This is a genomic window from Pantoea sp. XY16 (assembly GCF_025153065.1).
GTDB classification, from domain to species: Bacteria; Pseudomonadota; Gammaproteobacteria; order Enterobacterales; family Enterobacteriaceae; genus Pantoea; species Pantoea alfalfae.
In genome coordinates this window covers 346029-441841 of record NZ_JANZNP010000006.1, presented here as the reverse complement: position 1 = coordinate 441841, position 95813 = coordinate 346029, and the positions used below count along the sequence as shown (strand labels likewise).

At 55.4% G+C, this 95813-nt stretch carries 89 protein-coding genes, 5 tRNA genes and 3 pseudogenes (1 of these 97 only partly in view); 66 read left to right on the top strand and 31 right to left on the bottom strand.

The window, feature by feature from the left end:
• Nucleotide 1: 1 nt before the first annotated feature.
• Together N1689_RS11920 and N1689_RS11915 are read right to left on the bottom strand one after the other, a co-directional pair.
• Nucleotides 2-77, bottom strand: a tRNA-Val gene (locus tag N1689_RS11920).
• 40 nt (nt 78-117) lie between these two features.
• A tRNA-Val gene (locus N1689_RS11915) sits at nt 118-193 on the bottom strand.
• Nucleotides 194-465: 272 nt separating this feature from the next.
• Here N1689_RS11915 and gltX point away from each other — a divergent pair.
• Entirely contained in the window at nt 466-1881 is a 1416-nt protein-coding gene (gene gltX / locus N1689_RS11910; protein WP_161735093.1) for a glutamate--tRNA ligase, read from the top strand.
• 35 nt (nt 1882-1916) lie between these two features.
• On the opposite strand, the gene N1689_RS11905 is transcribed toward gltX, so the two are convergent.
• A complete protein-coding gene (locus tag N1689_RS11905) occupies nt 1917-2270 on the bottom strand; it encodes a YfeC-like transcriptional regulator (RefSeq protein WP_161735090.1) in 354 nt (117 codons plus the stop codon).
• A gap of 111 nt (nt 2271-2381) precedes the next feature.
• Complete coding sequence (locus N1689_RS11900) at nt 2382-3170, bottom strand: formate/nitrite transporter family protein (protein ID WP_013358647.1); 789 nt, start codon at nt 3168-3170, stop codon at nt 2382-2384.
• 358 nt (nt 3171-3528) lie between these two features.
• Here N1689_RS11900 and N1689_RS11895 point away from each other — a divergent pair.
• Together N1689_RS11895 and N1689_RS11890 are read left to right on the top strand one after the other, a co-directional pair.
• A tRNA-Ala gene (locus N1689_RS11895) sits at nt 3529-3604 on the top strand.
• A gap of 44 nt (nt 3605-3648) precedes the next feature.
• Nucleotides 3649-3724: transfer RNA gene (locus N1689_RS11890), tRNA-Ala, on the top strand.
• A gap of 298 nt (nt 3725-4022) precedes the next feature.
• Here the strand turns inward: N1689_RS11890 and N1689_RS11885 are convergent.
• On the bottom strand, nt 4023-5213 hold the full coding sequence (locus N1689_RS11885) for a NupC/NupG family nucleoside CNT transporter (RefSeq protein ID WP_013358646.1): 1191 nt from the start codon (nt 5211-5213) through the stop codon (nt 4023-4025).
• A 369-nt stretch (nt 5214-5582) separates the two neighbouring features.
• Between N1689_RS11885 and N1689_RS11880 the strand changes: the two genes are divergently transcribed.
• Nucleotides 5583-6824 carry an Nramp family divalent metal transporter gene (locus N1689_RS11880; RefSeq protein ID WP_161735088.1) on the top strand — a complete coding sequence of 414 codons (1242 nt, stop codon included), beginning with the start codon at nt 5583-5585 and terminating at the stop codon, nt 6822-6824.
• Nucleotides 6825-6872: 48 nt separating this feature from the next.
• On the opposite strand, the gene N1689_RS11875 is transcribed toward N1689_RS11880, so the two are convergent.
• Nucleotides 6873-7277 (bottom strand): DUF2502 domain-containing protein, encoded by a 405-nt coding sequence (locus N1689_RS11875; protein WP_260058967.1) that lies wholly within the window; start codon nt 7275-7277, stop codon nt 6873-6875.
• Between the two features lie 170 nt (nt 7278-7447).
• Complete coding sequence (gene mgrA / locus N1689_RS11870) at nt 7448-8437, bottom strand: L-glyceraldehyde 3-phosphate reductase (protein WP_260058965.1); 990 nt, start codon at nt 8435-8437, stop codon at nt 7448-7450.
• Between the two features lie 219 nt (nt 8438-8656).
• Between mgrA and ipdC the strand changes: the two genes are divergently transcribed.
• Nucleotides 8657-10309: an indolepyruvate decarboxylase gene (gene ipdC / locus N1689_RS11865; protein WP_260058964.1), complete on the top strand. Its 1653-nt coding sequence runs from the start codon at nt 8657-8659 to the stop codon at nt 10307-10309.
• Between the two features lie 160 nt (nt 10310-10469).
• On the top strand, nt 10470-11435 hold the full coding sequence (gene glk, locus N1689_RS11860) for a glucokinase (RefSeq protein ID WP_013358641.1): 966 nt from the start codon (nt 10470-10472) through the stop codon (nt 11433-11435).
• A gap of 136 nt (nt 11436-11571) precedes the next feature.
• Here the strand turns inward: glk and N1689_RS11855 are convergent, their stop codons facing one another.
• Nucleotides 11572-12300, bottom strand: a complete 729-nt coding sequence (locus tag N1689_RS11855; protein ID WP_003848909.1) for a LytTR family DNA-binding domain-containing protein — start codon at nt 12298-12300, stop codon at nt 11572-11574.
• On the bottom strand, nt 12297-13967 hold the full coding sequence (locus tag N1689_RS11850; RefSeq protein WP_161735149.1) for a sensor histidine kinase: 1671 nt from the start codon (nt 13965-13967) through the stop codon (nt 12297-12299). Before N1689_RS11850 ends, N1689_RS11855 begins: the two co-directional genes overlap by 4 nt.
• 277 nt (nt 13968-14244) lie before the next feature.
• Between N1689_RS11850 and N1689_RS11845 the strand changes: the two genes are divergently transcribed.
• Together N1689_RS11845 and alaC are read left to right on the top strand one after the other, a co-directional pair.
• A complete protein-coding gene (locus N1689_RS11845; protein ID WP_161735077.1) occupies nt 14245-14769 on the top strand; it encodes a GNAT family N-acetyltransferase in 525 nt (174 codons plus the stop codon).
• A gap of 115 nt (nt 14770-14884) precedes the next feature.
• Entirely contained in the window at nt 14885-16117 is a 1233-nt protein-coding gene (alaC, locus tag N1689_RS11840; RefSeq protein ID WP_161735074.1) for an alanine transaminase, read from the top strand.
• A 51-nt stretch (nt 16118-16168) separates the two neighbouring features.
• Here the strand turns inward: alaC and ypdK are convergent, their stop codons facing one another.
• The 3 genes from ypdK to N1689_RS11825 all read right to left on the bottom strand — a co-directional run bounded on the left by ypdK (nt 16169) and on the right by N1689_RS11825 (nt 19074).
• The gene (gene ypdK / locus N1689_RS11835) at nt 16169-16243 is read right to left on the bottom strand and encodes a membrane protein YpdK (RefSeq protein ID WP_099257831.1); all 75 of its coding nucleotides are present in this window, start codon (nt 16241-16243) and stop codon (nt 16169-16171) included.
• Nucleotides 16244-16444: 201 nt separating this feature from the next.
• Nucleotides 16445-17473, bottom strand: a complete 1029-nt coding sequence (locus N1689_RS11830; RefSeq protein ID WP_222925164.1) for an HlyD family secretion protein — start codon at nt 17471-17473, stop codon at nt 16445-16447.
• 2 nt (nt 17474-17475) lie between these two features.
• A complete protein-coding gene (locus N1689_RS11825; protein ID WP_253419572.1) occupies nt 17476-19074 on the bottom strand; it encodes an MFS transporter in 1599 nt (532 codons plus the stop codon).
• A 149-nt stretch (nt 19075-19223) separates the two neighbouring features.
• Here N1689_RS11825 and N1689_RS11820 point away from each other — a divergent pair, with 149 nt between their 5' ends.
• The 5 genes from N1689_RS11820 to N1689_RS11800 all read left to right on the top strand — a co-directional run bounded on the left by N1689_RS11820 (nt 19224) and on the right by N1689_RS11800 (nt 23219).
• On the top strand, nt 19224-20009 hold the full coding sequence (locus tag N1689_RS11820; protein WP_222925166.1) for an IclR family transcriptional regulator: 786 nt from the start codon (nt 19224-19226) through the stop codon (nt 20007-20009).
• 7 nt (nt 20010-20016) lie between these two features.
• Nucleotides 20017-20469: a universal stress protein gene (locus N1689_RS11815; RefSeq protein WP_013358635.1), complete on the top strand. Its 453-nt coding sequence runs from the start codon at nt 20017-20019 to the stop codon at nt 20467-20469.
• A gap of 9 nt (nt 20470-20478) precedes the next feature.
• The gene (locus tag N1689_RS11810) at nt 20479-21285 is read left to right on the top strand and encodes a hypothetical protein (RefSeq protein ID WP_161735063.1); all 807 of its coding nucleotides are present in this window, start codon (nt 20479-20481) and stop codon (nt 21283-21285) included.
• A gap of 265 nt (nt 21286-21550) precedes the next feature.
• Nucleotides 21551-21832, top strand: a complete 282-nt coding sequence (locus N1689_RS11805) for a lipoprotein (RefSeq protein WP_161735060.1) — start codon at nt 21551-21553, stop codon at nt 21830-21832.
• Nucleotides 21833-22343: 511 nt separating this feature from the next.
• Nucleotides 22344-23219 (top strand): SMP-30/gluconolactonase/LRE family protein, encoded by an 876-nt coding sequence (locus N1689_RS11800; protein WP_260058960.1) that lies wholly within the window; start codon nt 22344-22346, stop codon nt 23217-23219.
• A 45-nt stretch (nt 23220-23264) separates the two neighbouring features.
• Here the strand turns inward: N1689_RS11800 and N1689_RS11795 are convergent, their stop codons facing one another.
• Nucleotides 23265-24491 (bottom strand): MFS transporter, encoded by a 1227-nt coding sequence (locus N1689_RS11795; protein ID WP_222925169.1) that lies wholly within the window; start codon nt 24489-24491, stop codon nt 23265-23267.
• A gap of 284 nt (nt 24492-24775) precedes the next feature.
• Here N1689_RS11795 and N1689_RS11790 point away from each other — a divergent pair, with 284 nt between their 5' ends.
• Entirely contained in the window at nt 24776-25009 is a 234-nt protein-coding gene (locus N1689_RS11790; protein ID WP_090958994.1) for a hypothetical protein, read from the top strand.
• A gap of 35 nt (nt 25010-25044) precedes the next feature.
• Here N1689_RS11790 and N1689_RS11785 read toward each other — a convergent pair whose 3' ends face one another.
• Nucleotides 25045-25944 (bottom strand): DMT family transporter, encoded by a 900-nt coding sequence (locus N1689_RS11785; RefSeq protein WP_222925170.1) that lies wholly within the window; start codon nt 25942-25944, stop codon nt 25045-25047.
• A 177-nt stretch (nt 25945-26121) separates the two neighbouring features.
• On the opposite strand from N1689_RS11785, the gene N1689_RS11780 reads away from it, so the two are divergent.
• From N1689_RS11780 to N1689_RS11750, 7 genes and pseudogenes are all read left to right on the top strand, one after another.
• A complete protein-coding gene (locus N1689_RS11780; protein ID WP_161735049.1) occupies nt 26122-26991 on the top strand; it encodes a helix-turn-helix domain-containing protein in 870 nt (289 codons plus the stop codon).
• 566 nt (nt 26992-27557) lie between these two features.
• Nucleotides 27558-28058 carry a type VI secretion system contractile sheath small subunit gene (gene tssB / locus N1689_RS11775; RefSeq protein WP_161736652.1) on the top strand — a complete coding sequence of 167 codons (501 nt, stop codon included), beginning with the start codon at nt 27558-27560 and terminating at the stop codon, nt 28056-28058.
• Nucleotides 28059-28091: 33 nt separating this feature from the next.
• Complete coding sequence (gene tssC / locus N1689_RS11770; protein ID WP_260058954.1) at nt 28092-29639, top strand: type VI secretion system contractile sheath large subunit; 1548 nt, start codon at nt 28092-28094, stop codon at nt 29637-29639.
• An 18-nt stretch (nt 29640-29657) separates the two neighbouring features.
• Nucleotides 29658-30083, top strand: a complete 426-nt coding sequence (gene tssK / locus N1689_RS11765; protein ID WP_260058953.1) for a type VI secretion system baseplate subunit TssK — start codon at nt 29658-29660, stop codon at nt 30081-30083.
• Nucleotides 29974-31773, top strand: a pseudogene (locus N1689_RS11760) (ImcF-related family protein); the annotation flags it as partial. The gene tssK and the pseudogene N1689_RS11760, both read left to right, overlap by 110 nt.
• Nucleotides 31773-32183, top strand: a pseudogene (locus N1689_RS22110) (VRR-NUC domain-containing protein); the annotation flags it as partial. The pseudogenes N1689_RS11760 and N1689_RS22110, both read left to right, overlap by 1 nt.
• Nucleotides 32183-33274 (top strand): annotated as a pseudogene (locus N1689_RS11750) (VasL domain-containing protein); the annotation flags it as partial. The pseudogenes N1689_RS22110 and N1689_RS11750, both read left to right, overlap by 1 nt.
• A 227-nt stretch (nt 33275-33501) precedes the next feature.
• On the opposite strand, the gene N1689_RS11745 reads toward N1689_RS11750, so the two are convergent.
• The 6 genes from N1689_RS11745 to N1689_RS11720 form a co-directional block, all read right to left on the bottom strand.
• Nucleotides 33502-33576 (bottom strand) — tRNA-Arg (locus N1689_RS11745).
• A 161-nt stretch (nt 33577-33737) separates the two neighbouring features.
• Complete coding sequence (locus N1689_RS11740; RefSeq protein WP_161733460.1) at nt 33738-34814, bottom strand: fimbrial protein; 1077 nt, start codon at nt 34812-34814, stop codon at nt 33738-33740.
• A complete protein-coding gene (locus N1689_RS11735; RefSeq protein WP_260058949.1) occupies nt 34799-37183 on the bottom strand; it encodes a fimbria/pilus outer membrane usher protein in 2385 nt (794 codons plus the stop codon). Before N1689_RS11735 ends, N1689_RS11740 begins: the two co-directional genes overlap by 16 nt.
• A gap of 53 nt (nt 37184-37236) precedes the next feature.
• A complete protein-coding gene (locus N1689_RS11730) occupies nt 37237-37944 on the bottom strand; it encodes a molecular chaperone (protein ID WP_161733456.1) in 708 nt (235 codons plus the stop codon).
• Nucleotides 37945-37998: 54 nt separating this feature from the next.
• On the bottom strand, nt 37999-38601 hold the full coding sequence (locus N1689_RS11725; RefSeq protein WP_161733454.1) for a fimbrial protein: 603 nt from the start codon (nt 38599-38601) through the stop codon (nt 37999-38001).
• Nucleotides 38602-39193: 592 nt separating this feature from the next.
• A complete protein-coding gene (locus N1689_RS11720) occupies nt 39194-40129 on the bottom strand; it encodes a formate/nitrite transporter family protein (RefSeq protein WP_161733452.1) in 936 nt (311 codons plus the stop codon).
• 242 nt (nt 40130-40371) lie between these two features.
• On the opposite strand from N1689_RS11720, the gene ccmA reads away from it, so the two are divergent.
• The 10 genes from ccmA to mlaA all read left to right on the top strand — a co-directional run bounded on the left by ccmA (nt 40372) and on the right by mlaA (nt 48249).
• Nucleotides 40372-40989 carry a cytochrome c biogenesis heme-transporting ATPase CcmA gene (gene ccmA / locus N1689_RS11715; protein WP_253419497.1) on the top strand — a complete coding sequence of 206 codons (618 nt, stop codon included), beginning with the start codon at nt 40372-40374 and terminating at the stop codon, nt 40987-40989.
• A complete protein-coding gene (gene ccmB, locus N1689_RS11710; protein WP_260058945.1) occupies nt 40989-41648 on the top strand; it encodes a heme exporter protein CcmB in 660 nt (219 codons plus the stop codon). The genes ccmA and ccmB overlap by 1 nt, the downstream gene beginning before the upstream one ends.
• 67 nt (nt 41649-41715) lie before the next feature.
• Nucleotides 41716-42456 carry a heme ABC transporter permease gene (locus N1689_RS11705; protein ID WP_161733446.1) on the top strand — a complete coding sequence of 247 codons (741 nt, stop codon included), beginning with the start codon at nt 41716-41718 and terminating at the stop codon, nt 42454-42456.
• Nucleotides 42453-42686: a heme exporter protein CcmD gene (gene ccmD / locus N1689_RS11700; RefSeq protein WP_161733444.1), complete on the top strand. Its 234-nt coding sequence runs from the start codon at nt 42453-42455 to the stop codon at nt 42684-42686. The genes N1689_RS11705 and ccmD overlap by 4 nt, the downstream gene beginning before the upstream one ends.
• Nucleotides 42683-43168 carry a cytochrome c maturation protein CcmE gene (gene ccmE, locus N1689_RS11695; RefSeq protein ID WP_161733442.1) on the top strand — a complete coding sequence of 162 codons (486 nt, stop codon included), beginning with the start codon at nt 42683-42685 and terminating at the stop codon, nt 43166-43168. Before ccmD ends, ccmE begins: the two co-directional genes overlap by 4 nt.
• Nucleotides 43165-45123: a heme lyase CcmF/NrfE family subunit gene (locus tag N1689_RS11690; protein WP_161733440.1), complete on the top strand. Its 1959-nt coding sequence runs from the start codon at nt 43165-43167 to the stop codon at nt 45121-45123. Before ccmE ends, N1689_RS11690 begins: the two co-directional genes overlap by 4 nt.
• A complete protein-coding gene (locus tag N1689_RS11685) occupies nt 45120-45677 on the top strand; it encodes a DsbE family thiol:disulfide interchange protein (protein WP_260058942.1) in 558 nt (185 codons plus the stop codon). Before N1689_RS11690 ends, N1689_RS11685 begins: the two co-directional genes overlap by 4 nt.
• Nucleotides 45674-46126 carry a cytochrome c-type biogenesis protein gene (locus tag N1689_RS11680; protein ID WP_222925176.1) on the top strand — a complete coding sequence of 151 codons (453 nt, stop codon included), beginning with the start codon at nt 45674-45676 and terminating at the stop codon, nt 46124-46126. Before N1689_RS11685 ends, N1689_RS11680 begins: the two co-directional genes overlap by 4 nt.
• Entirely contained in the window at nt 46126-47337 is a 1212-nt protein-coding gene (ccmI, locus tag N1689_RS11675; RefSeq protein WP_222925177.1) for a c-type cytochrome biogenesis protein CcmI, read from the top strand. The genes N1689_RS11680 and ccmI overlap by 1 nt, the downstream gene beginning before the upstream one ends.
• A gap of 147 nt (nt 47338-47484) precedes the next feature.
• A complete protein-coding gene (gene mlaA / locus N1689_RS11670) occupies nt 47485-48249 on the top strand; it encodes a phospholipid-binding lipoprotein MlaA (RefSeq protein WP_137229673.1) in 765 nt (254 codons plus the stop codon).
• A 135-nt stretch (nt 48250-48384) separates the two neighbouring features.
• Here the strand turns inward: mlaA and fadL are convergent, their stop codons facing one another.
• On the bottom strand, nt 48385-49668 hold the full coding sequence (gene fadL, locus N1689_RS11665) for a long-chain fatty acid transporter FadL (protein WP_161733434.1): 1284 nt from the start codon (nt 49666-49668) through the stop codon (nt 48385-48387).
• 358 nt (nt 49669-50026) lie between these two features.
• On the opposite strand from fadL, the gene N1689_RS11660 reads away from it, so the two are divergent.
• The 4 genes from N1689_RS11660 to sixA all read left to right on the top strand — a co-directional run bounded on the left by N1689_RS11660 (nt 50027) and on the right by sixA (nt 54595).
• The gene (locus tag N1689_RS11660) at nt 50027-50323 is read left to right on the top strand and encodes a YfcZ/YiiS family protein (RefSeq protein WP_161733432.1); all 297 of its coding nucleotides are present in this window, start codon (nt 50027-50029) and stop codon (nt 50321-50323) included.
• A 158-nt stretch (nt 50324-50481) separates the two neighbouring features.
• Nucleotides 50482-51792 carry an acetyl-CoA C-acyltransferase FadI gene (fadI, locus tag N1689_RS11655; protein ID WP_260058939.1) on the top strand — a complete coding sequence of 437 codons (1311 nt, stop codon included), beginning with the start codon at nt 50482-50484 and terminating at the stop codon, nt 51790-51792.
• Nucleotides 51792-53888, top strand: coding sequence for a fatty acid oxidation complex subunit alpha FadJ (gene fadJ / locus N1689_RS11650; RefSeq protein WP_260058937.1), 2097 nt, complete (start codon nt 51792-51794; stop codon nt 53886-53888). The genes fadI and fadJ overlap by 1 nt, the downstream gene beginning before the upstream one ends.
• A 224-nt stretch (nt 53889-54112) precedes the next feature.
• Nucleotides 54113-54595, top strand: a complete 483-nt coding sequence (sixA, locus tag N1689_RS11645) for a phosphohistidine phosphatase SixA (RefSeq protein WP_260058935.1) — start codon at nt 54113-54115, stop codon at nt 54593-54595.
• Between the two features lie 29 nt (nt 54596-54624).
• On the opposite strand, the gene smrB is transcribed toward sixA, so the two are convergent.
• Nucleotides 54625-55173: an endonuclease SmrB gene (gene smrB / locus N1689_RS11640; RefSeq protein WP_161733426.1), complete on the bottom strand. Its 549-nt coding sequence runs from the start codon at nt 55171-55173 to the stop codon at nt 54625-54627.
• Between the two features lie 159 nt (nt 55174-55332).
• On the opposite strand from smrB, the gene prmB reads away from it, so the two are divergent.
• The 6 genes from prmB to N1689_RS11610 are packed head-to-tail and all read left to right on the top strand — an operon-like array spanning nt 55333 to nt 59919.
• A complete protein-coding gene (prmB, locus tag N1689_RS11635; protein ID WP_033783751.1) occupies nt 55333-56265 on the top strand; it encodes a 50S ribosomal protein L3 N(5)-glutamine methyltransferase in 933 nt (310 codons plus the stop codon).
• 45 nt (nt 56266-56310) lie between these two features.
• Entirely contained in the window at nt 56311-57396 is a 1086-nt protein-coding gene (gene aroC / locus N1689_RS11630; protein ID WP_161733424.1) for a chorismate synthase, read from the top strand.
• A 4-nt stretch (nt 57397-57400) separates the two neighbouring features.
• Entirely contained in the window at nt 57401-58225 is an 825-nt protein-coding gene (gene mepA, locus N1689_RS11625; RefSeq protein ID WP_161733422.1) for a penicillin-insensitive murein endopeptidase, read from the top strand.
• Nucleotides 58226-58233: 8 nt separating this feature from the next.
• A complete protein-coding gene (locus tag N1689_RS11620) occupies nt 58234-59037 on the top strand; it encodes a sulfite exporter TauE/SafE family protein (RefSeq protein ID WP_161733420.1) in 804 nt (267 codons plus the stop codon).
• Between the two features lie 19 nt (nt 59038-59056).
• On the top strand, nt 59057-59602 hold the full coding sequence (locus N1689_RS11615; RefSeq protein ID WP_161733418.1) for an elongation factor P hydroxylase: 546 nt from the start codon (nt 59057-59059) through the stop codon (nt 59600-59602).
• 32 nt (nt 59603-59634) lie between these two features.
• Complete coding sequence (locus N1689_RS11610) at nt 59635-59919, top strand: YfcL family protein (protein ID WP_003854283.1); 285 nt, start codon at nt 59635-59637, stop codon at nt 59917-59919.
• Nucleotides 59920-59952: 33 nt separating this feature from the next.
• Here N1689_RS11610 and mnmC read toward each other — a convergent pair whose 3' ends face one another.
• The gene (gene mnmC / locus N1689_RS11605; protein ID WP_260058933.1) at nt 59953-61959 is read right to left on the bottom strand and encodes a bifunctional tRNA (5-methylaminomethyl-2-thiouridine)(34)-methyltransferase MnmD/FAD-dependent 5-carboxymethylaminomethyl-2-thiouridine(34) oxidoreductase MnmC; all 2007 of its coding nucleotides are present in this window, start codon (nt 61957-61959) and stop codon (nt 59953-59955) included.
• Nucleotides 61960-62113: 154 nt separating this feature from the next.
• Here mnmC and fabB point away from each other — a divergent pair, with 154 nt between their 5' ends.
• Nucleotides 62114-63334 carry a beta-ketoacyl-ACP synthase I gene (gene fabB / locus N1689_RS11600; RefSeq protein WP_033783746.1) on the top strand — a complete coding sequence of 407 codons (1221 nt, stop codon included), beginning with the start codon at nt 62114-62116 and terminating at the stop codon, nt 63332-63334.
• A gap of 290 nt (nt 63335-63624) precedes the next feature.
• On the opposite strand, the gene N1689_RS11595 is transcribed toward fabB, so the two are convergent.
• Nucleotides 63625-65049, bottom strand: coding sequence for a PLP-dependent aminotransferase family protein (locus tag N1689_RS11595; protein WP_253419478.1), 1425 nt, complete (start codon nt 65047-65049; stop codon nt 63625-63627).
• An 87-nt stretch (nt 65050-65136) separates the two neighbouring features.
• Between N1689_RS11595 and N1689_RS11590 the strand changes: the two genes are divergently transcribed.
• Nucleotides 65137-65580 carry a rhodanese-like domain-containing protein gene (locus tag N1689_RS11590; RefSeq protein ID WP_161733411.1) on the top strand — a complete coding sequence of 148 codons (444 nt, stop codon included), beginning with the start codon at nt 65137-65139 and terminating at the stop codon, nt 65578-65580.
• Between the two features lies 1 nt (nt 65581).
• On the opposite strand, the gene flk is transcribed toward N1689_RS11590, so the two are convergent.
• Nucleotides 65582-66628 carry a flagella biosynthesis regulator Flk gene (gene flk, locus N1689_RS11585; protein ID WP_161733409.1) on the bottom strand — a complete coding sequence of 349 codons (1047 nt, stop codon included), beginning with the start codon at nt 66626-66628 and terminating at the stop codon, nt 65582-65584.
• Nucleotides 66629-66841: 213 nt separating this feature from the next.
• Nucleotides 66842-67741 (bottom strand): DMT family transporter, encoded by a 900-nt coding sequence (locus N1689_RS11580; RefSeq protein ID WP_222925183.1) that lies wholly within the window; start codon nt 67739-67741, stop codon nt 66842-66844.
• A 108-nt stretch (nt 67742-67849) separates the two neighbouring features.
• Between N1689_RS11580 and N1689_RS11575 the strand changes: the two genes are divergently transcribed.
• The 15 genes from N1689_RS11575 to hisP all read left to right on the top strand — a co-directional run bounded on the left by N1689_RS11575 (nt 67850) and on the right by hisP (nt 82216).
• The gene (locus N1689_RS11575) at nt 67850-68629 is read left to right on the top strand and encodes an AraC family transcriptional regulator (RefSeq protein ID WP_161733405.1); all 780 of its coding nucleotides are present in this window, start codon (nt 67850-67852) and stop codon (nt 68627-68629) included.
• 55 nt (nt 68630-68684) lie between these two features.
• Nucleotides 68685-69818 (top strand): 4-phosphoerythronate dehydrogenase PdxB, encoded by a 1134-nt coding sequence (pdxB, locus tag N1689_RS11570; RefSeq protein WP_161733403.1) that lies wholly within the window; start codon nt 68685-68687, stop codon nt 69816-69818.
• A 302-nt stretch (nt 69819-70120) separates the two neighbouring features.
• Nucleotides 70121-71128: an aspartate-semialdehyde dehydrogenase gene (locus N1689_RS11565; RefSeq protein WP_161733401.1), complete on the top strand. Its 1008-nt coding sequence runs from the start codon at nt 70121-70123 to the stop codon at nt 71126-71128.
• A gap of 2 nt (nt 71129-71130) precedes the next feature.
• Nucleotides 71131-71934, top strand: coding sequence for a tRNA pseudouridine(38-40) synthase TruA (truA, locus tag N1689_RS11560; RefSeq protein WP_222925184.1), 804 nt, complete (start codon nt 71131-71133; stop codon nt 71932-71934).
• Between the two features lie 29 nt (nt 71935-71963).
• Nucleotides 71964-72626, top strand: coding sequence for a DedA family protein (locus N1689_RS11555; protein ID WP_033783739.1), 663 nt, complete (start codon nt 71964-71966; stop codon nt 72624-72626).
• A gap of 144 nt (nt 72627-72770) precedes the next feature.
• Nucleotides 72771-73685, top strand: coding sequence for an acetyl-CoA carboxylase, carboxyltransferase subunit beta (gene accD / locus N1689_RS11550; RefSeq protein WP_222925185.1), 915 nt, complete (start codon nt 72771-72773; stop codon nt 73683-73685).
• A gap of 94 nt (nt 73686-73779) precedes the next feature.
• Complete coding sequence (gene folC, locus N1689_RS11545; protein ID WP_222925186.1) at nt 73780-75048, top strand: bifunctional tetrahydrofolate synthase/dihydrofolate synthase; 1269 nt, start codon at nt 73780-73782, stop codon at nt 75046-75048.
• A complete protein-coding gene (gene dedD, locus N1689_RS11540; protein ID WP_161733393.1) occupies nt 75038-75820 on the top strand; it encodes a cell division protein DedD in 783 nt (260 codons plus the stop codon). The genes folC and dedD overlap by 11 nt, the downstream gene beginning before the upstream one ends.
• 264 nt (nt 75821-76084) lie before the next feature.
• Complete coding sequence (gene cvpA, locus N1689_RS11535; RefSeq protein ID WP_003854265.1) at nt 76085-76570, top strand: colicin V production protein; 486 nt, start codon at nt 76085-76087, stop codon at nt 76568-76570.
• A gap of 37 nt (nt 76571-76607) precedes the next feature.
• The gene (purF, locus tag N1689_RS11530) at nt 76608-78125 is read left to right on the top strand and encodes an amidophosphoribosyltransferase (protein ID WP_013358590.1); all 1518 of its coding nucleotides are present in this window, start codon (nt 76608-76610) and stop codon (nt 78123-78125) included.
• Between the two features lie 113 nt (nt 78126-78238).
• Nucleotides 78239-78808, top strand: coding sequence for a UbiX family flavin prenyltransferase (locus N1689_RS11525; RefSeq protein ID WP_013358589.1), 570 nt, complete (start codon nt 78239-78241; stop codon nt 78806-78808).
• A 259-nt stretch (nt 78809-79067) separates the two neighbouring features.
• Nucleotides 79068-79850: a lysine/arginine/ornithine ABC transporter substrate-binding protein ArgT gene (gene argT, locus N1689_RS11520; RefSeq protein ID WP_161733391.1), complete on the top strand. Its 783-nt coding sequence runs from the start codon at nt 79068-79070 to the stop codon at nt 79848-79850.
• Nucleotides 79851-80035: 185 nt separating this feature from the next.
• Nucleotides 80036-80725 carry a histidine ABC transporter permease HisQ gene (locus tag N1689_RS11515; RefSeq protein ID WP_033733384.1) on the top strand — a complete coding sequence of 230 codons (690 nt, stop codon included), beginning with the start codon at nt 80036-80038 and terminating at the stop codon, nt 80723-80725.
• The gene (locus N1689_RS11510; RefSeq protein ID WP_033733383.1) at nt 80718-81434 is read left to right on the top strand and encodes an ABC transporter permease; all 717 of its coding nucleotides are present in this window, start codon (nt 80718-80720) and stop codon (nt 81432-81434) included. Before N1689_RS11515 ends, N1689_RS11510 begins: the two co-directional genes overlap by 8 nt.
• 8 nt (nt 81435-81442) lie before the next feature.
• On the top strand, nt 81443-82216 hold the full coding sequence (hisP, locus tag N1689_RS11505) for a histidine ABC transporter ATP-binding protein HisP (protein ID WP_161733387.1): 774 nt from the start codon (nt 81443-81445) through the stop codon (nt 82214-82216).
• Nucleotides 82217-82296: 80 nt separating this feature from the next.
• Here hisP and N1689_RS11500 read toward each other — a convergent pair whose 3' ends face one another.
• Nucleotides 82297-83244, bottom strand: coding sequence for a sugar-binding transcriptional regulator (locus N1689_RS11500; RefSeq protein ID WP_161733385.1), 948 nt, complete (start codon nt 83242-83244; stop codon nt 82297-82299).
• A 194-nt stretch (nt 83245-83438) separates the two neighbouring features.
• Between N1689_RS11500 and dalD the strand changes: the two genes are divergently transcribed.
• Genes dalD through N1689_RS11485 form a run of 3 tightly spaced genes read left to right on the top strand, consistent with a single transcriptional unit; the run spans nt 83439 to nt 87607 of the window.
• Entirely contained in the window at nt 83439-84827 is a 1389-nt protein-coding gene (gene dalD, locus N1689_RS11495; RefSeq protein ID WP_260058925.1) for a D-arabinitol 4-dehydrogenase, read from the top strand.
• Between the two features lie 2 nt (nt 84828-84829).
• The gene (xylB, locus tag N1689_RS11490; RefSeq protein ID WP_260058922.1) at nt 84830-86299 is read left to right on the top strand and encodes a xylulokinase; all 1470 of its coding nucleotides are present in this window, start codon (nt 84830-84832) and stop codon (nt 86297-86299) included.
• A gap of 27 nt (nt 86300-86326) precedes the next feature.
• Entirely contained in the window at nt 86327-87607 is a 1281-nt protein-coding gene (locus N1689_RS11485; RefSeq protein WP_260058920.1) for an MFS transporter, read from the top strand.
• Nucleotides 87608-87640: 33 nt separating this feature from the next.
• On the opposite strand, the gene N1689_RS11480 is transcribed toward N1689_RS11485, so the two are convergent.
• Nucleotides 87641-88537 (bottom strand): TIGR01777 family oxidoreductase, encoded by an 897-nt coding sequence (locus N1689_RS11480; RefSeq protein ID WP_161733378.1) that lies wholly within the window; start codon nt 88535-88537, stop codon nt 87641-87643.
• Between the two features lie 182 nt (nt 88538-88719).
• On the opposite strand from N1689_RS11480, the gene yfcF reads away from it, so the two are divergent.
• Nucleotides 88720-89361 (top strand): glutathione transferase, encoded by a 642-nt coding sequence (gene yfcF / locus N1689_RS11475; protein WP_161733376.1) that lies wholly within the window; start codon nt 88720-88722, stop codon nt 89359-89361.
• Nucleotides 89362-89469: 108 nt separating this feature from the next.
• Nucleotides 89470-89994 carry an NUDIX hydrolase YfcD gene (yfcD, locus tag N1689_RS11470; RefSeq protein WP_003854255.1) on the top strand — a complete coding sequence of 175 codons (525 nt, stop codon included), beginning with the start codon at nt 89470-89472 and terminating at the stop codon, nt 89992-89994.
• Between the two features lie 109 nt (nt 89995-90103).
• On the opposite strand, the gene pta is transcribed toward yfcD, so the two are convergent.
• Nucleotides 90104-92233 (bottom strand): phosphate acetyltransferase, encoded by a 2130-nt coding sequence (gene pta / locus N1689_RS11465; RefSeq protein WP_033733375.1) that lies wholly within the window; start codon nt 92231-92233, stop codon nt 90104-90106.
• Nucleotides 92234-92319: 86 nt separating this feature from the next.
• A complete protein-coding gene (gene ackA, locus N1689_RS11460; RefSeq protein ID WP_033733374.1) occupies nt 92320-93522 on the bottom strand; it encodes an acetate kinase in 1203 nt (400 codons plus the stop codon).
• A 336-nt stretch (nt 93523-93858) separates the two neighbouring features.
• Between ackA and yfbV the strand changes: the two genes are divergently transcribed.
• From yfbV to N1689_RS11445, 3 genes are all read left to right on the top strand, one after another.
• Nucleotides 93859-94311, top strand: coding sequence for a terminus macrodomain insulation protein YfbV (yfbV, locus tag N1689_RS11455; RefSeq protein ID WP_161733374.1), 453 nt, complete (start codon nt 93859-93861; stop codon nt 94309-94311).
• Between the two features lie 145 nt (nt 94312-94456).
• A complete protein-coding gene (locus N1689_RS11450) occupies nt 94457-94951 on the top strand; it encodes a YfbU family protein (protein ID WP_161733470.1) in 495 nt (164 codons plus the stop codon).
• 13 nt (nt 94952-94964) lie between these two features.
• Nucleotides 94965-95624, top strand: a complete 660-nt coding sequence (locus N1689_RS11445) for a sugar phosphatase (RefSeq protein ID WP_161733372.1) — start codon at nt 94965-94967, stop codon at nt 95622-95624.
• Nucleotides 95625-95653: 29 nt separating this feature from the next.
• Here the strand turns inward: N1689_RS11445 and yfbR are convergent, their stop codons facing one another.
• On the bottom strand, nt 95654-95813 hold the end of the coding sequence (gene yfbR / locus N1689_RS11440) for a 5'-deoxynucleotidase (protein WP_260058919.1). It continues 440 nt past the right edge of the window; the window shows 160 of its 600 coding nt (coding positions 441-600); its start codon lies off the right edge, out of view; it ends in the stop codon at nt 95654-95656.

The following is a 95813-nucleotide window of genomic DNA, read 5'->3' as shown; positions in this document are numbered from 1 at the left end:
GTGGTGGGTGATGACGGGTTCGAACCGCCGACCCCCTCCTTGTAAGGGAGATGCTCTACCAACTGAGCTAATCACCCATATCTTCATACCTGTTCACTGCGGGCACCCTGTTAAGAGTGGTGGGTGATGACGGGTTCGAACCGCCGACCCCCTCCTTGTAAGGGAGATGCTCTACCAACTGAGCTAATCACCCCCGCTGTGTGGAGTCGCATTATAGGGATAGTTGATTTTGAGTCAACGCTTTTTAAAACATAAATGTGCGTTCGGTTTATTTTTAAACATCCTGTCGCGCTTTTAGTCAATGTGCTGGTTTTACTGGCAGAAAAGCCCCTTTTCCCGGAAGGCAACCTGCGGCCACGCATTGAGGATTCACCGTCAGATGCTAGAATGTGCCCACTGTTTTTTCGCGTCTAACCTGTTTTTTGTCATCCAGACAGAGAACCCGCGCATCTAAGGCAATACTCAATGAAAATCAAAACACGCTTCGCGCCCAGCCCGACCGGCTACCTGCATGTTGGTGGCGCCCGTACCGCACTTTATTCCTGGCTCTTTGCGCGTCATAACCAGGGCGAGTTCGTGCTGCGCATTGAAGATACCGATCTGGAGCGCTCCACGCCGGAAGCTATCGAAGCCATCATGGATGGCATGAACTGGCTCAGCCTGGACTGGAATGAAGGCCCTTACTACCAGACTAAGCGTTTTGATCGCTACAACGCGGTCATTGATGAAATGCTGGAAGCGGGCACGGCATACAAATGCTACTGTTCTAAAGAGCGTCTGGAAGCCCTGCGTGAAGAGCAGATGGCCAACAACGAAAAGCCGCGTTACGACGGCCGCTGCCGTGACAGCCATGAACATCATGCCGATGATGAGCCGTGCGTTGTGCGTTTCCGCAATCCACAGGACGGTTCGGTCATCTTTGACGACCAGATTCGCGGCCCGATCGAGTTCAGCAACCAGGAACTCGATGATCTGATTATCCGCCGCACCGATGGTTCCCCCACCTATAACTTCTGCGTCGTGGTAGATGACTGGGATATGGGCATCACGCATGTTATTCGCGGTGAAGACCACATCAACAACACACCACGTCAGATCAATATCCTTAAAGCGATTGGCGCGCAGGTTCCGGTCTATGCCCACGTCTCAATGATCCTGGGCGACGATGGCAAAAAGCTCTCCAAGCGTCATGGCGCAGTAGGGGTGATGCAGTATCGGGATGATGGCTACCTGCCGGAAGCGCTGCTCAACTATCTGGTTCGTCTGGGCTGGTCGCATGGCGATCAGGAAATTTTCAGCGTGCCTGAAATGACTGAGCTGTTTACTCTGGACGCCGTCAGTAAGTCTGCCAGTGCGTTCAACACTGAGAAACTGCAGTGGCTGAATCATCACTACATCAATACGCTGCCGCCAGAATATGTGGCGACGCATCTGCAGTGGCATATTGAAGAGCAGAAAATTGATACCCGTACCGGGCCGGAACTGGCGAAACTGGTTAGCCTGCTGGGCGAGCGCTGCAAAACGCTGAAGGAGATGGCGGCGTCCTGTCGCTACTTCTATGAAGACTTTGCAGAGTTTGATGCCGATGCCGCGAAGAAACATCTTCGTCCGGTGGCGCGTCAGCCGCTGGAAGTCGTGCGCGATAAGCTGGCCGCAATCACTGAATGGAACGCTGAAAACGTCCATCAGGCGATTCAGAGCACCGCAGATGAGCTGGACGTGGGGATGGGTAAAGTCGGCATGCCGCTGCGTGTGGCGGTAACCGGCGCCGGTCAGTCACCGGGTCTGGACGTCACTGTTGCAGCGATTGGCCGCAGCCGCAGTGTGGCACGTATTGAGCAGGCTCTGGCCTTTATCAGTGAGCGTGAAGCACAGGCTTAATAAACACAGCCGGAAGCATCACGCTTCCGGTTTCTTTACTCTTCACCAATTCCCAGACGCTGCATAACGCCCTTAATCCCTTCACGTAAGATTAATGCGGTGAACTGATCCTGTTCATCCTGACTCATTTGCTGGATGGAACTTATCAATAACGCAGGTAAAGAATTAGCCACTGCACCATAGGTCGCTGGGGGCTCGTTGAGATTGCGTGTTGACTGAATAAAACTTTTTACGCGTTCATCAATATGAATCAGACGTGCCTTACCGCCTTGTACACCGGGCTTTGGCGTGGTTGTCCAGTTCTCTCGCTTGATCCATTTGTTCACCGTTTGCCGACTGTAACCCGTTTCTGCAGCCAGCTCTTCGGGAGTAAGCCATTCCTTTTTCACGATGCTGTCCCTGTTAAATACATTAGCGGTACATATTACAGCAAAACGTAACGGGGGAAAGTAACTGAAGCTGAAATTGCCTTTTGTCTTTTGACAAAAGGCAAAGCAGGATTACTGCGGGTTGCTGGCAGGTTCTGCGGCAGGGCGGAAGGCAAGGAAGTAAGCCAGGCCAACGAAGACGGCACCGCCCACAGCATTGCCCAGGAAGACGGCAACAAAGTTAGGGAGATACTCTGCCCAGCTCATCTGACCGGCAAAAATGGCGGCCGGAATGATAAACATGTTGGCGACAACGTGCTGGAAGCCAATGGCAACAAACGCCATAACCGGGAACCACATGCCGAAGATCTTGCCGACCACATCTTTACTGGCAAACGCCAGCCACACCGCCAGACACACCAGCCAGTTACAGCCAATGCCTGAAATAAAGGCGTGCAGGAAATCGGCATGGACTTTTGCAGAGGCAATCGCAACGGTCTTTTTCAGGTAATCGCCTTCGGTCATGCCCAGCATATGGCCAAAGAACCAGGCGACCGCCACGCTGCCGAGGAAGTTCGCCAGGGTCACCCAGAACCAGTTTCGCGCCACGCTCATAAAGCTGATGCGGCGGGCAAACCAGGCTACCGGCAGGGTCATCATATTGCCGGTCAGCAGCTCACCACCTGCCAGCACGGTCATGATGATACCCACCGGGAAGACAGCCGCGCCTAACAGGCCACCAAATGAGCCCCACTCAGCCGGCAGGGTGTTAATCACGTGAAGATCCAGCAGGAAGCCGGTCGCAATAAATGCGCCCGCCATAAAGCCGAGAATCAGGAGGATGCTGACAGGCGCACGGCTTTTGGCCACGCCTGACTGGATCGCCAGTTGTGCGATTTCTTTAGGTGTATGCAGCGACATAGTATCTCAATAGTTTTTTATGATTAATGGGACGATAACGCCTGGTGGACGCGTGGTGTGCGGGAGAGGGTCCCGGTGACCACTAAATTAGCGGGCTAAGTTTTGCACGCGAAAAAGACGAAGACAAGAAAATTCCTATAACATATTTAACCGGGAATTAACCTCACGGCAGACTGAATAACAGTTAAAAAACGGTCCTGCCTGACCAGACACGATTTTCACCTGCAGCATGCTGCTGAAACTTCGCAGGTTGCCGCCTTTTTCAGCGATCAAACAGAGAATGTCATTTTGCCGTTGACACCCTGGAGGCGGTTTCATATTATGCCGTCCGTCGCTTAACGCGACAGTTTTTCGGTTCGGGGCTATAGCTCAGCTGGGAGAGCGCCTGCATGGCATGCAGGAGGTCAGCGGTTCGATCCCGCTTAGCTCCACCAAACTTCTTCCCAAAAGTTTGGCACTGAAAAACGAGTCCAGATGTGGGGGTATAGCTCAGCTGGGAGAGCGCTTGCATGGCATGCAAGAGGTCAGCGGTTCGATCCCGCTTATCTCCACCATTTTCTGACACGTCGTTGTCAACATCCTTTCTGCTATCTCTTTCATTCGCCTTCTCGTGCGGATAAAAACCTTATTGCTTTACTATTCACGCCACGCTGCTGCATACGCTCAGGCGTTTCAACGGGCATGACCTTCCGGGACGCGGTGCTGTCTCTCGCGCATGGTTTAACTGCAGATGTGACTTTGTTGTGCGACGTGAGAAGTGACGCCTGAAGGGCGAACCAGCGGGGAGCAGAGCAGGAATGGCGCAGAAAGAAGAGGGCGAGAGACACTCGCCCTTTATTGCTTAGAAACTTATCAGAACGCCAGAACCAGACCGGCGATAGCGGCGGAGAGCACGCTGACCAGCGTAGAACCGTACAGCAGCTTCAGGCCAAAGCGCGAAACCACGTTACCCTGCTCTTCGTTCAGACCTTTAATCGCGCCGGCCACGATGCCGATTGAAGAGAAGTTGGCGAACGACACCAGGAACACGGACAGAATACCTTCTGAATTTGGCGACAGCTGACCCGCGATTTTCTGCAGATCCATCATGGCTACAAACTCATTCGACACCAGCTTGGTCGCCATAATGCTGCCGACCTGCAGCGCTTCGCCAGAAGGCACACCCATCATCCAGGCAAACGGATAGAAGACAAAGCCGAGAACGCCCTGGAAGCTGATACCGAAAATCAGATCAAACAGCGCATTCAGACCTGAAATCAGCGCGATAAAGCCAATCAGCATGGCCGCAACGATAATCGCGACGCGGAAACCGGCCAGGATATATTCGCCCAGCATCTCAAAGAAGCTCTGACCTTTATGCAGATCCTGCAGCTGCAGGTCTTCTTCGTTCTCAACACGGTAAGGGTTGATCAGCGACAGCACGATAAAGGTACTGAACATGTTGAGCACCAGTGCAGCGACCACATATTTTGGCTGCAGCATCGTCATGTAGGCTCCGACGATGGACATCGATACCGTCGACATTGCGGTCGCAGCCATGGTGTACATGCGGCGCTGTGACATTTTGCCCAGAATATCTTTATAGGCGATGAAGTTTTCTGACTGTCCCAGTATCAGAGAACTCACGGCGTTGAATGATTCCAGTTTTCCCATGCCATTGACTTTCGACAGCACGGTACCGATACCGCGGATAACCCACGGCAGGATACGGAAATGCTGCAGAATACCGATCAGTGCAGAGATAAAGACGATTGGGCACAGTACGTTAAGGAAGAAGAAGGCGAGGCCTTTATCGCTCATGTTGCCGAAGACAAAATTGGTTCCCTGAGCCGCATACTTCAACAGATGGTCAAAGAAGCCCGCGAAGCCTTTGACGAAACCCAGTCCCGCTTCTGAGTTCAGGAAGAACCAGGCGAGCACAATTTCAATCACCAGTAGCTGTATAATGTAGCGAATGCGAATGCTTTTACGATCGTGACTGACCAGCAAGGAGAGTATCCCGACCACCACCAGTGCTAAAAGAAATTGCAAAATATGGGACATGGTTGCTCCAAATTTGAGGAGGGTTGTATTTTGTTGCGTATTCTATGTAACGCGTTACTTAAAAACGAGATCTGAACCACAATATAAGTATTCGCTATCGCTATATTTTCCAGAAAAGTTCCAGAGATCACGTCCTCTTTACAAATCATTCACTTCAGATAACCACATAATTATTGTCTATATTTTACACGGGGCGTAGAGTGACACTATTGCTCACATTTTTAGCAATCACCTCCTTTACTGTAATGTATAGCAATGGCTATACTTTATAGCAGCATCTATTACACCGATAACAATAAACGAATTTTACTTGCACATGCCAACCCCTAAGCTGCCGGGGCAGGCAAATGTTCAGACAGGGTACCGGATATGTTTGAAAGTCGTACCGCCGAGCGCGCCGCTCGCGGAGTCAGAAAAGTCAAACTCGCACTGCTGGGCCCCGCCTTTATCGCCGCTATCGGCTATATCGATCCGGGCAACTTTGCGACCAACATCCAGGCGGGCGCTGCTTACGGCTACAAATTGCTGTGGGTGGTGGTGTGGGCCAATATCATGGCCATGCTTATCCAGCTGATGTCTGCCAAGCTGGGGATCGCCACCGGCAAAAATCTCGCCGAGCATATCCGCGATCGCTTTCCTCGTCCCGCCGTCTGGTTTTACTGGGTGCAGGCGGAAATTATTGCGATGGCCACCGACCTGGCGGAATTTATCGGCGCGGCGCTGGGCTTCAAACTGCTGCTCGGCATCTCACTGATGCAGGGCGCGGTACTGACCGGCATCGCCACGTTCCTGATATTGATGTTACAGAGCCGCGGTCAGAAACCGCTGGAGCGGGTGATTGGCGGACTGCTGCTGTTTGTGGCGGCGGCCTATATCGTCGAACTCTTCTTCTCTCAGCCCAGTGTCAAAGAGCTGGTGATCGGCATGGCGCTGCCCGCGTTACCCACGTCGGATGCTGTATTCCTGGCGGCGGGTGTGCTGGGTGCGACCATTATGCCGCACGTGATTTATCTGCACTCCGCGCTGACGCAGGGCAAAAGTGAGGACAGCAAAGGTCAGCGGTACTCCTCAACTAAACTGGATGTGGCGATTGCCATGACCATCGCCGGATTTGTTAACCTGGCGATGATGGCGACCGCGGCAGCGGCCTTCCACTTCAGCGGCCACAGCAAAATCGCTGAGCTTGACCAGGCCTATCTCACGCTGCAACCGTTGTTAGGTCAGGCGGCGGCAACAGTATTTGGGCTGAGCCTGGTGGCTGCCGGACTTTCCTCAACGGTGGTCGGAACGCTGGCGGGACAGGTGGTGATGCAGGGCTTTATCCGTTTCCATATTCCGCTCTGGGTGCGGCGTACGGTAACCATGCTGCCTTCCTTTATTGTTATCTGGGCTGGCTGGGATCCAACAAAGGTGCTGGTGATGAGTCAGGTGCTGCTGAGTTTCGGTATTGCGCTGGCGTTGATTCCGCTGCTCTCCTTTACCGGCAACCGCGAGCTGATGGGCGATGATATGGTTAACTCGCGTCTGATGCAGAACACCGGGCGACTGATCGTGCTGCTGGTGATTACGCTGAATCTTTACCTGCTGGTGGGTGAAGCGCTGGGGCTATAAGGGTTTCTGGAAACAAAAAAACGCCCGGCATTTGCCGGGCGTTTTTTATTAGTGGCGATCGTGTCCGTGATGATCGGGACCACTAGGCCCAAAACCACGCGGGCCAGGACCACCACGGTCATGACGATCCCAGTCACGATCGCGGCGATGCTGATGATCCCAGCGGCGCTCACGGTCGCGCTCATGCCAGCGACGTTCACGCTCCCACTGCTGCTGACGACGCCACTCTTCGTGTCGCCACCAGCGGCGTTCTTTATAGGAATAACGATCATTCCACCAGCGTGGTTCACGCCAGCGACCGCCATCCCAGTAATAACCACGATTGTCGCGATCGCCCAGATTCAGCGTAACGCCGGGGGCCAGAGTAATAGAGGCACTGGAGGCCTCAGCTGTGTGATTTGCCAGCGGCGACAACACCGCCAGCAGGGCAGCAAAAATAAGTGCTCTTTTCATTATATTCTCCTCATCAACAGTCTGATGCTGTTGCGGCGCAGTGATTATGCCTGCGTAATGCTGTCGTTACCGCATCATTGTGTCGGAAGATTGTGAGGAAATTGGGGAGAGAAAGGGGATTGAGACTATTCTGGTGAGAAAACACCCGGCCTGCGCCGGGCGGGGAAAAATTACAGCAGGGCCGCGTCAATCGCCGCTAACTCCGTGTCGCTGAACTGACGTCGGGCGAGCATTGCCACCGCGTCATCAATCTGAGCCGTTTTACTGGCACCAATCAGCACCGAGGTGACACGATCGTCGCGCAATACCCACGCCAGCGCCATCTGCGCCAGCTTCTGCTCGCGCTGCTGCGCAATCACATTCAGCCTGCGGACCTTTTCCATCTTCTCATCCGTCAACTGACTTTCACTCAGGAACTTGCTGCCGCTGGCCGCACGCGAATCTTCCGGGATGCCCTGCAGGTAGCGATCGGTGAGCACGCCGCCTGCCAGCGGCGAGAAGGCGATACAGCCGACGCCCGCATCGCCCAGCGTCTGAATCAATCCCTGTTCAGGCGTTCGTTCAAACATCGAATAGCGCGGCTGGTGGATCAGACAAGGGGTGCCGAGATCGCGCAGGATAGCTATCGCTTCGGCGGCGAGATCGGCCGGATAGTTAGAGAGGGCAGCGTAAAGCGCTTTGCCCTGGCGCACGACATGATCCAGCGCGCGCATTGTCTCTTCCAGCGGGGTTTCCGGATCGGGACGGTGATGATAGAAAATATCCACATAGTCCAGCCCCATTCGCTTCAGGCTCTGATCCAGACTGGCGACCAGATATTTACGCGAACCCCAATCCCCATAAGGTCCCTGCCACATGGTATAGCCCGCTTTAGTGGAGATGATCAGCTCATCACGATGGGTACGAAAATCTTCCCGCAGAATACGCCCGAAGTTCTCTTCGGCTGAGCCCGGCGGCGGACCGTAGTTATTGGCTAAGTCGAAGTGGGTGATGCCGAGGTCAAACGCATGACGCAGCAGCTCACGGCTGTTATCGACCCGGGTACTGTCACCAAAGTTATGCCACAGCCCCAGCGAAATGGCGGGCAGTTTAATGCCGCTGCGGCCGCTGCGACGGTATTGCATCTGTTGATAGCGATCGGGATGGGGGAAAGAGGACATTCAGCGCTCCTGAGTAAAAACGGGCATATGTGCCAAAAGTCTATCAGTGTATACGGTTACACTCAGTGACAGCGCGCAGCAGTTCGCATTTTTACAGAATAATCTGCCAGCGTAACGCCGCCTTTCCAGCCAATGCGGCTGGCGAAAATCGTGGCCCTCCTCGCTAATTTCATCGGCTGTCAGATACTTAACCCAACTCTTCCCTGAAAGGATTGTGCAATGTCCACATTCACTATTGGAGATTACCTGCTGACCCGTCTGCAGGAGATAGGTATAAAGCATCTGTTTGGCGTACCGGGCGACTATAACCTGCAGTTTCTTGATCGGGTCATCGACCATCCGGACATCCGTTGGGTAGGCTGTGCCAACGAGCTTAATGCCGCCTATGCGGCGGACGGCTATGCACGCAGCAACGGTGCTGGGGCGCTATTAACCACCTTTGGTGTTGGCGAACTCAGCGCGATTAACGGCATTGCAGGCAGTTATGCAGAGTATCTGCCGGTGATCCATATCGTTGGCGCACCAGCGACTTCAGCACAGTTACAGGGTGACTGTGTCCACCATTCGCTGGGCGATGGCGATTTCCGGCATTTCATACGCATGGCCGCCGAAGTCAGTGCCGCAACGGCACAACTTACTGCCGATAATGCCACTGCTGAAATTGACAGGGTGATAGAGCACGCGTTACAGGCCCGTCGTCCCGGCTATCTGTCGCTGGCCGTCGACGTGGCGGCTATAGAGGTGCAGCCCCCTGTTCAGCCCCTGAACCCCCATCAATCCTCTTCGCCCGAGGCGCGTCGTGCTTTCCGCGACGCGGCGGAGCGGTTGCTGGCACCAGCAGAGCGCGTTTCACTGCTGGCCGATTTTCTGGCACTGCGCTGGCAGCAGCAGTCTGCGCTGGCCGCGCTGCGTGAAAAGAGCGCAATTCCCTGCGCCAGCCTGCTGATGGGCAAAGGTGTACTGGATGAGCAGCAGCCAGGTTACGTCGGAACCTATGCCGGTGAAGCCAGCGCAGGTCAGGTGTGCGGGCAAATTGAGCAGGTGGATGTGGCGATCTGCGTCGGGGTGCGTTTCACCGACACCATTACTGCAGGCTTCACGCAGCAGTTTGCGCCTGAGCGACTGATCGATCTGCAACCCTTCAGCGCCAGCGTGGGCAAGGAACATTTTGCGCCGTTGTCGATGGCGGATGCGCTTAGCGAACTGCAACCGCTGTTTGAACACTACGGCCAGCAGTGGCAGCCCGCCATAGCACCGTCTGCCGTGCAACCGGATGAACCGGCAGCCGTGATCAGTCAGCAGGCTTTCTGGCAGGCGATGCAGAAATTTCTGCAACCCGGCGACCTGATTCTGGCAGAGCAGGGGACAGCCGCTTTTGGTGCCGCCGCGTTACGACTGCCCTCGCAGGCGCAGCTGGTGGTTCAGCCATTATGGGGATCAATCGGCTATACTCTTCCGGCAGCGTTTGGCGCGCAAACCGCTGACCCCGATCGCCGGGTTATCCTGATTATCGGAGACGGTTCGGCGCAGCTGACGATTCAGGAACTGGGTTCCATGCTGCGTGATGAGCAGCGACTGATACTCTTTTTGCTGAATAATGAAGGCTATACCGTCGAACGGGCCATTCATGGCGCAACACAGCGTTATAATGATATTGCCCCGTGGAACTGGACGGCCTTACCGCACGCACTGAGTCTGCAGGGCCAGGCGCAGAGCTGGCGCATCAGTGAAACCGTACAGTTAGACGAGGTGATGGCGCGACTTTCCGCGCCTCAAAGGCTGTCGCTGGTTGAGGTGGTCATGCAGAAAGAGGATTTGCCGCCACTGTTACGAAAAGTCACCGCCTGCCTGAATCAACGCAACGGCGGCTAAGATTCAGATAGTTGCCGCTGTGCAGGGTGGACTATCGCGGTTAGGCTGTAGCACACCTGAGTAAGACGCTCACCAATCGCACCGGTGAGCGTTGTTGTTTTATGGGCAGAAATTTATAGTGTCCTCCAACTCTTAAGACCCCAAGCGGAGCAACAGAAGAATGACAACCTATGCCTTGGTCGGCGATGTCGGCGGTACTAACGCACGCCTCGCCCTGTGTGAGGTGGAAAGCGGCAGCATCACCCAGGCCAAAACATTCTCAACATCAGAATATGACAGCCTCGAAGCCGTCATCCGCCACTATCTTGATGAACAACAGCAGGATGTTAAAGATGGCTGTATCGCTATCGCCTGCCCGATTACCGATGACTGGGTTGAAATGACCAACCATGACTGGGCGTTTTCTACGCGCAAGCTCAAAGAGAACATCGGTTTTGAACACCTGGAAATCATTAACGACTTCACTGCGGTATCCATGGCGATTCCGATGCTGACCGCCGACAACGTAATTCAGTTTGGCGGCACAGCCCCGGTTAAAGACAAGCCTATTGCGATTTATGGTGCCGGTACCGGATTAGGCGTCAGCCATCTGGTGCATGTGGACAAACGCTGGGTCAGCCTGCCTGGCGAGGGCGGTCATGTCGATTTCGCCGCCAACAGCGAAGAAGAAGATCAAATTCTGGAAGTGCTGCGTGAAGAGCTGGGCCATGTTTCAGCAGAACGTATCCTGTCCGGTGCCGGTCTGGTCAACCTCTATCGTGCGATTGTTAAAGTTGATAATCGTGTGCCGGAAAACCTGAAGCCTAAAGATGTCAGCCAGCGTGCGCTGGATGACAGCTGCATCGACTGCCGTCGGGCGCTGTCGATGTTCTGCGTCATTATGGGCCGTTTCGGCGGCAATCTGGCATTGAACCTCGGCACCTTTGGTGGCGTCTACATTGCGGGTGGCATCGTGCCACGTTTCCTGGAGTTCTTTAAGGCGTCAGGTTTCCGTGCTGCTTTCGAAGATAAAGGCCGCTTCCGCGACTATGTTGCCAGTATCCCGGTCTATATGATCACGCACGATCAGCCTGGCCTGCTGGGCGCGGGCGCGCATCTGCGCCAGACGCTGGGTCGCATTATCTGATTCAGTTTCACCTCGCGCGCACGGCCACTTTGCGCGCGATCGATTTTCCCGACCTGACTGCTTCAGCAGGACAGGATCGGGAAATCACTCTCAGTTTCAGTACTCGCTCTCCTGAGACATTCCCCTCTCTCCTTTGCTACAGGCGCATCAGCTGCCGAAACTGCTTCACCTTGCTGCGGCTCACCGGTACCTGAAACTCCAGATCGCGCAGCTTCAACAGATAAGTGTTGTTAAACCACGGCTCGATTTCACGAATCTTGCTGAGGCTGACGCAGTAAGAGCGGTGGCAGCGGAAGAACTGTTGTTCCGGCAGACGTGAACAGAATTCGGTAATATTCATCGACATCACGTAAGACTCACGCCGCGTGTACACAAACGTCAGCTTTTCATGGGCTTCTACATAGTAAATGTCGTTCACGTCCGTGACGATAATACGCTCATCTTTGATCAGGTTGACCGTCTGCGGTGCTGGCGTGGCGCTGAGATGGCTGACCGCCTGCTGCGCCTGTGCAGTGGCTTCCAGCTTGTTCAGCATGGTGACAATCCGCGACTCCTGATAAGGCTTGAGAATGTAGTCAAACGCCTCCAGCTCAAACGCCTCCACCGCATGCTCTTTCCATGCGGTGATAAAGACAATCAGCGGCTTGTGCGCAAACTGATGGATATTCTGTGCCAGCAGCATGCCATCCAGCGAAGGAATATTGATGTCGAGAAAAATCACATCAACCCGATGCTGTTGCAGATACTTCAGCACGTCGAGGCCATCATCAAAGCAGGCTTCAATCTCGATTTTGCTGTGATGCTGAATCATCCAGCTCAACTCCTGCTGCGCCAGGAATTCATCTTCCACAATAATGGCTTTCATAACAGATTCTCCGCCAGCCGCTGGCCATTCTTACTCAGCGTAAAGGAAATCTCGGTGCCCGGCTGGTGTCGCACGATGTTCAGTCCCTGACCTGACAGGAGTTTTACCCGATGATGCACATTGAGCAGGCCGATTTTATTACCGGGCATCTCATTGCGCGCCACTCTTGCCATGACTTCGTCACTGATGCCCTGGCCGGTGTCCCGCACCGAGATCTGCACCTTATCGCCCCGATCCCGAACGCTCAGCGTTACCACGCCTTTGCCTTTACAGGGCTGGATGCCATGCACAATCGCATTCTCCACCAGCGGCTGGATCAGCAGACTTGGCAGCAGAAAATGCAGATCTTCGTCTACGTCATAGATCATCGTCAGCTTATCGCCAAACCGCGCCTGCTCAATGGCGATGTAATCTTTGACCTGCCACAGCTCCTTACGGATATCGATCAACTCATCATCGTTCAGCTCCAGGTTGTAGCGCAGGTAGCGTGACAGGTTAATCACCAGCTGGCGGGCAGTATCGGGATTAAGCCGGATAGAAGAGGAAATGGCATTCAGGGCATTGAACAGGAAATGGGGATTTATTTTACTTTGCAGCGCCCGCAGTTCCGCTTTATTGGCCATCTCTCGCAGCTGCTCGGCACGTGACACTTCAAGCTGTGTAGAGATGATTTGCGACAGGCCTATGGCCATCTCCTTCAGCGAGCCGGTAATACGGTGCGCGCGGCGATAGTAGATTTTCAGCGTGCCGGTGACTTTGCCTTTTTCCCACAGCGGGATGACGATCATCGAATGGATATCTTTGGTGCGGTGCGCTTCATCGTTGTTCTTAATGATAATTTTACCGCTGGCGATCGACTGCGCGGTGGTGGGACTGATGCCATCATCCCCATGCTGATAGTTATTTTCGCCATAGCCGACGTAAGCCAGAATCTGTTTCTTGTCGGTCATCGCCACCGCATCGGCTTTGATCTCCCGCCGGATAATGTCACAGATGTTGCGAAGTGAGTCGCTGTTCACCTGACGAAACAGCGGCAGGGTTTTGTTGGCGATCTCCAGCGCCAGCTTGGCCTGACGGGCGGCAATCGCCTCTTTCTCTCCCTCAACGCTCTGCACCAGCAACACAATGATACCGATACTGGAGGCACCGAGGATCATCGGCAGGGCAATTTCTGACACAATCGCCAGCCCGAGTGAGGTTGGCCGCGCCCACAGGACGATCAGCAACATCGTCAGGGCTTCACACAGCATGCCGCCGACAATACCGGCGCGCCAGCGATGCTCTTTCAGCACCCGGCGATTAATGCCGCCCGCGACGATACCGGCAATGATGCTGGTAATCAGACAGGGCACGGAGGTCACGCCGTGAATATCGATCAGAAAACGGTGCAGCCCCGCAATAATACCGGTGGCGATGCCGACCCAGGGACCAAACAGAATGCCACCCGCCATCACGGCAATGACACGCACATTCAGCAGCGAACCGTCGACATTGACCCCAGACCAGGTACTGAACAGCGCAAACAGGGAAAAGATGGCGGTTACCGCCATTTTCTCTGCGCGCGTGTGTTCATCTTTTTGAAGCAGCTGACGAAACGGGCGGGTGCGCGTCAGGAAGAACAGGCAGATCAACATCAGGGCGGCGCGGTCAAATACTGCCAGTAACATCGTGAAGTGGGAGGACACAGGCGGCTCGTCAGCAATGGAAAGTGTGCCTATGATAAAAAATGTGATCGCGAACCGCTAGCGCCCCGCACCATCACGCCGGGACTTCATGTTTCAGATCAATTTTTGAGGCCTGTGCATAAAAAGAGGAAAGGTTGAGTGCAATAAAGGGGAACAGTTTTTCAGCCTGCGAACGCTGGTCGCTGCGGTGTCGTTTTGCTATGTTGCGCGATGACGCGTGCCAGCGACAGCTGGAAAACCGGCCCATCGGGAGCAGCAGATGCAACTTGTCACCGCCAGATTAACCCTGAATAAATTACAGCCAGAAGACTGGCAACTGTTTCGTGCTGTCCATGAAGATCGCGACACGATGACGTGGGTGAGCGAGATCCCCGATGAAGCGGATATTCGCCAGCGCTTCACCGCGCGTCTGGCTCCATGGCAGCCAGGCAGTTTTCATATGCTTTGTCTGGTGGCACGGCGACGCGATAGCGGTGAGCCAATTGGCCTGTTTGGCTGCAGCCCCGAGTGGGAGCCACACCGTCAGGCCGAGGTGGGTTATATGCTGCTGCATCGCCACTGCGGACAGGGCTATGGCAGCGAGGCGCTGGCGGCGCTGTGTCAGTTTCTGCTTGAAGCCGATTTCCATAAACTCAAGGCGATGGTGGTTGAAGGTAACTGGGCGTCACGCCGGATTCTGGAGAAAAACGGTTTCCAGATGGAGGGCACGCTACGGGATAATTATCTACTGAACGGCTGCTGGGTGAACGATTGGCTGCTGGGACGCCTGAATTCACAAAAATAAAAATATTTTCTGCCCCTCGACAAAATGATCCTCACCGCGTTATGTTCGTAACGGGTCACCGCAGTGACCCGCGTCGCTCGGATGGTCCGGGCGCTTACGTAATCCAGAGGTCATCATGGCTGATAACAGCACACCCCGTCGTTTCTCACGTATTGAACGTTTACCCCCTTACGTTTTCAACATCACCGCTGAACTGAAGATGGCTGCGCGCCGGCGCGGCGAAGATATCATCGACTTTTCAATGGGCAACCCTGATGGTCCGACCCCGCCGCACATCGTCGAAAAGTTATGTCAGGTAGCGCAGCGCGACGACACCCACGGTTATTCCACCTCACGCGGTATTCCGCGTCTGCGCCGGGCGATTTCGCGCTGGTACGCCGATCGCTACCAGGTTGAAATCGATCCTGAATCTGAGGCAATTGTTACTATCGGTTCCAAAGAGGGGCTGGCACACCTGATGCTGGCGACGCTGGACCACGGTGATACCGTGCTGGTACCAAACCCTAGCTATCCGATTCATATCTACGGTGCGGTGATTGCTGGCGCGCAGGTACGCTCAGTGCCGCTGGTGGCGGGTGTCGACTTCTTCAATGAGCTGGAACGCGCCATTCGCGAGAGTTACCCCAAGCCAAAAATGATGATCCTTGGCTTCCCGTCTAATCCCACCGCACAGTGTGTGGAGCTCGACTTTTTCGAGCGGGTAATTGCGCTGGCAAAACAATACAACGTGCTGGTGATCCACGATCTGGCCTATGCCGATATCGTCTACGATGGCTGGAAAGCGCCATCGATTATGCAGGTGCCGGGCGCGCGTGATGTCGCCGTCGAATTCTTTACCCTGTCAAAAAGCTACAACATGGCGGGCTGGCGCATCGGTTTTATGGTGGGCAACAAAGAGCTGGTCGCCGCGCTGGCACGCATCAAAAGTTACCATGACTACGGCACCTTTACGCCGCTGCAGGTGGCGGCGATTGCAGCGCTGGAAGGGGATCAACAGTGTGTTCGCGACATCGCAGAGCAGTATAAACGGCGTCGAGATGTGCTGGTCAAGGGATTGCATGAAGCGGGCTGGATGGTAGATAACCCGAAAGCCTCAATGTATGTCTGGGCAAAAATTCCGGACCACTATGCGCATCTGGGGTCCCTGGAGTTTGCCAAACATATGCTGCAGGAGGCGAAAGTCTGTGTTTCACCCGGTATCGGGTTTGGCGACTATGGTGATACGCACGTGCGTTTTGCACTGATTGAAAACAGCGATCGCATTCGTCAGGCAGTACGGGGAATTAAAGCGATGTTTCGTGCCGATGGCGTTTTGCCAGGCAGCATGAAAACAGAAGAAGAGAACTGACAGCCAGCAGGGGCGACTCAAGGGTCGCCCCGTGGCGGCACTGTCACGCCATTACTTCAGCAGCAGAACAAAGGTTCCGAACCAAAGTAACGCGAAAAAAGATATTCCCATCAAGGCATATTTCACAAAGCAACTCCTCTGAGCGGTTACGATGATGGCGATCCCAAACCAGTGCAACGCGAACAGCTGTGGAAAAGAGATCACCATTTCAGTCATGGTCTGCTCATTTCCGGGTCGATCTGAATAACTCAGAACAGGATCAGGCGCTAATTTACGCGTAATCCTGCCTAAATGAAATAGGTCCGTTCTGAGATATTGCTCACAATTTTACGGCACCTGAATGTCCGGGATCGCCGACATGCCGACACGTAACTGAGCCAGATGCTGTTGGTCACTATCCAGCACAATTTTAACCGGCAGACGTTGAACGACTTTAGTGTAGTTGCCGGTGGCGTTATCGGGGGCGATCGCGGAAAAAGTTGCCCCGGTGGCCGGCGCAATGCTGTCCACGTGGCCGGTGAAGGTCTTGCCTGGCAGGGCATCGACACGAATCTGTACCCGCTGACCCGGACGCACATCGCTTAGCTGCGTTTCAAGGTAGTTAGCGGTAATGTAGGTTTGCTGCAGGGGTACTACCGCCAGCAGACGGGTTCCGGCTGACACGTAAGCGCCAGTCCGCACCGAGCGCTGACCCACCATGCCGTCAACGGGCGCCGTAATACGCGTGTAGGAGAGGTTCAGCCTGGCCTGATCGACGCTGGCTTTAGCTGCGGCAACATCCGCTTCCGCTGAACGCACCGCCGCCTGTAGCACGCCGACCTGTTTCACTGCCGACGTCAGCGCAGCCTGACTCTGATGCACGGCTGCCAGTGCTGAACGCTGGTTCGAGCTGGCTTTCTGCTGATCGTCGGCGGCCACAGTGCCGCTTTTATAGAGTCGGTTGTAGCGATCGGCGCTCTGTCCGGCATACTGCGCGGACGCCTGGCTGGCCGCGACGCTGGCTTTCTGCTGATCAATCACCGACTGCTGCTGTTCCAGCTGTGCCTGGCTGCTCAGCAGTTTCGCCTGACTCACCTGCAGGTCAGCCTCGGCACTCTCCAGCGCCACCCGATAGTCACGATCGTCCAGCGTTGCCAGCAACTGGCCGGCTTTGACCTGCTGATTATCCTGCACCTGCACATTGCTGATGTAGCCGGAGACTTTCGGTGCCACCAGGGTGTAGTCCGCATTGACGTAAGCGTCGTTGGTACGGTGATCGTTGCCGCTCATCATTGACCAGACTGCAAAAGCGATGGCCAGTAACACCAGCAGCAGCAGTGTGAGCACCAGAGTTCTTCTCATTTCGAAAGCACGCATATTCAGTTATTCCGGGAAGGGTTTTGAAGCAAAGTTTGAGGCGGCCAGACCCGTTTTGGCAGGATGGCGGTAAGCAGTAACAGGCACGCGGCAAAACCGGTCAGCATCAGCCAGCTGTCGCTCAGACTCAGTACCGTGGCCTGATGCCGGACCAGCGTGGCGAATCCGCTGAGATTTTCGCTGGCGCTGATGCTGCCATCCGGCAACAGCGGCAAGCTGCTGCTGGCCTGACTGGCCGTCGGCGTTGTCATCAGCCAGCTGCGACTGGCGGCCTGATTAATCAGGATACTGGAGTGAAACTGCTCGCGATGGGAGAGGAAAACCTCAACCAGCGTAGAGGCGGCGATGCTGGAGAAGCCGCGCACCGTATTAAACATCGCCGAGGCAAACGGGCCTTCCGGTGGAGCCACCACGCTGGTGGCGCTCATCAGTATCGGCAGAATAATCATCGGTTGTCCGAACGCCTGCAGAATCTGCAGCAGCCAGAAATTCTGGCGCGCCCACTCACTGGTGATCTGTGTGCCCAGCAGACAGGAGGTCACCAGCAGGCCGACGCCCGCCGTCAGCATCCAGCGGCAGTCGATCCAGCGGATATTCAGCAGGGCCGCAATCAGCGGTGCGATCAGCAGTTGCGGCAGGCCCACTGCCAGCGCCAGCGGGGCAAACTCCAGGGTGCGAAAGCCGCTGACCTGCGCAAAATAGGCCGACGGCAGCGCAGAACCAGAAAGCCCAAGGATGAGCACGCAGGCCAGCCCCAGTAAGCCATGCGCCAGATTTGGCCGGCGGAGCATCTGCAATTTAAACAGAGGCAGCGGGTGAAACCACTCATTAATCAGGAAAACCAGCAGCAGCGGCAGCGCGGTCAGTAACATACCGACGATCAGTGGGGAGTTCAGCCAGTCCAGGCGCTCACCCTGGGTCAGCACCAGAACCAGCAGCGAGACTGCACTGCAGCCGGTCACCATGCCGAACAGGTCGATCTGCTGGAAGCGTTCAGGACGCAGCGGGTCCTGCGGTATCCCCCAGCTAATCAGCACCATAGCAATGAGCATTAATGGCACGACCTGCCAGAACACCATCATCCAGCTGACATGATCGGTCCATAACGACGCCAGTGAGGCCGCCATATTGGGGCCAAACGTCGCGGTCAGGGCATAGCCCGCCAGACCAAACAGCTTAAAGGGCGGCGGCAGAAAGCGCAGGGCGACGGTCATCAGCATCGGCGGCAGTGCGCCACCAAAAAGGCCCTGCAGCACGCGCAGGCTGATAAACAGCGTTGGGTCAGGCACCAGCGGCAGCAGAATGCCGGTCAGCATAAATCCCGACGAAACGCCAAGGGTGAAACGCCGCAGCGACAGAGTGACGGCAAACCAGGGCGCGATCATCATGGCAGCGACTTCTGCGGCCTGATAACCGGAAATAATCCAGCTACCCTGATCGTAACCGATGCCAATGGCAGCCCGGATATCTGCCAGCGCGATATCACTGACGCGATCGTTCAGCCCGGAGGTCAGCGCAGCAATGAGCACGCCGACCAGGCCAAACGCCAGTCGAAAAGTAAAAGGATGAGGGGCCGGCGCGGCGGCTGGCTTAGCGTTCATTGCAGGCGATCTCATTATTATGATGCAGTGTACTGCGATGTGATACAGGGCGTAATATTACATCCCGGTATGCTGTATTGCAATGTGGTACAGACTGTAAAAAGTGCGGCATTCGCGCTACAGTAAGGCAGCTCAAACAGGACGACGCTATGGCACATCAACCCTCCAGCCGTGAGGATGAAAAAACGGGCGGCATTCAGGTCATCGCACGTGCGGCAAAAATTCTAAATGCGCTGGGCGAACAGCCGGGCGGCATGAGCCTTGGCGAAATTGCTCAGGCGGTAGAACTCCCCCGTTCAACGGTGCAGCGCATTGTCGCCGCACTTGACAGCGCCGAGCTGGTGCGCAGCAGCGGGGCGGGTGGACTGCGACTGGGTCCGGCACTGTTAAAACTGATCTCCAGCGTCCACACCGACGTGGTCGATCTGGTCAGTCCGCTACTGGAAAAACTCTCTTCCGACACCAATGAGACGGTTTCACTGGCGCGCGCCAGCGGCAGCCAGCTGGCGATTATTCACCACGTGGTGGCGTCGCGGGAGTTGCGGGTGGTTCCGCATATGGGACTCAATCTGCCGCTCTACAGCACCTCCGGTGGACGGGCGCTGCTGGCGCTGGAGTGTGAAAAAGATGTGCGGACGATTGTCGGTGAGGGCTGGCAGGAATTAACCGATATGACGGTGAAAACGCTGCCGCAGTTGCTGCAACTTATCAGGGAAGTGCGCGAAACCGGTATCGCTGTGGATCGCGGTGAAACGCTGGAAGGTATCTCTACCATGGCGTTTGCACTGGATACACTGTTTGGTCGCTTTTCTGTCTCTTTGCTGGTGCCCTCTGCACGTTTTCTGCGTCACGAAGCCCGTTTCCGTGACGAGATGCTGAAGTGCAAAGAGGCTCTGGTGCGTGAAATCGGCAAAGTCGCCGCGATAGAAGGATAAGCATCTGATGAAAACCCTGCTGATGGCTATTGATCACTCTCCGGTCGCGGAGAAAGTGGTTGCCTTAACCATTGAAGAAGCGCTGGCGCATCGCGCCGATGTGGTGGTGCTGTGCTGTGTTGATCCTGCTTACTCCTCCTGCAATCAGCCAATGGAAATCGATGCAGGTGAAGATCCCGCCGATTTTGTGGCGGCGCAGGATGAGCAGAATACGGCGGAAATGGTGGTGCGCCATGCGCTGGCACCGTTATTGCGCGCGGGCATTAATGCGCGTGGCATGATTCTGGCGGGTGACGCAGCAGACACCATCGTTGCCCAGTCGCAACAGCTTAAAGCCAGCATGATTATCATGGGACGTCGCCATCTCTCCTCTTTTAATCGGCTGTTAAAAGGCTCGGTCAGCGCATCAGTTATTGAGCGTGCTCACTGTCCTGTGCTGATCGATGTGCGTAAGGATTAATCGCGCAGCATGAACTCTCTGTTTTTTATTACGCTGGCCGCGTTTACGCTGCTGGCGCTGATTATCATTGTGCTGATCAGAACCACCCGGCTGCGTTTGTGGCAGGGGCTGATCCTCTTTCTGTTGCCACTGATACTGGCAAATCTGCTCTGGTTCAGCTGGGTCGCGCCGCATCAGCAGCAGACTGCTCAGCATGAGCAGGCGGTGAATCAGCTGGCAAAGATGCCGGGCTATCGGGTATTGCAGACGCAGGAACCAGCATTATGGTTGTTGCTGACTCAGGAGCTGACCCGGCGGATCCGTGCGGGCGAGCAGCCTGAAAGGGCGACAGGTGAACTGCGTGGCTGGCTGATTGAGGTGATTAATCAGCGACTGATGCGCGGAACAGATGCGGCGGTCGTTAACTATATCAGCGTCTCGGTAGAAGAAATGCGCGCGTTGAACCAGATCGATCCGGGCCTCTGCTTCCGTTATCTCTATCCGCAGGTCAGTGGTGGCATCAATTTGCAGACCACACTTCCAGCCTCGCTGAATCAGAAAGAGGCCGATGCCATGGAGCTGCTGCTGCTCAATAGTCCGCCACCCGAGCAGCCCCTTGATAAGGCTCAGGCGCAGGATGATCTGCAAAAGATTGTCGGCCGGCTTTATCTGAAGTGGGGCGACAAACTGCAGCAACTGAATATGCCTGCCGACACGGCGGTGGATCGCTCTTCGCTATGTGCCATGTCAATTGACCTCTACAGCGCCGTTCTGGCATTACCTGATAAGCGCGCCGCTAACCTGTTACGTAAAATGGTGGCACTGACCGGCCAGTAAACTCGCGTTTAGCGGGCGAAAAAAAGCCCGCTAAACGCGGGCAGGGAAGAGAGAGGAACAGATTTTTATTTTTGGCATTTCCTGGTGTGGTGCAGTCTTCGTTTGGTCTGAATATATCCTGTCACTTTTGGACTGATAGTAATAGCCGTTTAATCGTATTGAATTAATCGGCTAAAGCTTCTCAATTTTTGATTTTTCGCGCATTAATCCTATGGATGCGTGGCATGCTGCGTCATACACTGCGTGACAACGTGAGGATAACTAAATGAAAAAATTAATTACCGGCGCACTGGCGCTGATTCTGCTGAGTGGATGTACCGCCAGCAAACCCGGGGCATTTGAACGCGTTGATGAAGATCCTAGCTCAAATACCGTGCAGTACCGTTATGACCCGGTAAAGGTCAATCGTGATGCAATGGATATTGATCTGGCGAATTACTGCAGCAATAAAGGCTTTGATAAAGTCGAGGCGTTACCTGCGCAGGAGAGTCATATTCCGGGACTGCAGAAAGCGTGGTTCCAGTGTAATTATGCTGTGAAAAGCTAAATAAAACGGGCGGGATAATTATCCCGCCCTTAAAGTTACTGCTTTTATTTTATGCTGTGTGACATCTTTGCCCGTTAGCGGCGATGGTGACCGCCATGATACCCACCGTGATAACCTCCATAGTAGCCTCCATGATATCCGCCGCCACCCCCGCGATGCCAGCCATTGTCGTGTCTGGGGCTGATGATACAACCACTTAATAAGGTCATCAGCGCAACCACCGAAGCGACTTTAATTAATCTCTTCATCGGAAGCTTCTCCTCTTTTCCAATGACTATGACACTACGCTGTAAAAGTGGAGTGAAGATGCAGGCTTTGTAGAGTTATTTAAGAAGATATGACGGAATATTTCAGATCGCTCTGTTCTTCAGCGGCAGGAAATAAAAAAATCGGAATCAACTGAATAATAAATACTATCAAAGAGAATAGTCTTAAAATCAAGCGAAAATAATTCTCATTTGAAAGTTTTTACCACTACATTATTAGCATGTCATTTCAATGGGAGAGAAACATGGCGCATAACGTAAAAAATATTCTGGCTTTACAGGCTGAACTGGGCGAATGCCCGCTCTGGTCAGTGGAAGAACAGGTGCTGTACTGTGTCGATATTCTGGCATCCGCCATTCACCGTTTTGATCCGGTCAGCGGTGAACTGCAAACCTTCCCGCAGGCGGAAGAGGTGGGATGCATCGGTCTGCGTGAGCAGGGCGGGCTGATAGCCGCATTGCGCAACGGTGTCTGGCTGCTGGATGCGCAGGGTAAACCCGAGAAAAAGATTGCAGAGAATCCCGGTGTGGCCGCTAAGAGTCGATTTAATGATGGCCGTGTGGATCCGTGGGGTAACTTCTGGTGCGGCAGCCTGTGGGAACCGCAGGATAAAAATGGCGGGCTGCTGTGCCGCGTGACGCCTGACCTGAAACTGGAGGTCAAAGCGCGTGATATTAAAATTTCCAATGGGCTGGCCTTCTCTCCCGACCTGCGCTGGATGTATCACAGTGACACGCCGAATGAATCGCTCTATCGCTATCCATTAAACGCGCAGGGCGAACCGGGCGAACGCACCCTGTTCCGCCGTTTCGACGCGAAAGGTGGATTACCGGATGGTGCCGCGGTGGATAGCGAAGGTTTCTACTGGTCAGCACAGTTTGATGGCGGACGCGTGGTGCGTATCGATCCGCAGAGCAGTGACATTGTCGATGAGATTCTGCTGCCGGTGAAGTGGCCAACCATGGTGGCCTTTGGCGGGGCCGATCTTAAAACGCTGTTTATTACCAGTTCACGTGAAGATCGCACCAAAGAGGAACTGGCGCGCTATCCGCAGTCCGGCGATATCTTTGCCGTGGACGTCGCGGTGGCAGGAATAGCAGAGCCGCGATTCCGCGGCTAAACGTTAACGGGCCGCGTAATGGCGGCCCGTGGTCGTTGCCCGTGATTAGTGACGTTGCAACACAGGTTCTGTTGTGACGGGACTTTGCGGCAGGCGAATGGTAAGCGACAGAAACAGGGAGATGACCAGTAGCGTCATAATCAGGCTGAAGGTAACGGTGAAACCACCAAACAGCGAGGCGACCAGCGATCCCAGCACGCTTCCGATACCAAAGCCCAGGTAGAGCAGGCCATAGTTTTTTGTCAGGTTGTTGAGTCCAAAGAAGTCACTGACCAGCGACGGGAACACCGTAATGGTCCCGCCAAAGCTGAAGGCCACACAGGCGAGTGACAGGAAGAAGGTGACCTCATTCATCCGGGTAAACAGCAGCACACTCATACCAATCAGCGACACAATTTGCGCCAGCGAAATGACCCGGATGCGCAGCATTTTGTCAGAGAGCACACCCAGCACCAGACGGCCACTCAGGTTGGCAATTGCAATCACCGTTACCGCGCTGGCAGCAGTCTGCGTGGAGAGATGCACCAGACCTTCGCCGATATCTTTGGCAACCCCTATCACATAGAGTCCACTCATACAGGCGGTCAGGAACATCAGCGCCAGCATCCAGTACTGCGGCAGACGCACTGACTGGGCCAGCGTGTAATCCCGCGCATGTTGCTGACCTTTAGCGGTGGTTCCGGTCTGTTGCAGTGGCGCTTCACGCATCAGCAGCGCACCGAGAATAATCATCGACATGGCCAGCACGCCCCATATCATAAAGGTTTGCTCCAGACCGACCGTCACCAGCAGTGTTCCGCAGATAAACTTGAATCCCAGACTGCCAAGGCCGTAAGCGCCAATTGCACAGGCCGAGATCATCCCCTTACGCTCCGGGAACCATTTCACACAGTTTGAGAGCGTCATCAGATAACCGGCGCCATCGGCCAGACCAACCAACAGTCCGGCACTGAAGTAGAGCATCATCAGGTTATTAGCCTGCGCGGTGAGCCAGAAGCCCAGCGCCATCAGTACACCCGCGCCAATAGTGACGCGGCGTACGCCAAAACGTTCCTGTAATTTTCCGGCCAGTGAAGAGGCGATAGCCAGACCCAGGCTCAGCAGGCCAAAGGAAAATGCGACCTGACTGATCGGTGCATCCAGCTTCTGTGACAGCTGGCCGTTAAACAAACTCCATGTATAAACTGACCCCAGCGCAAACTGAGTAATAACCGTTCCGAACAATGTAAGCCAGCGGGAACGCTGGTAAGACGCCTGTTGAGTCTGGTTCATAATTTATCTCTCCCGTCCGGGAATCTGGAAACTGCGGTCAGAATAAAACAGTGATTCGCGCGCGTGAGCAGCAAAGGTATGAACGGAACGTATCAGGGAATGAAATGCCATTCAGGCGGTATGAATGACATCAAAAGGGGGCGCGACACTGCGTCACTAGTAAGCAAAGTGGCATGTTAATGATTAAGCGTAATTAGCCGTAAGATAATGTTTCAGATAGCTCTTTCTGTGAGCAGGTTTACAGATTATTTGCCATGCTTACAGTTCACTTAACAGGAGGAAATATGAAAGACCGGACATATGAATCCAGTACCAGTGAGGATGACGTTTGCTGCATCATCGGTCAGGCGGTGATTGAACTCAGTACAGAACAACAGCCTGTGACCAAATCGACGCTGGCATTAAAACTGCTGTCGATGGCCGATCGTGATAGTGACGATGAGCGTGTTCTGCTTTACTGGATTGCGCGTAAAGCGATCAATCAACCACAGAAACTTCTTCAGCAGCAGTGGGCGTAATGCCCATCCGGACGCGGGTCTGAGCCCGCTCCGTGTCAGGTAGTGACCCGGCAATGGCTTGCCGGCCAGCGGGCAAACATCACGATATTGCCCAGCAGAATCATGACAAGGCCAGGGATGGCGCTGACATGCCACTCATACCCCTCAAAGCGCGTAGAGAGTGCCAGCGCAACCAGCGGAAACAGGACCGTTGTATAGGCAGCCCGACTGGCGCCGATGCGTCCCGCCAGTGTGAAGTAAGCGCCGAAACCCATCACCGATCCCACGATAGCCAGATAGAGCAATGCCCCAAACCACTGTGTATTCCATGTCGGCTGCAGCGAAACACCCTGCAGCAGCGAGACCAGTGCCATGATCAGCGCACCGTATAACATGCCGTAACTGTTAGTTGTCAGCACGTCACGTTGCAGACGCTGATGCCGCTGACTGATCATATTGCCGAATGAAAATCCCAGTGTGCCCAGCGCACTTAACCCAATGCCCCACATCAGCCCGGCAGAGGCCTGCGTGCTGCGCAGATCGTGCCAGAACAACGCCACAATGCCTGCCATGCCCAGCACGATGGCCGGAATCAGACGTGCGGAAGGGCGCTGACGGAAAAATATCCAGCTGTTAATGGCGTTATACATCACGGCCATCGAGAAAATGACCGACTCCAGTCCGCTGCTGATATAGCCGGAAGCGTAATAAAAGCAGACAAAGTTGAAGCCAAAGACGCTGCAGCCCTGGAGCATGCAGAAGAGATGATCGCGCAGCGTCAGCCTGTGCAGACGCTTTATCAGCTTAAGCAGCAATAACATGACCAGCGAGGCCAGCAAAAAACGCCAGAAGACAGCGACAGTTACGGCCCCTATGCCCGCAGACTGTTGCGCATAAATCGCAATCCAGGTCGTGCCCCAGATCAGCACGACTGAGAGATACAAAAACAGGTTCATTGCCAGATTCTCCACCCTAAAACGCCGAGTCTGCACCCGCAACGCTCCCTGGTCTTGCAGCGGATTGCGCAAGTTTTGCAAAATCTTGCGCATTTTTGCCGCCCGTCCCGATATGGCCTGTTTTCTGTCCCCTGCAATCCGTAAACTGGCCTTCTGTTTATCTGAACTGATGCTCCAATGCGTACCTATCAAACCTTTGAAATGCTGCAACGCCACAAAGCACAACTGCGTGATCAGGTGCAGCTTCACAGCGGCATTCAACTGGCAGCCTGGTTCAATAGTGGCGATCGCGTGACAAACCTCAGCGATCATCACACGCTGAGCCTTTACGTAGCGGGCGGCTACGATACCTGGCATAAAACCCCGCATGGCTGGCGTAACGGTGGCGCACCGGACCGCTTCTGTCTGATGCCGGCTGGCACGGAATCGACCTGGGATCTGCGTGCGGATCTCGCCTTTGTTCATCTCTATTGCAGCGAGAACCAGCTGCGGCAACTGGCCGAAAGGGTCTGGGACCGTAATCCGGCGCAGTTAAACCTGCATGAGAAAATCTTTTCTGTTGATGACCGCATTACCCAGCTCTATCGACACTTTCTGCTGAGCAGCGACTGGCAACAGCCCGCCAGCCAGCTGACGCTGAGCAGCGCATCAACACTCCTGCTGACCCATCTGCTGCAGCACTACAGTGAAGTTAAATGGCGACTGCCCCAGGTGCGGGGTGGACTCGCTCCAGTGGTATTACGGCGGGTTCTGGAATTTATTGAAACCCATCTCGATCAGCCTTTAACCCTGGCGGTGCTGGCGCAGGAAGCGGCATTGAGTGAGTTTCACTTTGCCCGCATGTTTCGTCATACCACTAGCGAGGCACCACACCAGTTCGTGATGCGCCGTCGTATGGATCGTGCAAGGATGTTGCTTGAGCGGCCCGAGCTGACGCTGACCGATATTGCCCTTCAGTGTGGTTACCACTCTTCAGCCCACTTCAGCCATCGTTTCCGGCAGGTTTATGGCATGACGCCCTCGGCGTGTCGTCGGGAAAGTCGATGAACTTCTTAGCGGTAACAGAAATATTAGCAGCGCATAATAGCGCCAAAAATCATTAACATTTCTTATTATAAAAACTAACCTGTTTGGGTGGGTTCCCGTTTTCACTTTCTGCCGTGATCCTGTAAAAAAAAGCATTAACCGCACTTTTTAGCTATGGGTCATTTTTCTGCTTAATCCCGCAATGAACTACTTACTGAAACATTTTTTATTCCCAGCTATCATGCGCCTCACAAGCAGAATCTTAAGAAAAATCTTATGTATCAAATCAGTATAAGATTTTTGCTGGCAACTTTATCCTGTTACATGTGGTTACATATTATCATTTCCTTTGGCTGACCCACTATTTTTAAACTCGCGCCATGAGTGTTTATCTGAAAAATGAATTTCGGATTTACGCTCTTTCATCACGTCATATCGCCAGTAAATGGAATGTACTCGCTTCTGACTGCAGGTTCTGCTTTTCAATGAATGTTTAATGGCAGGAATGTTTTATGGCAGGGTAAGCCGTTCTTAATATTTGACACTGGCTGTGACGGTTTCTATCACTCAATAGATTAGGGACAGCCATGTCTAACTCTTCTTTTCAGTCCGAAATACCAAAGGCACGCATTAATTTAAAGCTTGATTTGCATACGGGTGGAGCCAGCAAGAAAACCGAGCTTCCTCTGAAATTACTGGTGGCGGGCGACTTCAGTAATGGTCAGGAGTCTGCACCCCTGTCTGAGCGCAAAAAAGTTAGCCTGAACAAAAATAACTTCGACTCAGTTCTTTCCGAATATTCCCCAAAAGTCAATCTGACCGTTAAAAACACGCTTTCCGGTGACGGTAGCGAAGACAACATCAGCCTGACCTTCAAGAGCATGAAAGATTTCACCCCGGAGCAGGTTTCCCGACAAATCCCTCAGCTGAAGGCGATGCTTTCCATGCGCAACCTGCTGCGCGATTTAAAGGCAAACCTGCTGGACAATCAGGCTTTCCGAAAGGAGCTGGAAAAAATTCTGCTCGACCCGGCGTTAAGCGCAGAACTCAGAGCCGAACTTTCAGCCCTGGCACCTAAGCAGCCATAACGGTCACGATGATTTAACGGATTTAAAAGGAAGATGCTGATGTCTGTAAAAAATGAGAATGCCGCAGGTAGCGAGAGTGTGGTGCTGGAACGTCCTGCTGCGGGCGGGGTTTATGCCTCTCTGTTTGAAAAAATCAACCTGAATCCGGTCTCTGAGCTGAGTGCGCTGGATATCTGGCAGGACGCGCAGGCGATGTCGGATGCGACCGCGGATGAACGATTAACGGCCGGGATGCAGGTGTTCCTGGAGTGCCTGACAAAATCAGGCTCAAAGGTTGAAAAACTCGACAAAAACCTGATTGACCACCATATCGCGGAGCTGGACTACCAGATTAGCCGTCAGCTGGATGCGGTAATGCATAGCGAAGAATTCCAGGCAGTGGAGAGCCTGTGGCGCGGCGTGAAATCGCTGGTCGACAAAACCGATTTCCGCCAGAACGTGAAAGTTGAACTGCTGGATATGTCTAAAGAAGATCTGCGTCAGGACTTCGAAGACAGCCCGGAAATCATTCAGAGTGGACTGTATAAACACACATATATCGATGAGTATGACACACCGGGTGGAGAGCCGATCGCTGCGCTGATTTCCGCTTATGAGTTTGATGCGTCTGCGCAGGATGTCGCGCTCCTGCGCAACATCTCTAAAGTGTCTGCTGCAGCACATATGCCGTTTATCGGCTCTGCCGGCCCGAAATTTTTCCTCAAGGATTCGATGGAGGAAGTGGCGGCCATCAAGGACATTGGTAACTACTTCGACCGTGCGGAGTACATTAAGTGGAAATCCTTCCGTGAGACGGACGATGCCCGCTATATCGGCCTGGTGATGCCGCGCGTGCTGGGTCGCCTGCCGTATGGTCCGGATACCGTGCCGGTGCGGAGCTTCAACTACGTGGAAGAAGTCAAAGGCCCGGATCACGATAAGTACCTGTGGACCAACGCATCCTTCGCCTTTGCATCCAACATGGTTCGCAGCTTCATCAACAACGGCTGGTGTGTACAAATTCGTGGCCCGCAGGCCGGTGGTGCCGTGCAGGATCTGCCTATCCACCTGTATGACCTCGGCACAGGCAATCAGGTCAAGATTCCGTCCGAGGTGATGATCCCCGAGACCCGCGAGTTTGAATTCGCCAATCTCGGCTTCATTCCGCTCTCCTACTACAAGAACCGCGACTACGCGTGCTTCTTCTCGGCGAACTCGACCCAGAAACCAGCCCTGTATGACACCGCCGATGCAACGGCCAACAGCCGTATCAATGCCCGTCTGCCGTACATTTTCCTGCTGTCGCGTATTGCGCACTACCTGAAGCTCATTCAACGTGAAAATATCGGCACCACCAAAGACCGTCGTCTGCTGGAATTAGAACTCAATACCTGGGTGCGCAGTCTGGTGACCGAAATGACCGATCCGGGCGACGAACTGCAGGCTTCCCACCCGCTGCGTGACGCGAAAGTGGTGGTGGAAGACATTGAGGATAATCCGGGCTTCTTCCGCGTGAAGCTGTACGCCGTGCCACACTTCCAGGTGGAAGGGATGGACGTCAACCTGTCGCTGGTTTCCCAGATGCCGAAAGCCAAATCCTAAGGCGAGGGGAAATCAGGGATGAAAATTCATCGTCCGTTATGGAATGAAGGGGCGCTTCTGGCCCCTCAGCAGTTCCAGCAGCAGTCTGAATGGGATGCATTTTCCCGGGCCGGTATTGCCGCCCGCGGAAATGCTTTCCCCTGGGGGGTTGGTCGGGTTGAGCTTGATGACGCGATGCTGGCCTCCGGCCGCGTGCAGGCGCAGTCACTTCGTCTCTGGCTACCGGATGACACACTGGTTGATACCCGATTCAGTGACCTGCCTCCGGAGCCACGTGAAATCGAGGCACCGGCTTCTGCCGGCAATGCCCCGGTGACAGTATATGTGGCGTTGGCCACACCGCAGCGGCGTGCCGGAAAGCGTGTGGCAGACCCAGGCACCGAAGCTGCTCGGCTTCTGGACGCAGAATCTGTCGGCACACCCGGAATGGAAAATTACCCCTGACCGCGAACTGGTGGGTACGGTGCGCCAGATTTTGCTCAAACAAATTGGTCAGCGTAACGCCGAATCCGGTCTGTACCAGGAGATGCTCGGGCGCATTGCCCGAAACTGGCCGGATTTAACCCTGGCAGATATGACCGGCGACACGGACGCGTCAACCCTGTTTTCTTCTGAACAAGTGGTGCCGGGGATGTTTACCCGTCAGGCATGGGAAGAGCAGGTTGAAGATGCGATTGATGAAGTGGTGAAGACCCGCCGCGATGAAATCGACTGGGTGCTGACCGACAAAACCCATCAGCCGGGCAGTGATGTGTCACCGGAAGCGCTGAAACAGCGCCTGACTGAGCGTTATTTCACCGACTTTGGCAACGCCTGGCTCAACATGGCCAACAGCATTCAGTGGCACGAAGCGTCATCGCTTTCGGAGGCCATTGCGCAGCTGAATCTGCTGGCGGATGTGCGTCAGTCCCCTCTGGTGGCGCTGATGAATACGCTTGCCTGGCAGGGACAGACGGGTGCCAAAGAAGAAGCCCTGGCTGACACCCTGGTGGACTCGGCGAAAAAACTGGTGGGGCGTCAGAAGAGTGCAAAACAATTTATTGAACAGGCGCAGGGGCCGAAAGGGCCGCTGGACGGCGTCTTTGGGCCGCTCACGGGGCTGATGGCCGGCAAGGACGGTACCGGCTCAAACGGTAACCTCAGCTTCCAGTCCTGGCTTGCCCGTGTAACCCAGGTGCGTCTCAAGCTGCAGCAGGTGACCAGCGCCCCTGATCCGCAGGCGATGGCGCAGATGCTGGCCCAGACTGTTTTCCAGGGAAAAGCCATTGACCTGACCGACACCCGTGACTACGGCTCTCTGGTAGCGGCAAGTCTCGGGCAGGAGTGGAACGGTTTCGGGCAGTCATTGTTTGTGCAGCCGCTCGATTTGGCCTGGCGTCAGGTGCTGGCTCCGGCGGCAGGCAGCCTCAATGCCCGCTGGCAGAGCACCATTGTTTCGCAGTGGAACACCGCCTTTGCCGGACGCTATCCGTTTAAGGCCACCGGCAGCGATGCTTCACTGCCACTGCTGGCCCAGTTCCTGCGCAGCGACTCCGGGCGTATCGCGGAATTTATCAAAAACAATCTCGGCGGCATGCTGCATCAGGAAGGCAGTCACTGGGTGGTGAATCCGGCTGCCAGCCAGGGAATGAGCATCAGCCCTGCGTTTCTCGCCGCCATCAATAAGCTTGCCGATATCTCGGATATTGTCTTTGCCCAGGGCGATGCCGGGGTTCATTTCGAACTGATGGCCCGACCGTCACGCGATGTGGCCCGCACCCAGCTGACGCTCGATGGTCAGAAACTGGATTACTTCAACCAGATGGAAAGCTGGCAGAGTTTCACCTGGCCGGGGAATACTTACTATCCGGGTGTCGATTTGAGCTGGCGTTCAGTGAACACCGAAATGCGCCTGTATGAAAGCAACCAGGGGAACTGGGGCTTCATCCGCCTGCTGGATAAGGCGCTGATCACCCCGCTAGACAGCAGCCGTACCCAACTGGTGTGGATCACGCCGGACGGTAATCCTCTGAAATTTATCATGCGCAGTGAGCTTAGCAACGGGCCACTGGCGCTGCTCGAACTGCAGGGCTTCAGTCTGCCACAGACTATTTTTTCCGTGGGCGCGACTGACGGCTCACTCACCCTTGTGTAATGGAACCGCCCGATTTACCCGATACCCCGGGCGTTGACATTCCCACCGGGACCAATAATCAGCCGTGGGACTGTACGACAACCGGCGTTGAGATGGTGGAGAAACAGTCGCGTTTGCCGACGAGCGATAACCGGCAATACCTGCACATCAAGGTGGAGTACGCGATGCGTTTTCCACGGTTGTCGGCAGAAATCCGTCGCAACGGCAAAAGCTATCAAATGAGCCTGAAGCAACTGATGCTCAGTGGACTTATTCGCGTGGATGAAATCAAACGAGATTATCGGTGGTGGTATAAAGCCGAAGTCCCGTTTGATATGCGCACCACTCCGCCACGTCCATTTCTCAGCAGTTCGTTACTGGGTGAATGCGCAGGCAGGCGGCACACCACCAATCCTTTCCCGGTGCCGGGCAGCCAGTCCATGCGCGCATGGAAATCCTCAGCAGCCTGAGTCAGCGCCTGCAGCAACGGATGCGCTCGCTGCCGCTGAATTACAGCGACCTCAGCCACCTGTATCGGGCGGAGCAACTGCTTACCGGACTCGGAGAGGTACTGCAGCGTCTGGAACTTAAGCATCTGAGTCAGCTCGATACGTTGCGTACCCTGATGCACAACAGTGCTGTCCGGCTGGAAAACAGCGATGGCATAACCAGCAGCGGGTCGAACATTCAGCCAGGTATCGTGTTGGCTGCCACCGTGATGAATGATGCGACAGCATCCACCAGAGACTTTGCTGGTGATCCGGATGAAGATACGCCAGAGAGTGCAGTGAAGAGGGCTTACGTTGCGCAGTCGGAACAGCAGCCGAATGTGGAAGTGCTGGCAACTATGCCCACTCCGATAAAAAAATGGAAATCCTTCTCCGCCGGGATGTGTACCATGCTGGTAATAAGCATAGTTTCAGTGTGGAGCTGGCATTTTCTTCACCGGCCAGACCCTCTACAGAATCAGCTTGCTGCTTCACTGGCTCCGTTCCCTGCACCTCTCACGTCTGAACAGTTGGGGATGTTGCGTCAGCAGACTCCGTTACCGCAGGATCTTATCGCACAGACACAGCGGCAGCTTGCCCGACTGGATAAGTTGCCGCCTGGCTGGAATATGGACTTCAGTCGACAGCTTGTAAAACAGGCGCAGGTGCTTTCGCCAGAGCAGGCTAAACCTCTGGCACAAAACTGGCAGCAGCAACTCAAGGCGATTGCATTACCGACAGAACATCTTGCTGACTGGTATCAGGGAATGACAACGCTACAAAAACTCAGCGACAGACTTAACGGGCTTGATGAGCAGAAAGGTAAATACGTAACGGTCAGTGAGCTGAAGTCAGTCGTTTTTTCAGCCATGCAGTCTTTCAGCCAATCGATACCGGCTGAAGAGCAGCTAAGGGCATTGTCACAAAATCCCGCAGGCGAACCTCTGCCTGCTGCTGCCAAAGCTCAGCTGGAGATGCACCTGAAGCAACTGATTGCCCGTTATGCAGAAATAAAACAGAATGCATCTAAATAAAAAATATCTGAAGCATTCGATGCAGCCAATTACCCATACCCGGCCGGTCATGATTACAACGCATTCGCAGGTGTTCATTCATTTGTCTGAAGAGCATAGCCATAGCCGTTAAGCAATCAATGGTAAGTGAGCAGAGAAAAGGCAAAGGGGGGTAGCCGTCATTAATGGCCTGATGTTAATTTTTAAGGGTTTTAAATGATGGGGGCGTTTTCAAAAGAGGAGAAGTCTGGTGTCCCCTGCAGGAATCGAACCTGCAACTAGCCCTTAGGAGGGGCTCGTTATATCCATTTAACTAAGAGGACCGCGGCGTGCAGTATAGCGAAAGAGGTCTGAAGATTCACCAGGTTGCCGTGCGTTTGCTCATTCCGCCAGCAACACTGCTTTTATGTCTTCCTTCTGCTGCTATTCAGGTCGTGACGGCGAAGGTGCTAAACCCAAAATAAGCGCATCGCCGCCAGTAAGCTTACTCATATTCCATATAGATAATAATGGTGCCGACCACGGTGCCAGGTGATGCATTCGCTGCATCAAAAATTTTATAGCGTGCACCAATATCGATCGCCGTCAGCGATGAAACGAGATCTTTGCCTTTGGTCATCGCTGCCAGTGAGGTTGATGCGGAGTCATAACCGGTCGTGAATTTCAATGGATCAGAAAGGGTATTAAACAGCTGAAAGCCGATGCCTGAAGAGGTGGAAGAGGCATTCCTGACGATGTAGTTAGCACTATCAACAATATCGTTACTGTAGGCACGCAGGTTAAACGTTTTCGTTGCCTTACTGTCAATGCTTCCACTGCAGGAGAGGGGAATAGAGAAGCGCGTATCCGAGTAATCACCGGATTTAAGGGTAAACAGCGTTGTAGAAGGCAGGGTGAACTGCTGATTCTGGATGCTGCAGGTCGTGCTGACCGGCACAAATGAGATATCGATCGACGCAAATCCTTTTAGATCGATATAAGAAGCGGACGCGGCTGCAGCTTTAGTCGCTACCAGACCACGAAGCGCACTGGCAGTAGGATAAGCAGTACTGCCGTTCGATGAGATCAAATACATCAATGGAAGTTCTGTCTTGCCATTGGTGGTGGCAGTATCATAAGTAGTGCTGTCTGTTATTTCAGCATGAATTGTAATGTCAGTATCAAAATCGGAAGCCGGATAATCCTGTGACAGTCCCGCACTAAAATTTTTACTGGTCACCGGAAGAGATGCCGTAAATTTGATGTAATTTTCCTGGTCGCCTGTCGTGAATTTTACTGTGTAGCCGCCTTCAAGACCGTTACGGTAATAGAGGGTTTCACCACCATTGGCACAGCCCAGTTTAAATGCCGAAAAATTTGAGCTACTGGTGACGGAATAACTGCTTGCCAGTGAAAGCATATTAGCCAGATCAATATCACTTGTTGTGGAAGTGGCAACAGTCGCCTTATCAGTAGCCAGCGTATAAGGGTTACAATATGCCAGCGCCTGATTAATTGAAACGATGGCGAGTGCGAAAAATAATCCCGAGGCGATTAACAGATTCTTTATAAACGTGTGCATAGATTATCTCCGGTGAGAACCGCGTTTTTAATTACGCAGGACTGCTGTTTATCGGTCCGTGCCAGAATATAGTCAGGCAGGGTATCGGCTTTAACGTAAATAAGCCCACCCTGCGCCACATACCCTAATTCGCCACCTTTACGGTCGAACAGAGCGGCACCAAACGCCAGCGGCGTTCCATCTGTATAGCGCGCCTGCAGAGAAAAGGTTTTACGGGTATCCGTAATGTATTTCACATAAGAAATACTGCCTTTCCACGGCGCAATTTTTTTAATATTCCCCTGAATATCACTGGCTGATTCAGAGTTAAGATAAAACGTATTTTTACGCCACGGCGTCGCGAAGGGCACCAGCGCCTTACCCTGACTGTTAGTATAAATTGTCGCGTTACCATTAACTTTCGCACCCGCAACGCCTGGCGCATCAATAATCACGAAGTGATTACCGGTCTGTGGTGACGTTAGCAAGCCGTGCTGAGAGAGCAGAATCGTTCCCGAAGCCGTCGCGCCATATTGGGTATATTTCTCGCCCTGTGTCAGATTCCCGGTAAAGGTCGACCACGGAGAGGCATAAGAGAAATAACCGCCGGATGAGGCACCGTCACGGCTTCGATTATTCACTAACAGGTTATACCTGAACGCGTCTGAAACCTTTTCATTCCAGCCCAGCGAGGCGCTTGACTGGCTTCCCTCAACACTGGATGAAGCACTGACTGTGCCATCGTGCCCAAATAGGCTCCAGGGAATGCTGAGTGTTAAACTGGCGTACTCTTCCTGGCGATAAACCGCCTTACTGCGATTCTCTTCATACAGTTCAGCATTGGTATAGATTCTTTTGCCTGCGTTAACTGACCAGGAAATCTGATTATAAGTATTGCTCCATCCCACACTAAACTGGCGAGAGACTTTTTCGGTATTCCAGTAACCCACAGCGTACAGGCTGGCGTTTAACCTGCCGAAACCGGCTGGCAATTGTTGATCAATTGCCAGGTTCAGACTGTTCTTTTCCTGAGCTCGATAGCCTATACGGTCACTGATATATTCAGCGGTAGTGTCTGCCTGACTCAGCGTAATGAAATTTTTGTCGCTGTAAGAGGCCGCAACAGTGACGGATGTTCGGGTTGGAAAATGTTTATTCAGTGCTACCCGGACTTTCTCACCCTGCTGCTTATCCTCTGCTAAATTCGCCTGGGTATATTGATAGCTGGTGGTGAGTGTTCCGAGCCACGGAACGAGCAGACCGGTACCAATCAGTCCGGACTGATATTTTTCGGCAGCTATGGCACCGGTCACCAGCGTCAGATAATTATTGATCCCCCGGCTGTACTCTGCCTGTAAAAAATTACTCTGTCTGAACAGGGCGTCACTTTTGAATTTACCGGTATACATTGCCCAGTCGGTTGAGCCGCTCCTGAGCAGGCTGCCTGCAGACGAATAAGGAATGACGGTTGTAGTTTTACTGCCATCCGCGTTTTCAATCACCAGATAGAGATCGGAACGTGAACCGGTTGGCATCAGATCACTAAACTCAAAAGGGCCCGCGGGTACGCTTTGCTGAAAAACGATCCGGTCATCCTGCAGCACTTTAACTATCGCATTGGTTTGTGCTATGCCGCTGATCACTGGCATATAAGTTCGGTAGCTGTCCGGCAGCATGCCGAGATCTTTAGTCAGACTCACGCCACGGAACTTTACACTGTCAAACCAGGATGAACTGGTATTATCTTCACCCACTTTAACCGTCGAGCTTATTGAAGGTAGAGATTTTTCAAGATAACGAGAACGGTTAATCCATCTTGAATCGGTCTGATTTCGATAATAGTAACTATTGTCGCGCAGATGCCAGTCAGCAACATTAAACCCGCTGTTCAGGGTCAGGTAGAGGTTCGACTGGTCATTACTGTTATTGTATTTTCCTCCGGAATAGATTGCGCTGTAATTAGTGAAAAGTCCGGTGATACCTTTATCCCACAGTTCCGGCGGCATCCAGTTGCGGTCGTGCGCAATAATACGAGCCTGCGGGACGGTAATATCCAGCTGGAAAATATCCTGACGAAACTTAAGCGCGTCGCCAGTGAGAATATCCTGCAGGTCAACCCAATCCTGGTTCAGCGGCGTCAGTATCTTATTGTGTGCGTCAGGGTCGCTTTTGATATCTAAAGCACTGATATCTTTTTTGGGAATAAGAAAGACGCCATTCCCTTCTACTCTTAGCTGATGATTACCTTTCCACTCTTTATTAACATAAATATCCACGCTGTAGACGCCAGGAGAGATAGGGTTTCTCTCACCGGACCAGGCTTCATTCGAGGCGCTACCGAGCATAAAGCCCTGATTAAATTCTTCCTCAGCATAGCTGCGAATACACACAGCGATGCTGATGAAAAGTAACGTTGTTTTTAAAAGAGTCAGTCTGGTGTTCATTAGCGGCTGATATCAACTGTTCTTAAGGTTCCGAAATCATCAATATATGTCAGATAAAATTTCCCCTGGATGGACAAGCCCGCAGACTTACCTGTCGAAGCGCAACTAAAGGGTTTTGCCAGCACGGTTTCCTGCAGCAGGTTATCTTTTTTGCTGCCATTCCTGACTTTGCTTAATCCTGCCACGGTGACGTAATAGGGCGAGCTATTATTAATACAAATACCATTATTATCATGGGTCAGCTTAAGATAATCCTGTAGTTTATTTTGATCGACACTCAGATTAGCGGGGCGATAAAAAACTTTGACGCGGTTTCTGACAGCGAACTGGAGGTAGCTACCGCTTTTATCTTTCGGGTTAGGTGGGATATCAATGAAATTCAGCCAGAAGAGGCTTTCACGATCTTTTGGCAGCGAGGCTGCCAGATTGTTTTTTACTACAGTCAGAATCTGGCCATCATTGGCGCCGATGCGCACTACCGAGGGTACGACAGCCAGTGCCAGCCGGAGGTTTTCAGGCTTCGCATCAGGATTTCCGTTGTCTATCCATGACTGAACGAGATGAGCTTCTGCTGATTTATTGACGAGCTGTACGTTGACGCTTTTCTTGTCACCACTATAGATAACACGCGTATTATTCATCACCACGCTGGCGTTTGCGCTTAATGAAATAATGCACAGCAATGTGCCTAAAGAAACGAGTTTCATTTTCAGTCCTCATTTTTAGACATCCTTGTCTGAGCGAAATATCCTGTTTTACAGTTAATCGTAATTGAAGGTATAAGTTGCAGTGGTCACTACTGAACCGGCTGTTACTGCTGCGCCACCGTAGTTGTAGTAGTTGGCATAGTAGTTAATAGCGCCAGAAGCTGGTGCGGTATCAAAGTTTGTACCATCTGAAGAGGTGGTTTTCAGGCCAGTGTCCAGCGCCGTGTTCAGGGTAACCAGCTGACTACCATCTTTAGTAATACCAATGCCTACACCGCTGGAGGTACCGGTTGTGTTTTTCAGGTAGGTGTTATCATCAGAAACATTTCCGCCTGAAAAGGTGATTTTCAGCGTTTGCGCTGTAGTGCTAGTGCTGTTGAAACCCGAACAGCCATCGACATTCAGCGTAAACTGTTTTGCATTCGTCGGAATGACACCGACCGTAGTTCCCATGTCGCTGCTGGTGACCGGATTTAAATCAACGGCGAAGTCACTTCCGCTGTTAGTTGTTACGTTACAGGTTGCATCAGTCACCGCACCGTAAAAGGTGATTGTGCCACCGCCGACGTCAGCGGTAGTCGAGGTGGCGAAAGCGACCTGGCAGGTCATTAACAGGGCAATTCCTGCAGTGATTTTATTAAACGCTAATTTTTTCATTTTTATAATCCTATTATTGAGTCTGATTAATGTGGCGTGCGTTGCTACATTAAAAAAGCTCTTAACGTGATGACGCAGGATTAATTACCCGGTCCTGGTTGTGTGTAATTAACAGGAAGTGGCCAGGCGCGAAAATAAATGTTTTTTCAGGACTTAACTTTTTCTCGCCTTAATAAAATTAAAGCGGAAAACTAAATAAGTTACCAGTCCGGTTTTTACAGCATCGCGTCAGGAATTAAGCTTTCCTGTTGGCGGTAAATGTAACAAAAAATCCGGTCGTGCAATATATGTTGAGGGTTATATATATTTATTCAAATGCTGATGAGGGTTAATATAAGGAAAGGATTTTGTTAGGTGCTTTCAGATTCTATTAACCTGTACTCCAGGATGGGAATATTCTGAAGATATTAAGAAGTAAATTGACAAGAGGTCAAATTAATTTACGGTTGATGAGCGCTAAATGCAAACGATAATAGCTGCTCTTGCATACTCATCTTTCCTCAGCGAACGATTTCCATCTTTTTGCCGTCAGTGTGTCACGGAGTCATGCTGCCAGAAAAACCTGCACAGCATGACTCTGATCGACTGACTGTTACTCCGCCTTTTCCTGCTCTTCGCGCTGACGGCGTTTCTCCTGCTTCCGTTTTTCCGCCTTCGCTTTCGCTACTGCCGCCTCACTCATGTCATTACGGATCTGTGCGTGGCTGATCAGCGCAAAAATCAGGGTGCCGCCGGTAATGTTGCCAAGCAGCGTCGGCAGGGCAAACGGCCACAAAAATTCATGCCAGCTGATAGTGCCGTTAAACACCAGATAGAGCACTTCGACCGAGCCCACAACGATATGTGCGAGATCGCCCAGCGCAACCAGCCAGGTCATCATGACAATGACCAGCAGTTTAGCGCCGCCCGCAGAGGGGAACATCCAGACCATGGTGGCGATAATCCAGCCGGAAATCACCGCATTAGCAAACATCTCGCCAGGGGTGTGTTCCATCACCTTCATACTGATATTGGTAAAGGCCTGACGGGTGGCATCGTCAAATATCGGCATCTCATTGAACGCCAGCGCACCGAGTGCCGTACCGATTAAATTTCCGAATAAAACAATGCCCCATAACCGCAACAGCAGACCCGCATTACTCCAGGTCGGTTTGTGCATCACTGGTAACACGGCGGTAACGGTATTTTCAGTAAACAGTTGCTGGCGCGCCATAATAACGATAACAAAACCAAAGGTATAACCGAGGTTTTCCAGCAGGAATGCGCCGGGTACGCCATCCAGATGCACCTGAAATATCCCCTTCGCCATCAGCGAGGCACCCATGGATAAGCCCGCCGCAATGGCTGACCAGAGCAGCGCCACACCGTCGCGCTCCAGCTCCTTCTCCCCATCCTGGCGGATCTCTTCATGGATGGCGGCGGCGCGGGAGGGTAAAGCCTCCTCATCGACTTCGATGTCAGTGCCCTTATCCTTCTCTTCACTCTCTACGTCGTTTGGACCCTGTTCATTACCTGATGAAGGCTTCATATTTTCTCCGGGTGATAGTGCTGTCGCGTAATAAGCGTAGCCGTTTTTTATTTGCTGATAATGTAACGACCAGTGCGAATAAGCGTAACAACGTTTTTCGGAACTGCATTTTTATTCAGACTCTTTGCGATATCGCACGAATAAGCTACTGGTATCGAAACTGAGCGGTAGCTCACACTTCGGCCCACAGCAACATTGTGGTAATATCCCGGCCACTTTTAGCTGGTGCGATTCTCCCCTCGATGTTGGAAATCATTACGCTCACTTGTGCATACGACGAACGCGCGCTGTTCCGGCGGCTCTCTTTTCGTGTCTCTGCTGGTGACATTGTGCAGATTGAAGGCCCCAATGGTGCCGGAAAGACCTCGTTATTGCGCCTGCTGGCGGGTCTTAGCCGTCCGGAAGAGGGTGAAATACGCTGGCAACAGCAGCCCATCCTGCGGCAGCGCGAAGCCTGGCATCAGGCGATGCTTTATCTTGGCCACCATCCCGGTGTCAAAGGCGTACTCACGCCGCTGGAAAATCTGCGCTTTTACCATCCCGGTTGCAATGATGCGCAGATCTTTGCAGCACTCGAAAGTGTCGACCTCACGGGTGACGAAGAGGTGCCGGTCAGCCGGTTGTCGGCGGGCCAGCAGCGTCGGGTAGCGCTGGCGCGGTTGTGGCTCAGCCAGGCCCGCATATGGATTCTCGACGAGCCGCTGACCGCTATCGACAAAGCGGGTGTTAAAAAATTAATGGCGAAATTCGCCCGGCATGCCGATAACGGTGGCGCAGTGATCCTGACAACCCATCAGGATTTGCCCGCGGATGCGGCGCGGGTGCGTAAAATTCGCCTCGGCGACGGGGAGGCAGGCTGATGCTGTTTCGCCTCATCCAGCGTGAATTGTGCATCGCTTTTCGCAGCGGTGCGGATGTGGTTAATCCGCTCTGGTTTTTCCTGATTATTATTACCCTGTTTCCGCTGGGAATCGGACCTGACCCGCAACAGCTGGCGCGCATTGCGCCGGGCGTTGCCTGGGTTGCCGCACTGCTGGCGTCGCTGCTGGCGCTGGAACGGCTGTTTCGCGATGACTTCAGTGATGGCTCGCTGGAGCAACTGGTACTGCTGCCGACGCCACTGCCGGTAACGGTCATAGGCAAAGTGGTGGCACACTGGCTGGTCACCGGCGTGCCGCTGATCATTCTGTCGCCCCTGGCCGCTCTGCTGCTGTCGCTGGACTTTAATGGCTGGCGGGCGATGGCCCTGACGCTGCTGCTCGGCACGCCAACGCTGAGTTTCCTTGGTGCGATTGGCGTGGGTCTGACGGTGGGGTTGCGACGCGGCGGTGTGCTGCTGAGCCTGCTGGTGCTGCCGCTGGCGATTCCGGTATTGATCTTCGCCAGTGCGGCGATGGAGGCGGCCAGTCAGGGATTGCCGATTGGTGGTTATCTGGCGATTCTCGGCGCGATGCTGCTGGGCAGCGCCACGCTCGCGCCCTTTGCCACGGCAGCGGCGCTACGCATTACTTTGCAGTAACCGGCTTGTATCCACCGCGCGTAAAAGACGCGGCAATACTCTTTTATCGTTAATGTGAGCATCTGATATGTGGAAAGCGTTACATCAGCTGGCCAGGCCTGAACGGCTTTATCAATTTTCGGGGCGACTGGTGCCCTGGTTTGCCGTTGCAGGGCTGGCGTCGTTGCTGCTGGGCTGGGTATGGGGATTCGGATTTGCCCCTGCTGACTATCAGCAGGGCGACAGTTTTCGCATCATGTATATCCATGTACCCGCGGCGATGTGGTCGATGGGCATCTATGCCTCAATGGCTATCGCTGCCTTTACTGGTCTGGTGTGGCAGATGAAAATGGCCGATCTGGTCTCTGCCGCCATGGCTCCGGTGGGCGCGGTTTTTACCTTTATTGCGCTGGTCACCGGGTCCGCCTGGGGCAAGCCGATGTGGGGCACCTGGTGGATCTGGGATGCGCGTCTGACCTCGGAACTGGTGCTGCTGTTCCTCTATATGGGTGTGATTGCGCTTTATCACGCTTTTGATGACCGCCGCACCGCAGGCCGGGCCGCCGGAATTCTGATTCTGGTCGGCGTGGTCAATCTGCCCATCATTCACTTCTCGGTGCAGTGGTGGAATACCCTGCATCAGGGCTCATCAGGCATTCTTCAGCAGGCAATTGCGCCGGTCATGCGCACACCGCTGCGCTGGGCGATTCTCGGTTATCTGCTGCTGTTTATCACGCTGACGCTGATGCGGCTGCGCAACCTGATCCTGTTAACTGAACGTCATCGTCCCTGGGCGATAGATGTGGCGAAGCAGGGAGAGCAGGCATGACCCCGGCATTTACCTCCTGGTACGCCTTCTTTGCGATGGGGGGCTACGCCTTCTTCGTCTGGCTGGCGGTTATCTGCACGCTGCTTCCGCTTATCGGCCTGACGCTGCATACCCTGTTGCTGCGACGTCGCCTGCTGGCTGAGATTCGCCAGCGCGAGGCGCGGGAACGCCGCATCCGGGCGGCGAAAACGAAAAAAGCCGCGGCTGAAGCAGCAGGAGAGACATTGTGAATATCCGTCGACGCAACCGTCTCTATGCGGCAGTAGCGATCCTGCTCGGCCTCGGCCTGGCCACCGCGCTGGTCATGTATGCGCTACGCTCAAACATCGATCTGTTCTATACCCCGGGTGAAATCCTCTACGGCAAAGGCGAGGCGCACGAGAAGCCGGAAGCGGGTCAGCGGTTGCGCGTCGGTGGCATGGTCATGCCCGGCAGCGTCCGGCGCGATCCCAATACCCTGGCGGTATCGTTCAAACTTTATGATGCGCGCGGTGTGGTCAGCGTCAGTTTTGAAGGCATCCTGCCGGATCTGTTCCGGGAAGGGCAGGGCGTTGTCGCACAGGGCGTGCTGGCGGCGGGCAACCAGGTGATCGCCAAAGAAGTGCTGGCGAAACATGATGAGAAATACACGCCGCCGGAGATTGAAGACGCCATGAAAAGTAATCACATCGGCCCGCAGTCGTTATATCAGGCGGGAAATAAATCCTCATGATGCCTGAAATCGGAACCTTTCTGCTCTGCCTGGCGCTGGGGCTTTCGCTGCTGCTGAGCAGTTATCCGCTGTGGGGCGCGGTGCGCCAGGATGCCCGCCTGATGGCAATGGCGCGTCCGCTGGCCTGCGGCCTGTTTGTCTGCATCGCGGCGGCGTTTGCGCTGCTGGTCTGGGCCTTTATCAGCAACGACTTTACCGTTGCCTATGTCGTCACGAACTCCAACAGTCTGCTGCCGGTCTACTACCGCATCGCCGCCACCTGGGGCGCGCACGAAGGTTCACTGCTGCTGTGGGTGCTGCTGCTCAGCACCTGGACACTGGCGGTGGCGATCTTCAGCCGCGGGATGCCGCAGGATGCGCTTGCGCGCGTGCTGGCGGTCATGGGAATGATTAACCTCGGCTTCCTGCTGTTTATCCTGCTGACCTCCAATCCGTTTAGCCGCACGCTGCCGGACTTTCCGATAGACGGGCATGATCTGAATCCGATGCTGCAGGATATCGGTCTCATTTTCCATCCGCCGCTGCTCTATATGGGCTACGTCGGCTTCTCGGTGGCGTTTGCCTTTGCCATCGCCTCACTGATGGCCGGACGGCTCGATACCGCGTGGGCGCGCTGGTCGCGTCCCTGGACGACGGCGGCCTGGATCTTTCTGACGATTGGTATCGTCCTTGGCTCGGCCTGGGCCTATTACGAACTGGGCTGGGGCGGCTGGTGGTTCTGGGACCCGGTTGAAAATGCCTCATTTATGCCGTGGCTGGCGGGCACGGCCCTGATGCACTCGCTGGCAGTCACCGAAAAGCGCGGCACCTTTAAAGCCTGGACCGTGCTGCTGGCGATTACGGCGTTTTCGCTTAGCCTGCTGGGGACATTCCTGGTACGATCCGGCGTGCTGGTGTCAGTGCATTCTTTTGCCTCCGATCCGGCGCGCGGGATGTTCATCCTTGCGTTTCTGGTGATCGTTATCGGCAGTTCACTGCTGCTCTACGCCATTAAAGGCGGGCAGGTGCGTGGCCGGGTTCAGAATGAAACCTGGTCGCGGGAATCGTTCCTGCTGGGTAATAACGTGCTGCTGATTGCCGCGATGCTGGTGGTGCTGCTTGGCACGCTATTGCCACTGGTGCACAAGCAACTGGGGCTGGGCAGCATTTCGGTCGGTGAACCCTTCTTCAACACGATGTTCAGCTGGCTGATGGCACCGTTTGCTTTGCTGATGGGGATCGGCCCGCTGGTGCGCTGGCGTCGCGATGAACCGCAGAAGCTGGCAAAACGGCTGGCGCTGGCGCTGATTGTCACTCTGGCCTGTTCCATGATCGTTCCCTGGTGGCTGCAGGATCGCATCGAAGCGATGACGGTGGTGGGTCTGCTGATGTCGCTCTGGATTATTGTGCTGACGCTGCTGGAACTGCATGAGCGCGCCACCCATCGTCATCCGTTCTTTGTGGGTTTACGTCACCTGTCACGCAGCCACTGGGGCATGGTGCTGGGCCATCTTGGCGTGGGTGTGACGGTGATTGGCATTGCCTTCAGTACGCAGTACAGCGTGGAACGCGACGTGCGGATGAAAGCGGGTGATAGCGTCGATATTCATCATTATCACTTTGTCTTCCGTGGCGTGCAGAATCTGCAGGGGCCTAACTACAGTGGCGGCATGGGCATTATTGATGTCACACGCAATGGCAAACATGAAGCGACGCTGCAGGCGGAAAAACGCTTTTATACCGCCGCCCGCACCATGATGACCGAAGCGGCGATTGATGGCGGTTTCAGCCGCGACCTTTACGCGGCGCTGGGAGAGGAGCTGGAGGATGGCGGCTGGGCCGTACGCATCTACTACAAACCCTTTGTCCGCTGGATCTGGTTCGGTGGTGCGCTGATGGCGCTGGGTGGGCTGTTCTGCCTGTTTGATCCCCGTTACCGTTCGCGCAAAAAAGCGGGCCCGGAGGCACGGACATGAACAAGAAAATCCTGTTTATTCCCCTGATGCTGTTTCTGCTGCTGGCGGCCGCGCTGCTGTGGCAGCTGACGCGTAATGCCGATGGTGACGATCCGACCCGTCTTGAATCGGCTCTGATTGGCAAACCGGTGCCGCTGTTCCGGCTGGAAGCACTGGATCAGCCGGGCAAAACGTACGATCAGCGCGTGCTGACGGATGGCAAACCGATATTGCTCAACGTCTGGGCGACCTGGTGTCCGACCTGCCGCGCTGAGCATCACTATCTGAATACGCTGGCGGAGCAGGGCATTCGTGTCGTCGGGTTGAACTATAAAGACGATCGTCAGAAGGCGGTTAACTGGCTGAATACGCTGGGCAATCCCTATGCGCTAAGTCTCTACGACGGCAACGGCATGCTGGGGCTGGATCTCGGCGTCTATGGCGCGCCGGAGACCTTCCTGCTCGACGGTAAAGGGATCATCCGTTATCGCCACGCGGGCGATCTCAATGCGCGCGTCTGGGAGCAGGAAGTGAAACCCTTGTGGATAAAATACAGTGCGGAGGCGGGATCATGAAAATGCTGTTTCTGCTCTGCGGCCTGCTGTTCAGCATCAACCTGTGGGCAAGCATCGACACGCTGCAATTTGACTCGGAGGCTCAGGAAGAGCAATACCGCGATCTGACCGCGTCACTGCGCTGTCCGAAATGCCAGAATAACAGCATTGCCGACTCGAACGCGATGATTGCCGCCGACATGCGACTGAAAGTCTATCAATTGATGAAGCAGGGCCAGAGTCGCCAGCAGATTATCGACTACATGGTGGCGCGTTACGGCAACTTCGTCAGCTATTCGCCACCGGTCACGCCTTCTACCCTGATTCTGTGGGCGGGTCCCGCGCTGTTTGTGCTACTGGGTGGCGCCGTGATCATTCTGCGCAGTCGTCAGCGCAAAACCCGCAGTGAGCTGGATGAAGATGAGCAACAGCGTCTTAATGCGCTACTGAAGTCAGACAGGAAGCCGTAATGAGTGCATTCTGGATTACCCTTTTTTTGTTGCTACTGGCAGCCTGCACGCTGTTTCTGGCGGCAGGCTGGCGGCAACGTCAGGCGAGCGCCGGCGATCGCGATCGCCTTAATCAGCGTTTCTATCATCAGCGTATAGATGAGCTGGCGCAGGATGAAGCGCAGGGCGTCGTTGCTGAGCGTCCGCTAATGGAGCGGGAGCTACAGCAGGCACTCCTGGCGGATATTCCGCCAGCACAGACGCTGCGGTCACACAGCAGCCGCCGCTGGATTCTGCTGCCAGGTTTGATCGTACTGGTTGCGGTTTCGCTGGGGACTTATCTGAAAACCGGCGGACTGGCACAATACACCGGCTGGATGCAGGTGCAGCAGGCGTATCCTGAGCTGCGCGCCCGTCTGATGGACCCCGGCGCAAAATCGCTAAGCATGGAGGAGCTGGCGCGTTTACAGCTCGGATTGCGTACCGCGTTGCAAACCGAACCGGATAATCTGGCCGACTGGACAATGCTGGGACGGCTCGGCATGGTGCTGAATAATGCGGAGATTGCCAGCCAGGCCTTTGAGCATGCACTACAGCTGGCCCCCAACGATCTGGCGCTGAAGCAGGATTATGCAGAGGTGCTGACAAGATCCGCCGATCCGCAGGATAACCGTCAGGCGTCACTGCTGCTGCAATCGTTGCTTAAAGCTGATCCGCAAAACCTGCGGACGCTGAGCCTGCTGGCGTATAACGCTTACGGTCAGCAACAGTATGATCAGGCTATTGATGCATGGCAGACTCTGCTGGGTCTGTTGCCTGCCGGTGATTCGCGACACGCGATGATCGCCCGCAGCATTGAAAAGGCCCGAAGCGACGCCGGGCAGCAGAGTCGTCAGCTGGCGCTGACAGTGACGCTGACCCCAGAGGCAGAAAAAATGTTACCGCAGGACGGAGTGTTGTATATTTCGGTTTCTGACGGGGATTCACCGGTACCGGTGGCGGTTAAGCGTATGCCACTCAGCCACTTCCCGCTGACGCTGACGCTGGATGACAGCAATGCCATGATGCCGAATCGCCTGCTTTCGGCGCAGCATCAGGTTGAGGTCCGGGTGCGGATTTCCCGCGATGGCAGCGCCAATCCGCAGCCAGGCGACTGGCTGGGTCTGAGCGCGGTGACGCCCTGGGATGGGCATCAGCCGATCGCGGTGGAGATCAATAAGCAGCTACCCTGAACGTCAAAATGATAACGTTAGAAATGATGCGTGCCATTGCCTGCTGCCTCTGGCACAAAGTCAGCTATGCTCATCGGATAAGCCGATACGACAGGGCTGTGACCTGAACGATGGGCTGACCTTTTTCATCCGCACAGGGAGATTGGAATGAATTATCGCCTGACCAGCCTGGCTGTCGCCAGCGTCCTTCTGGTGGGTTGTGCCAGTTCAAAGCCGGCGAATAGCGATCCTGCGCAGCGCAGCGATCCATTTGAAGGCTTTAACCGCACGATGTTTAACTTTAACTACAACGTGCTGGATCCGTACGTGCTTCGTCCGGTCGCTGTGGCCTGGCGTGATTATGTGCCGGTCCCGGCACGTACCGGGCTGAGCAATTTCCTCGGCAACCTGGAAGAGCCAGCCAGTATGGTCAACGCCATTCTGGTCGGTAACGGACGTGATGCGGGTATTCACTTTACCCGTTTCTTCCTGAACAGCGTGCTGGGACTGGGCGGTTTCATTGACGTTGCCGGCAAGGCGAACCCGGAACTGGCGCGTGAAGAGCCGCACCGTTTCGGTACCACGCTTGGTCACTATGGCGTCGGCTACGGGCCTTATGTTGAGCTGCCTGCTTACGGCAGCTTCACGGTGCGTCAGGATGGCGGCGACTACGTTGATACGCTTTATCCGATCCTCGGCTGGCTGACCTGGCCAATGTCGATTGGTAAATGGACGCTTGAAGGGATTGAGACCCGCGCGCAGCTGCTGGACTCTGATGCAATCCTGAAACAGCAGAGCGATCCGTACGCCTTTATCCGTAACGCGTACTTCCAGCGTCACGACTTCCTGGCACGTGGCGGCAAGCTCAAGCCGGAAGATAATCCTAACGCAGCCGCGATTCAGGATGACCTGAAGGATATTGACGCCGAGTAATCGCCCGCGCTGAGCAGCCAGGGATGGCGGTTTTGCGTCTTTGTGCAAGGCGTATGCTCCCTGAACCATTAAGCGATCCACGTCCATAAAAAAGGGCGACTCACCAGAGTCGCCCTTTATGATCGTACCATCCAGTCAGAACTTGTAATTAAAGTTCGCACCGTAGAGCCAGGCTTTACCTTCAGAGGTAAAGGTATAAGGCCCTTCTTTCACCGTCACTTTCTGTCCGTGCATATAAGAGATGCCTAAATCAACCGAGGCATCATCGTTAAAGGCATAAGACGTACCCGCACTCAGCCATAAACGATCCTGGTCCGGAATAGAGATAGAGCGCTTATCGGCCGGAACCGGGCTGTCATCAAACGCAATACCGGTGCGGAACGTCCAGTTCTTGTCGTAGGAATAGGTTGTGCCCAGTGCAATGCGGTAGGCATCGTGGAAGCTTTCATCTTTATAGAACAGCGTCTGGCCGTTAGAGCCAGTGGCTTTCAGCTCCTGGAACTGGCTCCAGCTGGTGTACGCCATGCTGTAGTGAACCGCCCACTGCGGTGCCACTTTATGCCAGCCCGATACTTCCCACATCTCTGGCAGATTCAGGGTTAACGCGCCAGGAACGGTGGTACCATTGGTGCCAAACGGCACACCTGACACTTCCGGATTATTCACTGCATTCAGTCGGGAAGAGAGGCTGCTTTTGTAATCGCCATCGAAGTCGACTTTCACTTCTGAACGATAGGTAAAGCCGAAGCGGTTATTCTCATCCACTTCATACAGGACACCGGCGTTCCAGCCATATCCCCACTCATCGCCTTTCAGATGGGCAACCTGCGTATCAGCCGGAACGCCCAGTCTTGCGCCTGACTCACCGGCATAGCGTTCAATTTTGGCTTTGGCATAAACCGCATCAAAACCGACGCCAAAACTAAAATGTTCATTTAAACGGTACGCGGTGCTGAGATTAAAATTGCCGGTCACCAGATCGGTTTTACCGCCGTAACCCCCCGCGGTGTAGCCATTATTAAACTCTGTTGCTAAGCCATAGTTAGAGGTTGCAGACGCGCCGATCCACCACTGATCGTTGATGGGCTGGACATAATGAATATTGGGAACCCACTGATTCGGGGCAATATTATTAGCATCCAGGCTGCGTCCGCTGGGACTGCGACCACTAATATTGACATCTGGCGCAATATAGACCGCACCGAGTGAAAATTCCGGACGATCCATTAATGCCATCGTCGCCGGGTTACGGCTGGCTGATGCCGCCGTATCGCCCATTGCCCCTTCGCCTGAATATGCGCGACCTAAACCAATCGTAGAAAACTCATTTAACTGAAACCCAGCTGCGTAAACGTGTGAAGAGACAAGCGCCACTGCAGCCGCCACGGCTGACTTTGCAAACAGGTTTTTATGGTTCATGACCACAACCTCATGTGAATTATTATTTAACGCTATAACGTCGCGTAACAAAGGACGGCGGATTGTAGGGACTGATGTAAAACGCACATATCAGACCAGTGCGGAGAGTATAGGTCCGACCTGTGTGCATGTTGCAATATTGTTTTTAAAATATTTCAGGTTTGATCGTTTAAAATTCGATCTGCATAACAAAACAGCCCTGATTCTGCACAGCATACCGATTCCAGTTTGTTCTGGATCAATTTTTATTGTGATATTCGTCACTTAGCGCCATGTACATGGCGCATCTTTACGCGAGCAGGTAAAATTTCGGCCATAAAATCGCTCAACCCACCAGATCGCTGGTCAGGAGAATGAAATGACTGATGCCATTAAAAAATGCAGTGCGACCGAAACAGCAGCCTGTTGTTGTGTTGATGTGGGCACGGTAATGGATAATACCGATTGCACCGCCAGCTGGTCGGAGTGGTTTGCTCAGCGTGCCGATGCGGAAGCCAAATTAGCTCTCCTCACCGAACGTGCACGTGAAGTTGAATCGGAACCCTGTGTGATTGAGTCACGCTTCAGTGAGGTGAATCAGGGTGTGCAGCTGGATATCGATTTTACTTTCAGCTGCCAGGCTGAAACGATGATTTTTCAGCTCGGTTTGCGTTAAGTCTCATAACGCCGCATTAATGCGGCGTTTTTCATTTTCGTGTTTCTCTTCGCACTTTTTCCTTTCCGGTATTGGCGGCTCACCCGCTTGTGGTTAACACTGATCAGGTCAGACCTCTTCAGGCAATGATGCCACAGTCCCAGCCACAGGTGAGAACAATGAGCAAAGCGCAGCCGCTGCTGACGCGTGATGGTGAACGCATCGCAATAACCCACGGGTTACGCACCCCTTTTTTGCGCCAGGCGACCGGCTTCCATGGCATTCCCGCCATTGAGCTGGGACGGATGGTGGTCAGCGAATTAATGGCGCGCAGTGAACTGCCGGCTGAGGTGATCGAGCAACTGGTCTTTGGTCAGGTGGTGCAGATGCCGGAAGCGCCGAACATTGCGCGTGAAATTGTATTAAGCAGCGGGCTGAGTGTGCATACCGATGCCTACAGCGTCAGCCGTGCCTGCGCCACCAGCTTTCAGGCGGTAGCGAATGTGGCTGAAAGTCTGCTGGCGGGCACCATCTCTGCCGGTATTGCCGGTGGCGCAGACTCTTCGTCGGTGTTGCCGATTGGGGTCAGTAAAACGCTGGCCCGCGCGCTGGTGGATCTCAATAAAGCCCGCAGCTTCGGTCAAAAACTGCACATCCTGCGGCGTCTGCGTCCGCGCGATCTGCTGCCGGTCCCGCCTGCAGTGGCGGAGTATTCGACCGGCCTGCGTATGGGCGACACTGCGGAGCAGATGGCTAAGCGTCACGGCATCACTCGCGAAGCACAGGATGCGCTGGCGCTGCGATCCCATCAGCATGCCGCCAGGGCCTGGCAATCCGGGGTACTGAATCAGGAAGTGATGGCAGCCTTTGTGCCGCCGTGGAAAACCGCTATTGACCAGGACAATAACGTCCGTATGAATGCCAGAGCAGAGGATTACGCCCGGCTGCGTCCGGCGTTTGATCGTCAGCACGGCAGCGTCACGGCGGCCAACAGCACGCCTCTCACCGACGGCGCGGCCGCCGTGATTCTGATGCGCGAAGGCCGCGCCCGTGAACTGGGTGTCACGCCGCTGGGCTATCTGCGCAGCTACGCGTTTACCGCAATTGGTGTACAGCAGGATATGCTGCTGGGTCCGGCGTACTCCTCACCACTGGCACTGGATCGCGCGGGAGTCACGCTGGCCGATCTGACGCTAATTGATATGCATGAAGCGTTTGCGGCCCAGACCCTGAGCAATCTGCAACTTTTTCGCGACGAGCGCTTTGCCCGCGAGGTGCTGAACCGTGCTCATGCGCTGGGCGAAGTGAATGAAGAGCGCTTTAACGTGCTGGGCGGTTCAATCGCTTATGGTCATCCTTTTGCCGCCACGGGCGCGCGCATGATCACCCAGACGCTGAATGAATTACGCCGTCGCGGTGGCGGGTTAGGACTGGTCACGGCGTGTGCGGCGGGCGGTCTGGGTGCGGCAATGGTTCTGGAGGCCGAATAATGGATCAGAATGCGTTTCACCTGAAGATGCGACTTGATCACGTTGGCATCATTACAATCGATGTCCCTGGCGAGAAGATGAACACCCTGAAAGCAGAATTTGCCGGGCAGATCACCGCCATCATTGCAGAGGCGCGACGCGATCCGCAGCTGGCAGGCCTGGTACTGATTTCGGGCAAAGCGGACAATTTTATCGCTGGCGCGGACATCAGCATGATCGATCGCTGTCAGAGCGCACAGGAAGCCGAAGCGCTGGCAAAACAGGGTCAGGAAGTGATGGCTGCGCTTGATGCGCTGCCATTCCCGGTAGTAGCCGCAATCCATGGTGCCTGCCTGGGCGGCGGGCTGGAGCTGGCGCTGGCCTGCGATGCGCGTATCTGCTCGCTGGATGAGAAAACCCGCCTGGGTTTGCCGGAGGTGCAACTCGGCTTACTGCCCGGCTCCGGAGGTACCCAGCGACTGCCTCGGTTAATTGGCGTGCAGCAGGCGCTGCCGCTGATTCTGACCGGCAAGTCGTTGCGGGCGAAACAGGCCCGTAAGCTGGGGGTGGTTGATGATGCGGTGCCGCAGGCGATTCTGCTGGAGACGGCTATCGCGCGGGTGAAAAAGGGCAAGGTCAGTGGACGCACGCTGCCGCTGCGCGACCGTCTGCTGCACGGGCCGGTTGGCCGTCAGGCACTATTTACACTCGCAACCCGCCAGACTGCAGCCAAAACCCAGGGTAACTATCCGGCGGCAAACCGCATTATTGAGGTGGTGCGCATCGGGCTGGAGAGGGGCAGCCGGGCCGGACATGATGCTGAAGCGCGTGCCTTCGGTGAGCTGGCAATGACGCCGGAATCTGCGGCGCTGCGCGGACTCTTTTTCGCGACCACGGCCATGAAGAAGGAGCGGGGCGGTGAGGCGGAACCCGCTGCGGTGAAGGGTGTCGCGATTCTCGGCGGCGGTCTCATGGGCGGTGGCATCGCCAGCGTCACCGCAATCAACGCCGGATTACCGGTACGCATCAAAGATATCAGCCTGGAAGGCGTTAACCATGCGCTGAAAACCAGCTGGGATCTGCTGAGCAAAAAGGTCAAACGACGCCAGCTTACTCCGGCACAGCGTCAGCAGCAGATGGCTCGTATCACGGGCGGCATCGATTACCAGGGGTTCTCGCAGCGCGATGTGGTGATCGAAGCCGTGTTCGAAGATTTAGCACTCAAGCAGCAGATGGTCAGCGAAGTGGAAGCCCACTGTCAGCCGCATACGCTGTTTGCTTCTAACACCTCGTCGCTGCCGATTGAAGATATTGCCGCCAAAGCACAGCGTCCGGAAAACGTCATCGGCCTGCACTACTTCAGCCCGGTCGATAAAATGCCGCTGGTGGAAGTGATTCCCCATCTGAACACCTCCACCGCAACGGTAGTGACCATTGTGGCGCTGGCGCGCAGCCAGGGCAAAACGTCGATAGTGGTAGCGGACAAGCCGGGTTTCTATGTTAATCGCATCCTGACGCCCTATATAAATGAAGCGATGCGTTGCCTGCTGGAGGGCGAGCCGATTGACCATATCGATCGGGCGCTGGTGAAGGCTGGTTTTCCGGTCGGTCCGATTCAGCTGCTCGATGAGGTTGGCATCGACGTCGGCAGCAAAATCAGTCCCATCCTGCATCAGGCTTATGGTGAACGCTTTGCCGCACCCGCTGCTTTTGACGCGGTGCTCAAAGATGGCCGCATGGGACGTAAAAACAGCAAAGGCTTTTATCGTTATGACCAGCCGCGCTGGCAGCGTAAAAAGCCGGACACCTCGCTGTATACGTTGCTGAAAGTCACGCCGCAGGCAAGACAGAGTGAAGCGCAGATTGCAGAACGCTGCATGATGATGATGCTGAATGAGGCGGCCCGCTGCCTTGATGAGCAGGTTATTCGCTGTGCCCGCGATGGCGATATCGGTGCTGTGTTTGGTATCGGCTTTCCGCCTTTCCTGGGGGGTCCGTTCCACTACATGGACAAACTGGGTGCGGCGGAAGTGGTCGACCGCTTAACCCGCCTTACGCAGCAGCATGGCGATCGATTTACGCCCTGCGAAGCACTGGTTGAAGCGGCCAGAGAATAGACGAAATTTTACATTTCTGCTGTAAATGGAATAACCAATCCGATTCAGCGGGTTAGGAAAGCGCCGCCAGAGTGTGCGGCGCAGCATGATTCTGAGAAGCGCTTATTTAATAAACAACCGGTTGACTATACTGAAGCCATTAGGGTAAAACACAGCGTTCATTCGCAGAGTGAAGAGTCAGGCGCCAGGCGTCGGGCGATGTCGACAAACAACAGCGGTGCTTTATGCAAGTTTTTATCATGCGTCACGGCGATGCGGCTCTGGAAGCAGCCAGTGATTCAGTCAGGCCTTTAACCTTATGTGGCTGCAATGAATCACGCCAGATGGCCAACTGGCTCAACAGCCAGACGCCAGACATTGAGCGTGTCCTGGTGAGTCCCTATTTACGCGCGCAGCAAACCCTCGCGACCGTGCGGGAAGGTTTTCCCCTGCCGGAAAACCAGGATGTTCTGCCGGAGTTAACGCCGGGCGGCGATCCGGAAATGGTCGGGTGCTATCTGCAGACCCTGGCAAACGAAGGTGTGAAATCGGCGCTGGTGATCTCTCATTTACCATTGGTGGGATATTTAGTCTCTGAACTGTGCCCGCAGGAAGCCCCCCCCATGTTTGCCACTTCCGCTATTGCCTGCGTGGAATTCGATCCCGCGCAGCATGCCGGTAAACTACTGTGGCAGGTCAGTCCCAAAAAGCTGGCGAAAGCGATCTGACGTCTTTGGGCCGATCCTCCCGGCCCCTATCAGGGCAACTCAGGCGGTTGCCACTCCTCAATCTCAATTAAAACCAGCAGCGCGGCGTCACCGCCAAACAGCTTCGGCGCCTGGTGAAAAGCCATCACCCACGGATGCTGGGCCAGCCACAGCGGCGTCTGCTGCTTCAGAATATGCTTTCCATGACCGGTCATAACGCTGGCGCAGAACAGATGTTCACGGCGGCAGGCGGCGATCAGTGCGCCCAGTTCCTGCTTGGCCTGCTGCTGCGTTAAGCCATGCAGATCGAGGAAAATCTCCGGCGTATAGTCGCCACGACGCAGTTTTTTCAGCTCAAAGTGGCTGACATCGGCACGCACGTAGCGGGTGGCTCCTTCGGTGGAGAGCAGCGGCTGGAACTCATCCGAAAAGTAATGGCTGTTGTCCGCCTGCTCTGAAAGCAGTCGTTTTACCGGCAATACGCGGGTTTTAACCGGTAATTTATGCACGAAAGTATCTTGTTTCAACTGACGCGTGCCAGTCATTAACTGTCGAAACAGCGCCTGGTCATCCGGGCTTAAGGGTGTTTTTTTACTCATGACGGGTCAGTTATCTAAGAAAAGTCTGCTACACAGCATAGGCGATACCTTACCGATTAATGTCATTAAATGTCAGCTTTTTCACCTTGCTGCGCTGAATTCTCCCCGGCTTCATGGCACACTACTGGCCGATTTAGCAAAAGGCCTGCGGAGGGCTACGTGGACAAAATTTTCGTCGATGAGGCAGTGAACGAACTGCACACTATCCAGGACATGCTGCGCTGGGCGGTAAGCCGCTTTTCCGCTGCCGGAATCTGGTACGGGCATGGCACAGACAATCCCTGGGACGAAGCCGTTCAACTGGTCCTGCCGTCACTCTGGCTGCCGCTGGATATTCCTGAAGATATGCGCAGTGCGCGTCTCACCGCGAGCGAACGTCTTCTGATCGTTGAGCGCGTTATCCGTCGCGTTAACGAACGCATTCCGGTTGCCTATCTGACCAATAAAGCGTGGTTCTGCGGGCACGAATTCTTTGTCGATGAGCGCGTGCTGGTGCCGCGTTCACCGATTGGCGAACTGATTGAAAACCGCTTTGCCGGTCTGGTGAGCACACCGCCGCGTCATATTCTGGATATGTGTACCGGCAGCGGCTGTATCGCGATTGCCTGTGCCTATGCTTTCCCGGAAGCCGAAGTGGATGCCGTGGATATCTCCACCGGTGCGCTGGCGGTAGCCGAACAGAACATTGAAGAACATGGACTCATCCACCAGGTGACGCCGATTCGTGCTGACCTGTTCCGCGAACTGCCACAGCTGAAATATGATTTGATCGTCACCAATCCGCCGTACGTTGATGCGGAAGATATGGACGATCTGCCGAACGAATATCGCCACGAACCAGAGCTTGGCCTGGCAGCAGGTAGCGATGGCCTGAAGCTGGTGCGCCGTATTCTGGCCTGCGCGCCCGACTATCTTAGCGAGCAGGGCGTACTGGTCTGCGAAGTGGGCAACAGCATGGTGCACATGATCGAGCAGTATCCCGACGTGCCCTTTACCTGGCTGGAATTCGACAACGGCGGTGATGGCGTCTTCACGCTGACGCGCCAGCAGATTGTCGACGCACAACACCATTTCTCTTTTTATAAAGACTAAAAGTGGGGCGAAGCCTCGCCCGCCGAACTCTGACAAGGAAACAGCATGGCCGGAAACAGCATCGGGCAATTTTTTCGAGTAACGACCTTTGGCGAGTCCCACGGTCTGGCACTGGGCTGTATCGTTGACGGCGTGCCGCCAGGCATCCCGCTGACCGAAGCCGATATTCAGCATGACCTCGATCGCCGCCGTCCTGGCACTTCGCGCTATACCACGCAGCGCCGCGAGCCGGATCAGGTGAAAATTTTGTCCGGTGTCTTTGAGGGTGTGACCACCGGCACCTCGATCGGCCTGCTGATTGAGAACACCGATCAGCGCTCGCAGGATTACGGTGCCATCAAAGATCTCTTCCGTCCGGGCCATGCTGATTACACCTACGAGCAGAAGTATGGTCAGCGCGACTATCGTGGCGGCGGCCGCTCATCGGCGCGTGAAACCGCGATGCGCGTGGCGGCCGGGGCGATTGCCAAGAAATATCTGCAGATGAAACACGGTGTCGTGGTACGTGGCTATCTGTCACAGATTGGTGATGTCGCCTGTGAGCTGAAAGACTGGAGCATCGTGGAGCAGAACCCGTTCTTCTGTCCGGATGCCGATAAGCTCGAGGCGCTGGATGAACTGATGCGCGGCCTGAAAAAAGAGGGCGACTCCATCGGTGCTAAAGTCACAGTGATGGCAGATAACGTGCCACCAGGCCTGGGCGAGCCGGTCTTTGACCGACTGGACGCCGATCTGGCGCACGCGCTGATGAGTATCAATGCGGTGAAAGGCGTCGAAATTGGCGACGGCTTTGCGGTGGTTAACCAGCGCGGTAGTCAGCATCGTGATGAGATCCGCCACGACGGTTTTCAGAGCAATCACGCCGGCGGCATTCTGGGTGGTATCAGCAGCGGCCAGACCATCAGCGCCAATCTGGCGATGAAACCGACCTCCAGCATCACCGTGCCAGGTAAAACCATTACCCGCAACGGCGAAGAGGTGGAGATGATCACCAAAGGCCGTCACGATCCCTGCGTCGGGATCCGCGCGGTGCCGATCGCCGAGGCGATGATGGCGATCGTCCTGATGGATCATCTGCTGCGCCAGCGGGCGCAGAATGGTGACGTCAACAGCTCTGTACCGCGCTGGTGATGGCATGAAGGCGCTCCTGCTTACTCTTAATGCGCTGCTGATCAGCGCCTCCAGCCTGGCCGCAACGCCGTGGCAACAGATTCAGCAGCCGATCAGCGGCGCACCGCAGTCAATTGGTGGCTTTGCCAACGGCTGTATCGTCGGCGCGCAGGCACTGCCGCTCAATTCACCGCACTATCAGGTGATGCGTCAGGATCAGCGGCGCTATTTTGGCCATCCCGATCTGATTCAGTTTATTCAGCGGCTCAGCACCCAGGTGCATAACCTGCAACTGGGCAACGTGCTGATTGGCGACATGGGCATGGCGGCTGGCGGGCGCTTCAGCAGCGGTCACGCCAGTCACCAGACCGGCCTGGATGTGGATATCTGGCTGCAACTGCCAAAAACACGCTGGAGCGCGCAGCAACTGCTGAAGCCGCAGCCGCTGGATTTGGTTGGGCCGGGCGATAAGAATGTCATTGCGCGCCACTGGCAGCCGGAAATCGACAGCCTGATTAAACTGGCCGCAAAAGACGATGATGTTACACGGATCTTCGTCAATCCGGCGATTAAAAAGCAGCTTTGTGCGGATGCAGGTAACGATCGCGACTGGCTGAGAAAAGTGCGCCCGTGGTTCGCGCATCGTGCTCATATGCATGTGCGACTGCGCTGCCCTGCGGGCAGTATCGGCTGTGAAGATCAGCCCGCACCGCCTCCGGGCGATGGCTGTGGCGCAGAGCTGCAGAGCTGGTTCCTGCCGAAACAGCCGGGTTCTGGCGCGCCCGTGAAACGTGAGCCGCCGCCGTTACCGCCTGCCTGTCAGGCCCTGCTGGATAAACATTTACTGTAAGGGATTCCATGGAGTGGTTTGTTGTCAGCCCGCTGCTGGTCGGGCTGCTGTTTTTAATCGCCATGCTCGCCGGTTTCATTGACTCTATCGCCGGTGGCGGGGGGTTACTGACGGTGCCTTCACTGCTGGCGGCGGGCCTCTCTCCGGCGCAGGCGCTGGCGACCAATAAACTGCAATCGGTCGGCGGCTCGTTCTCCGCCAGTCTCTATTTTGTCCGGCGTGGAGCGGTCAATCTGAATGAGCAGTGGCTGAACATCGCCATGACGCTGTTGGGATCCATTCTGGGCGCGATACTGATTCAGCGACTGCAGGCTGATTTTCTGCGTCAGATGCTGCCGCTGTTTTTGATCGCGATTGGCCTGTGGTTCCTGCTGATGCCAAAGCTCGGTGAAGTGGATCAGGCACGCCGCCTGCATGGTCTGCCTTATGCGCTGGTGGGCGGCGGGGCAGTGGGCTTCTACGACGGATTTTTCGGGCCAGGCGCAGGCTCGTTTTATGCGCTGGCTTTCGTTACCCTCTGCGGCTACAACCTGGCCAAAGCGACCGCCCATGCCAAGGTGCTGAATTTCACCTCAAACATGGGCAGCCTGCTGTTCTTTATGTTCGGCGGCAAAGTGGTGTGGGGAACCGGTCTGATCATGATGCTCGGTGCCTTCTGCGGCGCGCGTCTGGGCGCACGACTGGTGCTGAGCCGCGGACAGAAATTGATCCGCCCGATGGTGGTGATTGTCTCTGCCGTCATGAGCATTAAATTACTGTGGGACAGCCACGGCAGCGACGTTGTGGCCTGGCTTACCACGCTGCATTCGTAACCTGAAACGCGATACCGTCATGAACCCGACCCATCATTATGAACAGCTGATCACGCTGTTTGATCGCTGCTTCAGCGATGAATTTCAGACCCGTCTAATTAAAGGCGACGATGAACCGATCTATCTTCCTGCTGATACGGAGTCGCCGTGGAACCGTGTGGTGTTTGCCCACGGCTTTTACGCCAGCGCTCTGCATGAGATCTCGCACTGGTGCATTGCCGGTGAAGCACGCCGCAAACTGGTCGATTTTGGCTACTGGTACTGCCCGGATGGCCGAGACGCGCTGACCCAGAGTCAGTTTGAAGCGGTTGAAGTGAAGCCGCAGGCGCTGGAGTGGATGTTTTGTATGGCGGCAGGCTTTCCCTTCAACGTGAGTTGTGACAATCTCGACGGAGATTGTGAGCCGGATCGCATTGCGTTCCAGCGTAAAGTGCATGCTCAGGTCATGAGCTATCTGACGTCGGGCATTCCCGACCGTCCCGCGCGTTTTATTACCGCTCTGGCGAAATTTTATGGCAGGCCTTCGCTCACCGCGTCGCAGTTTCCCTGGCCGGACGATCTGTGATGCAGGAAGGTATTATTAATAGAGGAATTGAGATGATCGCAGAATTTGAAGCGCGTATTCTGGCCCTGATTGACGACATGGTCGAGCATGCCAGCGATGATGAGCTGTTCGCCAGCGGTTATCTGCGCGGGCATCTGACACTGGCTGTGGCCGAAGTGGAGCAACTGGGCGAACATACGCCAGAAGCGCTGCAGATTCAGGTCTCCCGCAGTCTGCAAAATGCTATCGCTGCCGGAGAACTCTCACCGCGCGACCAGGCATTAGTGGTCGGAATGTGGGACAACCTGTTTGTTCAGGCACGCCAGCTCTCCGCATAACGTTGCAGGGCGGCGTGCCGCCCTCAGCATCGGCTAAACTGCTTTTCCCTTCAGTAATTTTCTCACCCAGTAGCGATTCGGATTAAGCGCTGCCAGTGTACTCACGTCCAGCGGCTGCGGTTCGCCCGTCAGCTGAGCTGCCAGTACTTCGGCTGCCAGCGGTGCACTGCACAGGCCGCGCGATCCCAGCGCACCAAACAGGTACAGGCCCGCCAGATCGGGCGCATCAGCGATATCGTGACTTGCGGCCAGCTGCGCCGGTAAATCAGCGTACTGCACCAGCGTAGCGTCATAATCCGGCGCACCGCCCACCATCGGCAGGTGATCCCGCGTGGCGCAGCGCACACCCATTCTCGCCTCGCCGTCACTGACATCCACGCTCTCTGCCCAGCGACGGTCAGGCAGGCAATCCAGTAGTCGGCTGCGGTTCTCCTGCTGATCCTCTTCCCGGTAATCTATTGCGGTTTCGCCACGATGATAGCTGGCACCGATACAGTGGGTGCCAAACTGCGGGCTGACGGGCGTCAGGTAGCCGTCGTAACAGAGCACGGTCTGCAGCGCGTCGAGACCTGGGGTTGAAGGAACATGGCTCACCTGACCGGCCACCGGATAGGTCGGCAGCGGGGCGCTTTGCGCAACGTCGGCAATCGCATGGCCGTTAGCCAGCACCACTGTCGGATGACGGACCGCGGGGCGATCGCTGAACGTCAGCGTCCAGTGATCATCATCCCGTGAAAGGCTGCTCACCCGGTGTAGCCAGTGAATGCGCAATCCCTGGGTTTCACCATAAGCCAGCATCGCGGTGGTCAGTTCGGCCGGTGAGAGCCAGCCACCTTCCGGGTAGAAAATGCCGCTGCAGCCATGATCAACATTTGCCAGTGTCTCCGCCTCTGCGACATCCACGCCACGAGCGATGGATTCAGGCAGGCCCATCGCCAGCATCTGATCAATCTTCTTACGACTTTTCTCATCCCAGTCGAGCTGCAGCACACCGCTCCAGTGATGCTCATAGTGGACGGTTAACTGATCGTAGAGCCGCCGGGCGAAGCTGAAGGCCGCCGGGAAAAAGGTGGCGAGCGCCGGGTCGTGCTGGTTGAGCAGCGGATAGAGCGCGCCCTGACGATTACCGGACGCGCCCAGCGCGGGTGCTTCGTCGGCACAGTAAAGGGTGACCTGCCAGCCGCGACGCAGCAGCGCCAGCGCTAAGGTGGCACTGGCGACGCCGCCGCCAATCAGGGCAACATCACGCTGCTCCGCAGATTGACGATGATACCAGGGCTGCGGACTGGGTAACGGAGGCGCATCCTGCAACGGCCCGCACAGCATTTCGCGCTTGGGACCAAATCCTTTGCGGCGGATAACGTCAAAGCCTGCCTGCTGCAGGCCGCGCCGGACAATACCTGCGGCGGTAAAGGTCGCGAAGGTCCCTTGTGGACGCGCCAGTTTTGCCATCATGCTGAACAGTTCCGGCGTCCACATATCCGGGTTCTTCGACGGCGCGAAACCATCCAGGAACCAGGCATCCACCTGACGATGCAGGCTCTCATCCAGCTCTTCCATCAGCTGGTTGATATCGCCCAGCCAGAGATCGAGCGTGATCCGTCCCCCGTCAAACAGCAAACGCTGGCAGCCGGGCAGGGCCGCAGGCCACTGCGCCTGCAGCGTTTCGGCCCAGGGAGCCAGTTCCGGCCAGTGCTGCTGCGCAGCAGCCAGGTCTTCACGGGTTAACGGAAATTTCTCAAAGCTGATGAAATGCAGACGTTTTAAAGTGGCATCGGGCTGTTCACGCTGAAACGTATCGAACGCCTGCCACAGCGTCAGAAAGTTGAGGCCGGTACCAAAACCGCTTTCCGCCACGATCAGCAGATCGCGCGGATGCTCTGCAAAACGATCGGGAAAACCGTTGCCGCCAAGGAAGACATAACGTGTCTCTTCCAGACCATTGTCATTAGAGAAATAGACGTCGCCAAACGCTCGGGAAACAGGTGTACCCTGTTCATTCCAGTTTAGCTGTGCATGTTCAACCGGGGTTAGTTTCACGGTAAAGGCTCGTTTTTCAGGCAGTGGCGCGATTCTAACGACCCACGTGACATGACGCAAATTTACAAAAGGAAATAGCTGATCGGACTTGTTCGGCGTACAAGTGTACGCTAGAGTGCATGCCAATTAAGAAGAAGTGGATGAGGAAGATTGAATGAAACGTGCTGTGATTACTGGCTTAGGGATCGTTTCCAGTATTGGTAATAACCAGCAAGAGGTGCTGTCATCTCTGCGTGAAGGACGCTCTGGCATCACCTTTTCTGAAGAGATGAAAGATTCCGGCATGCGTAGTCACGTCTGGGGTAACGTTAAATTAGATACCACCGGCCTCATCGATCGCAAAGTTGTGCGTTTTATGAGTGATGCGTCCATCTATGCTTATCTTTCCATGGAAGAAGCGATTAAAGATTCCGGCCTCACCACTGAAATGTATCAGAGTAACCCACGTGTGGGTCTGATTGCGGGTTCAGGCGGCGGTTCTCCACGCTTCCAGGTGTTTGGTGCGGATGCTATGCGCAGCCCACGCGGCCTGAAAGCGGTTGGCCCCTATGTGGTCACCAAAGCGATGGCCTCTGGCGTTTCTGCCTGCCTCGCCACGCCATTCAAAATTCATGGCGTAAACTACTCGATTAGCTCTGCCTGTGCCACCTCAGCGCACTGTATCGGTAATGCCGTTGAGCAGATTCAGCTCGGCAAACAGGATATCGTTTTTGCGGGTGGCGGCGAAGAGCTGTGCTGGGAAATGGCCTGTGAGTTCGATGCTATGGGCGCGCTCTCTACCCGTTACAACGACACGCCAGAGAAAGCGTCACGTACTTATGACAATGAGCGCGACGGCTTTGTTATCGCTGGTGGCGGCGGCATGGTGGTGGTGGAAGAGCTGGAGCATGCGCTGGCTCGCGGAGCACACATCTATGCCGAAATCGTCGGTTACGGTGCGACGTCAGACGGTGCAGACATGGTTGCACCATCAGGTGAAGGCGCAGTGCGCTGCATGAAGATGGCGATGAACGGTGTCGATACACCAATCGACTATCTGAACAGCCACGGAACCTCTACTCCGGTGGGTGATGTGAAAGAGCTGGGTGCGATTCGTGAAGTGTTTGGCGATAACACGCCTTACATCTCAGCGACCAAAGCGATGACCGGCCACTCACTGGGTGCGGCGGGCGTGCAGGAAGCGATTTACTCGCTGCTGATGCTGGAACATGGTTTTATTGCGCCAAGCATCAACATCACCTCGCTGGACGCCGCTGCAACCGGTATGAACATCGTCACTGCGCCGATGGAAAAAGAGCTGACCACCGTGATGTCTAACAGCTTTGGTTTCGGCGGCACCAACGCCACCCTGACCATGCGTAAATATCAGGCGTAATCATTACGTCAGTACGCTGAAGGGCCGGCTTGCCGGCCCTTTTTGTTTTTGGTGAACATGCTTCGCTGCAACGCATTGTATGCTCAGGGAACACGGGCAGATCGGAAAGACGCTAAAGCCAATCCCTGGCCGCTCGGCCCGCGCCGTCCATGGCGCGGGACGCTTTCCTCCTCTGCCCCTATTCCCTGCGCGTTGTGCTACAGTGTTGCGGTAAGATACATCCTGAATGGGGTTGGTCAGTCGTCTGACGTTTTACAGCCCATCCGCGTTACCTCGTTCAACCCTCCGTTTTAGCCCTCCCGCTGCAGCAGCCGCAGCAATGTATTGCATCCTGCCACAATCTCGTCAGGCGTCAGTGCGGCAAAGCCCAGCATCCAGCCTTGCTGAGACGAAGGCCCGGCATAGAGTGGGCTCAGACGCGGCAGCAGCAAACCCTGTTGAGCCGCCAGTGCGCTTAATCGCGCTTCATCCTGTTGCAGTCTGACAGTTACCTGTAATCCGCCGCTGCTGACAATCGGCGTGATCCAGGGCGAGAGCCGCTGAGCAATCTGCTCGAGTAACCGATCGCGACGGCTGCGATAGAGTTGACGCATCAGCCGCAGATGGCTGGCGAAATGTCCCTGCTGCAGGAAGGCAGCGGTGACAGCCTGCGGTAGCAGGGCGCTATGCCCATCAAGCACGCTGCGTGCCTGACCAATGGGCGTAATCAGCGCGGGCGGCACGACCATCCACGCCAGGCGCAGAGAGGGAAACAGCGATTTCGAAAAGGTGCCCAGCGTGATCACCCGCTGATGGCGATCCAGTCCCTGCAGTGCCGGAACAGGGCGATCATCATAATGAAACTCACTATCGTAATCATCTTCGATTAACCAGCATTGGTTGCGCTGCGCCCAGTCGAGCCACGCCAGACGCCGCGACAGGCTGAGCGTGACGCCAGTTGGATAATGATGCGAGGGTGTCAGATACATCAGCTTCGCACTGCCGCTGGCGGGGACAGCACCTTCGGCATCGACCTCAATGCCGCGCACCTGTGCGCCTGTGGCCCTGAAGGCGTTGCGCGCGCCAGGATAGCCAGGCTCCTCCATCCACACCGCATCACCGGGATCGACGAACATCATCGCCAGTAACTGCAGCGCCTGCTGTGAACTTGTCAGAATGATCACCTGCTCTGGCTGGCACGCTACGCCTCGTGAGAGCGCCAGATAATCAGCGAGTGCGCTGCGTAACGGCAGGTAGCCGCAGGGATCGCCATATCCCATTGCCGCGCTGCCCAGGGAACGCTGTACGCTGCTGCTCAGGCGTCGCCAGGTGTTGTGGGGAAAAGCGCGTAACTCCGGTGAACCGGCGGCGAATGCGTGCGGAAAAGGGGGATCCTGACAGCCACCGGTTGCCAGAACCTGCTGGCCCCGCGCCGAGAAGCGGACGGGCTGAGGCCGGGCAGGTAATGATGATGAATAGGAGGGGATGATGATGGCAACAAAAGTACCGCGACCGGTCTCGCGTCGCAGATAGCCTTCACTTTCCAGCTGTCCGTAGGCCGCTTCCACCGTCACACGTGACAGACGCAGATCCTGCGCCAGCTGCCGGCTGGAGGGTAACTGCTGACCGGCGTGCAGATGATGCCGGTTGATCGCCAGTCGCAGGGTAGAGCAGAGCCGCTCACGCACGCCGCCACTGGCCTGGTGCTGGAAAAGTTGTAACCACGGTGAAGGCATATGGGTCTTAACCCTGCTGGATAATGGGTATCAGTAAGCAGTCCACTTTGCCGTAAACTGCAGCTTCATCACAACAGGAGAATCGCTATGTCATCGGTTTTACAGATTCCGGCCGCCACGCCGCAGCAAAGCCTCGACTATCTGCAGGCCAAACTCGCTTATTACACCGACGCCTGGGATCTGGCGGAAGATCTGGCCCGTCAGGCACCAGAAATTGTGGTGATCGATGCCCGTGCGCCGGAGGCTTATCGCGCCGGTCATATCTGCGGCGCGATAAATTTTCCGCATCGCGGGATGGATGCCAGCACGACGGCGCGGCTTGACCGCAGCAAAGTGTATGTCACCTATTGTGACGGTATTGGCTGTAACGGCTCGACGAAAGCGGCATGGAAACTGGCATCGCTGGGATTTCAGGTGAAGGAGTTAATTGGCGGGCTGGATTTCTGGAAACGTGACGGTCATCCGCTGACCTGGGGTGATGCAGCGGGCGAATGGCCTGCCGCCGCGCCCATAGCATCCTGCGGCTGCTGACTCAGAGTACCAGCCAGAGTAAAAGGGTGATGACCCCCAGTGCGACAAAAAATCCCAGCAGGGGACGCTGCGCCAGCGGCTGTATCGCGGGCGGCAGCGATGCCACAAAGGGTGACCAGATCGGCTGAGGTTTAATCTCGCTGGGTGCAAGCGGCTGCTCAAGAAGTTTTTCTGCCCGGTCAGCGCGACGGCTGAACAGGAAGTTCAGCAGATCCTGCGTCTGTGCAGTGGTCAGAACCATCTGCGGCGTCGCCTGAAAACGCTGCTGGCTGTAATCTTCCAGTTGCTGCCGTTCCTGCTGATCGAGCGGCTGCTTCAGGGACGCTTCCAGCAGTTGCAGCGTCGGTGCACTGTGCTGACTCAGCGTCTGGCGTACCTGCAGATACTGTGTCAGCAGCGGAAAGTGGCGTGAGGGGATCGGATCGCCGCTGGTCAGATTCACCAGTTTCAGCGCTGCCGACCACAGCTTACCGGTGGATTCGCCGGTGGCGGCGGCCAGGCGCACCACCTGCTGATTCAGGGTATGGTGCTCGGCAGGGAGCAGCGTGCGATCGCTGACGCGGATCTGCTGCGGCTGGGGAATCGTCATCTGCCCGTTCTGCAGCATCGTCAGCACCTGGCGCAGCTGATCCTGACTCAGCGCGCTCAGGACGGTCTGACCAAACTGCTGACGGATAAAATCACTGACGGCCTGACGGTTATTACCTTTCGGCAGTAGCTCGGTGAGCTGAGTCATCAGCTGGCGGGTGCCATGTCCGTTCTGCGCCTGCGTCAGGCGACCATTCAGATACTGTTCCGCAGCCGGAAAATGACGCGACTGTAACTCCGCTTCACTCTTTACGCCCACTTCATGACGGACGCCCGCCCAGAGTTCAGGCGCTTTAAGAGTGCTGAGCGATGAGATACGCACGATCAGGCGTTCTAACGTCGTGCGCTGAGCAGGGGAGAGTGGCTGTTCACCCGCCACAGAACCGTGACGGGTCACACCGGTTTGCGGATTGACAGATGAACGATCGACCGGCGCACCGGGGCCGCTGAGAGGTTGCATGGCGGATTCCTTGGGAAAACAGAACAGCGTGGGGTGCGCCGGAAAACGAATAGGCCATGATAGCAAAAGCCCCCGGGAAATCCCACGGGGGACTCGCGTTTCGGCGCGAGATTTACGCTTGAGTTGTGAACCTCAGCCGCCTTTATTTACCACCCTCTTTAGCTGCATCTTCACTCACCGCAGCCAGACTCCTTAATCGGCAGAAGGTATGATTCAGGATGGTGGCTGAATGACCGGTTTGTGCCGGGTTAGTGGCGTCCGCAGTCGCTGCGCCAGTATGACACCGCCCAGCGTCAGACCACCGCCAATCCAGTGGTAACTGTGCAGTTGCTCGTGCAGAAACAGCACGGCGATCAATGCGGTAAACAGCGGCGTCAGATTCATAAAGATGCTGGTGGTGCTGGCACCAAGGCGCTGCACGCCATGGATCCACAAAAAAGGCGCGATGATGGAGGCGAACAGCCCGGCAAACGCTACCAGTGGCAGGTTATGCCAGTTAAGCGACACGTCTGGTGCCAGTAAAAAGCCGGGCAGCAACAGCAGTACGCCGAATACGATCTGCACATAGAGACTCTGCCAGATTGGCAATGGCAGCGCCCAGCGTTTCGTCAGGACGCCATACAGCGCATAGGAGGTGGAAGCGGCCAGCATCATCAGTTCACCTTTGCCCATGCCATGATTCAGCAACTGCATCACGTCACCCTGACTGACCAGCCACACGAGTCCGCAAAAAGAGAGAATACTGCCGAGCAGGATACCGAGCGTTGGCGCAATCCGAAGGATAACCACGCTCAGCAGTACGGTGAGCAGCGGGATCAGCGCGCCAATAATGCCCATAAACAGTGCGCTGACACTATGTGCCGCGTAATAGGCAAGACTCTGATAGAGCACCATACCGAGCAGCCCAAGGATCGCCAGCCGCCACAGATGCGGTTTGATGATCTTACGCGAGCGCCACACGCCAGGCAGCACAAAGGGAGTAAGTACCAGCAGTGCCAGCAGCCAGCGATAGAATGAGATCGCTGCCGGATCGATCGCACTGGCCGACAGTTTGCTGACAATTGAGTTGATCGACCAGATCATCACCGCAAAGAGCGGGTACAGGAAAAACATGCTGACTCTCCATACGTCATTACACGCCATTGATGAGGCGCAGTGTACGCTTGTCCGGATTTATTCAGATAGTTAATATCGGACAAAATGAGCGAATGAGCGGACAGAATGAGCCTGAAAGTGACCTACCAGCCGCCGGTGAATGCGCCGCAGTTACGCTACTTTATGCGTTATGAACAGGCCAATGCCCGCACCGAATATCTGCCGCATGCGCATGCCTGGGGCCAGCTGATCATGGTGAAAAGCCACGTCCTGGAGATGCAGGTCGAGGGCGAGCGCTTGCTGACGCCGGCCGATATTCCGGTCTGGATCCCGCCGGGTCAGCTGCACAGTAGCTATAACCATCGTCAGGCGCAGTTTCGCACCTTTAATCTGGCGTCACCGCTCTGCGCCGACTTACCCCGGCGCGCCTGTCTGATGCTGATAGATCCCATTGCACACGCCATCATGGACGATTTCGCTGAGCAGCAAATCGAGCAACCCGCAACGGATGCCCAGTGGCGGCTGTGCGAGGTGCTGCGCGATCGCCTGAAGCTGGCGCAGGTGCAGGAGAGTTATCTGCCGACTTCAGATGATAAATTTCTGGCGCCTGTGTTACATGCGCTGGAAGCGCATCCGGGCGATAACACCACGCTGGCGGGCTGGGCGGCGCGGGTCTTTACGACCGAACGGACGCTGGCGCGGCGCTGCCAGCAGCATCTGCATATGACGTTTGGTGAGTGGCGGCAGCGTCTGCGGTATCTTCGCGCCATCGTACTGCTCGAGCAGGGAGAAAGCGTGCAGAGTATCGCCCATGAGCTGGGATACAGTTCCGCCTCGGCGCTGATTGTGATGTTCCAGCAACAGGCAGGCACCACGCCCGATCGCTACCGTGCGCGGTTAGGCTAACGCGTCGCTTTGTGCCAGAATAATTGCCTCACATGTAACAGACAGGAAAGCCGTGGTGAAAATTCTGGTCGATGAAAATATGCCTTATGCCCGTGAGTTATTCAGTCGCACCGGCGTCGTGGTCGCGGTGCCGGGGCGTCCGCTGCCAGTGGCTGAGCTGGCCGATGCCGATGGCCTGATGGTGCGCTCCGTCACCCAGGTGAATGAATCGCTGCTGGCAGGAAAACCGGTGAGGTTTGTCGGCACCGCGACGGCGGGCACCGATCATATCGACGAGAACTGGCTGCAGCAGGCGGGCGTTGCGTTTTCAGCCGCTCCCGGCTGTAACGCTATTGCGGTGGTGGAATATGTTTTCTCTGCGCTGCTGATGCTGGCGGAGCGCGATGGTTTTGAGCTGCGTGACCGCACAGTCGGCATCGTTGGTGTGGGTAACGTCGGCGGGCGGCTGCAAAAGCGTCTTGAGGCCTGGGGCATCAAAACCCTGTTGTGCGATCCGCCACGCGCCGATCGCGGTGACGAAGGCGATTTTCTGTCCCTGGAGGCGGTGACAGCGCAGGCAGATATTCTGACCTTCCACACGCCGCTGTTTAAAGACGGCCCCTACAAAAGCTGGCATCTGGCGGATGCAGCGCTGCTGATGGCGCTGAAGCCCAACACCATCCTGATTAACGCCTGTCGCGGCCCGGTAGTGGACAATAGCGCGCTGCTGGAGGTGCTGAAAATGCGCCATGACCTGAGCGTAGTGCTGGATGTCTGGGAACCGGAGCCGGATCTCTCGCTGGCGCTGCTGGATAAGGTCGACATCGCCACGCCGCACATCGCGGGCTACACGCTGGAAGGCAAAGCTCGTGGCACCACTCAGGTCTTTGAAGCCTGGTGCGACTTTATTGGTCAGCCGCAGCAGGTGCCGCTCAGCACCTTACTGCCGGAGCCGGAATTCAGTGAAATTACCCTGAATGGCTCGCTGGATCAGCCAACACTGAAACGTCTGGCGCATCTGGTGTATGATGTGCGCCGCGATGATGCCCCGCTACGTAAAGTGGCGGCGAAACCCGGCGAGTTTGATCGCCTGCGCAAGCAGTATCTGGAGCGCCGCGAGTGGTCTTCGCTGCAGGTAAGCTGCGATGACGCCTCAACGGCTGAGATGCTGAACCAGCTGGGCTTTAACGCAATCTACTCCCCAGAATAGCGGGCGCTGAAGGTCAGGCGCCCTGGCGCGGTTTCCGCACTGAATTAATCAGTGAACGGAAGGCGCGCGCTGCTGGCATGTCTGCATGACGGCGGGTTCTGGGGGGATATACCCAATGGATTTCGGGTTGCATTGAGGCGGCAAGAGAACGAATCCCGATGAGCTTACTCAGGTAAGTGATTCGGGTGAGTGAACGCAGCCAACAAAGATGCAACGTGAAAGACGACGGGGATAAATCTGAATCCCTGGGCGGTGAATATCACCGCCTTCTGTTTTTATGTCATTGTCTGGAGTAAACCAACATGTCTGACGGCTGGAATATTGCGCTACTTGGCGCGACAGGCGCAGTAGGGAACGCTGTACTGGAACTGCTGGCGGAACGCCAGTTCCCGGTTGGTGAATTATATTTGCTGGCCAGCGAAAACAGTGCGGGTGAAATCAAACGTTTCGAAGGCCGCTCGGTGCGGGTCGATAATGCAGAGACGTTCGACTGGTCACAGGCGCAGCTGGCCTTTTTCGTCGCGGGCCGTGACGCTTCGGCACGTTTTGCCGACGAAGCGGCCAATGCCGGTTGTCTGGTGATCGACAGCAGCGAGCTGTTTGCGCTGGAACCCGATGTGCCGCTGGTGGTGCCGGATGTGAATCCGCAGGTGCTGGCAGATTATCGCAATCGCAACATCATCAGCGTGGCGGACAACCTGGTGAGCCAGTTGCTGACCGCGATTAAACCGCTGGTAGATGCGGCCGGGCTGAGCCGTTTACAGGTGACGAATCTGATCTCGGTTTCCAGCTACGGCAAAGTGGCAGTCGATGCGCTGGCGGGGGAAAGTGCCCGCCTGCTCAACGGTATTCCGGCTGATGAACATCACTTTGGTCGTCAGCTGGCGTTTAACCTGATGCCACAACAGGCCGACGCAGAAGGTAGCGTGGAGAGTGAACGCCGTCTGATTGATCAGGTGCGCAAAGTCCTGCAGGACGAAGGCTTGCCCATTGCGGTCAGCAGCGTACAGGCTCCGGTGTTCTACGGTAACGCGCAGATTGTGCATATCGAAAACCTGCGCCCGCTCTCTGCGGAAGAAGCGCGTGCCGAGCTGGCGCTGGCGTCAGATATTCGTCTGAGCGAAGAGGATGACGTGCCGACGCCAGTGACGGATGCCTCAGGCAACGGCGAACTGAGCATCGGCGCTGTGCGCAACGACTACGGTATTCCAGAGCTGCTGCAGTTCTGGTCAGTGGCGGACAACATTCGTTTTGGTGGCGCGCTGATGGCGGTGAAAACCGCTGAGAAACTGGTTCAGGAGTATCTGTAACCATGTCCGATGGTCAGACGAAAAAACTGGCGCTCGGCATCGAGTATGACGGCAGCCGTTACTACGGCTGGCAGCGCCAGAATGAAGTTCGCAGCGTGCAGGAAAAGGTAGAGCGCGCGCTGTCGAAGGTCGCCGATCACCCGGTCAGCATTTTTTGTGCTGGTCGTACCGATGCGGGCGTGCACGGGACGGGGCAGGTGGTCCATTTCGAGACGACCTCGCAGCGGCCTGATAGCGCCTGGACGCTGGGCGTCAACGCCAATCTGCCGCCGGATATTGCAGTGCGCTGGGTGAAAGCGGTGCCGGATGAATTTCATGCCCGCTTCAGCGCCACGGCCCGACGCTATCGCTACCTGATCTACAATCAGCGCCTGCGTCCGGCGGTGCTGGCACAGGGCGTGACGCACTTCTACCATCCACTGGATGCAGAGAAGATGCAGCGCGCCGGGCAATGTTTGTTAGGCGAGAATGATTTCACTTCATTCCGCGCAGTGCAGTGCCAGTCACGTACACCCTGGCGCAACGTGATTCACCTCAATGTAATGCGTCAGGGTCCCTATGTGATTGTGGATATTAAAGCCAACGCTTTTGTGCATCACATGGTGCGCAATATCGTGGGCAGCCTGATGGAGATAGGCTGCGGCAATAAGCCGGAGTCATGGATGGCAACGCTGCTGGCGGCGAAGGATCGGACATTAGCCGCAGCCACAGCCCGGGCAGAAGGGTTGTATCTGGTGGCGGTGGATTACCCACCCCACTTTGCGTTACCACAGCCGTCGATGGGACCGTTGTTCCTTGCGGATTAATTCACTTTCAGGACTTAAAAGGGCGCGCTATGGAGTTTCTCCATTTTCTGGTCGATTTTATTCTGCACATCGATGTGCATCTGGCCGAGCTGGTTGCACAGTACGGTATCTGGATTTACGCTATTTTGTTCCTGATTTTGTTCTGCGAAACCGGGCTGGTTGTGACGCCATTCCTGCCGGGCGATTCGCTGCTGTTTGTTGCGGGCGCACTGGCTGCACTGCCGGGTAACGATCTCAATGTGCATGTGATGGTGGCGTTGTTAGTGGTGGCCGCGGTGCTGGGCGATGCGGTGAACTATACCATTGGCCGCCTGTTTGGCGAACGGCTGTTCAGTAACCCGAACTCGAAGATTTTCCGTCGTAGTCATCTGGATAAAACCCATGCGTTTTATGCCCGTCACGGTGGAAAAACCATTATCCTGGCGCGCTTTGTGCCAATTGTCCGCACGTTTGCCCCGTTTGTTGCCGGTATGGGCCATATGTCCTATCGCCATTTCGCGCTGTTCAACGTAACGGGTGCGCTGTTATGGGTGCTGCTGTTCTCCTATGCCGGCTACCTGTTTGGCGATCTGCCGGTGGTGCAGGAAAACCTGAAGCTGCTGATTGTGGGCATTATCCTGGTCTCGATTCTGCCGGGTGTGATTGAAGTCTGGCGTCATCGCCGTCAGGCGAAGCAGCAGAAGCTGCCGTAAGACTTCGCTCAGGGGTAAGACCAGATTTTTATCCACAGTCTGAACAGGTTGTGGTTTAATGAGCGACATTTACCGTCTGCTGAAGCGGTTTTCAGCAGTATCAAGACGACTGGACCAGGTCAGTTTTAAACAGAAAGGTCATCAATGAGCTGGATTGAACGCATTCTTAATAAAAGCACCGGAACGCCTGTGCGCAAAGCCAGTATCCCGGAAGGGGTCTGGACCAAGTGTGACAGCTGTGGGCAGGTTCTCTACCGCGCCGAGCTGGAGCGTAATCTTGAGGTTTGCCCGAAGTGTGACCACCACATGCGTATGCACGCGCGTGAGCGCCTCGGCAGTTTCCTCGATCAGGGCACGATGGTTGAGCTTGGCAGTGAACTTGAACCCAAAGATCTGCTGAAGTTCCGCGATTCGAAGAAGTACAAAGATCGTCTGGTAGCAGCACAGAAAGATACCGGCGAGAAAGATGCGCTGATCGTCATGAAAGGTCAGCTGCACAGTATGCCAGTTGTTGCGGCAGCGTTTGAATTTGCCTTTATGGGTGGTTCAATGGGCTCTGTAGTGGGGGCGCGCTTTGTACGTGCAGTTGAGCAGGCGCTGGAAGATAACTGTCCGCTGATCTGCTTCTCCGCCAGTGGCGGTGCCCGTATGCAGGAAGCGCTGCAGTCACTGATGCAGATGGCGAAAACCAGTGCGGCACTGGCAAAAATGCAGGAGCGTGGTCTTCCGTATATTTCCGTGCTGACTGACCCGACTATGGGTGGCGTTTCTGCCAGTTTCGCCATGCTGGGTGACCTCAACATCGCAGAGCCTAAAGCGCTCATCGGCTTTGCCGGCCCACGCGTCATCGAGCAGACAGTGCGTGAAAAACTGCCGCCGGGCTTCCAGCGCAGTGAGTTTCTTATTGAGAAGGGCGCGATTGATATGATCATCCGCCGCCCGGAAATGCGCTACAAACTGGCAAGCCTGCTGGCCAAAATGATGAACCTGCCGGCACCGCTGCATGACGGTGAACCGTCCGCTCCTGCGACGACTGAATCGGAAAGCAACGAGGCCTGACAGGAGATAGAGAGGCGCGCCTGTCGCGCCTCTTACCAATGCACCGTATACCGCAGCACCAGTCTGCCAGGTATAAATAAGCAAAACGGGACATATGGACAATCTTCACCTTCCTCAAGCCACGTCGCCTTTGGCCACGTGGCTTTATTATCTTGAGCACCTGCATACTCAGGCCATCGAACTGGGTCTGGACCGTATTCGTCAGGTAGCACTTCGTCTCGACCTGCTGAAACCCGCTCCGTTTGTCTTTACCGTAGCCGGTACCAATGGTAAAGGCACCACCTGTCGCATCCTGGAAACGCTGCTGATTGCCGCAGGCTATCGCGTAGGCGTCTACAGCTCGCCGCATCTGGTGCGCTATACCGAACGCGTCCGGGTTCAGGGCGAGGAACTGAGTGAAGCGCAGCACTGCGCCAGCTTTGCGGAGATTGAAGCCGGACGGGCTGATATTTCGCTGACCTACTTTGAATTCGGTACGCTCTCTGCGCTGAATCTGTTTCGCCAGGCGCAGCTGGATGTCGTGATCCTCGAGGTCGGCCTCGGCGGACGACTGGATGCCACCAACATCGTGGATGCCGATGTCGCCGTTGTCACCAGCATTGCACTGGATCACACCGACTGGCTGGGACCGGATCGCGAAAGCATCGGACGTGAGAAAGCGGGCGTCTTCCGCGCGGGGAAACCGGCGATAGTCGGTGAACCTGATATGCCACACAGCATCGCTGTGGTCGCGCAGGAAAAAGGCGCTCAGTTGTTACAGCGCAACCGCGACTGGTCCTGGCATGCGCAGGCCGAAAGCTGGTCGCTGCGTGATGTGCAGGGCGAGCTGAACGATCTGCCGCTGCCTCAGGTGCCGCTGCCTAACGCGGCGACCGCGCTGGTGGCGCTGCGTGTTTCAGGGCTTGAGGTCAGTGAAGCGCAGATTCGCGCCAGCCTGCCGCTGGCGATGCTGCCAGGGCGGTTTCAGACTATCAGTGAATCACCGCGCGTGATTCTGGATGTCGCCCATAATCCGCACGCGGCAGGCTATCTGGCGTCGCGGCTGGCGGCCCTGCCGAAACGCGGCAAGGTGCATGCCGTCGTGGGCATGCTGCACGATAAAGATATCGCCGGAACGCTCGCCGCATTGGCTCCAATAGTTGATGCCTGGTACTGTGCACCGCTTGACGGTCCGCGCGGTGCCAGTGCAGAGCAGCTGCTGGACGCGCTGCCGCAGGGCGAGACCTTTGGTTCGGTTGAACTCGCCTGGCAGCAGGCACACCAGCGGGCTGCGCCGCAGGACACTGTGCTGGTGTGTGGTTCATTCCACACTGTGGCACAGGTCATGGAATCGATTGAAACGGAGAAAGGACGTGGCAAGTAAGTTTCAGAACCGTTTAGTCGGCACCGTTATTCTGGTTGCCGTTGGCGTGATTGTGTTGCCAGGGCTGCTGGATGGTCAGAAAAAGCATTACAAAGAGGAGTTCGCCGCCATCCCGCTGGTGCCGAAACCTGACGATCAGCAGGATAGCGAAATGGTGCCGCCGGTAACCCAGTCGCTGCCCGCTCAGCCGCCGGAAGGCGCAGGCAGTGCCGTCAATAGCAGCAATGGCAATGGTAAAACCAACGCCACGGCGGAGCAGGGACGGACGCAGCCGTATGAAGAGAGCGATCCTGTCGTCGTCTCGCCGCCGCCGGTCCATCAGTCTGTGCCTGCACAGACGGTGACGAAGCCGAAAGCGGCAGAGCAGCAGAAACCTAAAGTCACCGAGCAGCCTAAGCAGAAGCCGGTTGAACAGCAGAAGCCAAAAGTCGTGGAGCAGCCTAAACCGAAGCCGGTTGAGCAATCCAAAGCGGTTGAGCAGCCAAAGCAGGAAGAGGCGCCAAAAGTGGCAGAGACCACGGCTCCGGCGGGACAGGCTTATGTGGTGCAGTTAGGTGCGTTGAAGAACGCCAGTAAAGTAAATGAGATTGTCGCGCAGTTGCGGCTGTCGGGCTATCGCGCCTTTACCGTGCCGTCAACGCCGGTTCAGGGTCAGATTACCCGTATCTACGTTGGCCCTGATGCCTCGAAAGCTAAAATGCAAGGCGCGGTGGGTGAACTGAAAAGCATCTCAGGACTGGGCGGTGTTGTAAAACCGTATAGCGCCCGTTAAACCGGCGATTGGCGCTGCCGATAGCAGTAACAGGCAGCGTCTTTTACCGGGCAGACAGCGCGCTTAACGCGCGCTGTCACGAAAAAGAGTGAAGATTTTCAACGGGCTGTCTGGTTGAGAATCACCCGGGCGATTGCAGTTTTTTTCATCGCCGCTTTTATGGATGCAGAAAAAGAAAACCGCTACGCAAACGTTTTCTTTTTCTGTTAGAATGCGCCCCGAACTGGATGCAGGGGTGCAATTGCACTGGCGCTGGAAGAGTTCATGATCTGGATTGATTACGTCATTATTGCGGTAGTTGGTTTTTCGGCTCTGGTCAGCCTGGTTCGTGGGTTTGTCCGGGAAGCCTTATCTCTTGTTACCTGGGGATGCGCGTTTTTTGTCGCCAGTCATTACTACGCCTACCTTGCAGTCTGGTTTACAGGTTTTGACGACGAACTGGTTCGTAACGGTATTGCCATCGGTGTGCTGTTTGTGGCGACGCTGATTGTGGGTGCCATTGTGAACTACGTTATCGGCACGCTGGTAGAAAAAACCGGCCTGTCGGGAACCGACCGGGTGTTGGGCGTCTGTTTCGGGGCGTTGCGTGGTGTGCTGATCGTAGCCGCTTTGCTGTTCTTCCTTGATACATTCACTGGCTTTTCCAAAAGTCCGGACTGGCAACAGTCTCAACTCATTCCCGAGTTCAGTTATATCATCAGGTGGTTCTTTGATTACCTGAAAAGCACGTCGAGTTTTTTACCCCGGTGATGTGACCGGGTGTGCGGCTAAATGAGGAAATGACAACATGTGCGGTATTGTCGGTATCACCGGTTTCATGCCGGTCAACCAGTCGATCTATGACGCGTTAACGGTGCTCCAGCACCGCGGGCAGGATGCCGCAGGCATTTGTACTATCGATGCGCTGAAATGTTTTCGCCTGCGAAAGGCAAACGGCCTGGTCAGCGACGTTTTCGAAGCACGCCACATGCAGCGACTGCAGGGCAATATGGGGATCGGTCACGCGCGTTATCCCACCGCAGGCAGCTCAAGTGCCTCTGAAGCGCAGCCATTTTATGTAAACTCCCCGTATGGCATCACCCTGGCGCACAACGGTAATCTGACCAACGCACATGTGCTGCGTAAGCACCTGTTTGAAAAGGGTCGCCGCCACGTTAACACCACTTCAGATTCTGAAATCCTGCTGAATATTTTTGCGCAGGAGTTAGATCGTTTCCAGAACGATCCGCTGGAAGCTGACAACATTTTTGCTGCGGTGGCTGCCGTACATCAGCAGGTGCGCGGTGCCTACGCCGTCGTAGCGATGATTATCGGCCACGGTATGGTGGCCTTCCGCGACCCTAACGGCATCCGTCCGCTGGTGCTGGGCAAGCGCGTTATCGCCGATGGCCGCACCGAATATATGGTCGCCTCCGAGAGCGTCGCGCTGGATACGCTGGGCTTTGAGTTCATCCGTGACGTTGCTCCGGGTGAAGCGGTTTATGTCACTGAAGCAGGCCAGCTTTCGACCCGTCAGTGTGCTGAAAACCCAAAAAGCAATCCGTGCCTGTTCGAGTATGTCTACTTTGCGCGTCCGGACTCCTTCCTGGACAAGATTTCGGTCTACAGCGCCCGTGTCCGCATGGGCACCAAGCTGGGCGAGAAAATTGCCCGCGAGTGGGAAGATCTCGATATCGACGTCGTGATTCCGATTCCGGAAACCTCTACCGATATCGCGCTGGAAATCGCCCGTATTCTTGACAAGCCTTATCGCCAGGGCTTCGTGAAAAACCGTTACGTTGGTCGTACCTTTATCATGCCAGGCCAGCAGTTACGCCGCAGCGCGGTGCGCCGCAAGCTCAACGCGAACCGCGCTGAATTCCGTGATAAAAATGTGCTGCTGGTGGATGACTCTATCGTACGCGGTACCACCTCAGAGCAGATCATTGAGATGGCGCGTGAAGCGGGTGCGAAACGGGTTTACCTGGCCTCAGCGGCACCGGAAATTCGTTTCCCGAACGTCTACGGCATCGATATGCCGAGCGCCACGGAACTGATTGCGCACGGCCGCGAAGTCGAAGAGATTCGACAGCTGATTAAAGCCGATGCACTGATTTTCCAGGATCTCGACGATCTGATCGAAGCGGTGCGTGAGGAGAATCCGGACATTGCACAATTTGAGTGCTCGGTGTTCAACGGCATTTACGTGACGAAAGATGTCGACCAGCAGTATCTGGAGTATCTGGAGTCGCTGCGTAATGACGATGCCAAAGCGCTTCAGCGCCAGAACGAAGTCGAAAACCTTGAGCTGCACAACGAAGGCTGATATCCACCCATAATCGGGCAGCATAAAACAGGGCGGGAGCAATCCCGCCCTGTTTGTTTTCAGAAACCCGCTGGCCGCGTATGATGGCCCATTGGCTGACATAAGGTTGGAATATGAAACGACTCATCATTGGCATCTCTGGCGCAAGCGGGGTGATCTATGGCGTGCGCATGCTGCAGGTGTTGCAGCAGGTGGAAGAGGTAGAAACACATCTGGTCATGAGTCAGGCGGCGCGTCAGACGCTGGGACTGGAGAGCGATTATTCGCTGCGTGACGTGCAGGCGCTGGCCGATGTGGTGCATGACGTGCGCGATATTGCAGCAAATATCTCGTCAGGGTCGTTCAAAACGCTGGGCATGGCGATTTTACCCTGCTCGATGAAAACGCTTTCAGGCATCGTGCATAGCTACAGTGATTCGTTGCTGACCCGTGCGGCTGACGTAGTGTTAAAAGAGCAGCGTAAGCTGGTGTTGTGCGTACGCGAAACGCCGCTGCATGTCGGCCACCTGCGGATGATGACCACCGCGGCCGAACTGGGTGCCATTATCATGCCGCCCGTGCCGGCATTTTATCATCGGCCTGAAACCATCGATCAGCTCATCGACCAGACTGTTAATCGGGTAATCGATCAGTTCGATATCGAATTACCGGAAGATCTCTTTATGCGCTGGCAGGGTGCATAAAGTTCCCCTGGCGCACTTATTTAGTGCATAAGCGCGCCTCGGATCACTCTTCGTGCATTTGACGCACCAAAAGTTAACAACGTCGCTTTTTCTCTTTTACTTCACTGCTATATTCCCCTCACAAACTCAGCGTTTTCGCCTGTCTGTCATCACGTTAACGGCGTGGATAACTTGCAGAACTGGCATGAAACATGCAAATTACTTTGCGCAAACACATCACGAACCACATAACAAAAAGCACTTCACTTGAGGGTAATCTATGAAAAAGCGTGTTCTGGCTCTTTCCCTGATGCTGGGCTTAACCAGTGCTGCCAGCGTCTTTGCGGCAGTTCCGGGTTCAATCCGTATCGGCACAGATCCAACTTACCCACCGTTTGAGTCGAAAGACGCGCAAGGCAAGTTAGTAGGCTTCGATATCGACCTCGCTAACGAAATCTGTAAACGCATTCATACCCAATGTACCTACGTTGAAAGCGACTTTGATGCGCTAATCCCCTCGCTGAAAGCGAAGAAAATTGATGCCATCATCTCCTCACTTTCCATCACAGCAAAACGTCAGGAAGAGATCGCCTTCTCGGAAAAACTCTATGCGGCGAACGCGCGTTTAGTCGCACCGAAGGGATCGAAAATTGAGCCGACCCTTGAGTCGCTGAAAGGCAAAAACATCGGTCTGCTGCAGGGCACCACCCAGGAAACCTACGCCAATCAGAACTGGCGGCCAAAAGGGGTGAACGTTACGCCTTATGCTAACCAGGATCTGGTCTATCAGGATCTGAATGCCGGTCGTATTGATGCTGCCTTCCAGGATGAAGTGCAGGCCAGCGAAGGATTCCTGAAGCAGCCGGTCGGTAAAAATTACGCCTTCGCGGGTCCGGCCGTGAAAGATGACAAGATTTTTGGCGTCGGTACCGGCATGGGACTGCGTAAAGATGACAGCGAACTGAAAGCCGCCATCGACAAAGCTTTTGCTGATATACGTAAAGATGGCACTTACGACAAGATTGCGAAGAAATACTTCGATTTCAATGTGTACGGCGACTAATCATCCTGTCGCTTTACCCGCTGTGACCCGGCTGCCGTTGTGTCGGGCCTGAGCCGGTTCTGCCTGGCGCGGAAACCGGACAGGCTTTCTGGCGTATGGCATTCACACAGGAGAGGTAAGGCTAAACTGCCCGTCAATCACTGGCGGGCAGCGTTTCGTTTTCACCCCACGACAGGACCCTCTCGATGCTGTATGGCTATTCTGATGTAATTCTCCGGGGCACGCTGGTGACGCTGGAGCTGGCGCTCACCTCCGTCGTGCTGGCAGTGCTGCTGGGCCTGATAGGCGCAGGCGCGAAACTGTCGCGCAGCCGGCCACTGGCGATGATTTTTGAAGGCTACACCACGCTGATTCGTGGTGTGCCAGACCTCGTACTCATGCTGCTGATCTTCTATGGTCTGCAGATTGTCCTCAACCAGGTCACCGACGCACTGGGCATGGCGCAGTTTGATATCGACCCGATGGTTGCTGGTATCATCACGCTCGGCTTTATCTATGGTGCTTACTTCACCGAAACGTTCCGTGGCGCCTTTATGGCGGTGCCAAAAGGGCAGATTGAAGCGGCTACTGCGTTTGGCTTTACCGGCGCGCAGGTGTTCCGCCGCATTCTGTTTCCGGCCATGATGCGCTATGCGCTGCCGGGCATCGGAAATAACTGGCAGGTGATCCTGAAAGCTACCGCGCTGGTTTCGCTGCTGGGGCTGGAAGATGTGGTGAAGGCAACGCAGCTGGCGGGGAAAAGTACCTGGCAGCCGTTCTACTTCGCCATTGTCGCCGGTGTGATCTATCTGGTGTTCACCACGCTGTCGAACGGCGTGCTGTGGTGGCTGAACCGCCGCTATACGGTCGGTGTGAAGAGGGCGAGTTATGATTGAGATTATTCAGGAATACTGGAAATCGCTGCTCTGGACGGACGGCTATCGTTTTACCGGTGTGGCTATCACCCTGTGGCTGTTAATTCTCTCCGTCACCATTGGCGGCTGTCTGGCCATTCTGCTGGCGATAGCCCGGGTTTCGCCAAACCGTTTTATCAGCTTTCCGGTCTGGCTCTTTACCTACGTCTTTCGCGGCACGCCGCTCTATGTGCAGCTGCTGGTGTTCTACTCCGGCATGTACACGCTGGAGATTGTGAAAGGCACTGAACTGCTGAATGCCTTTTTCCGCAGTGGTCTGAACTGTACGCTGCTCGCCTTCACCCTCAACACCTGCGCCTACACCACGGAAATTTTTGCCGGTGCGATTCGCTCGGTGCCACACGGTGAAATTGAGGCGGCACGGGCGTACGGCTTCTCTACTTTTAAACTTTATCGCTGCATTATCCTGCCATCGGCGCTGCGTACTGCACTGCCGGCCTACAGCAACGAAGTGATTCTGATGCTGCACTCCACGGCGCTGGCCTTCACCGCCACCGTGCCGGATCTGCTGAAAATCGCGCGGGATATTAACTCGGCGACCTATCAGCCGTTTACCGCCTTTGGTCTGGCGGCTGTGTTGTACCTGATTATCTCTTACGTGTTGATCAGCCTGTTCCGCCTGGCGGAACGTCGCTGGCTGGCCCACGTGAAACCCTCTTCATCGCATTGAGAAGAACTATGGCTGACAATAAATTAAGCGTCACCGAATTGCATAAACGTTACGGTGAACATGAAGTGCTGAAAGGGGTCTCGTTAACTGCTAAAGCGGGCGATGTGATTAGTATCATTGGATCGTCCGGTTCAGGGAAAAGTACCTTTTTACGCTGCATTAACTTCCTCGAAAAACCGAGTGAAGGCAGCATCATGGTGAATAACCAACAAATTACCTTAGTCCGTGACAAAGATGGTCAGCTCAAAGTGGCTGACAAAGAGCAGCTGCGCGCGTTACGTACCAGCCTGACCATGGTGTTCCAGCACTTTAATCTGTGGAGTCACATGACCGTGCTGGAAAACGTGATGGAAGCGCCGATTCAGGTGCTGGGGCTGAGCAAAGCGGCGGCGCGTGAGCGTGCCATCAAATACCTCGATAAAGTCGGGATTGATGCGCGGGCGCAGGCAAAATATCCGGTGCACCTTTCTGGTGGTCAGCAGCAGCGTGTGTCGATTGCGCGCGCGCTGGCGATGGAGCCAGAAGTGTTGCTGTTTGACGAACCCACTTCGGCGCTTGATCCGGAACTGGTCGGGGAAGTACTGCGCATCATGCAGAAGCTGGCGGAAGAAGGAAAAACTATGGTGGTGGTGACCCACGAGATGGAGTTTGCCCGTCACGTCTCAAATCACGTGATTTTCCTGCATCAGGGAAAAATCGAAGAGCAGGGTCCGCCTGCGGAGGTGTTCGGCAGCCCGAAAAGTCCGCGTTTACAGCAGTTCCTCAAGGGATCGCTGAAGTAACGGTTATCGGGGAGGACAGGTGCGGGAAGCAGGACTCCGGCGTTACGTGCCCTGCGCCGGTACGCTGCCTGCCCGCTGCTTCACGTCTGCAGTAACTTCAGCGCCGTGTCCTCATCGGTCACCAGACCCGATACCCAGCCGCCCTGTAAGGCGGCTCGGATCGCCGGGTACTTGCGTTCGCTACCGGCAAAGCCAATGATTTTGCGTTGTGTCTGACTTTCCAGATGCACGCTGGTCAGGAGTTCATCCGTTTCCCCCCACACGCGTTCACCCTGCTGATTGAAAAAGTGACCGAGCATCTCGCCTGCGACGCCACGCGCATTCAGCGCCTCAACCTGCGCATCGGTAATAAATCCCTCGGCGTTCAGTGGACAGCCTGGCATCACTTCGCCAATCCCGACAAAGGCTACGTCTGCCCGTAAGGCGCGTTCGGTGACGCGCTGGTAGACCTTATGCTGCACCCACATCGCTTTATCCTCAGGCGTGTCGGCGTAGAGGGGGGCCGGAATAAAGAAATACTTACCCTGCATCTTTTCGGCCATCTTCAGCGGGACATCATAACGTGTTCCGGAATCATCCCGCGCGATGGCGCCAATCATCGAAACGCAATGATGCTGCGGGCGATCCACCCAGGGTAACGCGTCGATGATAGAGCGTAAGGTTTTACCGGAACCAATACCAAAGACCTGTGGCGCTTCCTCACTGATGAACTGTGCCATCACCGCCGCCCCTTCGACTGCCAGCATTTGCTGAATGGCATCCTCGTTCAGACTGGCCGAGGGCACGACGCGACAGAGATCCAGACCAAACTTCTCCTTGACCTCACGCGCCAGCTGCAGACAGTGCGTGACGGGATGATCGATTTTTACGTTTACCATGCCCATTTCACGAGCACTGGATACCAGACGCTGCGCCACCTGGCGCGATAATCCCAGTGCCTGCGCAATCTCCTGCTGTGTCACGCCCGCAACGTAATACATCCACGCGGCACGCGCGGCCAGCTCCTGCTTTTTCTCTTCTCTGCTCATCACGCTGTTCCGTCGAATTCAGGGAGACATCTTAACGCGAGCCGTGCAAAAAGCGCTAATCGGGCAAAAGCCCAATACAAGAGCAAAAGCATTATTTGTGACAGAGCTCGCAGAAGGGTCCGCGTGATGAACACTATGCTAACGGCTATCGGGCAAATGCCCCTCATCGTGGCAAATGTTTAATCGAGGCGATTATGACCAATCAATCCGTGTGGATGCATATCGGCGCAGGATCTTTTCATCGGGCACATCAGGCGTGGTATCTGCATCAGTTGCGTAAGCAGGGCGACGAAAGCTGGGGCATCGCGCTGGGCAATATCCGCCAGGACGCCGCGCCGCTGCTTGATCAGCTCGCGCAGCAGCAGGGCGAATATGTGCTGGAAACCGTGACGCCTGAAGGTGAGCGCGACTATGAAACCATCACGTCGCTGCGCAAAATTTTGCCCTGGGACAGCGACATCAGCGCGCTGATTGAGCAGGGCGCGCGTGCGGAAACGCGTGTGATTAGCTTCACCGTGACTGAAGCAGGCTACTACCTGACGCCCGCGTTTACGCTGGATCTCAGTCAGGCGGACGTGAAGGCCGATCTGGGTGGCGATATCCGCACCCTCTACGGCGCACTCAGCCGCATTCTGACACAGCGAGTTGCCGAGGGCGGGGCACCGGTCACGCTGCTGAACTGCGACAATCTGCGTCACAATGGCGAGCGTTTTCGTGACGCCTTCCTGGCGTTTCTGACTGCCAAAGGCGATACCACGCTGGCCGACTGGGTGCGTGCACAGACCCGTTCACCGAATACCATGGTCGATCGCATAACGCCGCGACCCACCCCGCAGGTGGCCGAACGCGTGCAGGCGGCGACCGGCAAACAGGATGGCGCAGCAGTAATGGCCGAATCTTTTATTCAGTGGGTCATTGAGGATGATTTCATTGCCGGACGCCCGGCACTGGAAAAGGCGGGCGTAGAGCTGGTGGAATCGGTGCTGCCGTGGGAAGAAGCGAAAATTCGCATCCTCAATGCGACCCATGCCGCGATTGCCTGGGCGGGCACGCTGATTGGGCTGAACTATATTGATGAGAGCACCCGTCATCCGGCCATTTATCAACTGGCGCACGACTACGTGACCCAGGATGTCATTCCCTCACTTTCGCCCAGCCCGCTCGATCTGGCGGATTATCGCGATGTGGTGCTGGCCCGCTTCAGTAATCCCTATATTCAGGACACCAATCAGCGCGTCGGTGCCGATGGCTTGTCCAAAATTCCCGGCATGGTGACGCCAACCCTGCAGGCGTGTTACCAGCGCGGCGTGCAGCCGGCCGCAACGGCGGTGATCCCGGCACTCTTCTTCCTGTTTATGCAGCGTTGGGCCAGTGACGACTTACCCTATCCCTATCAGGATGGTGCGCTTCAGGTCGAAATGCTGCGTAAACAGTTTGCCAGCGCCGATCCGCTCCGTGCGTTCCTGAGCGATCGCGCGCTGTTTGCGGAACTGGCGTCCGATAGGGCGTTTCATGAGCTGGTGACGCGCCGGGTGGCGAGTCTGCAGCAGTGGCTGAAGCAGCCTGAACTGGCGGCGGTGTAATCATGTATCTCGGTATTGATATCGGTACTTCAGAGCTTAAAGCGCTGATCGTGAACACTCAGGGTGAGATTGTGGCGTCTCAGCACGCCACGCTCAGCGTGCAGCGTCCGCATCCTCACTGGGCAGAACAGGAACCTGAACGCTGGTGGCAAGCCTGCTGTGAGGTTCTGGCGGAATTGCGTCATCATTTTCCTCAGGCATGGGCTGAGATTCGCGCGATAGGATTGTCCGGTCAGATGCACGGGGCCGTGCTGCTGGATGCCGGGGGCAGGGTGCTGCGTCCATGTATCCTGTGGAACGACACGCGCAGTGCACCGCAGTGTGAAAGGCTGGCGAAGCACCATCCCCGGATGATAGCGATCAGCGGCAATATGATTATGCCTGGCTTCACTGCACCGAAGCTCTGCTGGGTTGCGGAACATGAGCCAGAAATCTTCAGCCGCATCGATAAGGTTCTGCTGCCGAAAGATTACCTGCGCTGGCGTCTGACCGGGCGCTTTGTCACTGAGCCTTCGGATGCTGCCGGAACGCTGTGGCTCGACGTGTCACGGCGTGACTGGTCGGACGAACTGCTGGCCATCACCGGACTGAAGCGTTCCCAAATGCCTGAACTGGTGGAAGGCAGTGCAGTAAGTGGACATCTGCAGCCGGCACTGGCGAGCGAGTGGGGCTTATCCACCTTAGTCAAGGTTGCAGGAGGCGGCGGGGACAATGCCGCGTCGGCCGTCGGGGTAGGTGCGGTGAACGCCGGGGATGCTTTTATCTCACTGGGGACGTCCGGGGTGATTTTTGTCGTCAATGACCGTTTACAGGCGGACCCGCAATCCGGGGTGCACGCCTTTTGCCATGCGCTACCGGGCCGCTGGCATCAGATGAGTGTGATGCTCAGCGCCGCCAGTTGTCTGCGCTGGCTGTGCAATCTGCTGTCAGTGAGTGAAAGCCAGCTGATGGAGGAGATGGCACAGCTCAGTGATGAACAGCTGCGTAGCGCCCCGATTTTTTTGCCCTATCTCTCCGGGGAGCGCACCCCTCACAACGATCCTGACGCCTCCGGTGCTTTCTTCAATCTGCGGCATGAAATGCCGCGCGCCCTGCTGGGCTATGCGGTGATTGAAGGCGTGGCATTTGGACTGGCTGATGGGGCAGAGGCGCTCGGCGAGGCCCGGCACCACATTCAGCAATACAGCCTCACCGGTGGGGGAGCGCGCAGCACGCTGTGGGCGCAATTGATTGCCGATGTGCTGCAACTGCCGGTTATTACCCACCCGGCCAGCGCCTCTGGCGCGCTGGGGGCGGCACGTCTGGCGTGGCTGGCTGAGGGCGGTGCTGAGCATGAGGTGTGTCTGAAGCCGCCAGTCCAGGCGCGCTATCAACCGAACAACGCTCGCGGAGCCGTTCTGCAACAGCGGCTGCGTCTGTTCCGGGAACTTTACATCCAGCAGCAACAGGTGCGTAACCTGCTGCCTGCATAACGACTAACCAAACAGAAGGTGATTGTGATGCAATCGAATGAATACTGGTTTGGCTTACCGAAAAAGATGTTCTGGGGCTTCCTCGCTATCGCCATCTTTATGGCGGGTGATGGCTTTGAAATGGCGTTTCTGTCGCGCCATATCACCGACATGGGCTTTTCGCCCGCGCAGTCTGCCGTCGTGTTCACCTTCTATGGTCTGGCAGTAGCGCTGGCAGCCTGGGCATCGGGCGTGGTCGCCGAGCTGATCACGCCGCAGCGCGCGATGATGATTGGCTTTGTGCTGTGGATCGTCATGCATGCACTGTTTATGTCGCTTGGGCTTGGGCTGCGTAATTATCCCCTTATGGTGCTGTTTTACGGCATTCGCGGGCTGGCTTATCCACTGTTTATCTACTCTTTCATGATGATGCTGGTGCAGGTCTTACCGCGCGAGAAACTGGCGGCGGCGACCGGCTGGTTCTGGGCGATGTATTCAATCGGCATTGGCGTGGTGGGCAGCTATCTGCCCAGTCTGACCATTCCGATACTGGGGGAGACCGGAACGCTGTGGCTGGCCATCATCTGGGTCGCCTGTGGTGGGATTCTTGCCTGGTTCAGCCTGCGCAACGTGCCGGTAGATCGTTCCCGCGTGAATCTGCCGATGCGTGAGAAGATGACAGAGATGTCGCGTGCCGTAACCATCCTGTTCACCAATCAGCATGTCTTTTATGCCTGCCTGATTCGCATCATCAACACGCTGTCGCTGTTTGGTTTCGCCATTATCATGCCACTGCTGTTTGTCGACCGTCTCGGCTTTACCCTTTCTGAATGGCTACAGATCTGGGCGGTGTTCTTCTTTGTTACCATCTTTACGAATATCTTCTGGGGCCTCACCGGTGAGAAGCTAGGCTGGATCCGTCAGGTACGCTGGTTTGGTTGCCTGGGCATGGCTATCTCCAGCCTGACATTCTATTACCTGCCGCTGCATGCGGGGCATAATTTCTGGGTCGCATTAATTCCTGCGGTCATGCTGGGGATCTTTGTTGCCGCGTTTGTGCCGATGACCGCCGTCTTTCCGACGCTGGAGCCGCATCACAAAGGGGCAGCGGTCTCGATTTACAATCTCTCCGCGGGACTCAGTAACTTTGTGGCACCGGCTATCGCCTCCATCATGCTGCCATTCTTCGACATCGTCGGAGTGGTATGGGCCTATACCGCGCTGTATGTGTTCGCTGGCGTGCTGACCTTTATTATCCGCGTGCCACAACCGGGGCACACGCGGGAAGAGAAGGCAATGCAGTCGCGGGTGGCCGGACAGCGTAGCTAATTACCCCTGCGGCGGCCCTGAGCCGCTGCAGGGTTATCCTGCGACATCCTGTAAGGCTTCCTGCAAATCGTACCAGCGGAAGCCGAAACCAGAGGCTTCCAGCCGCTTTGGCAGCACATGCTGTCCTCCCAGCACCAGCACCGACGATTCGCCCATCATGAGCTTAATGGCGCTGGCTGGCGTGCGCATAAAGGCCGGACGATGCATCACCCGCCCCAGCGTGGCGGCAAACTGCTCATTACGTACCGCGTAAGGGGCCACCATGTTGAACGGGCCGTGCAGATCCTCATGATCCAGCAGCCAGAGAATCGCGTTGACCATGTCATCGATATGGATCCATGGCATATACTGTTTGCCACTGCCGATCGGCCCGCCCGCGCCAAACTTAAAGGGGAGTTTCATTTTACTGAGTGCGCCGCCTTCACGAGCCAGCACCACGCCGGTGCGTATCAGGCAGACGCGGGTACGTTCACTCGCGGCGCTGAGCGCCAGCTGCTCCCAGCGGGCGCAGAGCTGATGGGTAAACTCATCCTGTCCCTGGTCCTCTTCAGTCAGCACCAGATCGCCGGTATTGCCATAGAAGCCAGTTGCCGAACCAGAAATCAGGACGGCGGGTGGCGTTGCACTGGCATTAATCAGTGAGGCAATCTGCTCGGTGATCTGCCAGCGGCTTTCGCACAGCTGCTGTTTGTGCGGCTCCGTCCAGCGCTTGTCGGCGATGGGTTCTCCCGCCAGATTAATTACCGCATCGATGTTATCCAGATTCGATTGTTGCGCCAGGCCTGACCAGAGTGCGACGTTCTCGCCCAGTTTTTCACGTGCGCTGACCACGTCACGTGTCACCACGCTTATCTGATGCCCCAGCTGTTGCAGGCGCGGGATCAGGTGTCGGCCAATCAGTCCCGTGCCACCGGTAATTAGAATGTGCATGTTGCGGCTCCCTTGATGTTTTTGTTATTTGCACCTTTCAGCATAGAAGAGTCGAGCCATTCCAGAGTGAGTCGCGTCGCGCTTTCTTATTCCGGTGGCAGAGATCGGAGCAGCTCAGCGTTGCCTTCGCAAAAAAAAATCGGTAAACATGATGCAACCCTGACAGCCAATTGAGGTAACCGATGAATTATCCGTCCATCACCCTGTGGTCAGATTCATCATTTTTCAGTCCTTACGCTATGTCTGCCTATGTTGCTCTTACCGAAAAAGGGATCCCATTCCAGCTGAAACGTGTCGATCTGTCGCAGAATCAGCAAAACGCCGCAGCATACCGCGAGCTGTCACTGACCTGCCGTGTGCCGACTCTCCAGATTGATGACTTCCTGTTAAGCGAATCCTCGGCGATTACGGAATATCTCGAAGAGCGTTTTCCTGCCCCCGAATTTGAACGCCTCTATCCACGTGACCGTGAGAAGCGCGCCCGTGCCAGGGAGATTCAGGCCTGGCTACGCAGTGACTTCCTGTGGATCCGTCAGGAGCGTCCGACAGAAGTGTTGTTTGCTGGTGAGCGTTTTGCGCCACTGACTGCGTCAGCGCAGCAGGCGGTGGATAAACTGGTTACCGCTGTCGATCGTTTGCTGCCTGAGGGGCAACAGAACCTGTTTGGTGAGTGGTCCATCGCGGATACCGATCTGGCAGTAATGCTTAACCGGCTGGTATTACATGGCGATCCTTTGCCCGCCCGTCTGCGGCATTATGCTGAGTTTCAGTGGCAGCGCGCCTCGGTGCAGCTGTGGTTAGCAGAAAGTGGTAAAAATCGGTAACAGCCAGGGCTTGCTCAGGCTGTCGGAAGTGATTACCTTACGCCACATAAAAATAACGACGTGGCAAACTGCGTACACAACTGTACGCCAAACAGGAAAGGGTTACTGATGGTGGATCAAACTGCGGGTGACGGCATCGAGTGGGTCGATATCGTAAACGAAGAGAATGAAGTCGTTGCTCAGGCGACACGTGCGCAGATGCGTGCTCAATGCCTGCGTCACCGCGCTACCTATATTGTGGTTCATGACGGTATGGGTAAGATTCTGGTACAGCGTCGCACCGAGATAAAAGATTTTATGCCGGGCAAACTCGACGCAACCGCGGGCGGCGTGGTGCAGAGCGGTGAAGATATGCTGGAATCTGCGCGACGTGAAGCAGAAGAGGAGTTAGGGATCGCCGCGGTGCCATTTGCTGAACATGGCAAATTCTACTTCGAAGATCAGCACTGTCGTGTCTGGGGCGGTCTGTTCAGTTGTGTGTCACACGGGCCATTCGCCATGCAGGAATCGGAAGTCGATGAGATTATCTGGATGACGCCCGATGAGATCACCGCGCGTTGTGATGAGTTCACCGATGATTCGCTGAAAGCGCTCTCCCTGTGGATGAGCCGCAACGGCGATAACCGGGCCTGAAAACAGGCGCCTTAATTCAGGTTATTCATCTGCATCAGACCGGGCCGCTTTGTTACCGGCGAAAAAAAGGCATGCTCTGGGGCATGCCTTTTTCGTTATGACCAGCCGTTTAGCCTTCAGCCTGCTGAGACTGAATGGCGGTCAGGGCGATGGTGTAGACGATGTCATCCACCAGCGCACCGCGAGACAGGTCATTAACCGGCTTACGCATACCCTGCAGCATCGGTCCGATGGAGATCAGATCGGCTGAACGCTGTACTGCTTTGTAGGTGGTGTTACCGGTGTTGAGATCCGGGAAGATAAACACAGTAGCGCGCCCGGCAACCTGGGAATTCGGCGCTTTAGATTTCGCCACATCTTCCATGATCGCGGCGTCATACTGCAGCGGACCATCGATCACCAGATCAGGACGTTTCTCCTGCGCAATGCGCGTTGCTTCACGCACTTTCTCAACGTCGCTGCCCGCACCTGACGTGCCAGTAGAGTAGGAGATCATCGCAACACGCGGATCGATACCAAAGGCGCTGGCAGAATCAGCTGACTGGATAGCGATCTCAGCCAGCTGCTCAGCGGTCGGATCCGGGTTAATGGCACAATCACCGTAAACCAGCACCTGCTCCGGCAGCAGCATAAAGAACACCGAGGATACCAGTGAGCTGTTAGGCGCGGTTTTGATCAACTGCAGCGGCGGACGAATGGTGTTGGCGGTCGTATGAACCGCACCTGACACCAGGCCATCCACTTCGCCGCTCTCCAGCATCATGGTGCCGAGTACCACGTTATCTTCCAGCTGCTCCTGAGCGACGACTTCGGTCATGCCTTTGCTCTTACGCAGCTCAACCAGACGCGGCACATAGTTTTCACGAACCTGTTCCGGGTCAACAATCTCAACGCCTTTGCCCAGTTCAACACCCTGAGCCGCAGCGACACGCTGAATCTCCTCCGGGTTACCTAACAGTACGCAGGTGGCGATGCCGCGTTCAGCACAGATAGCAGCCGCTTTAACCGTACGCGGCTCATCACCCTCTGGCAGCACCACGCGTTTGCCCGCTTTACGCGCCAGCTCGGTAAGCTGATAGCGGAAGGCGGGTGGTGACAGGCGACGGCTGCGTTCAGATGTGGCGGTCAGTGACTCAATCCACTCTGCATTAATGTAGCTGGCGACATATTCCTGCACTTTCTCGATGCGCTGCGTGTCATCAGCAGGCACTTCAAGATTAAAGCTCTGCAGGCTCAGTGAGGTCTGCCAGGTATTGGTTTTCACCATAAACACCGGCAGGCCGGTCTGGAAGGCGCGGTCGCAGAGACGGGCAATGCGATCGTCAATCTCGTAGTTACCGGTCAGCAGGATTGCGCCAATCTCAATGCCGTTCATCGCGGCCAGACAGGCGGCGACCAGCACATCCGGACGGTCAGCAGAAGTCACCAGCAGTGAGCCAGGACGAAAATGCTCCAGCATGTGCGGAATACTGCGGGCGCAGAAGGTAACAGATTTAACCCGGCGAGTCTGAATCTCACCTTCATTGATGATGCGAGCATCCAGGTGGCGGCACATATCGATCGCGCGGGTAGCAATCAGATCAAAGCTCCACGGCACGCAGCCCAGCACCGGCAGCGGACTGTCTGAGAACAGTTGCTTAGGATCGATATTGGCAATACTGGCTTTTGATGAGTCATCAAAGATTTCTGACAGGTCAGGGCGGGTACGTCCCTGATCGTCAACCGGTGCGTTGAGTTTGTTGATGATCACGCCAGTGATATTTTTGTTCTTCTGACCGCCGAAGCTGCTTTGCGTCAGTTCAATGCGCTCTTTCAGCTGTGCCGGAGAGTCATTGCCCAGCGCCATCACGAAGACGATTTCCGCGTTCAGGGTTTTCGCGATTTCATAGTTCAGCGCGTTGGCGAACTGATGCTTACGGGTTGGAACCAGACCTTCAACCAGCACCACTTCCGCATCCTGGGTGTTGGCATGGTAACGGGAGATGATCTCTTCCATCAGCACATCCTGCTGGTTGGAGCCCAGCAGTGACTCAACACGCGACATCTGCAGCGGTTCTGCGGCAGGAATCGAGGAGTTCTTACGGATGATGGTGGTGGTTTGATCCGGGGTGTCGCCGCCAGCACGTGGCTGAGCAATTGGCTTAAAGACGCTAAGGCGAACGCCTTTACGTTCCATGGCGCGAATAACGCCAAGGCTGACGCTGGTCAGGCCGACGCTGGTGCCGGTCGGAATGAGCATAATTGTACGTGACACGTTTGAACCTCTCAGTAGTGGCAGGGTGTCAAAAACAACTCCGTCAGCCTGAGCTGACGGAGAGAAGTATTTTACGCAGTCAGACGCGCGGCGTCCTGGGCAATGACCAGCTCTTCGTTGGTCGGAATGACCAGCGCCGGGCGGGTGCCTTCTTTATTGATGTAACCTGACTTGCCGAAACGGGCCGCCAGGTTGCGCTCGTGGTCGACGTCGAAGCCCAGCAGTGCCAGTTTTTTCAGTGAAAGCTCACGGACCATCGCGGCGTTTTCACCGATGCCGCCAGTGAACACGACGGCGTCAAGACGGCCATCCATCAGCGCGGTGTAGCTGCCGATATATTTCGCCAGGCGATGACAGAAGACATCCATTGCGCGCTTCGCATCTTCTTTGGTGGTGTAGTTGTCTTCTACGTAGCGGCAGTCGCTGGTGACTTCGGTCAGACCTAACAGGCCTGACTCTTTGGTCAGCAGTTTATTGATGGCGTCAACGCTCATACCCAGCGTATCGTGCAGGAAGAAGATGATCGCGGGATCGATGTCGCCACTGCGGGTTCCCATCACCAGACCTTCCAGCGGAGTCAGACCCATTGAGGTGTCTACGCACTCGCCGTTACGAATGGCAGAAACTGAACCACCATTACCGAGGTGACAGGTGATAATGTTCAGGGACTCAAGCGGCTTATTAAGCATTTTGGCGGCTTCGTGAGTCACATAGAAATGGCTGGTGCCATGCGCGCCATAGCGACGAACGCCATGCTCTTTATATAATTTGTACGGTAGCGCATAGAGATAAGACTCTTCCGGCATTGTCTGATGGAAAGCGGTGTCGAATACCGCGACATTCTTATCTGACAGGTGCGGGAAGTTTTTCATCGCTTCATCAATACCGATCAGATGAGCCGGATTGTGCAGCGGTGCAAAAGAGGAGGCGTCTTTGATGCCCTGTACCACGTCTTCAGTGATGATGACTGACTGCGTCAGCTTCTCGCCGCCATGTACGATACGATGGCCGATTGCAGCAATTTGTGCCGAAAGCTCAGGTTTTTGTGCCAGAATGGTTTTAACGATAAAGTTCAGCGCTTCGCTGTGCGCTGCGCCAGCACCCAGAGGCGCTTCCTGTTTTTCGCCTTCCAGCTTCCATTTGATGCGGGCTTCAGGAAGATGGAAACATTCCGCCAGGCCTGACAGGAACTCTTCACCGCTGGCAGGGTTAAGGATGGCAAACTTGAGGGAAGAGCTGCCACAGTTCAGAACCAGAACTAACTTACTCGACATGGAAGTACCTATTTTTTGAGAGTGGCTAAATATAACGCAATCAGACTATCAGCGTAGCCCATGAAAGCTGGTAGATTAATGACAAACATCATGCGGTAGACAGAAATTCTCAATTCCGCAAAAAATTTTAGCAATCTTACGTGAAAATTTTAAGATTGCCTTGTCGAAATATGGCTCAGGCCTCTTCCCAAAGGCGCATTCCGCTCCCGGAGAGGTTTAAAACGGCGTCAGAATAGCCGGAGTCCTCTTTAAAGACAAAAATAATTGAAGGTTGTTACGTAAAGTTGTGTCTTTATAACTATTTTTTAATCTTTGCAGCATTAGTTGAGGTGAGCCATGGCGAATGAATCTGGCAGTACCAATTGGTTTCGGATGTTTCAGCGCGGCCAACACTATATGAAGACCTGGCCCGCTGATAAGCGCCTGGCCCCGGTGTTCCCGGAAAACCGCGTTTCATCGGCAACGCGTTTCGCCATTCGCTTTATGCCACCTCTGGCGATTTTTACGCTGACCTGGCAGATTGCGATGGGCGGTCAGTTAGGTCCGGCAGTAGCAACGGCGCTGTTTGCCTGCAGCCTGCCGATGCAGGGACTGTGGTGGCTGGGTAAGCGTTCAGTAACGCCGCTACCGCCTACGCTGCTTAACTGGTTTCATGAAGTGCGTGCCCGGCTGGAAGAAGCGGGGCAGGCGATAGCACCGGTAGAAGGCAAGCCGACTTATCAGGCACTGGCCGATCTGCTTAAGCGGGCGTTTAAACAACTCGACCGCACCTTCCTCGACGATCTCTGACCCATCCCGGGCTGGCGGTAAAATAGTTACCGCTAACCTGCGGCTAAATCAAAGAAAGGCGATACGGCGATTCCCGTGTTGCTAACGCTGTGCAATCATTTCTCCATTGTCGATTAACTGAGCGGTCTCTGACCGGGAGTAAATGATGGAAATGACCCATGCGCAGCGTCTGATTCTTACCAACCAGTACAAAATCATGGCCATGCTTGAGCCGGAAAACGCTGAACGTTTTCGCCGTTACCAGACCATTATCGAACGCGGTTATGCGCTGCAGATGCGCGAGCTGGATAAAGAGTTTGGCGAACTGAGTGAAGCGATCTGCCGGACAGTGATCGACATAATGGAGATGCATCACGCACTGCACGTCTCCTGGTCGAATCTTAAAGAGAAAAGTCAGGTTGAGGAGCGCCGTCTCGCCTTTCTGGGCTTTGATGCGGCAACAGAAGCACGCCTGCTGGGCTACGTCCGTTTTATGGTCAATACCGAAGGGCGTTATACCCACTTCGATTCCGGTACACACGGTTTTAACGCGCAGACCCCGATGTGGGAAAAGTATCAACGGATGTTAGCTTTGTGGCAGACTTGTCCGCGCCAGTACCATTTAAGTGCAAACGAAATTGCGCAAGTGATTAATGCCTGATGAGGAGAAGCGCGTGACCTACAGAGGTTTTCTATTTGATTTAGACGGCACGCTGGTAGATTCACTGCCAGCGGTTGAACGAGCCTGGAGCCAGTGGGGTGCCCGTCATGGTATCGCCGCTGATGAGATCCTGGATTTCATCCATGGCAAACAGGCGATTACCTCTCTGCGTCATTTCATGGCAGGCCAGTCGGAAGAGGCTATCCAGGCAGAGTTTGTCGCGCTGGAGCAGGCTGAAGCGGCAGACACCGACGGTGTGCAGGCGCTGCCAGGCGCCCATGCGCTGCTGAACCGGCTGAATGAGTTGCAGATTCCCTGGGCGATAGTCACCTCTGGCTCGGTGCCGGTCGCTCATGCCCGTCACAAAGCGGCAGGATTACCGAAGCCCGCCGTGTTCATTACCGCTGAGCAGGTCGCTAAAGGCAAACCTGAGCCCGATCCTTACCTGCTTGGTGCGGAGAAGCTGGGGTTAGCGGCGACGTCATGTGTGGTGGCAGAAGATGCACCCGCGGGTATTTTATCCGGCCTGAACGCGGGTTGTGCGGTAATTGCCATCAATGCTCCGGCGGAGACACCGCGGCTGGATGACGTGGCGCTTCGGCTCGACTCACTGGCGTCTCTGGTTGTCACCCGCGAGTCTGACGGCAGCTTTACCTTCAGCCAGCAGGCTTAAAGATTTGCCCGGTGGCCAGGCCGTCGGGTTTACAGTGGCGTATCCTGCGAAATTTCATCCAGCGACAGGCTGAAACTCGGAATAAACACCTCAACGAAGTAATCCATCTCCAGCGAACGCCGCTGCGCTAACGTCTTTTCCAGTCGCGCTTTGGCCAGTAAAAATTCGTTATTTCCGGCAGACAACTCC

Bases quoted from the DNA above. Each gene is read 5' to 3' on its own strand.
- mgrA (WP_260058965.1), bottom strand. From the start codon at position 8,437: ATGTCCTCTTTCCCCCATCCCGATCGCTATCAACAGATGCAATACCGT.
- ipdC (WP_260058964.1), top strand. From the start codon at position 8,657: ATGTCCACATTCACTATTGGAGATTACCTGCTGACCCGTCTGCAGGAG.
- tssB (WP_161736652.1), top strand. From the start codon at position 27,558: ATGTCTAACTCTTCTTTTCAGTCCGAAATACCAAAGGCACGCATTAAT.
- N1689_RS11725 (WP_161733454.1), bottom strand. From the start codon at position 38,601: ATGAAAAAATTAGCGTTTAATAAAATCACTGCAGGAATTGCCCTGTTA.
- mlaA (WP_137229673.1), top strand. From the start codon at position 47,485: ATGAATTATCGCCTGACCAGCCTGGCTGTCGCCAGCGTCCTTCTGGTG.
- N1689_RS11525 (WP_013358589.1), top strand. From the start codon at position 78,239: ATGAAACGACTCATCATTGGCATCTCTGGCGCAAGCGGGGTGATCTAT.
- N1689_RS11820 (WP_222925166.1), top strand. From the start codon at position 19,224: ATGGCACATCAACCCTCCAGCCGTGAGGATGAAAAAACGGGCGGCATT.
- yfbV (WP_161733374.1), top strand. From the start codon at position 93,859: ATGGCGAATGAATCTGGCAGTACCAATTGGTTTCGGATGTTTCAGCGC.
- N1689_RS11450 (WP_161733470.1), top strand. From the start codon at position 94,457: ATGGAAATGACCCATGCGCAGCGTCTGATTCTTACCAACCAGTACAAA.
- tssK (WP_260058953.1), top strand. From the start codon at position 29,658: ATGAAAATTCATCGTCCGTTATGGAATGAAGGGGCGCTTCTGGCCCCT.
- sixA (WP_260058935.1), top strand. From the start codon at position 54,113: ATGCAAGTTTTTATCATGCGTCACGGCGATGCGGCTCTGGAAGCAGCC.
- ccmD (WP_161733444.1), top strand. From the start codon at position 42,453: ATGACCCCGGCATTTACCTCCTGGTACGCCTTCTTTGCGATGGGGGGC.
- N1689_RS11660 (WP_161733432.1), top strand. From the start codon at position 50,027: ATGACTGATGCCATTAAAAAATGCAGTGCGACCGAAACAGCAGCCTGT.
- accD (WP_222925185.1), top strand. From the start codon at position 72,771: ATGAGCTGGATTGAACGCATTCTTAATAAAAGCACCGGAACGCCTGTG.
- cvpA (WP_003854265.1), top strand. From the start codon at position 76,085: ATGATCTGGATTGATTACGTCATTATTGCGGTAGTTGGTTTTTCGGCT.
- N1689_RS11815 (WP_013358635.1), top strand. From the start codon at position 20,017: ATGAAAACCCTGCTGATGGCTATTGATCACTCTCCGGTCGCGGAGAAA.
- gltX (WP_161735093.1), top strand. From the start codon at position 466: ATGAAAATCAAAACACGCTTCGCGCCCAGCCCGACCGGCTACCTGCAT.
- N1689_RS11575 (WP_161733405.1), top strand. From the start codon at position 67,850: ATGAGCCTGAAAGTGACCTACCAGCCGCCGGTGAATGCGCCGCAGTTA.
- N1689_RS11880 (WP_161735088.1), top strand. From the start codon at position 5,583: ATGTTTGAAAGTCGTACCGCCGAGCGCGCCGCTCGCGGAGTCAGAAAA.
- N1689_RS11565 (WP_161733401.1), top strand. From the start codon at position 70,121: ATGTCTGACGGCTGGAATATTGCGCTACTTGGCGCGACAGGCGCAGTA.
- N1689_RS11510 (WP_033733383.1), top strand. From the start codon at position 80,718: ATGATTGAGATTATTCAGGAATACTGGAAATCGCTGCTCTGGACGGAC.
- N1689_RS11830 (WP_222925164.1), bottom strand. From the start codon at position 17,473: ATGCGTGCTTTCGAAATGAGAAGAACTCTGGTGCTCACACTGCTGCTG.
- N1689_RS11740 (WP_161733460.1), bottom strand. From the start codon at position 34,814: ATGCACACGTTTATAAAGAATCTGTTAATCGCCTCGGGATTATTTTTC.
- N1689_RS11580 (WP_222925183.1), bottom strand. From the start codon at position 67,741: ATGTTTTTCCTGTACCCGCTCTTTGCGGTGATGATCTGGTCGATCAAC.
- ackA (WP_033733374.1), bottom strand. From the start codon at position 93,522: ATGTCGAGTAAGTTAGTTCTGGTTCTGAACTGTGGCAGCTCTTCCCTC.
- tssC (WP_260058954.1), top strand. From the start codon at position 28,092: ATGCTGATGTCTGTAAAAAATGAGAATGCCGCAGGTAGCGAGAGTGTG.
- N1689_RS11595 (WP_253419478.1), bottom strand. From the start codon at position 65,049: ATGCCTTCACCGTGGTTACAACTTTTCCAGCACCAGGCCAGTGGCGGC.
- fadJ (WP_260058937.1), top strand. From the start codon at position 51,792: ATGGATCAGAATGCGTTTCACCTGAAGATGCGACTTGATCACGTTGGC.
- N1689_RS11480 (WP_161733378.1), bottom strand. From the start codon at position 88,537: ATGCACATTCTAATTACCGGTGGCACGGGACTGATTGGCCGACACCTG.
- xylB (WP_260058922.1), top strand. From the start codon at position 84,830: ATGTATCTCGGTATTGATATCGGTACTTCAGAGCTTAAAGCGCTGATC.
- glk (WP_013358641.1), top strand. From the start codon at position 10,470: ATGACAACCTATGCCTTGGTCGGCGATGTCGGCGGTACTAACGCACGC.
- fabB (WP_033783746.1), top strand. From the start codon at position 62,114: ATGAAACGTGCTGTGATTACTGGCTTAGGGATCGTTTCCAGTATTGGT.
- N1689_RS11800 (WP_260058960.1), top strand. From the start codon at position 22,344: ATGGCGCATAACGTAAAAAATATTCTGGCTTTACAGGCTGAACTGGGC.
- N1689_RS11785 (WP_222925170.1), bottom strand. From the start codon at position 25,944: ATGAACCTGTTTTTGTATCTCTCAGTCGTGCTGATCTGGGGCACGACC.
- smrB (WP_161733426.1), bottom strand. From the start codon at position 55,173: ATGAGTAAAAAAACACCCTTAAGCCCGGATGACCAGGCGCTGTTTCGA.
- N1689_RS11780 (WP_161735049.1), top strand. From the start codon at position 26,122: ATGCGTACCTATCAAACCTTTGAAATGCTGCAACGCCACAAAGCACAA.
- folC (WP_222925186.1), top strand. From the start codon at position 73,780: ATGGACAATCTTCACCTTCCTCAAGCCACGTCGCCTTTGGCCACGTGG.
- pta (WP_033733375.1), bottom strand. From the start codon at position 92,233: ATGCTCATTCCGACCGGCACCAGCGTCGGCCTGACCAGCGTCAGCCTT.
- N1689_RS11795 (WP_222925169.1), bottom strand. From the start codon at position 24,491: ATGAACCAGACTCAACAGGCGTCTTACCAGCGTTCCCGCTGGCTTACA.
- N1689_RS11555 (WP_033783739.1), top strand. From the start codon at position 71,964: ATGGAGTTTCTCCATTTTCTGGTCGATTTTATTCTGCACATCGATGTG.
- N1689_RS11810 (WP_161735063.1), top strand. From the start codon at position 20,479: ATGAACTCTCTGTTTTTTATTACGCTGGCCGCGTTTACGCTGCTGGCG.
- N1689_RS11485 (WP_260058920.1), top strand. From the start codon at position 86,327: ATGCAATCGAATGAATACTGGTTTGGCTTACCGAAAAAGATGTTCTGG.
- ccmA (WP_253419497.1), top strand. From the start codon at position 40,372: ATGTTGGAAATCATTACGCTCACTTGTGCATACGACGAACGCGCGCTG.
- N1689_RS11500 (WP_161733385.1), bottom strand. From the start codon at position 83,244: ATGAGCAGAGAAGAGAAAAAGCAGGAGCTGGCCGCGCGTGCCGCGTGG.
- N1689_RS11900 (WP_013358647.1), bottom strand. From the start codon at position 3,170: ATGTCGCTGCATACACCTAAAGAAATCGCACAACTGGCGATCCAGTCA.
- alaC (WP_161735074.1), top strand. From the start codon at position 14,885: ATGGCTGATAACAGCACACCCCGTCGTTTCTCACGTATTGAACGTTTA.
- hisP (WP_161733387.1), top strand. From the start codon at position 81,443: ATGGCTGACAATAAATTAAGCGTCACCGAATTGCATAAACGTTACGGT.
- N1689_RS11685 (WP_260058942.1), top strand. From the start codon at position 45,120: ATGAACAAGAAAATCCTGTTTATTCCCCTGATGCTGTTTCTGCTGCTG.
- N1689_RS11855 (WP_003848909.1), bottom strand. From the start codon at position 12,300: ATGAAAGCCATTATTGTGGAAGATGAATTCCTGGCGCAGCAGGAGTTG.
- yfcF (WP_161733376.1), top strand. From the start codon at position 88,720: ATGAATTATCCGTCCATCACCCTGTGGTCAGATTCATCATTTTTCAGT.
- N1689_RS11825 (WP_253419572.1), bottom strand. From the start codon at position 19,074: ATGAACGCTAAGCCAGCCGCCGCGCCGGCCCCTCATCCTTTTACTTTT.
- N1689_RS11615 (WP_161733418.1), top strand. From the start codon at position 59,057: ATGAACCCGACCCATCATTATGAACAGCTGATCACGCTGTTTGATCGC.
- N1689_RS11680 (WP_222925176.1), top strand. From the start codon at position 45,674: ATGAAAATGCTGTTTCTGCTCTGCGGCCTGCTGTTCAGCATCAACCTG.
- yfcD (WP_003854255.1), top strand. From the start codon at position 89,470: ATGGTGGATCAAACTGCGGGTGACGGCATCGAGTGGGTCGATATCGTA.
- dalD (WP_260058925.1), top strand. From the start codon at position 83,439: ATGACCAATCAATCCGTGTGGATGCATATCGGCGCAGGATCTTTTCAT.
- purF (WP_013358590.1), top strand. From the start codon at position 76,608: ATGTGCGGTATTGTCGGTATCACCGGTTTCATGCCGGTCAACCAGTCG.
- N1689_RS11515 (WP_033733384.1), top strand. From the start codon at position 80,036: ATGCTGTATGGCTATTCTGATGTAATTCTCCGGGGCACGCTGGTGACG.
- aroC (WP_161733424.1), top strand. From the start codon at position 56,311: ATGGCCGGAAACAGCATCGGGCAATTTTTTCGAGTAACGACCTTTGGC.
- N1689_RS11790 (WP_090958994.1), top strand. From the start codon at position 24,776: ATGAAAGACCGGACATATGAATCCAGTACCAGTGAGGATGACGTTTGC.
- ccmI (WP_222925177.1), top strand. From the start codon at position 46,126: ATGAGTGCATTCTGGATTACCCTTTTTTTGTTGCTACTGGCAGCCTGC.
- argT (WP_161733391.1), top strand. From the start codon at position 79,068: ATGAAAAAGCGTGTTCTGGCTCTTTCCCTGATGCTGGGCTTAACCAGT.
- N1689_RS11875 (WP_260058967.1), bottom strand. From the start codon at position 7,277: ATGAAAAGAGCACTTATTTTTGCTGCCCTGCTGGCGGTGTTGTCGCCG.
- N1689_RS11705 (WP_161733446.1), top strand. From the start codon at position 41,716: ATGTGGAAAGCGTTACATCAGCTGGCCAGGCCTGAACGGCTTTATCAA.
- flk (WP_161733409.1), bottom strand. From the start codon at position 66,628: ATGCAACCTCTCAGCGGCCCCGGTGCGCCGGTCGATCGTTCATCTGTC.
- fadL (WP_161733434.1), bottom strand. From the start codon at position 49,668: ATGAACCATAAAAACCTGTTTGCAAAGTCAGCCGTGGCGGCTGCAGTG.
- N1689_RS11850 (WP_161735149.1), bottom strand. From the start codon at position 13,967: ATGTTACTGGCAGTATTTGACCGCGCCGCCCTGATGTTGATCTGCCTG.
- N1689_RS11720 (WP_161733452.1), bottom strand. From the start codon at position 40,129: ATGAAGCCTTCATCAGGTAATGAACAGGGTCCAAACGACGTAGAGAGT.
- ccmB (WP_260058945.1), top strand. From the start codon at position 40,989: ATGCTGTTTCGCCTCATCCAGCGTGAATTGTGCATCGCTTTTCGCAGC.
- N1689_RS11885 (WP_013358646.1), bottom strand. From the start codon at position 5,213: ATGTCCCATATTTTGCAATTTCTTTTAGCACTGGTGGTGGTCGGGATA.
- N1689_RS11730 (WP_161733456.1), bottom strand. From the start codon at position 37,944: ATGAAACTCGTTTCTTTAGGCACATTGCTGTGCATTATTTCATTAAGC.
- N1689_RS11620 (WP_161733420.1), top strand. From the start codon at position 58,234: ATGGAGTGGTTTGTTGTCAGCCCGCTGCTGGTCGGGCTGCTGTTTTTA.
- fadI (WP_260058939.1), top strand. From the start codon at position 50,482: ATGAGCAAAGCGCAGCCGCTGCTGACGCGTGATGGTGAACGCATCGCA.
- N1689_RS11690 (WP_161733440.1), top strand. From the start codon at position 43,165: ATGATGCCTGAAATCGGAACCTTTCTGCTCTGCCTGGCGCTGGGGCTT.
- N1689_RS11845 (WP_161735077.1), top strand. From the start codon at position 14,245: ATGCAACTTGTCACCGCCAGATTAACCCTGAATAAATTACAGCCAGAA.
- mepA (WP_161733422.1), top strand. From the start codon at position 57,401: ATGAAGGCGCTCCTGCTTACTCTTAATGCGCTGCTGATCAGCGCCTCC.
- N1689_RS11610 (WP_003854283.1), top strand. From the start codon at position 59,635: ATGATCGCAGAATTTGAAGCGCGTATTCTGGCCCTGATTGACGACATG.
- truA (WP_222925184.1), top strand. From the start codon at position 71,131: ATGTCCGATGGTCAGACGAAAAAACTGGCGCTCGGCATCGAGTATGAC.
- N1689_RS11805 (WP_161735060.1), top strand. From the start codon at position 21,551: ATGAAAAAATTAATTACCGGCGCACTGGCGCTGATTCTGCTGAGTGGA.
- N1689_RS11590 (WP_161733411.1), top strand. From the start codon at position 65,137: ATGTCATCGGTTTTACAGATTCCGGCCGCCACGCCGCAGCAAAGCCTC.